This is a genomic window from Crocosphaera watsonii WH 8501 (assembly GCF_000167195.1).
Classification (GTDB): Bacteria; Cyanobacteriota; Cyanobacteriia; order Cyanobacteriales; family Microcystaceae; genus Crocosphaera; species Crocosphaera watsonii.
Genome location: NZ_AADV02000001.1, coordinates 575,143 through 690,485 on the forward strand (window position 1 = coordinate 575,143; position 115,343 = coordinate 690,485).

The window sequence follows — 115,343 nt, forward strand, 5'->3', positions numbered from 1 at the left end:
TTGCAATAATGACCAAAAATAAGGGGTTACATGGTCAAAAATACCTGTACTTTGCAGATAATCTATCTGTTCTGCTGAAAAACGTAAATTTTCTAGATACTGTAACCCTTGAGCCAGTCCCATAGCTATCAAATAACCAAAATTATCGGGTAAACGGCGTACAAATAGTTCAAAACTGGCTTTTTTTTCGGCAATGCCTTCTCCTGCGTAACAAGCAGCCATTGTTAACTGATACAAGTCTGTCAACAAGCTACTTTCTTGGAGTGATGGGGTTAAACTGGGATTGAAAGTTAACATGGGTAGTCTTTTTGCTCTTTCAAACTAATTATAGTGATTTTTACCAAAAGTGTAAACAGTTACCAATAATCTCGGTGTTGCATCATAAGTCAATAAATATTCAAATTTAAAGATAATTGGGTTACCCCTATATCATAGTTTCTAACAAAAATTTCTTGTCCTTTTTCGGCTTTTCCTTGTTTATAATTATTCATCCCATATTGTAACTGCCAAGGAATAATATTAAAGTCTTGAAAATAGTTTCTAATTTATTGAGAGTCATCATAGGTCATTAACCATTGATGATCGCATTTTTTCATAGTATTGGCAAAGTCTTGATGATTAAATGAGGTATGTAAGTCCCCATCTTTTCCATATAATCTAGATTTAGTTGCGGTTAAATATGGGGGATCTAAGAAGATAAAAGTATTCTCTCCTTTTTGCTTAACAACTTCTCGATAATCTAAGTTTGTAATACGAATTCCTGGGAGAATCTGACCTAACTTTTCTAAGCGATCGATGGATGATTCTGTAAACCTTGTCTGAAAAGATTTTTCAGAATATCCCCCTGATTCTATAGTACCAGAAAAAGTAATTCTATTTAAAATAAAAAAACGCACTGCTCTTTCAAAATCAGATATTTTTCCTACATCAAGCTCACGTAATTCTTGGAATAATTCTCGTCCATCTTTCCTATTCTTTTTAATCTGTCTAAGTTCAGTAACTAATGCTTTTAAATCCGATTGAGCAATTTTCCAAAATAAGTATAACTCTGGGTTTAAATCATTGATCCAAATATCTATATTAGGATAGATTTGTTTAAGATAAATAAAGACTGAACCACCCCCAACAAAGGGTTCTCGATACTCAGAGAAAGTAAACCTTCTAGGAAATTGTTCTTGTATTTGTTTAATCGCTCTTGATTTGCCACCAGGATACCTTAAGGGACTTTTAATCATAAGATTTTACTCAATATTTAGTTAGATTTAATTAGGGTTTGCTGAATAAAAGCAAAACCCTATTCTTTAAAAGGTTACACCCATATTCGCGATCGCAAAAAAGATCAGCTTTGTCGGCTACAAACCGCTATAATTGGTAGAAACACCTCCCAGTTGTTGGTCAAGAACAAATGTATCGAAAAGAGGAGCAACCTTTACCGCCCCCAGAAAAATTTGAATTACCTTTCGAGGGCAAATTGTCCCCCAATAATCGTTGGGTAATCATGGCAGAGTTGATACCTTGGGATGATTTTGAGGAAGAATATGCTAAACTTTTTCAGCAGAAAAAGGTGCGCCAGCCAAACTATTTAGAATGGCATTAGGGACATTAATTATTAAGGAAAAATTAGGAACAAGTGATAGAGAAACTATAGAACAGATTAGAGAAAATCCCTATCTACAATACTTTATAGGTTTAAATTGTTATCAACAAGAGCCACCACTGGAATCTTCAATGCTAGTTCATTTTAAGAAAAGAATTGATGGAGAATTGATAAACAAAATCAATAAAAAAATAGTAAAAAGAGAAATAGACAAGAGTGATAAAGAAGTAAAAAAAAAGGATTGTCTCCAAGAAAAAGGAGAAAAAATAAAAAATAAAGGTAAACTAATTTTAGATGCGACTTGTGCGCCAGCAGACATCAAATACCCAACGGATTTAGGCATATTAAATAAAGCCAGAATTGAGACAGAAAGAATAATAGATAATCTTTATAAACCATTAAGAGTAAAATTGAGAAAAAAGCCGAGAACTTCTAGAAAAATTGCTAGAAAGGAATACTTAAAAGTAGCTAAAAAACGAAAAGTATCTTATCAAGAAAGAAGAAAAGCTATCGGGAAACAGTTAAAATACCTTAAGAAAAATTTAGGAAATATAGAAGACTTAATTCAAGCTGGGGCTTCCCTGGAAAATCTGAGTAAAAGACAGAAAAATTGTCTAGAGACTATCAAAAAAGTTTATGAACAACAACAGTCAATGTGGGAGAATAAGACCCAGAGTGTTCCTCAAAGAATTGTAAGTTTAACTCAACCGCATATTCGTCCAATAGTGAGGGGAAAAGCAGGAAAACCAATAGAGTTTCGAGCTAAACTCTCAGTAAGCTGTGTAGATAACTATGTGTTTCTAGACAAAATAAGTTGGGAAAACTTCAATGAATCTTGTCATTTAAAAGAACAAGTAGAAAAGTATAAAGAAACGTTTGGCTATTATCCCGAATCCGTCCATGTAGATAAAATTTATCGAACTAGGGAAAACAGAAATTGGTGTAAGGAAAGAGGGATAAGAATCAGTGGTCCGAAGTTAGGAAGACCTCCGAAAAATGTCAGTGAAGAAGAAAAGAAACAAGCCCACTCCGATGAATGCTTCCGTAATGCTATTGAGGGAAAGTTTGGACAAGCTAAACGAAGATTTAGCCTAAATTTCGTGATGACAAAACTCCCTGAAACCTCCATTACATCTATTGCTATTACATTTTTAGTTGTCAATCTTTCTAAACTTCTGAGGCAGTTTTTGTCGCTTTTTTTGTCCTTATTTACTAATAATAGAACAGGGGAACTCATCAAACCGCCTTTCATTAATTTTGATTATACTTTAAACAATTTTTATGTACTAAAACTTATTGATTTGTCAGAAAATTCTTGGTCAAAAGTGGCATAAATTTTGGAGAAACTTTTTCAGCAAACCCTAATTATCGTCGTCTTTATGTTCCTGGTGGAACCTATTTTTTCACAATAGTTACTTATCAAAGACGGCCTTATTTTGCTAATTCAGATAATGTGAATAAACTTCGTACAGCAGTAGCAACTGTCAAAAAAGAAATGCCTTTTAATATTTTTGGTGCAGTTATTTTACCTAATCATCTTCATTTTCTTTGGGTATTACCTCCTAATGATAAAAACTATTCTAAACGTATTGGACACATTAAAACCCTATTTACAAAATCATTTCGGGGTAATAACGCTTTACCTAAGACGGTTTCTATTTCTCGACAAAAACACCGTGAAAGTAATGTTTGGCAACGACGTTTTTGGGAACATACAATACAAGATGAATCAGAGTTAGAAACTTATTTGAATTATATTCACTATAATCCAGTTAAACATGGTTTAGTTTCTTGTCCCCATTTGTGGTCATATTCAAGTTTTCATAGTTTGGTTCAAAAAGATGGATATTCATCTAGTTGGGGATGTGTTTGTCAGGGAAAATTAGATAAAATTCCTAATTTTGATAACATTAAAAATTATGTTGGTGAATGACAGATATTGTTAGAGATTATGTAAGAATTGTTTTTTACCCTAGTCTAGTGGTAAGGTGGGCAATGCCCACCCTACTCAATTTAATTTAGGTCTTTCTATGTTTGTGCGTTTCACTCAAAAAAACTATAAGTGTAGATGCTGCACCAACAGCTAATTTTGCGTGTCTTGGTTGTAAACCTTTGCTTGAATTGGATTTACCATGACCAGTACCATAGTGATTTCTTAACTCAGCAATTCCTTGAGTAATTGTTGCTAAATTACTGAGTAGGTTTTTAATAGTGTCACTTGCTTTCGCTTTGTCAGGAATATCTTCTGGAGTTAACTCTAATTGCTTAACAGTAAGCTTAACAAGTTTAGTCAACTTTTCCTTTTTGGTAAATTGTATATTGCATTCTTCTAATATGCTTTTACAACAAGTTTCTCCTGACTCCTTCGCAGTACCTATTGCTAATTCTGGATCATGATTAATAGCTTTTTCCATACGCTCAAGTTGTTTGGAAATATATTCATCATCAATACCTGAGAATAATTCTTGAACTAACGGTATTCCTGGTAAGATTGATGTTCCTATAAACTGGCCTTTAAAGATTGGTTTCTTTGAAATTTGTCCTTTTTCAATTATTTGATATCCATCGTTTTTTAAGTGTTTATTATAAAGTTCACAGAGTTTTTGTGCTTCGTGAATATCTTGTCTGACAACAGGATGAATAGTTTCACAAAGAAATCTGAGAAAAGTCTCATCATCACCCCTTATTAAGTTAAATCTTGGATCATCAAAAATCCAGTCTATTGGCCAGTCATTATTATTAACAGTATGTTGCCATATATCTTGTTCAGCATTGTTAAATCTGCCATCAAAAGACTCCAGAGATTCTAAATCCCAAATTCTTGAAAGAAACTCAATTTCTTCCAGTCGACCATACAATTCAATCTCCTCCAAGAATATTGAATCTATAATATCTCTTCTTGTAACTTCTGTAATTTTAGTGTCCATTGCAGTTTCTTACTCGTCAAGCTAAAAAACATTTTAGTGATTGTTTGTCTTTCGCTTGGCTAAAACCCATATTTCATGGATTTTAGCTTAATTGCATTTCCCAGAGATTAATTAGCACAAGCAGTACAATTATTATCAGACTCTTTAAAATCGTCTTTCTGAACTGTCCTAACGTAATATATCGCCTTACAACCTTCTTTCCAAGCTAATAGTAACGTCTCAAAAATATCCTTAGCAGTCAAACAGCGTTCTGGTTCATCAGCAAAGTAAACACCCTGATTCAAATTAAACAACAATTCCATAGAAATTCCTGTATCTATCCATTGTTGAATAGTTGCAACCGCTTTGACCACTTTTTGTTGTTCTAGGGTCTTATTTTCGTGATAAAACCAGAAAGATTCTTTAATAAATGGAGGTGCAATAGGAATCGTTCCCTTAGCCCATTTATCGTAAAAGAAACGACTATAAACAGGGAGAATACTAGCCGTACAACCCTGTACCAAAGAAGAAGAAGTATTAGGGGCGATCGCAGTGATATGGGAGTTACGAATACCATAAGTTTTTATGTCTTCTGATAACTGCACCCAACGCTCTTTTTTAGAAGCATTTTCAACGAACCAATCAACAGGTTTTGAACCTATTAATAACCCTTTACTCCAGTCGCTTCCCTCGAAAGCGTTATAAGGACTTCTTTCTTTGGCCAACTCCATAGATGTATGGGTACACCAATAACCTACCTCTTCAAATAAGTTACTAATTTCGGTTATATTTTCGTAGGTTAAACCCTTTTTAGCCAACCAGTCAGCTAACCCCATACAACCAACTCCAACGGTGCGATATCTATCGTTATGTGCCTTTGCATCGTTAAATGGAGGGTTAGTAATATCGATAGTATTATCCAGAATACGAACAGAAATATTACAAAGATAATCCAGTTCTTCTTCCTCAATATTGGCTAAATTTAAGCTAACTAAATTACAGCAATGAGCAAACTTTCCAGGAGTAACATTGGAAAAAGATTCCGTACATTGTCCTGTCAAAATGCCATTAAACATTCCTAAATGACGTTTTGGTTCGCTGAAGCAATAAGTATCATCATAACGACAAGTTAACTCTACCTTTTCGACACGAATAAACTGACTCGCTTCTCGCTGTGGTTCCCTCAAGTTCCACTGTAAACGATTAGTTTTTAATCCGAGTTCTCCTAACTGGAATAAACCATTAGATGAGATCAATAAACGATATTTTGCCTGACAAAAATAGTCTTGATATCCTCCCTTTCCATCAGGAAGAGATCGATAACCCATCTCGTCCATTTTGACCACTTTAGAATCCACCCCTAATGTTTGTAACATCAGACGAATATCTAAAAGAAATTGTTGATGAGTCGAAGCAACTTGTAGAGATTCATTGTCACCATTTCTAGCAACAGTTCCATCAGCATCTAATAACCCTGCAAGCCATTCTAAACGAGATTGTATGGTGTAACCATTAACAGGAACGGTAAATTTAGCAGGGATATCTAACGGCAGTTTACAAACAATTCTATCTTGATTTACATCATCATAAACTGCTACTTCATCCCGTTCAATGCGCCAACTTTTATCCCCATAACTTCCTCCGTAATACTTATTACGAACGGTAACAAATGGTAGTAGTTCTTTCTTTTCACCATATAAATCTATCTCTGGTTTTCCCATACCGTCATGACTTCCATCACCACTAAAAAAGCCTGATGTATAAGCATAGGGAAAATCGATGTCATTCTCTGATTCCACTAAAGGAAGACGATATTTAATCAATTTATCTCCCTCTTGTAAATCTTTGGCCTCAACAATTTTTACTTTGCCTTTGTAATTTTCTTGAACATGAAACTTATGATAATAAGTACAGTCCAAGGACTCACCATTAGAAAAGTGAACCTTTAACAAAGGTTGATTTTCTCCTGTCTTTTTAACTAAAACTTCCGACCATTCTGAACCATTCCAAATATTAACCTTTTCTCCTGCTACATCAGCGATCGCTATTTGTCCCCTATCTGTTAAAATTTTTGTTTCAGGGGCAACACATAAATTTACACCCGGAATATAGCCCACGTGCTTATTCGGATTAGCCTTATTAATAGTATCTTTAAAAGCTAAATAAGGCATCCCTGTTTCTACCTGCGATCGCATTATTGTTTTAAACAATTCACGAGCATTAACACGCTTATACAGAGTAATTTCTCTATCTAATTCCGCCTCGATTAAACCATAAGCTTCCTCAAACTTTTCTCCCCATAATTCTGCTAACTCAATACCCAACTTTTCTTTGACTTGATAGGGATCAACTAAAGTCCATTCCTCTTTATTTTCCACCCGACGCATAAATTCATCGGTCAATATTAACTGAGGAAAAACATCATAAGCTTTGCGTCTTTGATCCCCGTTTTCTGTTTGTATCTCTAAAAATTCTGGTACATCTAAATGCCAAATATCCAGTCCAACGGTAACAGCACCGGCCCTTCTTCCTCCTTGGTTAACGGCGATCGCAGTATCATTTAACAACTTAATCCAAGGAATAACCCCCCCAGAAGCGTTATTTTTCCCCATCACCCAGCTACCAGTGGCCCGAATACGACTGACATTAACCCCAACACCACCGCCATTTTTGGAGATCCTCGCAGTGTTGGTAATCTCTTCAAAAATGCTCTCTAAGTTGTCGTCTATAGACAAAATGAAACAACTGGTCAAAGACCCCCCCGGAACCCGTAAATTAGCTAAAATAGGGGTTGCCAGAGACACTTTACCCTTGGCTATGGCTTCATAAAATCGTTTTGCCCAAGGTAATCTATTTTCAGGGCTTTCTACCGTTGCCAATAGTAAAGCACAGGTTAAGAAAGCTTCTTGGGGAAGTTCATCGTCCAAAAGGTAACGACTGGTTAACAAAACCGCTCCAGCGTAGTCGTAGTCAGTATCCCAGTCTGGATTAATCCAACTTCCAGCCTCTTGTAATTCTGCTGTAGAATAGGTTAAGAGACGATTATCGTATTGTTTAGCATCTATTTTAGTCTTTGCTACAATTTCATAGTTACCATACTGATAACCCCTACTGACTAGGGTATCTTTCCAGAGACTCCAGATATGCAGTCTTCCGGCAATATAACGCCAGTCTGGTTCATCGGGACTACACATTTCCAAAGCACAGTTAATTAGGTTATCCTGGATCTCCCTGGTGGTGATACCGTCCCGTAAACGAGTTGTTAACCCTGCTTCTAAGGCAATACTGTTTACTTCTCGATCAGCACAGGCCCAGTCTACCACTGCCCGAATCTTGACTATATTTAACGCAGTCCAAGATCCGTCCCGTCGTCTCACTCTAATCTTACTCTCTCCTAACTGTGAATGGTAAAGAGAAGAGGTTTGAGTGTCGCCATGAGAGGTTTGTTTAGGGGAAGTTAAGACGGTGGGTTGCATCATTTATACTACTTAGGACTAATGAAATAACTAATAACTTTGTACTTTAATTTCAGGTAAGTTTATGTCAACTTGAAAAGGACACTTTCTGGTTATACCACATATATGGTGTTATTTGTCCAATGATGATAGATTAATAACCCTATATGTGGATCATGGGATTTTTACCTTAACTTGTTTTGCTCCCTATGATTGTGATTTTCACTACATTAACTGAATATGTTCTGATATCTTCTAATTAGGGTTTGCTGAAAAAGTTTCTCCAAAATTTATGCCACTTTTGACCAAGAATTTTCTGACAAATCAATAAGTTTTAGTACATAAAAATTGTTTAAAGTATAATCAAAATTAATGAAAGGCGGTTTGATGAGTTCCCCTGTTCTATTATTAGTAAATAAGGACAAAAAAAGCGACAAAAACTGCCTCAGAAGTTTAGAAAGATTGACAACTAAAAATGTAATAGCAATAGATGTAATGGAGGTTTCAGGGAGTTTTGTCATCACGAGATTTAGGCTAAATCTTCGTTTAGCTTGTCCAAACTTTCCCTCAATAGCATTACGGAAGCATTCATCGGAGTGGGCTTGTTTCTTTTCTTCTTCACTGACATTTTTCGGAGGTCTTCCTAACTTCGGACCACTGATTCTTATCCCTCTTTCCTTACACCAATTTCTGTTTTCCCTAGTTCGATAAATTTTATCTACATGGACGGATTCGGGATAATAGCCAAACGTTTCTTTATACTTTTCTACTTGTTCTTTTAAATGACAAGATTCATTGAAGTTTTCCCAACTTATTTTTTCTAGAAACATATAGTTATCTACACAGCTTACTGAGAGTTTAGCTCCAAACTCTATTGGTTTTCCTGCTTTTCCCCTCACTATTGGACGAATATGCGGTTGAGTTAAACTTACAATTCTTTGAGGAACACTCTGGGTCTTATTCTCCCACATTGACTGTTGTTGTTCATAAACTTTTTTGATAGTCTCTAGACAATTTTTCTGTCTTTTACTCAGATTTTCCAGGGAAGCCCCAGCTTGAATTAAGTCTTCTATATTTCCTAAATTTTTCTTAAGGTATTTTAACTGTTTCCCGATAGCTTTTCTTCTTTCTTGATAAGATACTTTTCGTTTTTTAGCTACTTTTAAGTATTCCTTTCTAGCAATTATTCTAGAAGTTCTCGGCTTTTTTCTCAATTTTACTCTTAATGGTTTATAAAGATTATCTATTATTATTTCTGTCTCAATTCTGGCTTGATTTAATATGCCTAAATCCGTTGGGTATTTGATGTCTGCTGGCGCACAAGTCGCATCTAAAATTAGTTTACCTTTATTTTTTATTTTTTCTCCTTTTTCTTGGAGACAATCCTTTTTTTTTACTTCTTTATCACTCTTGTCTATTTCTCTTTTTACTATTTTTTTATTGATTTTGTTTATCAATTCTCCATCAATTCTTTTCCTAAAATGAACTAGCATTGAAGATTCCAGTGGTGGCTCTTGTTGATAACAATTTAAACCTATAAAGTATTGTAGATAAGGATTTTCTCTAATCTGTTCTATAGTTTCTCTATCACTTGTTCCTAATTTTTCCTTAATAATTAATGTCCCTAATGCCATTCTAAATAGTTTGGCTGGCGCACCTTTTTCTGCTGAAAAAAGTTTAGCATATTCTTCCTCAAAATCATCCCAAGGTATCAACTCTGCCATGATTACCCAACGATTATTGGGGGACAATTTGCCCTCGAAAGGTAATTCAAATTTTTCTGGGGGCGGTAAAGGTTGCTCCTCTTTTCGATACATTTGTTCTTGACCAACAACTGGGAGGTGTTTCTACCAATTATAGCGGTTTGTAGCCGACAAAGCTGATCTTTTTTGCGATCGCGAATATGGGTGTAACCTTTTAAAGAATAGGGTTTTGCTTTTATTCAGCAAACCCTAATTAAAACACAGGCAAAACTCGTCCATTGGGGTCTAAAAGGCGTATTCTGGACAGGTATGGGGACATTATAAGCATCAAGCAGCTTGGTAATAGGTCCAGTTGCTGCACCATCGATAAACTGACTGATAGGGGAATGATAGCGAAAACAGCTAATTTGTGGGGTTTCATCGGGCCATTCGAGACGGGGACTGATTAAACCCGCTTCGGGATGCTTTTCTAAAGCGGTTTCTAGAGAAGCTATCGCCCCAGGCCTAAGGATGGTATCACTATTAAGCAACAAATAAGCTTTAGCAGTAATTGCTTTGATTCCTACGTTGTTACCCGCAGAAAACCCACCGTTAACGGGTGAGGGAATTAAAGTTACCCAAGATTCCCACTGATATTCCTTAATAGCTTGTTCTAAAATAGGAAGAGAATCATCCCCAGAGTCGTTATCCACTAACATTACTTTATGACGCGAACTGTCTATTTGGGGTTGGAGGGATTGTAAAGAGTCGATCACCAGTTTTGGGGTTCGATAGTTAATAATAACAACAGCTAGATCCATTTTCTTTGTAAATTTGCTAACCTTTTCTTAGGGTATCATTACTTGAAACATTATGGTTAAAATTATTGGTTGTCGTTCCTTAGGAACACAGAAGGTTTATGATATTGGGGTGGAAAAAGATCACAATTTTTTGTTAGCCAATGGTTCCATTGCTTCTAACTGTTTCAATAAATCTCACTCCACAGCCTATGCTTATGTTACCTATCAAACCGCTTATTTAAAGGCAAATTATCCCGTTGAATACATGACGGCATTATTAACAGCTAGTAGTGATAGTCAAGATAAGGTGGAAAAATATCGGGAAAACTGTCAAAAAATGGGCATTGATGTTTTGCCACCCGATATCAATCTCTCCAAAAAAGATTTCACTCCCATAGATAAACAAATTCTCTTTGGTTTGTCAGCGGTTAGAAACTTAGGGGAAGGGGCGATCGAGAACATTTTAAAAGCACGAGAAGAAGAAGAAGGAGGGTTTAAATCCTTGGCAGATTTTTGTTGTCGTGTTGACCTTCGTTCGGTAAATAAAAGGGCTTTAGAAACCTTGATTTATGCCGGAGCTTTTGATGCACTTAATGCCAATCGTCAACAATTAATTAATGACTTAGAATTGGTTATTCCTTGGGCGCAAAAACGAACCAAAGAAAAAGAAAGTGGTCAACTAAATCTTTTTGACTTAGTGAGTGATAACAATGGGGAAACAACAGAATCAAAAAACGATTTTCAGCAGGCACCCAGTACGTCTCCTGTGGAAGCTTATTCCTTACAAGATAAATTAAGATTAGAAAAAGAACATTTAGGATTTTATGTATCGGAACATCCTTTAACAGCCCTTAAAAAAGCAGCAAAGTTATTATCACCGATTAACTTAAATGAAATAGCAGAACAGAAAAAAAATACAAAAGTTAGTGCTGTTATTATGGTTAATGAGGTCAAACAATACACAACTAAGAAAGGCGATCCTATGGCTTTTCTAGTTTTAGAAGATGGATCAGCACAGGTGAAAGGGGTTTGCTTTCCTGAAACTTACAAGAAAGTTCGTGAGGTTTTAACTGAAGATTCTCGACTCATTGTTTGGGGAAAAGTTGACCACAGAGAGGATAAAATTCAACTAATTGTTAACGATGCTGAACCGGTAGAAACAGTCAGAATGGTAATGGTAAAATTGAGTGTTGAACAAGCAAGAAATAGAGACTATTATTCTAGTTTAAAAAGGATTCTTCGTGACAATGCTGGAGATAAAAATAAATCAAAAATCCCGGTAATTGCCATTATTGGAAGTGGAGAAAATCGTCAATTAATTCGCTTAGGTGAAGATTATTGGGTACACAATGATAAATCTGTGGTTGAAGCTCTGAGAAATGCTAAGTTTGATGCTTTTCCTACCCCCCTAGTGAGTAATTCTTGATCAACAGAACCAGTCAGTCCCCCTTTTGATAAGATTATAATATTTGAAAAACTCAAACAATATACCTTTCATGGATGTTATCCCTGCGATCGATCTGCTAGAAGGACGTTGTGTCCGTCTCTACCAAGGAGACTATCAACAATCCCAAGTTTATAACGAAAATCCTGTGGAAGTAGCCCGTCAATGGGCCGATGAAGGAGCAACCCGTTTACATTTAGTGGACTTAGATGGGGCAAAACAGGGTCACCCAGTCAATCTTGATACCATAGAAGCTATCGTTAGAGCTATATCCATTCCTGTACAAGTTGGAGGGGGATTACGCGATCGCCAAAGTATCGCCCAACTGATTGATTTAGGGGTCGCACGCACCATTGTCGGCACTGTGGCGGTGGAAAATCCTGCTTTGGTGCAAGAATTGTGTCAAGCTTTTCCAGGTAAAATTGCAGTGGGGATCGATGCTCGCAACGGGAAAGTTGCCACCAGAGGATGGCTAGAAACCTCCGAAGTCTTAGCAGTGGACTTAGCCCAACAAATGGCCGAATTTGGGGTGAGTGCCATTATTTATACAGATATACACCGTGACGGAACCCTACAAGGGCCTAACCGTGAAGCCCTGGGAGAATTGGCACAGCAGATAAATATCCCTGTGATTGCTTCGGGGGGTGTTAGTTCTTTGAGTGATGTCTTAGGGTTATTGTCCTTAGAACCCATCGGCGTAGCTGGTGTAATTATTGGTAAGGCATTATACACAGGAGATGTCAGCTTAACCGAGGCAGTTCGGGCTGTTGGCCCTGGCCGTTGGCAAGATATTCCTCCTGATCTTGGTTCATCTGCTTTTAGTTAACGAAGAGTGGGAGGTATTTCTACCGCCGGACGGTTTAAAGCAATGGTTAGAGCTTGGTTATCTCCGTTGGTACGAGCATAACGGGGAAATAATCCATCCTGTAAAGAAATATGGGTAATGGAGCCAACAATCACCGCAGCAATTCCTAACGCACTAGCAATCAAGCCCCGTTTTCTCCCGTCTTGACGATCTATGGTGTCAAAAACTCCCTGAGATAAGTCATCCACAGAAATAGAACTTTCTGGGACCTTAAGAGTCGGAGTCTCTCGTTGCACCCGTAACAGTTGCTTATACAACTCATGGAACTCGGGATCAATATCCAGCCATTGCTGAACCTGTTTACGTTCTTCCGCTGTCAGTTCTCCGTCCATGTAGGCGCTCAACAACTCAAAACGCTCAAACTGATTATCCATATCACTTGAATCAGTGGGAAACAAACCTTGCTTATGTTCAAAATTAGACATCATGATTAATTTCTCCTTCGATCCTATAAATAAGACCCTTGGTTGCGGAGACAAATGCTTATAAAAGCACAGTCATGACACCCATCACGAATGATAATTGAGATGAGAAGGATCTCAACTAATCAACATATTTCTTTAAAACCGTTTGTAGTTTACCTCTGGCTCTAGCAATACGGGATTTGACTGTACCCAAAGAAACCCCAGTCATTTCTGCGATTTCTTCGTAAGCTAGACCTTCGATTTCCCTTAAAATTATAGTGGTTCTAAAAGCTTCGGGTAAATCGGCGATCGCCACTTTGAGACGCTCATAAAATTCACGAGTAGCTAAATCGTCATCTGGACTAGGATAATCTGAGACAATATCCCATTCTATTTCTCCATCGTCTACCCGACGGGGAGCATCTAATGAGATAGGATGGCTAACTCGTTTCCTTTTACGTAATTCGTCATAAAATAAGTTTGTGGCAATTCTACTTAACCAACCCCGAAATTTAACCGGTTCATTAAGACGCTTAATATTGCGATAAACCCTAATCCAAACTTCTTGAGCTAGATCAGCGCGATCCTGCCAATCGGGGGCTAAATGGTAAAGAATTCTATCTACGTGGGACTGATAACGGTTTAGAAGTTCAGCAAAGGCTACACGATCTGGCTTTGCTCCCTCCTGGCACTTAACAATCAAATCGTAGTTTGAGAGCTTTTCTGGAGCTACTAGCGATTGCTTGCCCCACTGGCGAAGTAGTCCTTGAGATCCTGTAATTGCTTGACTCATAAGTTTACCTGACGATGAATTCTCCTCACGTTAGCATCCTAGACGTAAGAGTTCAAACAATGGTTCCCTTGGGTTTAATCTTGTTTTTATATTTATCAATCAGGGGCTAAGGATTTAAGCATATCAGTCATATTTTTTAGAATATCCCTGCGTTGTTCTCGTTCGAGGGGTCTTCGGTTAGGAATCGTAGGACGTTGAAAATAGCTTTCAATTCCTTCTGTCACCTCTTGAGCAATCAAACTTTGTAATTCTTCTTTTGCCCGTTTTCTTTGATAGTCTGCCCCTTCATGGGTGGTGGCATAGAGGGGAGGTAAACGGTTGAGGGCATAAGCTGCTATGTCTCCAATATCAAGGTTACAGGCTTCTTTTGATTCTTGTTTGGCAACTTGGTTAATGGCTTCACTCAAGACCAATTCTTCCATAACGTTAATGAACTGTTTTCTTGCTACGGCTTTAACTTCTCCGGTTAATAATGCCCCCATCAGGCGATCTAATGCGGTGTATTCCTCCGTAGATAAGTCTGAAGCCGATTCACAGAGTCGTCCGACTTCTTCCTCCATTAGGGGTGTTAAATAGCCATTTTTGAGTGCGTTTTCGACAATTTGTTGAATGCTCATGGTTTTATTGTTTGCTAAAAAGAGGAGCAATCTTTGACATCCTCCCCGCCCTGAAACAAGCAGGGATTCCCTAAAACAGACTTAACTGTTTGTATCTAGGAGTGGTTGACGTTAGATTACCAAAAATTGAACTAAAAGTTACAACCAGATAGCATTAATTTCCTTGTTGACAAAAGAAGCAATCTGATCGGGTTAAGGAACAGGTTTAATATAGATTAGGGCTTGTCGCCAAATTAACAGAGATTGCTCGGACTGATCCGAAACACAAATACATTGAGGATCTTGCCATAAAACTTGACCGGTGATGGTTTCTTGTGTGGTTAGCTGTATGACAATTTTTTGTTGCTCTTTGATGTACTTTTGAACTTGTCGAACACTAGGTAGCCCTGTATCAAATTCAGTCATGGTACTATGATGATTTATTTCTATTATCAGGTATCCCTTGTCCTTATGTGTCGGTTAATTGATAATTGTTGATATAGTCCTCGCTTGAATTATTATGGAATTTACTAAATATCAGGGTCTAGGTAATGACTTTATTTTAGTGGATAATCGCCACAGTACCACCCCCTCATTGTCCCCAGAAGAAGCCGTTAAATTATGCGATCGCCATTTTGGAATCGGGGCAGATGGAGTGATTTTTGCTCTCCCTGGAGATGAAAATAGCGATTACACTATGCGGATTTTTAATTCTGATGGTTCAGAACCGCAAATGTGTGGCAACGGAATTCGTTGTTTAGCCCGTTTCTTGGCTAAATTAGAAGGGATTGACACTACAGAAAAATCTTACCGTATTCAAACCTTAGCAGGTATCATCATCCCTAATTTAGAAGCAGAAGGACAAGTAAAGGTGGATATGGGAACCCCTTTTTTATTGGCCAAGGAAATTCCTACCACGTTAACCAAAGCAGAAGAAAAGGTCATTGATCAATCCTTAGAAGTAGGAGATCAATCTTGGTTAGTGACTTGTGTGAGTATGGGTAATCCTCACTGTATTACTTTTGTAGAAGATGTAGCTAAGATTCCTTTGGAAACCATTGGTCCAAAATTTGAGCATCATGCTGTATTCCCCGAACGAACCAATACAGAATTTATCGAAGTAGTTCGCCGTGATTACCTGAAAATGAGAGTTTGGGAACGGGGGGCAGGAATAACTTTAGCCTGTGGAACAGGTGCTTGTGCTTCTGTTGTAGCAGGGGTATTAACGGGACATTGCGATCGCCTTTGCACAGTGGAGTTACCTGGAGGATGTTTAACAATTGAATGGTCTAAAAAAGATAATCGACTGTATATGACAGGCCCTGCTGAAGAGGTTTTTACCGGGGTTATTGATTAGTGACATCCTCCCACGCTAACTGCTAGGCAGTATAGCGTGGGCTTCCCGACTCACGACGGGATATTTCTGCCCACAGGGGTGTACCCCTACGCCAGTTATCTAGGCTCATCACCCCCGACACCTCGACTTGACAGACTGTTTCCTTTCCTCTGAGTCCCAGAGTAGTAGTTTCTATTCCTCGATTGCAAATTTCCTGTGCCGATGCTACGTCTCTATAACAGCGATAGCCACATTCAGGACAATAATGTGTCCTATCAGCTAGAGTTTTTCTGACTTCTGTACGACAATTTGGGCAAGTCTGGCTAGTCCCCCGATGGTCAACTAAACCGAAATATTTCCCTCTTATCAAACAGACATATTTCAGAATATCCCTAAACTGCCCAAAACTCGCATCTAGAGTATGCTTACCCAAAAAGCCCTTGGCCATAGTCCGAAAGTCAATATCCTCCATGAAGATACTGTCTCCCATGTCACAAACTTTGTGGGCTAATTTGAACTGATAATCTTTACGTTTGAAAGCAATATGATTATGTTGTTGTTCTACTCGTTTTCTAGCTTTTTCGTAGTTCTTGGAACGCTTCTGTTTTCTACTTAGGCGACGTTGCAGCAATTTCAGCTTGCGTTGTTCACTTTTGAAGAATTTACGCCCTTTTTCTACATAGTTATCACTAGTTGCTAAGTAACTAGATAACCCCACATCTAACCCTAAAGGATGCCCAAAAGGAGCATTAACTTCAGGTAAGTTAATGTCTGATTGAATGATAATTACGGCAAACCATCCCATTGCTTTCTTAACAACTCTTATCTGCTTAATAACAAAACCATCAGGTATTGGACGATGAAGATTTATCTGTACTTTTCCTAATTTTGGTAATTTTATTTGCCATCCACCCACCCCCAGCCCCTCCTGGGAGGGGAGTTGGAGGGGTGGGTTTTTGAATTGAGGAAACAGCAAAGACTTCATCTGTCCATACTTTTTGAACCGAGGAAAACCAAAACCCCTATTACGAAAGAAATCCCAAGCATCATGTAGTCTTCTTACCCAGATTCCGCACTTCAAAATGTAGTATGAAAAAATACATAGTTTTAAAAAGTCCGAAAATCATACCTGGGCAAGAATATTTCTCTTTTCATTAAATTTTTAGGAAAAATAATCAAATTAAGAAGATTTATACTCATTGAAAACTTAGTAAGACTCAGCACAAACGAAGGAGAGTTTCCTCTTCTCATTTGATATCATTAGACTCTTATTCTTTTATTATTTTTGCTTTATCCAATTCAATTTATAGATAATATCTTTGACAAGATGCAGGTAATAAACTCAATATAAAACGCCTTTCTTCTGTTAAATTGACAATTTGTTTAACTCCGTTTAAAATCACATAATGAATACCTTGAAAACATTGAAATATCCACCTCAAAGTCGGACGCAATGTTACTTTCCCTACTTGATTATTTATTCCTTTTTTGACTCTTTTTAAACAATTTCTTAATTCTCTTTGCCCCAAGTTATAAATCAACAAACACAAAGACATTAAAAATAACATTGTTTCTATTCTTTCTGGTTTTTCAACGAAGAAACTATCAGTAAAAAATAAGGGATCTTTCAAAAATCGAAATCCTCTTTCCGTAGATTGCTGGTTTTTATAAGTTATCAGAATTTCACTAGCTTCTAATTTATTTTCCTCTACTAAGTTAGTTGCTAAAATAAATTTTCCTGCTTCTTTAGTCTTTCTACTTATCTCTTCATCTTTTTTGATGATCAGACTAATCATTTTATAAATCTTTTCCTTTTTTTTCGAGTAAGTTTCAATCAGTTCAACTTCTTTTATTTCCAACAATCTCAATTTTTTATTAATAGCTTTTAATTTATATCGAGCAGCTTGAGGATGTTCAAATTCTTCAGATTGTATTTCTTTAAGAAATTTTTGGGATTTCTTCTCTTCTTGGGAAAGTTGTTTTTCTAGTTTTTCCAAATCACTTTTCTGTCTTTTTTCACTCAAGACTATTAACCAAGTTTGCTTGATTCCACCATAAGTAACAATTTCTTCTTTCCAGGTATAACTTTCTAAATTTAGGTCACTTCTTTTTTCTTTATCTTCGTCTTTTACTTCTTCCACCTCTATATTTTGCACTAATTCTTTTGCTTTTTTTATGGTCATTGGAACTCTCGTTATCCATTTTAAATGTTGGATTAGTTGGAGATTTTCTTGACCATATAAAGCACTATCACAAACCATGATACTATCAAACTTTATTTGCTTTTTGAATTCTACTAAAACTTTTCCAAATACAGCTTTATCAGATTCATTTCCATCTCCTACTCTCACAAATAATGGAATATCTCCATCTTGGCTTGTTATTAAATCCAAGACACATTGTTTTAAGTCTGGTCTATGATCCCGAGAATATCCTTTCTTAATAAAAATTGGTCTTTCTTTAATAATTTTTTCTTCTTCCTGTTTCTCTTTATCTTCTTCCCTTTTATATTCTCCATCTAAATGAAATGATGTGGAATCTAAATGGGAGTATTTAAGGTCTATTTTAAATTTTTTAATTACTTCTAAAACTACTTCAATAAAAATATCATTTAGTCCATATTTATATAATTCATCCATTACTCTCCCAATTTTATCATCATTAAGGTAATCAGGTTTAATTCTTTCTCCTAACAATTTCTCAATGGCTTTATCTTGAAAAAACTGACTGAATAAATATAGAGGTCTTGAAACAAATCCTAGTCCATTGATTAAAATAGACTTAACTACTGTACCTGCTGAGATTTTTTCTCTAACATCTATTCCTAATTTATTATTAATTATTTTGACTATTCCTATTTCATCAATTAAACCAGCTACTATCCCTAAATGGTCTAAATTTTTAACTTGTATTTCTTCTAAATAAGACATTTTTCGCTCTTTTTTTACAGAGGAAACAACTTAAACAATTATCCCACTTTTTTGTCTTCAAGAGCTTAAGCAATTATACTTAATTATTAACCCCAGGCTTGTAGTATTTAATGCTACTTTTTGAAGTGCGGAATCTGGGTTACAAAAGTTAACCGCCCCTGATGGTTCGGCCGGTGATTTATTTGGGGCTTCTGTGTCATTGTCAGGTGATAGGGCTTTAGTGGGTAGTTTCCGTGATGATGATAATGGAATTGATAGTGGTTCAGCTTATGTGTTTACAAATAGCCAACCCGTACCAGAACCTTTAACTATTTTAGGTGCTGGAACTGCCATTGGTTTTGGTGCATTTTTTAAACGCAAATTAGCTAAGAAGAATCAAAAACAAGGTTAATAACTGTTTTGATCCCATTGTAGAGATGTTTTAGGAAATGTCTCTACAATGGTTGGAAAAAATGGATTATAATCAAGATAAAGTACATTTTAAAAGCTAAGTCATGCCAAACTATCATCCAGACACCCATAATTCTCATAATATAGAAATACGAGAAAAAGTTATAGCGGAGGTTGAACAAACACCAGAAGAATATTTACCCAATTTGTTAGAAATGATTCGTCTATTTCGTGAAAGTGTAACTCTGAAATCAGCAGAAGAGAGTTTTCGTCAAGGATGGTATGAAGCAATAACAGATAATACTATTCCTGTTTCTCAACTTTGGGATGGAATTGATGCAGAATGAATCACAATCTATCCAAATTTTAGTTACTTCTGAATTCAAGAGAAATTTAAAGATATTATCTAAAAGGTATCGTCATATTCGTTCTGATGTTCAACCTATTATTGATCAGTTACAATCAGGAGAAATAGTTGGTGATCAGATCCCTAAGATTCCTTATACTGTTTTTAAAGTTAGAATAAAAAATAGTGATAACCAAAAGGGTAAAAGTGGAGGTTATCGCTTTATTTATTATCTTAAGACTTCAAATAAGATTATTTTAGTAACTATTTATTCAAAATCTGATCAGCAAGACGTAGCTATTACTAAAATAAAACAAATTATAGATGGTTTTTTATCCTAGTAAAGCAAATTTAAAGTTTAGTCATGACAATGTTATTAATGTAGTTAATTGTTTTTATTTCTAATTAGCTAGGAAAATATGCATAGGATAAGATTCAGCTACTAATTGATTAGCTTTTGTTTCAATATTGAGATTAGATTGAAACGCATATTTTGGCTGAGTTTCTTCAAAGTCAAGTAAGGTTTTAATGCGTTGATATGCTTGATAAGCAACCGTAGGAAAGAAGGAAAACTTACCTGGTAAAACACACATATAATTACTGTCCTCATCAGACTCAATCCAATAACTATAGCGTCGTTTTTGTTCTTCCTGACTAATAAATTCGGTCTTAACACATTCATAACTATATAGTTGACGACTATATAACTTTTCTTTGCCAAAATAACGTTCTGCTGATTCTAAAATGGGTTCTATATCAACTCCATCATTACTATCATCATTAGCATAGCCAGAATCAGCTAATAAAGAGTAAATATATTTTTCATGTCCTAGTTCTCTTTGTTGCACAAAATGATTAAAATGAAAACGGGTTTTAGTTGACATTCTGACAAAATTAGTATCCACTAAAGCAGGATAAGCTACCACCATTGCGCTGCGACTTCTCTTTAATTTTGCCCTTACTTGTAAATCTTTTAAAAAGGGTTCAAAACCTTCTCCAACTGCAAAGATAAATAACTTGGCTTTTAATCGTTTTGAACGTCCTTCTTGGGTTTCACATAATAAACTTTTGATTCTTAGTTTACCATAACCATCAATTAACAATTTGTTGATTTTTATTCCAGTCTCAAATGTTACCCCACGACTCAAACAACTTCCGACTAAATCTTGTAGTATTCTACTGGTGTGCATAGAACAATCTAGGGTTTTAATAAAGTCATAATTAGAGGGAGCCATGTTATAAGATTCATCAAATTGACTGCAAAGATTACGGATAATTTCTGTTGAATCTTTCAAAGAACAATCTAACTTTTCATAATTTTCGACTTGTTCATAAGTTGGTGCTAAACATTGATCATTAACTAACCAATTATGTTGTTTTCCGTAGGCAACTTCTAATCTTCCTAAAACTCTATTGCGCTGGATATTTATTTGTATGGCATCACTTTTTAAGCGAGATGAGCGAATTTCTGGGGCATCTTCTTGGGGATAAATTAAATAAACAGGAGCATCATTAAACCAACCTTTTGAGTTAGGACAAATATTAGGGCTGAAAAAATTCGTGTTTTTTTCTACTAAATTAACATTACATTGCTCCTTAAAATAAGGACTGTAAAGGTTTATTAAATCTTCTAAACCGTTGACACAATTAATAAAAGTTTGAGCATCATCTTGACCAGAATATAACGCACCAGTATGGTACCATCCTTCTAATTTTCCTGATGCTAAAGTACCCAGTTGGGGAGCTTTTTCTAACAGTTTAATGGATAAGTTACTATGACGGGCTAAAAATTCGGCAATGGCCACTCCAGCGATACCACCACCTACGACAACAACATCAACGTATTCAATTTCTGAGACTTGAAGAGGTTTCATAAACAGGCTAATAAGACGATTTTTTAGATTGATTTTATAGGTCAGATTAGATTATAACGTAAAATAAAAAACCTATGCTGAGCCGAAATCCGAAATTCTCAATGGATCATGGATAATGTACTGCTATAGAACCACTAAAACTTAGATTCCATGACTTTTTCCAATTACCCAATGACGACGAAAAAAACGGGATAAAGAAGATTCTTCTAAGGGTAAATAAATGGGTCTACCGTGGGGACAAGTTCGCGGATTACGGGTTTTTTTCCAATTATTTAAAATTTCTTGCATTTGAGATAATTCTAATACTGTACCGTTACGAAGAGCACTACGACAAGCAACAGCTACCTGTGCGCTTTCTAAGTCCCCTCCTAAACTTAATTCTATCAAAGCATCTGGACAATCTTCTCTATTTTCTAACAATTTGGGGACATTCCTTACTGCCCAAGTATTGTCCCCAAATGGTTCAATATCTAAACCTATTCTTTGTAGTTGTTCCACTTGCTTAAGGGATATTTGGGTTAAAATAATGGCTTGTTGCACAGGGATTAATTGCCATTCATCTTGTAATTTTTCATATAATATTCTTTCGTGGGCAATATGTTGTTCAACTAACCATAAACCGTGAGAGTGTTCAGCAACAATATAGGTTTGGTTAACCTGTCCTACTGCCCTTAATTGAATTAATTCTAATTCGTTTGATTCAGAATGACCAAGATTATAAACACCTTTGTTCTCTGAAGCTTTCAGTAACTTTTTAACCCGTTGGTTTTGCTCTCCTGTGCTGATAGTTATGGGGGATAATTTTAAGGCTTTGTCTATAACTTCTGTAACTCTTTCTTGCCAAAATTCTAGGGACTTTAAATAAATTTCTGTTTTGGCTGGATGACGATTCCAATCTATCTCTGAAGGTGGTATAATCAAGTGAAGAAATCCCACAGGAAAACGGCCTTTAGGTAAAGTTCGACTCAACCCGGCTAACATAGTTTGTTCTAGCTGAGGCGATCGCACCACACGGCCATTGACTGCTATTTTTAACCAGTCCAAACGACCCCGTGAAGTGCGATCGGGTAATCCTAAAACCATCTCGATTTTAGCCTGTTCATGGCTAGGAGTTATTACAGTCTCACAGAGAAACTGTAGATCATTAAAATGGACTCGCTTTAATAATTGAGGTAATATGTGTTGTGAGGTTTTACCTGGACTGATACTTAGCCAAGATTTTTTATTGTGGTGAACTTGCCAAGTGATTTGAGGATGACAAAGGGAAAGATTCTCAACTATTCCCTGTATCGCCTTTAATTGCTGCGAGAAGGTAGGTAAACCTTGACGACGGACAGGCATAGTCCCAAACAAATGAGAAGCCGTAACAATGGTGCCTGGTGCCATTGGTGCTGTTGATTCTTCGCTCATCTCTCCTTGCTGATTATAGTTAACCAACCATCCGTTACTGTCATTTGTAGCATCACGACTTTGAATGGTTAACTGGCCAACCTGAGCAATACTGAATAAAGCCTCTCCACGAAATCCTAAACTGGTAATTTTCCAGAGATCATCTAGGTCGAAAATTTTGCTAGTGTGATGAGCTTGAGCGCAGTGACGTAAATTATCTAACGACATTCCCCTCCCATTATCAGCCACCATAACTTGCCAAAGTTCGGGAAAAACTGAAACGGTTAAACGGGTAGCTTGTGCGTCAATGGCATTTTCAAGCAATTCACGAACCACAGCAGCTAAGGAGTCAATCACCTCTCCTGCTGCGATTAAATTGATAATCTCAGGGGAAAGAAGTTGAATGGGGGGTGACATAAAGGGAAAATATGATTCCTTAAATGGCTTGATAATTGAACTTATAATCTTAGTCCATTGTCCACTCTTTTTCAGCGAACCGATGTTTCGGATCCCCCCCCACTTCCACCTTATTCTGGGATTTTGTCACCAACAAATCCCCATATTTCGGAACCATTTACACCACTGCCGCATCGGTAGATAAAGGCATTTGTTCAGAACTGGGTAACTCTAAACAGTAGCCGGCTCCATAAACGGTTTTGATATAACAAGGATGTCTGGGATCTGGTTCTAATTTTGTCCGTAAATGACGAATATGGACACGAATAGTCTCAATATCGTCATCGGGATCGTATCCCCACACTTCCTTAAGAATTTCGCTAGGTGAAACCGTTTGACCGTGACGCTGTAGTAAGCAGTGTAGTAACTCAAATTCTAGGTGAGTTAGCTTAACCGTATTCTCAAAGCAGATAGCTTCAAAACGCTCAGGAATTAAGGTCAAGGGACCATAATTCAAAATTTCTGAATGTTTCGCTGCTTGGGGGATGCGATCTGTTCGTCTTAATAAAGCTCTCACCCTAGCCAGCATTTCTGCTAACTCAAAGGGTTTGGTCAAATAATCATCGGCTCCAGCATTAAACCCTTCTACTTTATCTTGGGTTTGACCCAAAGCAGATAACATCAACACGGGGATATCAGAAGTACGATCATCCCGGCGGAGTCTTTGGCAGACGGTAAACCCGTCTACTTTGGGCAACATTAAATCGAGCATGATTAAATCGGGCTGTAACTGGACGGCTAAAGCCTGTCCTTTAATGCCGTCTGGTGCTTGTTTGATGTCATAACCTGCCATCTCTAGATTAGTGGCAATTAGGTCTCTGATGGCATCATCATCTTCAATTACGAGTATTCGAGGCATTGCAACAAATGATAACTAAATGTAAACGTTAACTAAGAAGTATGTTCAGATCATAATTAATCCTGTACCGATTATAAGCGTGATTTCTAAAATCGTTCCTAAATTGTTAAATTTCCCAGATAAAACCTTGAACTTAACCATTATTGATTAAGAATTGTTAAGAAATGGTAAGTGTAGGGAGAATTGGACGGTGGGAAATATTAAGTTCTACCTGGGGAGAACTCCCCGATTGAGCAACCTGAGTTCGATATAAGGAAATTTATAAACAACTGGTCAAAATCAAGAGTCTTAAACCCTGATTATCTCATGGAAAAAACTCCGAACTCCGAACTTCGAACTCCGAACTCAGGTGAGCCAGACCTGCTCTTGCTTGAGGAACGAAAACCGAGGGATGAGAGCCAGGAAACCAAAAGTTTTGTGATACAATGAGGGTGGCCAGAAGGTATAAACCTGAACTTTAGCCAGACTTGGAGTCCATCCATCCAAGATGAGAGTGAAAGACAGACCTTGGATAAAATCATTGATGAGCAAATCAAAATCGGTTTTAACACTACTACTGCAAATTTTTCCTCAATGGCGGCCTCAGATGTATTTTAAGGCTTCCCTGACGGCTCTATCTCATGCTATGGAAGATCAAGTATTAGCAGGATCAGAAGAGCCGTTAGTTATCGCTAGTTTTCAAAAAGAACGATTTTATCGTCAAGAAGCTCAACGATATCGGCGGATCTCCCAAAAAAGTGATCAAGTCTATGTCTTGGCTGCTCCTGAAACTGAGTTTAAAAACTGTTCCCGAGAATACGAAACCATTGCCTTTGATCCTGACGATACCTTGACCCAGGAGTGGCATCTAGTAGTTTTGGGAGCTAATTATGCCAGTTGTTTAATTTGTCAGGAAAAAAGTGTCTCTACAAGTCAACAGATGATAGATGACATTGATAACAATCGTCGTTTTGAGGGAATCTGGACTTTTGACCGTCAGGTGACACAACAGGCCGCTTACATCCTCCTAAATACTATTGTTGAATATCGTCCTGAGCTACAAGAAAAAGTTGACATTGCCCGTAAAAAATATTTGCACCCCGATATTTTAAGCCAAACCATCACCCAACCGAAGAATATTGATAACACCAGTTGGGATATTAGTCCCAATGATCCTGATCCTTTTGTACAACGGTTAGTTACCTATATCCAGGCAGGTCAGTATAAACTGATTAAAGCTAATCGTTCCTTAGCGTCCAAAGAACATAAAGAAAGATTAATTAATTCCATTACCACTGCCATTCGTTTATCCCTCGATCCTAACGAAATTCTACAAATTGCTGTACAAAAGTTAGGGGAAGGTTTGGGAGTTTGTCGTTGTTTAGTTTATCGCTGCAAAGAAACAGACTCCACGGCAACTATTGAACACGAATTTCTTAATAAAGGAATTGCCTCGATTAAAGGACAAACTTGGCCCCTCAAACATAACCCTTTATTTCAAGAGGTAGTTGAATTACGAGATGCTTTAACTATAGATGACGCTATCCGTGATCCTCGCCTAACCAATGATCAACAGCAAGGACGATTATCAGGAAAATCTTTACAAATCTTAGTGAACAGTTGTTCAATTTTATCCTGGATGTTAGTGCCGATTTTTTATCGCGGACGACTCTTAGGAATGTTAGAGTTACATCATTGTGGCCCTAAGACCATGACTTGGAAAGAGGATGATGTGGGCTTAGTTAATGCGATCGCCACACAAATTGGGGTAGCCTTAATCCAAGCGGAAGCCTATGCTAATCTTCAGGATCTTAATGAACAACTAGAAGCCCTCGATCGCACTCGTTCCAATTTAGTTGCTATCACTGGCCACGAGTTAAGAACTCCTTTATCCACCATTCAAGTGTGTTTAGAAAGTTTGGCCTCAGAACCAGATATGTCCCCTGAGTTGCGCCAAGTCATGCTCAACACAGCCCTAGAGGATGCGGAAAGAATGCGCAAGCTGGTACAAGATTTCTTAACCCTTTCCCAGTTAGAAAGTGGACGAGTAGAATGGAACATTGAAGCTTTAGATTTACAGGAATGCGTAGAACTATCCTTAAGTAATGTGCGGGCCCGTCATAAAGGGACAGCCCTGCCGAAAATTGAAAACCACGTAAAAGATGAATTACCCCTGGTGAGAGCAGACGGGGAATGGCTAGTGGAAGTATTAGCGAAGTTATTAGACAATGCTTGTAAATTTACCAGTCAAGAAGGCAAAATTACCCTAGAAGTCAGTTCTCAAACTCCCTATCAACTAGAGGTGACTGTAGCTGATACTGGGCGAGGAATCGAGCCAAAACGCCTAGAAACGGTCTTTGATCGTTTTTACCAGGAAGAAGGGGCGTTACGTCGCAGCGCTGGGGGAACCGGTCTAGGGTTAGCTATCTGTCGTCAAATAGTTCGGGGTTGGGGGGGAAAAATTTGGGCAGAGTCTCAAGGTAAAGATCATGGCAGTCAGTTCCACTTTACAATTCCTATTTATGGGGATCAAATGCCAAAGGAACCCTCTCAACCAACTATGAGGAGTTCTCGGCAATCACGATCAAGGGCAAAAGGGAAAAGGAAACAAATGTCTTGAAACTGATAGACATATATGTTATAATAAAAAGCTGGACAACAAAATGCGGACGTGGCGGAATTGGTAGACGCGCTAGATTTAGGTTCTAGTGTCTTTGGCGTGAGAGTTCGAGTCTCTCCGTCCGCACTCTTTAAACTTTAGTAAAGATAAACTGCTCCTGTTTGTTGTAAATTAACGGAACGATGTCCTAGAAAACTGGGCTTATCTTTGATAACTGAAATATTAACAATATTATTATCTTCATCCATTGCTACTGTGTAACGTAAATTAAACTCACTGGTATCATTAACCAAAGGATAAATGACAATATTAGCAGAACTACCGAAACCTTTTAAGTTTCCTGTTTGTTGTGGTTCTAACTTTTGAGGGTTCATTGCTTCTAGGTCTGTTAAGTCGTATTCTATAGGAATATCTGTGTTATTAATAATATTAACTTCTACGATTCTTTTGGTATCAAACCTAGCCACAGGTTGCCAATAACCAGGTTGATAGGTTTCGGCAGAGGGAACTTGCGCTTGAACCACAGAAATAGGAGAAACCCCTAATGTTAATAAGATAATAAGTGATAATGATTTCATAAGTTATAGATTCTAAGTGATGCGTTGTCTTATATGTTATCAGCTAGATTTACTGATTAAATTATCTATGGTCAGTTTTTCTAACTGTCCACTTATTAAACAAAAGTTAAGATAAACAACGATTACTTGACAAATAATTTAGAGATACCCCCTTTAGTTCCCCCCTTACAAAGGGGGGTTAGGGGGGATAAGTTTCAACATTGATTCTCACAACTGATAAATGATTGCTATATTACAGCAGTAATCTTAAACTTAGATACGGTTAACCTCAGCGATGAAATAGAAATTTTGTGGGGGTCAACGGCCGTTGACCCCTACACCGTATGTGTAGCGTAAAATAGAAGAATAACAAATTTAAAAAACTTTATGGCCCGTAGACCTCCTCCTCGTTATTCCGATCGCCGTTCTAACCCTTCTCCGTCACCCTCTTCTCCCTCTTTAGGATCTAAAATCAACTATGGAACCATTGCTCTATTTGGTGGCATTTTTGTCTTAGGGATCGGGGTAGGAATAGGAGTAACTTCTAATGCTAGTTTTGACCCCCAAAATGTCGCTTCACGGGAAGTTATCGATAAAAGCGCGCCTAATGCAGAACTCTGTGTACAATACGGTGCAAGTTCCATTGTCACGGATATGCGAGTTTTTATCACCCTGAACCCCTTTAGTGTCTATGTAACTCAACCCCAAATGAAACCGGGTTGTGTGTTACGTCGTTCTAATATGAACCTCTTGGAACAAAAACGACTAATTACCTCAGAACAGGCCAGAAGCTGTCGAAACCGCATGAATACCTTTGGGTTTGTGGGATCTTTGGATAGTAACCCCAAGATCGATTGTATCTATCCTAATGATGCTGCCGGGAACTTATTCTTGAACCCACCTGGATCGGTTAACCCTCGTTCGGAAGGTGAGAACTTTTAAGTTAGTCAAAATCGGATAAAATAAGACATAAATAATTTAATAGATTTTAGTATGACTATTTATCAAAAGAAACCCATTACTATTGCTGTGGTGGGAGATGTTCATGAGCAATGGGAAGAGGCCGATAATTCTGCTTTAGAAGGGTTAGGAGTTGATTTGGTTTTGTTTGTCGGGGACTTTGGTAACGAATCTGTTCCCATAGTGCGGAAAATTAGTCAGTTATCTGTGCCAAAAGCAGTGATTATGGGTAATCATGACGCTTGGTACACTGCTTCGGGTTGGGGACGGAAAAAATGCCCTTACGATCGCTCAAAGGAAGATTGGTTACAGGATCAATTGGATATTTTGGGGGATCTTCATGTGGGTTATAGTAAGTTAGATTTTCCTCAATTTAATCTTTCGGTTGTGGGGAGTCGTCCCTATAGTTGGGGGGGACCAGAATGGAAAAATAAAGGGTTTTTGAGCGATCGTTATCAAGTTTCTAGTTTTAAAGACTCAACGGAAAAAATAATGTCTGCTGTGCAAGAAACTAGCGAACAAAATGTTATTTTTTTGGGTCATAATGGCCCTGCTGGTTTAGGAAGAGATCCCGAAGATATTTGTGGTAAAGACTGGCAACCTATAGGGGGTGATCACGGTGATCCCGACTTTTCTCAAGCGATCGCACAAAGTTATGATTTCGGGAAAAAGATTCCTTTAGTAACTTTTGGTCATATGCACCATCGTCTCCGTCATACTCGTTCCCGACTCCGTACAAGGGTGGTAACAAATGCAGAGCAAACCGTGTTTTTAAACGCTGCTTGTGTTCCTCGTGTTATTGAAGAAAATGGTCATAAATTACGCAATTTTTCTTTAGTTTCTCTGGATAACAATACTGTGACTGATATTGCTTCTGTTTGGGTGGATGCTCAAGGGGCGATCGCTACTAAGGAAAGTCTTTATCAAGAACCTGTACTTTCTTCTATTTATTAATTATTATGAGGTTATTATCTCCTTTTTCTTCTCAATCTTTTGACCCTCTATTTATTTATTTTCCTGGGATGGATGGGACAGGAAAATTGTTTGATAGGCAAGCAGAAAAACTAAAGGATTTTTTTGCTATTCGTTGTCTATCTATCCCATCTTATGATCAAAGTGATTGGTCAACTTTGGTACATAAAACTGTTACTTTGATTCGGAAAGAATTAGAAGCTCATCCTCACTCTTCTGTTTATATATGTGGGGAATCTTTTGGGGGTTGTTTAGCGATGAAAGTTGCTCTAGAATTCCCTGAGTTGATAGAAAAAATAATTTTAGTTAATCCTGCGTCTTCTTTTAATAAACATTCTTTTTTAAAGTTTGGAGTTGAGTTAAATCAATGGGTTCCTAATATTGTTTATAAAGTAGCTACTATGGTTCTTTTAGGGTTTTTAGGCTCATCAAATCGTATGAATACTAAGGATAGTAAAGCTTTATTAGATGCGATGCAATCCCTTCCTCAAGATGTTGTCAGTTGGCGACTTTCTTTGTTAAGGGATTTTCGGATTAATAGTGCAAAATTGAGGATGTTTGAAAAACCTATATTATTATTAGCTAGTCAAGAAGATAAATTATTACCCTCTGTAGATGAAGGAAGAGAACTAATTAATTATTTTCCTAACAGTCGCTTGACAATTTTACCAGAAAGTGGTCACGCTTGTCTATTAGAAGATAATGTTAATTTATTAGAAATTTTAGAAAAACATGATTTTCTTTCAGCAAGTAACACATTAATAATGGACAATGGATAGATGAACAAAAAAATTAATTCTCAATTTTCCCATTCCCTTCACGTTAAGCTCCTGGGAGGTATTTTTTACTTCTCTTGAAATCTGCATTATGTTATTAATTTGTCACGAATATAGCATTTCTCGGACTCAATATGTACACCTAATATCTAACTCCGAACTCCGAACTCCTAACACTAGAAAACTCTGTACCTCACAAGTATGAGAAGTGCTATATTGATTGATAATCCTCTGATCAATTAATAATTATTTTTTATTAATCTCTGATGTCCCTGAGAATAGCATCAACATTCCTACAATTAAAATAATGAGGGCAATACCTCCTAAAATAAAGTCTAGTGTTGTGTTAGGTTCCATATTTTTTAAGGATGATTAAATTCCTGCTAATCTTAATGATACACTGTGTGAAGACAAAATAATGTAGAATAAACACCATAGACAATATAGCAATCATTTATCAGTTGTGAGAATTAATATTGAAACTGATCCCCCCTAACCCCCCTTATTAAGGGGGGAACTAAAGGGGGGATCTAGATAATCTCATGAATCATTCCTGATTGCTATAGTAAGTACACATTGAGAATAAGAAAAATTAGAGGGTGATGTTCATGGAACTTATTCAACTTTTAACGGAAAGTCTCGGAGTACAGGAGTCACAAGCTGAAGGTGGTGCTGGACTTCTTTTCCAACTAGCAAAAGATAAGTTAGGAGACGATGATTTTGCTAAAGTCGCAAGTTATGTTCCAGGGATAGAAAATCTGCTCTCCTCTGCCCCAGAAGCTGGAGGAATGATGGGTGCATTGGGGGGATTAGCTTCAGCTATGGGAGGTGAAGCTGCTGGTATCGGAAGTCTCATGAGTTTGCCAGGAGGTTTCTCTAAGCTAGGATTAGATAGTGGAATGATAGCTCAATTTCTCCCTATTATCCTCTCCTTTGTCCAAAATCAAGGAGGTGATGAAATTAAAAACCTTTTAGAAAACGTTTTAAATTAATCCCCTATCCTTCATCAATAAATAAATGTATAAACAATTCTTCGCATTAATATTATCTGTTGAATATACCTGCTTTTCCAATTATTCCCCCCTTTTTAAGGGGGGTTAGGGGGGATATACCGCTACGCGAAAGGCAAAAGGCAAAAGGTAAAAGGCAAAAGTAGGTTGGTAAAGACTTTCGGGTTTTGTTGATGTCCTAACAAAAATGCGTAGTGCTATAGTAAGGGATCTCCTTTATCAGAAATCACCTAAAAATGAGACAAAACGAACCTACTGTATTCTTAGTATAGGGTTTGCTGAAAAAGTTTCTCCAAAATTTATGCCACTTTTGACCAAGAATTTTCTGACAAATCAATAAATTTTAGTACATAAAAATTGTTTAAAGTATAATCAAAATTAATGAAAGGCGGTTTAATGAGTTCCCCTGTTCTATTATTAGTAAATAAGGACAAAAAAAGCGACAAAAACTGCCTCAGAAGTTTAGAAAGATTGACAACTAAAAATGTAATAGCAATAGATGTAATGGAGGTTTCAGGGAGTTTTGTCATCACGAGATTTATGCTAAATCTTCGTTTAGCTTGTCCAAACTTTCCCTCAATAGCATTACGGAAGCATTCATCGGAGTGGGCTTGTTTCTTTTCTTCTTCACTGATATTTTTCGGAGGTCTTCCTAACTTCGGACCACTGATTCTTATCCCTCTTTCCTTACACCAATTTCTGTTTTCCCTAGTTCGATAAATTTTATCTACATGGACGGATTCGGGATAATAGCCAAACGTTTCTTTATACTTTTCTACTGGTTCTTTTAAATGACAAGATTCATTGAAGTTTTCCCAACTTATTTTGTCTAGAAACACATAGTTATCTACACAGCTTACTGAGAGTTTAGCTCCAAACTCTATTGGTTTTCCTGCTTTTCCCCTCACTATTGGACGAATATGCCGTTGAGTTAAACTTACAATTCTTTGAGGAACACTCTGGGTCTTATTCTCCCACATTGACTGTTGTTGTTCATAAACTTTTTTGATAGTCTCTAGACAATTTTTCTGTCTTTTACTCAGATTTTCCAGGGAAGCCCCAGCTTGAATTAAGTCTTCTATATTTCCTAAATTTTTCTTAAGGTATTTTAACTGTTTCCCGATAGCTTTTCTTCTTTCTTGATAAGATACTTTTCGTTTTTTAGCTACTTTTAAGTATTCCTTTCTAGCAATTTTTCTAGAAGTTCTCGGCTTTTTTCTCAATTTTACTCTTAATGGTTTATAAAGATTATCTATTATTCTTTCTGTCTCAATTCTGGCTTGATTTAATATGTCTAAATCCGTTGGGTATTTGATGTCTGCTGGCGCACAAGTCGCATCTAAAATTAGTTTACCTTTATTTTTTATTTTTTCTCCTTTTTATTGGAGACAATCCTTTTTTTTTACTTCTTTATCACTCTTGTCTATTTCTCTTTTTACTATTTTTTTATTGATTTTGTTTATCAATTCTCCATCAATTCTTTTCCTAAAATGAACTAGCATTGAAGATTCCAGTGGTGGCTCTTGTTGATAACAATTTAAACCTATAAAGTATTGTAGATAGGGATTTTCTCTAATCTGTTCTATAGTTTCTCTATCACTTGTTCCTAATTTTTCCTTAATAATTAATGTCCCTAATGCCATTCTAAATAGTTTGGCTGGCGCACCTTTTTCTGCTGAAAAAAGTTTAGCATATTCTTCCTCAAAATCATCCCAAGGTATCAACTCTGCCATGATTACCCAACGATTATTGGGGGACAATTTGCCCTCGAAAGGTAATTCAAATTTTTCTGGGGGCGGTAAAGGTTGCTCCTCTTTTCGATACATTTGTTCTTGACCAACAACTGGGAGGTGTTTCTACCAATTATAGCGGTTTGTAGCCGACAAAGCTGATCTTTTTTGCGATCGCGAATATGGGTGTAACCTTTTAAAGAATAGAGTTTTGCTTTTATTCAGCAAACCCTAATTAATCATCTCCTCCTAGATAGTCAAGGAATTAGCATGAGACTGCTTATCCATAAGATTATATTGAGAATTATCCAGTATTTTCATTAATTCGTAGGGACTGTTAATGAGAAAATCTGGTTGGTGTTTAGCCAAAGCTTCACCAGAATTAAATCCCCAAGTTACACCCACAGATTTAACCTGACTTTTTTTCGCAGAATTAATATCTCTTGTTTCATCTCCGATGTACATAACTTCATGGGAAAGAAGTTGTTTCTCTTTTAGTAATCTTTTAATGATTTTATGTTTACCAAATAGAGTTGTTCCTGCATAAATAAAATCAAAAAACTGCTCTAGTTCATGATGAATAAGAAAACTCAGCACATTTTCCTCAGCATTAGAAGTGATAATTCCTAAGCTATAACCTTGACTTTTTAATTGTTCAATACAATGAGGAATATCCTGAATTGGCTCAAGTTCTTTAATTTTACTGGTCAACTCAGACTTAAGACGCTTTAAAACAAATGGGATTTTAAAGACAGAAATTTCTGATTGTTTAATCAGATCCCTTGCACTTAAATTTTTTAGGTTTTCCTGTTCTTTTTCATTAACCGGTTTATAGCCAAATTCTTCTGATAAGCTATTAGCGATTTCAATAAACGCATCATAAGTATCGGCCAGAGTCCCATCAAAATCGAAAACAATTACTTTGAGTGTCATTTTTTAGCAGGTGAAGAATGAAGAGTAAGAGTGGTAAGAGAAATAAGTTAGAATAAATAGATAGAGAGAAGTTCGCCCCTTAGATAAGACAAAACAATTTAGGGAACAAGCAAGCCTAACTTATGCACATCATAATAATGATCTAAGAAAGCCTATGTTTCTAGATTAGCACGAGCATTTCGTTGCCACATCCTCGGTTTAATTCTCCTTAATGCAGAAGCTGGAAATTTTTCCTGCCATTTTTCTTGATCTATGTTAACTAATTCTTCTAAATTTGGGGCTATATTGCCAGAATAAGGCTGAAAATCAGGAACATCGCTTACTTGAGAAAATCGCTGGTTCCAGGGACAAACCTCTTGACAAATATCACAACCTGCTATCCATCCCTGTAAGTTTTTCACAATATCTTTAGGAAGATGTTCGGCACGATTTTCGATAGTATGATAAGCGATACAAAGATTAGCATCCACTACGAAAGGACTGGCGATCGCACCAGTGGGACAGGCTTCTAAACATCGTGTACAAGTGCCACAATGTTCTGTATGGGGAGTATCAGCAATTAAGTGCAAATTAGTGATAATTTCTCCTAAAAACACCCAACTACCGTATTCTCTAGTGATAACATTGCTATTTTTAGCGATCCAACCAATGCCCGATCGCATAGCCCAAACTTTATCTTGAATGGGTCCTGTATCAACATAGTAACGGGTTTTAATATTATTATCTTGATTAGCTAACCATAGACTCAAAGCTTTGAGCTTTTTTTCCATGACTCTATGATAATCTCTACCCCATCCATAACGGGAGATTTTACCCTGTTGTTTATCCTGGGAGTGTTGATGAGGGGTGTAATAATTAAGAGCCACAGAAATGACTGATTGAACCTCTGGCATACATTGACGAATATCAAACCGTTTCGGGTTATTCATCCAGGCCATCTCTGCTTGATATCCTAACCCTAACCAAGTTTGAAGATGCTCAACCGCATTATCTTGATAGTCAGTGTCAACTTTAGCGATACCAACCTTATGAAAGCCAATTTCAAGGGCTTTTTCTTTAATTTGTTGGGTTAATTCTTGCATATAATTATTAATTAATTATCCATTATCTATTGACCTCAATTTTGAATTAAACGGTTTCTCACCATTTTTCCATGACTGGTTAACTTGAATTCAACCCCACGCCAAATGACAGTACGCTGAGTAAAAGCCAAAGCCCAAAAAATTAAACCCACTGCATCACGAAAAGGTAATAAATATAAACTCTTAATTGTCTCTTTGTCTCCTATTTCCTTAGCTACCATAGCAGCAGTTATTACTCTAACTAAAATAGTAGCAGTTAACACCCCTAATCCAATAATATCCCATCGCAAAAAAGAAAAAATTAAAGCAAAGGGAATAGAACGAATTAAAATAGTGGAAATAAAAGCAGCCGGTCTAGCTAAATAGGTATTTTGGTCCCAATAAACCTGATGACTCCACCAATTTTTCCAACTGGCTAAATCCACCACGACATCGATAATATAAGGTAACAGCACCATTTTTTGTCCCGATGTCCATACCCGTCGTCCGATCTCGTAATCTTCTACTAAATAATCGGCTAAACTCTCTAAACCCCCCAACTGATCTAAAGTTGAGCGACGAATGGCGATAGATGGACCCAAACAGGAGTTAGAAGCCCCTGTTACCTCTGCAAACATGACACTAGGCATGAAATCAGCGTTCATGGTCAAAAGTTCCATTTTTTCGTACCAAGTATCTGCTTTTGTAACTTTAAAAGGGGTACAGACACAACCTACATCGGGGTTAGCTAGAGGGTTGACAATATTTTTAATATAATCGGGCTGTAAATAGGTATCACTATCACTAATGATAATGATATCGTGACGGGCTTCTTGAATAGCTCCTAAGAGGTTGTTAACCTTGCCATTTGCTCCTGCTTCGACGGTACTGATGACCACAGAAATGCGCTCTTTGCCTAACTCTTGTTGGATCTCTTTTAAGATAGGGTAGGCCGGATCTTGGGGATCTTGAACCGAGTAGATCACTTGATAGTCAGGATAGTCTTGAGTAGCAATGGTTTTTAGGTTGCGTAATAAATTCTTTTCTAAACCCCGTACTGGTTTTAAGACAGATACTGGGGGAGTAAAAGGGTTACGAGTCGGTTTTCTCTTAAAAAACCGTTTAATCGTGCCTAAAGTTAGCACAGAAAAGACAGACCCCCCCAAGATGGGCAATAAGGTCACTATTTGTAAACTATTGATAAGATTTAACACTAATTCTTTGTTTCCTCACACACCTACTTGATTTTTAATTTAGCAGAATGTTGGCAAAAGTAGTGTAGGGTTCCCACTCAATATTCTAACTTTGGGACATAATCTCATTCAGATAAAGGACTTGGGGCAGATTCTTGATTAATTTGGTTGATTAAGGTTTCCATTTTTTATGGGACAAAAGATGTGCGTAATATGGGATAATATCTACAGTCTATCCTATCCTTGATAAATTTTTCTATCAAACATGTATTTCTCAACCTTATTCTCTACCTTAAAAGACTGGATGAACGTTATTAGCTTTCTAATACTACTTCTGTTAGCCAGTTACTCTCTCTTTTTACTCTTTCGATATCTCTTCTCTTCCCTCTTTTTACTCTACTTGAGTTAAAACCATACTAGAGAGCGTTAAAATCAAAAATTTTTAAACCCAATGAGGGATAACGGATGATCTGCGATCAACCCTTTATCCCTCATTCTTTATTGGATTTAGATAGTAATAACAATGTGGTTATCTCGGATTTCATGATGAAACTATAGCACTACCCATTATGGTTAGGACATTAAAAGGTAACAATTTTTTAACTCTCATTCAGAGTCAAGAAGGGATTTGATTATTGAGAATTGAATTTTTCCGCCAGTATGGTTTGTAAGAAATTATCCAATTTTTCCTCTGGACAAGCTTCAATTAAACTATAAAAAGCTTCTAATAATTTGGCTGAAATTTCCCCATGAACTGCACTTAAACCCCACACATCTTCTACCCAGTCTTGGGGGTGGGTTTCCTCAAAAATCATTCTTTCTAAGAGTTGTTTGGCTTCGGTTTTAGAAATAGTCATAAAATCATTCTACGTCAACTTGAACTTAAATTATAATCAAATTAATCTTTCTCAGGATTAATGGCAGAAAATAAAGCAGAGTAATCACTATCAGAAAATCAGCGTGGGATGAATTGCCGTCCGAGATTACTCGTGAGGACAAGTTTGATTTTCAACATATTTCTTAAGAGTAGAAATAGTGACACCACCACAAGAGGCTATAAAGTAAGAACTATTCCAAAAAACCTCTTTCCAATAAAATTTATTAATTTGCTCTGGAAACTCTTGTCTTAATTTACGACTAGAGACACTTTTAAAATTATTGACAAACTTGCTTAACTCCATAGCAGGATGGTATTGAAAGAGGATATGCACATGATCTTCTTCTCCATTTATTTCTATCAACCTACATTCCCACTTCTCTAATAAATTTTCTGTGATTTCGTGGAGACGGGTTAACATTTCACTTGTAAAGACTTTTTTTCTGTATTTTGTAGTTAAGACTAGATGAGCTTTTAAGTCACTTACCGACCTTCCTCGACTATAAAAATCATTTTTCATTGACACTTAATTTTTCCTTGTGCTAAGATGAGTGATATCAATTATATATTCACTCATGCCGGATAACCTATAAAATGATCCTCAATTACCAGTACCGATGTTATCCAGAGACACCCCAGAAAAGCCAGTTGAATAGCTGGCTGAGGGTTTGTCAATATTGGTACAATTGGCAAATTGGGGATCGTTTTCGTTGGTGGGATAGAAATCGCACTAATTACGTTATTCCTAGCGGTGAGTTTTGCTGTATCTCTTGTAGCCTACCTCCTTTAGAGCTAAGAGATAAACCCACTTTTTATTCTCAAAAGAAACTGTTACCTGAGAAGAAAAAAGACTTAAAGATAGTAAAGCATTCAGGAGAATTACTCGACTTTTCTATTGTTCCGTCTCAAACTTTACAGGATGTTTCCAAGCGTGTTAAATTAGCTTTCGACCGATATATTAAGGGTGATATTAATGGCAGTAGAAGTGGAAAACCACGCTTCAAAAACCGTTATCGTACCCTCAAAATAGAGGCTCAAGCTATTAAGATTAAAAGAATAGAAAAAAATTGGTTTTATCTTTCTATTTCTAAATTAGGTGGTTGGTTAAAGATCAGATTACATCGTCCTTTGCCACAAGGGTTTTCCCTCAAAAACATTTTGATAACAAGAAAAGCCGATGGTTGGTACTGCACGATGTGTCTAGATGATCCTTCTGTCCCCAAAATCAGCAAAGATGAAATTATCCCAAGTTGGGATAATTCTATGGGAATAGATGCGGTACTTTTCGAGGATAATTACTTGGCGAATTCGGAAGGAAATAAATTACCTTCTGTTAAGTCCTATCGAAAGAATCAAACCAAATTAGCCAAGATTTCTCAACGAAAAAATACCAAGGAAAAAGGTTCTAAAGCTAGAAGGAAATTGGCTAAAAGGGAGGCAAGAAAACATCAACAAATTGCTAGAGCCAGAAAAGATCATGCTTATAAAATGGCTCATTCCTTAGTTCATAGCGACAAAAAAGTATTCTTTGTCGAAAATCTGAATTTACAAGGATTGAGAAAACGAAATAAGACAAAAAAAGACCATCAGGGGAATTATCTTCCTAATGGCCAAAGTGCTAAATCAGGACTAAATAAGTCTTGGTCTGATGCTTCTTTTGGGCAGTTTTTTGATATTTTCAGTTACATAGCCGAAAAAGCTGGTGCTGTGGTCAAAAAAGTTAATCCTGCCTATACATCCCAACTCTTACCTCATCGTGATGAGTTTGTCTTTACTGATTGTAGTATCAGAAAATATTGGGATGAAATTGAAAAAAATTGGGTTGATAGAGACATTTCTGCTTCTATCAATCTCAAAAGAGTCGGGTTGGAACTGTTCCCGACTATAAACCGCCGTAGTGGGAAAATTGTTAAATCTCAAACTAATAGTACCGCAAAGGAAGTTCTGGCAGTTCTTAAGAGGATACCAGAAGCCTACGCTCTGTCCTTAGACGAGCGTAGGTAGTTCACCCCCTAATGGTTTTAATTCTTAGGCTTTGCTTATAGTTCTATTATAGACAATTACGGAATAATTAGCTTGTAAAAGCCTTTCTGCCAGGGGTTTGCCCATTAATCCTATGCCTAATACGCCGATATTCATAAGTTCATTTTGTTTACATTTGTTTCTCTGAAAAATAACACAATTTTGGTTCTTATCTCTTAACTATGTCTTCTACAGAAATTATTATTATTGGTAGCGGTATTGGTGGCTTAAGTTGTGCGGCTTTATTAGCCCATTATGGCTTAGAAGTCACTGTTTGCGAAAGTCATAGCATTGCTGGTGGGGCAGCCCATAGTTTTCAACGGGATGGGTTTATCTTTGACTCAGGCCCATCCTTATATTCTGGCCTTTCTTATAGTCCTTCACCTAACCCCTTAAAACAAGTCCTAGATGCTATTGGGGAACCCTTACCCTGCATAAACTATGATACTTGGGGTTGTTACTTACCCGAGGGCAACTTTAACACCTCCGTAGGAGTCGATCAATTTTGCGATATTCTGCAACAACTACAAGGCAAAACAGCAGTGGAAGAATGGCGCAAGTTACAAAAGGTGATGAAACCCTTAGCCGAAGCCAGTGTTGCCCTTCCTCCAGCCGCTATTCGCTTTGACTGGAATGCGATCTTAACCGTTGCTAAGTTTGCCCCTAGTTTACTCCTGAAAAGTAATCAAGTTTTTCAAATCACGGGGCCTTTCAGTAATATTGTTGATCAAGTGATCCGTGATCCATTTATTCGTCATTGGTTAGACTTGTTATGTTTCCTCTTATCAGGACTTCCAGCTTCGGGAACTAGTACAGCAGAAATGGCCTTTATGTTTGCTGACTGGTATCGGCCAGGAGTGATGTTAGATTATCCTGTGGGGGGTAGTGGAGCTTTAGTAGATGCTTTAGTGCGTGGGTTAACTAAAAATGGTGGTAAACTGCGTTTAAACGCCCATATCGAGCAAATATTAGTCAAAAAGAAACAAGCGATCGGGGTAAAGTTACGCAACGGTGACACCCTAACCGCCAGTCGTGGGGTCATTTCTAATGCCTCGGTTTGGGACACTCTGAAACTCTTACCCTCAGATGCAGTACCGCAACAGTGGAGAAAACAAAAACAAGAGACTCCCCCCTGTGAAAGTTTTATGCACCTTCATCTAGGTATTGACGGTAAAAACCTACCTCCAGACTTACCTTGTCATCATATTATCGTCAATGACTGGGAAAAAGGTATTATGGGCGATCAAAATGTGGTTTTAGTCTCTATTCCCTCCCTACTCGACCCCAGTTTAGCCCCTCCAGGAAAACAAACGATCCATGTTTATACCCCAGGTAACGAACCGTACCATATTTGGTCACAACTAAAGCGCAATAGTAACGCTTATGAGCAACAGAAGGAAAAAAGAAGTCAGGTTATGTGGCAAACATTAGAACGTATTATTCCCGATATCCGCGATCGCGTTTCTGTCTCTTTAGTGGGGACTCCCTTAACCCATGAACGGTTTTTGCGTCGTCATCGAGGATCTTATGGACCAGCTATCCAGGCAGGAAAAGCGCTGTTTCCAGGACCCAATACACCCCTTGAGGGGTTATGGTGTTGCGGTGACTCTACTTTTCCGGGTATCGGTTTACCGGCAGTGGCCGCTAGTGGCATGATCTTGGCTAATACCTTCGCTTCAGTTGATCAACATTTACAGTTGTTAGAAAGTTTATTTCTCTAGATCAAACTTCTGTCAAAATTATACCCACCATAACAAGTTGGTGGGTTATTGCTGTAGAGCTAAAAGCAGATATTATCCTTGAGTTGTTGGAAAAGCAAGCGAGTAGCACAGAACGTTAAGCGCATAATAGCATCTTTCCCCTTAGCTTGCTTAACCTCCTTGAAATTGTCCCATTTCTTCCCCAACTTTTTCCCTATCTCTGTATTTAACCGCTTAGGTGGTTTAGGACAGATACTGGACAGACACCATATATAATAATTCTGTCTAAAAGCCACTTAAACCCATTACTACCCGGTGGAAAGGGTTGGAAGCTTCCCACGATAACCTTACCTCTAGTAAGGTTATTTCGACTGGTTGCCATCCAGTTCTCATTCAGGTGGGGAGGGGAAAACATTCCTGATCCGGTTCACCCAGTCAAGGATGACTTTAACCGAAAATAAACTCAGGTTATATGCCACTTGATACTCGTTAACTAAGTTTTTAACATCGTCTTCCCATACTTCTATCTTCTCGGGATCAACCTCCTCAACTTCATCATCTTTGAGATCGCCTTCTTCATTCATTTCCCCTGTTTCTGGATCGTAGTTAGGGTTTGCTGAATAAAAGCAAAACCCTATTCTTTAAAAGGTTACACCCATATTCGCGATCGCAAAAAAGATCAGCTTTGTCGGCTACAAACCGCTATAATTGGTAGAAACACCTCCCAGTTGTTGGTCAAGAACAAATGTATCGAAAAGAGGAGCAACCTTTACCGCCCCCAGAAAAATTTGAATTACCTTTCGAGGGCAAATTGTCCCCCAATAATCGTTGGGTAATCATGGCAGAGTTGATACCTTGGGATGATTTTGAGGAAGAATATGCTAAACTTTTTTCAGCAGAAAAAGGCGCGCCAGCCAAACTATTTAGAATGGCATTAGGGACATTAATTATTAAGGAAAAATTAGGAACAAGTGATAGAGAAACTATAGAACAGATTAGAGAAAATCCCTATCTACAATACTTTATAGGTTTAAATTGTTATCAACAAGAGCCACCACTGGAATCTTCAATGCTAGTTCATTTTAGGAAAAGAATTGATGGAGAATTGATAAACAAAATCAATAAAAAATAGTAAAAAGAGAAATAGACAAGAGTGATAAAGAAGTAAAAAAAAAGGATTGTCTCCAAGAAAAAGGAGAAAAAATAAAAAATAAAGGTAAACTAATTTTAGATGCGACTTGTGCGCCAGCAGACATCAAATACCCAACGGATTTAGGCATATTAAATCAAGCCAGAATTGAGACAGAAAGAATAATAGATAATCTTTATAAACCATTAAGAGTAAAATTGAGAAAAAAGCCGAGAACTTCTAGAAAAATGCTAGAAAGGAATACTTAAAAGTAGCTAAAAAACGAAAGTTTCTTATCAGAAAGAAGAAAGCTATCGGGAAACAGTTAAAATACTTAAGAAAATTTAGGAAATATAGAAGACTTAATTCAAGCTGGGGCTTCCCTGGAAAATCTGAGTAAAAGACAGAAAAATTGTCTAGAGACTATCAAAAAAGTTTATGAACAACAACAGTCAATGTGGGAGAATAAGACCCAGAGTGTTCCTCAAAGAATTGTAAGTTTAACTCAACCGCATATTCGTCCAATAGTGAGGGGAAAAGCAGGAAACCCAATAGATTTTGGAGCTAAACTCTCAGTAAGCTGTGTAGATAACTATGTGTTTCTAGACAAAATAAGTTGGGAAAACTTCAATGAATCTTGTCATTTAAAAGAACAAGTAGAAAAGTATAAAGAAACGTTTGGCTATTATCCCGAATCCGTCCATGTAGATAAAATTTATCGAACTAGGGAAAACAGAAATTGGTGTAAGGAAAGAGGGATAAGAATCAGTGGTCCGAAGTTAGGAAGACCTCCGAAAAATGTCAGTGAAGAAGAAAAGAAACAAGCCCACTCCGATGAATGCTTCCGTAATGCTATTGAGGGAAAGTTTGGACAAGCTAAACGAAGATTTAGCCTAAATCTCGTGATGACAAAACTCCCTGAAACCTCCATTACATCTATTGCTATTACATTTTTAGTTGTCAATCTTTCTAAACTTCTGAGGCAGTTTTTGTCGCTTTTTTTGTCCTTATTTACTAACAATAGAACAGGGGAACTCATCAAACCGCCTTTCATTAGTTTTGATTATACTTTAAACAATTTTTATGTACTAAAACTTATTGATTTGTCAGAAAATTCTTGGTCAAAAGTGGCATAAATTTTGGAGAAACTTTTTCAGCAAACCCTATGTATTTTTTTATACTACATTTTGAAGTGCGGAATCTGGGATTTAAGGGAGTGCGTAATTCATGACTCATCTTGGCCAAAAATTGGCCTTTAGCTAAATTCGCTTGATTAGCTTTTCTGGTTGTTTCTTCGAGAATAGACTGGGAATAACCCAAAACTGCTAATAGCAAGGTACCTCTTAATTCTTCGGCTGCGTCTATTTCTAAAGACTTCCAAGGAAGGGATTTTCCTGTCACAATTTCTTTCCATTGGAGAAAAGAATTCCGAGGACATAGCTCAGTATTTCCTTGGGAATCGGTTATTAATTTAACATCATAAGGATTACCCGCCCATTGTACTTCATAAGTTTGTTCAGGCCGAAACCAGATAATATGATAGGTACTATTATTGGCAGCAAGAGAAATAGCTAAAATTCCTGAAGCAATTTCTTTAATTTTTCTGGAAATAGGATATGACTCTGTGAGAATATCTGTAAAAAAACATCCTTTTTTTTAGGGAGCAAAAAATCATTTATCAATGCTTTAATTTGCTTTTTTTTAGGGGTATTTCCCTTAACATAAATTTTATTATCTAGACAAATAGCGATTCCTCTCGCAGAAATCAACTTGAGAAAACTATCACCATTTTTCTGAATAATATTGTCAATAAAATCATGTTTATTCTTATTTTTTGATAGTTCTTCTTTAATCCTTTTCTTAATCTCTTTAATTGTCTGACGATACTGACGAAAACTTTTTTCTTCTTCATACATTAGTTTGAGAGAAAAAATTTCCCCTAAAAGTTCACAGATTTTGCGAATTTCGTAAATCACATATTTAGGGGAATAATGATGACAAGCAATCAGTCCCCAAAGCTTGTTTTCCTTGAGCAAAGAAATGTTGAAAGAAGCAGTTACTCCCATATTTTTCAGATATTCAATATGACAGGGTGCAATACTTCGTAAAAACGCATTCTGCAAATCTAATTTTTTCTTTTTGAGCGGATGTTTACGGGGAAGTATAGGAATAGGTTCATCATGAATATTGGGAATCATTCTTAGCAATTTCTTACTAAAAAATTGTCTCGCTGGATTAGGAATGTCATAATAAGGGTAATGTAATCCTAAATAACTTTCGATATCTTCCCGTTTATTTTCAGCAATAACCACTCCACTATCATCATTCTCGAAACGATAAATTAAAACCCGATCAAATTTTGTGATTTTTCTGATCTCTTCAGTTATTTTTGCTGAAAGTTTCTTCAGATCGTTAGTTTTTCCAGTATTAATAATTGCGTCTTGAAATAGCTTATAATAATCAATATTTTTATTATTATCATTTAACTTAAAAGTTTCCAATTCGCCAATAATACTATCTTGCACTCTATGAAAAATACCTTTAAATTGTGTATCATATTTCTTCTTTTTTAGTTTAATAATATCCACAAAATGATTATTATTCTCAAGTATATTTTTGATGTTTTTAATTTGTTTTAAATACATTAAATAAGTTAAAGGTTTACCCAGTAATGTCTTAGGTTTAACCCCTAAAAATCTTTTTGTATTTTCGCTAACTTGAATAATAGTAAAGGTTTTGATGTCAATTACTAATAATACACCATGAGGTTGAATCGAACCAGGATAGCGAAAATCAAAGTTTTCATATTTTTTGTAATCATTTAACGATAAATTTCTCATATTCTTCAAGAGATATTGTTGATAATCTAGTCATATTTTATTGGGATTTACAATCAGTGAATCAAGCTTCTTTTTCTAACAGCAAAGTTACTGGCCCATCATTATTAATACTCACCTCCATCATTGCTCCAAATATCCCCGTTTCAACCTTCAAACCACTCTTTTTTAACTGCTCAACAAATAAATTATATAATTTCTCTGCTTCAGCAGGAGGGGCAGAATTACTAAAAGAAGGACGGCGGCCTTGACGACAATCCCCATATAAAGTAAACTGACTAATAACTAATAATTCCCCTCCAATATCCTGAACCGATTTTGTCCATTTACTTTCAGAATTTTCATCGGAAAATAATCGTAATTCTAAACATTTACGCACCATCCAATTAATTTCATTGATACTATCATTAGTAGCAATTCCCACTAACAAATTTAATCCTTTCTCTATCTTTCCCACAATCTCCCCATTAACCCTTACTTGCGACGACCTTACTCGTTGAATAATGACACGCATAAGCAATTTATTATTTTGAAATTTAATTATCAATTAATTATTTTACCAGTTTTATTAATAAAAACACCAATAATAATAGGCTAGAGAATAACAATCGATTGTACTCCGTATGTTTCTTTACAAAAATTTACAAAAAGTAACTACATTGGTAAAGCAAAATTAAGTTAAAGTTCATTTAACTTGACTTAGTCTATGTTTCCTGTTATCTGAATCAGTATGGTCTCCAACAATGATAAAAGTAATCGTGTCTTTTTGTATGAAGTAATGATTAACCCCAAAATGGTTAAACCGATTCAGATTAACGGTTTATTTCAACGTCGGGGTAAATTTTACTTAAGGGTGCCTTATGATAGGATGAGCCAAGAAATGCAGAGAATCAGCCGTTTGGGGGGTAAAATTCTCAATATTGTTGCTATTAGTGCATTAGATGACCTTTCTAGCCACCATGAGGATGATTTTCACTGGTGGGTGGAAATTACCACCACTCGTCCCCATTGTATCTATTACTTTGGTCCTTTTGACAACTTTCCCGAAGCTTATGGACATCATGGGGGTTATGTGGAAGACTTGCAAGAAGAAGGGGCGCAAGGGATTATCATAAATATAAAACAGTGCCAACCCTTAGTGTTGACCCAAGAATTAGAAGAAGAATCTTATCATATATTTAATGATTAGGAACCCAAACATGGACGCACTCAAATTTTTTCAAAATAGTTCAGGAAAATGGCGATCGCAACGTACAACCCATCATTTAGCTTTCAGAAGGGCTGAAATTGGCGATTCTGAGATTTATGTAGAGGCATTAGAGGCAGATAACCCCAAAATCATCGAAATTTGCCAAATGCACGACGTTGACCCCGCTTTAGCTGTTGGTGGTGCTTTTGTCAGTTGGGATGGTTCCATGGCCTGGGATAGAAACGAAGAAAACCACACTGGAACCACCATTTTTGCTCTCATTCCTGAAAAAGATAACCCCAGAGAAGGTGTTTTATTGAGAGAAAGAGGTTATGCGGAAATCGTTCCCATTGCTGGCCGTTATCATCTGGATGGCGATGATGCCCTAGTTTTAATCACCGAATACGATACCATGAGTACCATTGAGAGGTTTTGGTTTGTTAACCCAAACCTACGGTTAAGGACTAGCACCGTGCAAAGGTTTGGAGGGTTTAATACCGCCACATTTTGTGCAGAAATGCGCCAAGGGGATGATGTGGACTCAGAAACCCAAACAAGCAATATTACCCCTTTCAACTTGGGTTATTCCATCACAGGATGGTAAATTATCAGTGATCAGTGACCAGTATTCCTTTTTTAGGGCTTAATAATATTAAGCCCCTACAACTCCCCCCTCTCCCCACACTCCCCACACTCCCCCTCTCCCGAAACTAACAAGTAGGAAAACAGGATGACTTTTTCTCATTTTTTGTAACATTTTTTAACATTTAACCGTTTAACGACCCCAACTCCCTTATGATTAGGATTAAAGTTTTAAAGACTTTGTAAAATAACGGAGGTTCTTTCTTTGGCTATTCCTCTTTTAAATTACGCGCCTAAAACCCAAAATGCGCGTGTAGAAGGATACGTTGTACCAGGAGACGATCAACCCATCATTTTCAGCACTGAGAATGTTCTCTCTCCTGGAGACATGGATGTTTTAATCGAAGCAGCTTATCGTCAAATCTTTTTCCATGCGTTCAAACAGGATCGTGAACGCTTTTTAGAGTCCCAACTTCGTGACGGACAAATCACCGTGCGGGACTTCATTCGTGGTTTGCTCCTTTCTAATACCTTTGTTACCAGCTTTTACGAGAAAAACAGTAACTATCGTTATGTTGAGCAATGTGTTCAACGGGTATTAGGACGAGATGTTTACAGCGAAGACGAAAAAATCGCTTGGTCTATCGTCGTTGCTACTAAGGGATATGGTGGTTTCATCGATGATTTACTCGACAGCGATGAATACCTAGATAACTTTGGCTATGATACCGTACCCTATCAGCGTCGTCGGAACCTTCCTGGGCGAGATCAAGGAGAATTACCCTTTAACATCAAATCTCCCCGTTACGATAGCTACTATCGCGGTATTTTGGGTTTCCCTCAAATTATTTGGCAAAACGAAATCCGTCGTTTTACTCCCCAAGAAGAAAAAGCCAAAGCTGGCGATCCTTCCAACTACTTAGGTATGGTTCGTGGTCTGACTTCAAGAGGGAATCCTGCCCCCAGAATTGGTACTGGAAACCTTGACTATTTAGCATTGGTTCCCCGTCGCTAATGTTTAACTCTGTTTAACTTAACCGTAAGGTTTTGGGAAAGTTGTGGATCAATAGAATGATTAGGTTATCACCACAAGGTTATTCTATGGTTCTGTCACTTTCCCAATTTTAATTGAAGTAGAACTGTCATTCCGAGAAGACGAGTAATCTTATGAACCTTTTAATTAAGACCAAATCACAGCACAATCGTAAGTTTTAATAATTGAATCTCAACTAATGAGAGTAGCGTTTTCAACTTGAGATTGAGCAATTAAAAGACGATCAAAAGGATCTTTGTGATAATAAGGTAAATCTTTGAGTTTAATAATATGAGGCAATGTTATTGGCATTAACGCTAGACTATTCTCTTCTTGTTCAGATTTAACGATTGTTTCTAAATCATCTGTTAATGTTAGTTTTCCCAATTGAATTTTTATCTGCATTTCCTACAAACTTACCATACTAAGAAATACGTCATTGTTAGGGTTTTGTAATAATAAGAGACTATTAGGAGGGATCTTCTCTGGGTCACTATTCCACCACATAAAAGTATGGGTATCTAATAGAAATTTCATGATTTTCCTAACCAAAATTAGTCAGATAATGGTTCATTAAAATCATCTAAAATTAAACAAGAACCTCGATTAATTCCAGGTTTTCTAACTTTTTTATCTCCTGTCAATTTAGTTTCTTGATTCAGCTTAATTTCTACCCATTGCATTAGTTGTGTTGCAAGTTGCACTTGTTCTTGCAAATCAAGCTGTTTCGCTTCGTTTAATAAGTCTGTTAAAGTCATATTTGTTTTACACTACTTATCGAAAAATGAAGGCTCTAAAACCCCGTACTTTAGGACGTAACGATACTCAAATAGTACCATGCGGGACGGCACCCCGAAATTCACCCCCGAAATTCACCCCCGAAATTCACACATTGGGAGATATGAATAAATAGAACCAGTGATGGCAACTTCAGCCCAGGAAGCTTCTCACTTTTAGACAGAAGTATGTCATAATATCTGTCTGGCGATCCTTCCCACTTCTTAGGTATGACTCGTGGTGTTCCTAGTGCGCAAGGCAAAACAACCCCCAGAGTTTCCACTGGAAACATTGACTTTTTAGCATTAAACTAGAACTATCATTCAGAAGAGATTAATATAAGAACTATGCCACTAGATTTATCTTTAATTGGTAAAGGATTAACCCCTTTACTTAAACCTACCCTAAGTTGGACTCATGACAAAATTATTGGTAGAGAAATATTAGGGAAAAGGGAGTTAAAAGAAACAGCATTACAACCAATTTTACAAGAAGCTACAGAAAAAGTTTTAGACATTATAGAAGAATATGATGATCCTGAAAGTCATCCTATTTGTTCTTTCCTTCTTTCCCCTGAAGCAGAACAGATTATTAGACAGATTTATAGTGCTTCCAGTTTGGATAATAAAGAAAATAATTTAGAGACAATTAAAAGAGAATTTTTACAGGCTTTTTATTTATACACAGGTATTGATGATAGTAAGATTGAAGAACAAAATATTCAAATTTTTGATATTTTAGTCGAAGGATGTGAACAAGTTTTAACGAAGGCTATTGATAAAGGAAGATTGTCTGCACATGAAGCTAAATCTGTTTTACGTCATCGTATTATTGTAGATGAATTAGGGAATATTAAGGGACTTTTAGATTGTTTAGCTAAACAAGATAAATCAACTGTTGAAGATATCTTAAAGTTTGAGGAAGAATACCGTAATCAAGTTGTTAACCGTCACGGGTTTATTACTCCTCCCTTTGTCGATGCAACTAAAAAAATTCCGATGGATAAGATTTATGTTTGTCCTAACTTTCTTCCTAACTATTATTCTAGTCAAAAGGGATCGGAAGACTTATCAATCACTGAATTTTATACTTTATTACATCGTACCGTTTTATTAGGTGATCCTGGGGGTGGAAAATCGACTTTTTCACAAAAATTATGCTACGACTTAGCGACAAAATATGAAAATAGATTATTAGCTGATAGACAAGTTACTCCTTTCTTAGTCATTTTAAGAGACTATGCTTCTCAAAAACAACAAGAACCCTGTTCTATTTTAGAATTTATCAATGATAATATTAAAGCTGATTATCAAATAACATCTTTTCCCAGTGATGCAGTTGAATATTTATTGTTAAGTGGTCGTGCTGTGGTTATTTTTGATGGGTTAGATGAACTCACAAATACAAGCGATCGAAAAAAAAAATCGGGATGATATAGAATCTTTTGCTAACTTCTATCCTTCTGTTCCTATATTGGTTACTTCCCGTGAAGTGGGTTATAAAGAAGCACCTTTAAATGAGGAGATATTTAATAGTTTTAGCTTAGGATCTTTTAATGATGAACAAGTTAAGGAGTACACAGAAAAATGGTTCAAAGTAACAATAGAGGAGACAGAAAATAAAAGGACTAAAAAGGTAGAAGCATTCCTTAATGAAAGTAAGGGAGTTCCTGACTTACAAAAAAATCCCTTAATGTTAGGACTAATGTGTAACATCTATCGGGGAGAAGGATATATCCCGAGAAATAGACCAGATGTTTATGCAAAATGTGCTGATATGTTATTTGAAAGATGGGACAAAAGAAGAGATATTAAGTTACCTATTCCTATCCAAAAAATTTAAACAAAAATAAAACCAACTATCATGTATTTAGCTAATTGGATATATAGAGAACAATCATTACAAGGTGGAGTTATTGAACAAAAGTTGATTACAAAAGCATCAGAATATCTCTTAAAACGTCGCTTTGAAGATCCTGATGATGCGGAACAAGCAGCAGGAGAATTTGTCCGTTTTTGTCGTGGAAGTGCTTGGGTATTTACTGATGTAGGAACTAATAGAGATGGAGATAATTTATATAAGTTTACTCATAGAACTTTCTTAGAATATTTTACTGCTTGTAGCTTAGTTAGAAATAGTAAAAGCGTAGAAGAATTATTTAATATACTATTACCAAAAATTGCTAACCAGGAATGGGATATGGTTTGTCAATTAGCATTTAAAATTCAAGATAAAAAGACAGAAGATGCGGGAGATGAGTTATTAGATAGTTTAGTAGATGAAATAGAAAAAGCTCAAGATAATCTAGAAATACAAGGTAATTTATTAGATTTTACTGTCAGATGTTTAGAGTTTATTGTTCCTAGTCCTAAAGTTACTAAAAAGATTACAAAAGCAACTATTGATTATTGTATTACTTGGGGATGTGTAGAAAAATCTGAGAGAGATCAGTATATTAAACCTGGAAATTTATTAGACAACTTGAGTGACTCATATCAAGAAAATATTTCATCTATTGTAGATAAAAGCAAATTAGTTTTAATAGATTATATCAACAACAGTGATAATGATCAAAAGATTTTAGCATTAGAAATTTTAGGGAAATATGATAGAAGTTTATTTGCTCCGATAAGTTTTGATATAAATTCAAGCTGTAAAATAAGTATTTTAAATTTACTTCAAAATAAGATGTTACCCTATACTTATAACTATCTTAGATATGAATGGATTTCAATTGATTATTTAATTAATCAGCATAGATTTGAAGGTTTATTTGAATATTATCCATATATTCTTTTTCCTAATACTTATATCTGTTCTATAGGTGAGGATTTGCTGACTGGAATACTAATAAGTAATTCACCAGAAGAAATGCAAGAATACAAATCATTTATGAACTCTTTTGCAGAAATAATAATGATTACCGAAAAACCAATTTTTAATAATCAAAAACAATTTCTGCTTATATCAAGTTTATTAGATGATTATTATTTAGGAAGAGATAAAGATATATTTTTTGATTCTCTTTTCACTTTTTCTTTACTCATAATGATTTTCACAGAATTTGAGACTTACCTGGAATTTGTTTCCGAAGCAGTTATAAGTGATTTTTCTTTTCTTTTTGAATTATTCGATTTTGCAGAATACGAAGGGGAAAATAAACCTGATATTTTTAATCATATTCTCTATACATTTATTGCTAGATACGAACCTCAATACATGGATAAAGTACAAAATTAATTAGATAATTGTAAATTTACACCGGAACAACAAGCATTAATTTGGCAATGGGTGAGAAGAGAAATTGACTTTGTTGAGAAACCTCAAAACTCAGAAAATATTGATTTTGAAGAAAACTAATGAATCAACTTATATCAGAGAAGATTGCAACCTAACCCATACTACAGAATTGAAAAAAGCCTTTATAATAAAAGAAAACAATTAATTGTAATTATGGAAACCATCTCAACCACTGAAGTTACCCAAACCTTCCCATCAGTCATGAGTAAGGTGCAAAAAGAACCTGTTATCATTCGTGAAAATGATTGCGAGGTAGCTGTGATAATGTCTATAGAAGATTATAAAAGATTAACTGAAGCAAATATACAGGAATTTCAATTATTTAGAAAAAATGTAGCTAAAAAAGCTCAAGATAGAGATTTTAAAAAAGAGGAATTAAATCAAAAAGAAACAACAGAAACGAACCCGATAATTGATCGCAAAACTTTTATAAAATTACCGATAGAAGAACGGAATCGCATTTTAAAAGAACAAGTAGAAGCAATGGAAGAATACTATAAAACAGATTATGAATGGCAAGATTGGGTTAATATTGATCTTGGAGACATTGATGAATAAAGATCCTAAACGGGGTGAAATTTGGCTGGTTAATTTAGATCCAACCATTGGTGTAGAAATCAAAAAAACTCGGCCAGCAATAGTTATTAATTCCAATATAATAGGTAAACTTCCTCTTAAATTAGTTGTCCCTATTACTGATTGGAAACCGGCCTTTTCTAATAACCTTTGGCATCTTCGTCTAACTCCCAATCCAGAAAATGGATTAAGAAAATTATCAGCAGCCGATGCTTTACAATTAAGGAGTATTGATCAAAGAAGATTTATCCGTCAATTAGGTATTTTGTCAACTTCAGATTTACAAGAAGTTATCACAGCGATCGCTATTATTATTGAATACCAACCACTGCTATAAATGCAACTAACACTATTCTCAGAAATCAGACTAACCACTGATTTACCTAACTATAATTTAAGTAAAAATTGTACAGAAATAAATCAAAAATTTGATAGTAAAACTTTTTTACAACAAACAGGATGCTTATGGTACAGTATTAGAGGAAAAATTAATTATATTATTAAATGTCTAATTACACCTTTGTTTTCTTAGAAATATTTTCCCAAGAAGGGGGAATACAAGCTTATGTTAAAGATGTCCTCAAAGCTTATTTATCCCTCATAGAAAAGTTTTCTAATGCACCAAAAACCGACATTTTTTTATTAAGAGATGCACCAGACTGTAATAACCCCTTAACCAGTGAATTAATTACTTATCATTACTTGAAAACCCTTTCCCCCTGGAAAGGAAGATTAAAATTAGCGATAAACTTATTAAAACATTTAGTCACAAACCGCCCTAAAAGAGTGTTTTGTGGTCATATAAACCTCGCCCCACTAACCCAATTTTTCTGTCAACCCTTGGGTATTCCTTACACGGTTTTAACTTATGGGAAAGAAGTCTAGAAAACCTTACCCAAAGCACAACAAACCGCTTTGAAAAATGCAGATTCTATCTGGACAATTAGCCGTTATAGTCGTGACTGTTTATGTCAAGCAAATGATATTAATCTTAACAAACTAGAGATTGTTCCTTGTATTGTAGATGGTGAACAATTTACCCCAGGAGAAAAACCCAGCGAACTGATAGAAAAATATAACCTAAAAGACACAAAAATATTAATGACTGTGGCTAGATTATGGTCAGGAGACATTTATAAAGGAGTAGATGTTACAATTAGGGCTTTACCAAAGATTGTACAATCTTTTCCTAATGTTAAATATGTTGTTATTGGTAAAGGAGACGATCGCCCCCGTTTGGAACAATTAACCAAAGACTTAGGGATAAGCGATCGCGTGGTATTTGCCGGGTTTGTTGCCAGCGAAGACCTAGTTAACCATTATCGCCTAGCCGATGCCTATATTATGCCCTCCCAAGAAGGATTTGGTATAGTTTACCTAGAAGCCATGGCCTGTAAAGTTCCCGTATTGTCAGGAGATGCTGACGGTTCAGCAGATCCCCTGCAAGATGGCCAGTTAGGTTGGCGAGTTCCCCATCGTGATCCCGATGCAGTGGCGCAAGGGTGCATTGAAATTTTGCAAAATAATGACAAACGCTGTCAGGGAGAGTGGTTGAGAGAAAAAACTTTGGCAACATTTAGCCCAGAAGCCCTGTCTAAAAAGTTAGCCCAATTGATTTAAGATCGATTGACTATTATCTATACAACAGGTTAATTGGAGGATAAATATGAGAAAAAGCTGAAAAAAACTGAAAAGTATCAACAAATATTACTTTAGACGTTGTAAGTCTCAATTTTAATCGATATCATAAGAAAAGTATTGTATTAATTACTTCTCACTTGGTATAACCCTCAAGCATTATGGAAAGCATACAACTCATCAACATTGGGTTTGGCAATATTGTTTCTGCTAACCGAGTTATCTCTATTGTTAGCCCAGAATCCGCCCCTATTAAACGTATTATCACCGATGCTCGTGAAAGAGGTCAACTGATCGATGCGACTTATGGTCGTCGGACTCGGGCCGTGATTATCACTGATTCGAGTCATGTGGTTTTATCCGCCATACAACCGGAAACCGTAGCCCATCGTTTTGTGGTCAATAAAGAAACCTCTCTCAACAGTAATTAAACTCTACTTAGCTAATTTTATGGCATCAGGAAAGCTAATAGTCTTAACCGGTCCCAGCGGTGTGGGAAAAGGTACATTGGTGCGCTCTTTATTGGTGCGTCACCCCGAACTCTATTTATCAGTGTCTGCAACCACTCGTTCTCCCCGTGAAGGAGAAATAGAGGGTAAAGATTACTATTTTTTAAATAAGAGTGCCTTTGAAACCATGATCGAACAAAACCAGTTATTAGAGTGGGCAGAATATGCGGGCAATTATTATGGAACTCCCCGTACTAAGGTTGAAGAAAAAATCGACCAAGGTTTAATTGTGCTTCTAGAAATAGAAGTGGTTGGGGCAAACTCCATTAAAGATAGCTTTCCTGATGCTTTAAGAATTTTTATCTTGCCTCCCTCACTAGAAGAGTTAGAACATCGTTTAAGAAGTCGAAAAACAGACACAGAAGAAGCAATTTTACGCCGTTTAGAAAGGGCAAAAGAAGAATTGAAAGTTAGTGAAGAATTTGATCAGCGTCTTGTTAACGATGATTTAGAAATTGCTTTACAAGAACTCGAAGGAGCTATTTTTTCTGATTAGACCTATTTCGTGACACTCAGGCTCTCCTAAACTTATGGTTATAAGCAAAACTTATGATTCGTAGGATGGGTTAGGCGCAGGGATGATTTTTCGGGAAACCTTATAATTGGACTTTGGACAAAAAAAATCGTTAGCGTATATTTTACGCTAAACTAAAATCCCAAAATATCGGCTCTGTATCAGTCAATAAAACTGGCTGACAAATAGGGCTAATCTATAGATTCTGAGGAAAACTAAGGAGCTTTTAAGTTTTCAGTTGATTTTTTGCTCCCTTTCTTGATAACATCATGACGAGTTCGTGGGGCTTTTTTGTAACCTTTAATACGTCCGGAAGAAAAACCTCGACGTTTGGGAAATTTGGCGAAAGTCCCCAAGGTCGTAATTATTCTTGAAAAGTCTCTTTGAACTAGACTAGGGGTGATTTTGATGGATTTATTAGTCTTCAAATACTGTTCCCAATCACGGGGTAAAACCACAGCTAATTTTCTGGCAGCCCACAAATTTACATAAGAAAGAAGTGTTAGTTTAAACCAATTTTCTTCATGATGTACATCGGGAGTTAAATAAGATGTCATCAATAATCTTTGTTTACCAAATCGAAAAAGATGTTCCATGTCATAACGTTGTCGATAACACTGATAACAATCAACTAAACTTAACTCATCGCGCCGAGAACCAATAACAATAAGCCACATAGGTTTCCAAATACTATTTCTTTCTTGATCTCTGACAACAATCTGGAGTAAAGTAAAGGGGTGATTGTTCATTTTATAGTTTTTAGTTCCTCTCATTAACATCTGTTTTCATCCCGAAATAGTCACTGTTAATTGACGACCTTTTTTCGTTGTAAAGGGAACATGATGAACTTCATCAGGTTCAGTCCAAGTTTGGTCATCTTTAAGGTCAAATTTATCCCCATACCAACGGGGATGTCCCGAAGTTTTGGCTTGATTTGGGTCCCGAATAAATTGACGATAAAAAACTCGGTCACTTCTAACTCTTGTAATAGTAACTACGTCTTCATGCTTAACTTGTTCCCCAATAAAATCCTTTTGGCTGTAGTCATTATCAGCCACTAAGGCAGATAATTTATCAGAAAATAAAGAACTTTGCCAGATTTTTTTTAGTTGTTGATTGCCTTGATTTACTCCTTTATGTTTAGAGGGGACTCGCTCTCCTGATAAGGGGACAGCCCAAGGGACTTTTTCTGTGTCTATTTGGTCAGGTAAAGCGCAGACAACGGAATAACAATGTCCAATATTAATGGGTTTATTTCCCTTAATTGGATTGGGGTAATGAATAAAGGTTTTATCCGCTAACGTTTCGGCAAACCGTCGTGGACAGGGAGTTGTGTCAATACCAAATAAGTTATAATGTTTTGAAGTGGGAGGAATTGTTCTCGATACCGCTGAAAATAAAGTCTCAATTCTCTGTTCATAATTAGGGTCAGTTTGAGTGGGTAAAAACTCTTGAATTCCTCTATATAAACTGTTATAATCTCTTCTAAATAAAGGATTGAGAGACAATTCAACGACTGAGTGAGCTTGTTGGTTACTGGAGAGGGCATCGAGTAATTCTATAATAGTTTCTTTTCTAGCTTTTAGTCCTTGGAAGAGGTTAGACCTCCACACCAGGAATTCCTCGACAGACGTAGCCGTTTCATTTTTGGTCATTTTTAAAATTTATTACCTTATAAATTAGCTGAATATATACGCTAACATCAAAAGAGGTTGTTTGTTACAGTTAAGGCTAATGTCATCACATTCCGAACTTAAGACCAGTCAAGATGTCCACCTGAGAGCCAAACAAATTAAGAGTCTAATTCGCTCTCTTAAACAGAAAATAAAGAAAATTGAACGGGAAGGGGAAGTAGCACCAGCTAATTGTCATATTATTCGTTATCAGGTTAATGGAAAGGGAACAATCTACTGGTATTATAAACTACAGGCTGCTGAATCAATTTTTCCTATGGCCACTAATAATGAGAAAAAAACCAAATATAAATATTTAGGACGAGCCGGAAGTTCTGCTCATATTGATGCTGTAGAAAAACTCACTAGAAGAAATCTCATTGATGAATTAGAACGAGTCATTCAATCTCTAACTGAAAGCTACTTAGATATCTATATTGGAACCGAAACTGAATGAAGCTATTTAATATTTAAAATCCCCTAAAAAGATGGAAAGAGAGTTTTTAAAATCACCTTAATTCTCTATTTTAGCTCTGGAGATATGTTTAGCGTAAAATTTACGCTAACAATTGTTTTTTGTCCAAAGTCCAATACTTAGTCAAAGCGACTCAAGATCGTATCTGTATCCATGACCAATTTTTTAGTTGCCGGTGGCATTGTTGCCTGGCCATTACTAGCATTCTCTCTCTTAGGAGTAGCTCTGATTATCGAACGTTTTTTGTTTTGGTTTCAGATAAAAGCTCGTGAAAAAAGAGTTGTAAACACTGTTTTGAAACTCTATCAAGGGAATGAACCAATGGCAGCGATCGCCAAATTAAAGAAAAATGCTGATTTACCCTTGTGCCGTATTTTTCTAGAAGCATTAATCCTCTATGATGCTACTCCCACAGAGTTTCGCTTAGCACTAGAAACAGCAACTCAAGGTGAACTCCCCCTCTTAAAACGTTTTAATACTGTCTTTCAAACTATCATTGCAGTATCACCGTTATTGGGACTATTAGGAACCATTTTAGGTTTAATGCGTTCTTTTGCTGCTTTAGATATTGGGAATACTGGCGGAACAAATACAGGTGCAGTGACTGGAGGTATATCAGAAGCTTTGACTTCCACAGTAATGGGGTTAGTGGTAGCTATTGCAATTCTATTATTTTCTAACTCATTTCGTTCTTTGTATCTCAAAGAATTTGCCCTAATTCAAGAATATGCAGGTCAATTAGAACTTTTATATCGTCGTCATTACGAAAAAGGAAATAAACCCTATGCGACTACCAGATGAAATAGATACTCCGGGAGAAATTAATATTCTGCCAATGATTGATATTATTTTTTCAATTTTGGCCTTTGTTATCATTTCTACTCTATCTTTAACCCGTTCCGAAGGATTACCGGTTGATTTGCCCTCGGCCAAAACCAGTGAACCTCAAGAAGTTAAACAAATTAATATTACTGTTGACTCTGACGGGGACATCTTTGTTGATCGTCAACCAACAGAAGTTGATAACCTAAAAACTTCTATTACTAATTTAATGGGAGAAGAAGAACAAATTTTAGTTGTTATTAATGGTGATAAAAAAGCAGAACACGCTATTGTAGTGGGGGTTATGGATCAGGTTCGCCAAGTTCCCGGGGCAAAGTTAGCGATCGCTAGCACTAAATCTGACTAACAGTGTACATATTGAAAATGGTGGGTTACGGTGCAAATAAAAACTTATAATGTTGTTATGAAAATTAAATCCGCAGCTAACCCACCCTACGATTGGGAAAATTTCCTGATTATTATAAATATGGGGAAAAACTTAACAAATAGGGAAGTTTTTTAGGTTTGAGTGATTAGTGAATAAAAATAAATTAGATTGGTTAGTTATTTATTTTCCTTGCCGCTTATGAGTCTATCAACATTTTGCGAGAAATATCGTAGTAAAAACGAAAAACTCCTCAAAAATATAACTGTTTTGGCATTGATTGTTTCGGGTGTACTCCATATAGGAGGAGCGATCGCACTATTTTGGCTAAATAAAAGTAACACCGAAAATGTGGCTCAAAAACCACCAGAACCCATCGAATTTCAAGTTATTGAACCGGAGCCTGAACCCGAAATTGCTAAAATTACCCCGGAACCAGAACCTATAGTTGAACCAGAACCTGAACCCGTACCAGAACAGGTTCAAGAAGCGCGTATTTCTACTAAGCAATTTTTACCCGAACCCATTCCAGAACCTGCTGCACCTCAACCTCAACCTATGAACCCTAGTCCTTCTTCTTCCTCCCCCCAACAAATACCTCTAGGGACACCCGGAGGTCAATCTTTGGGGGGTGTTTTAACTGGTACTCAAGGTACTGGTGCTGGGACTAGCGGCCAAGGGAACTCTCAAGGTGGTCCCATAGGTTCCCCTAATGGTTCGGGAACAGGAAATTCTCAGGGAACAGGTGATGGTAACGGACAAGGAGCATCATGGATATCCTTAAAATGTTTGAGTAATTGTCAGCCCCGATATCCTAGCAGTATTAGCCAAAAAGTGCCTGGCCGAGTAATTGTGCAATTTAAGGTAGAATCCGATGGTAGTGTTAGTAATGCTCAGGTTTTGGAGTCGAGTGGAAATAATATATTAGATCAAGCAGCTGTCTCGGCTATTAGTAAAATGAAATTTAGTCCCCCCAGTGACGGACGTTCCCGTAAAGCAAAAATGCCCATTGCTTACAACGTTAATTAGTGTTTCATAGCACGGCTCTCCAGTAGTTATGGTGATAAGAAAAATCTATACCTCGTAGGGTGGGTTAGGCGCAGGGTTGATTTTGATTAAAACACAATAACTTTTAGTCTGTGCCGTAACCCACCATTTTATTACGTAGTCTATTATATTTTTGGCAGCACAGCCATATCAGGACATAATAGTATTATGTCCCTACAAATATATCCTTGTCAGGGTTTAACACTGTGTTTTACCCTGAACCAACGGTTTTCACAACTGAAACCTGATTTCTATACTATAAATAAATTAGTATCAAAATAACGATTGTTAAATGTCTCAAAAAAAGTTAGATTTAGACGCATTAAAAAAGCGAATTGCGGCCTTACCTCCTGAAAAAAGGGCAATTTTTGAGGAACAACTAAAAAAAAGAAATTTACAAATTCCTCAACAAACTATTACAAAACGTTTAGATTCTGAAAATATTACCCTTTCTCTAGCTCAAGAAAGATTATGGTTTCTAGATCAATTAGACCCTGAAAATTCTGCTTATAATATTGCGATCGCTTGGCGTTTTACAGGCAATCTCAACCATACCATTTTAGAAAAAAGTTTTAATGAAATTATTAAACGCCATGAATCTTTAAGAACAAGATTTATGGCGGTTGAAGGAAAACCTGTTTTAGAAATAAACCCCCATCTAACTTTAACAATACCAAAAATTGATTTACAAGAATTACCAGAAAAGCAACGTAAAGAAGAAGAAAAACGTTTAACTAATCTAATAGCAAAACAACCTTTTAATCTAGCAAAAGGTTCATTGTTACGGGTTTGTTTACTTCAAATTAATGCTCAAGACTCCCTTGTCTTAGTCGTTTGTCATCATATTATTGCTGATGGTTGGTCACGGGGAATTATACTAAAAGAATTCTCTAGTTTTTATAAAGCTTTTACTTTTAATAAAACTGTTTCTTTACCAGGTTTATCTATTCAATATAGCGATTTTGCAGCCTGGCAAAAAAAATGGTTAGCAGGGGAAGAGTTACAAACACAGTTAAACTATTGGCAAGAAAAATTAGCCGATGTTTCTGTTCTTAATTTGCCCACAGATTACCCTAGACCTAATATACCAACATTACGGGGTGGTATTCAATCATTAACCCTGGATAAGTCTTTAACAGATACCCTTAAAACTCTTAGTAGAGAACAAGGAGTTACCCTATTTATGACTCTGTTAACTGCTTTTAAAATTCTGTTACATCGTTATAGTGGCCAAGATGATATTGTTGTTGGTTCCCCTATTGCTAATAGAAATTGGGCGGAAATAGAACCATTAATAGGCTTTTTTGTCAATACTTTAGTGCTAAGAAGTGACTTATCTGATAATCCTTCTTTTCTAACAGTTTTAAAGCAAGTAAAAGAAACAACCTCTCAAGCTTATAAACATCAAGATTTACCTTTTGCTAAGTTAGTAGATACCTTACAACCGGAAAGAGATGAAAGTCATAACCCTCTATTTCAAGTGATGTTTCAGGTGCAAAATGAAGCTTATCAACTACAAAATGCTGTTTCTCCAGAACTAGCAATACCTGGTTTAAGTCTCTCTCAGTCTTGGATAGAAACTGAGTCCACAAAATTTGACATGACTTGGCATTTAGTAGAAAGGGAAACAGGACTTTTAGCAGTAGTTGAATATAGTCTGGATCTCTTTAAAGCAGAAACTATTAAGCGAATGTTGGGTCATTTTCAGGTACTTTTACAAGAGATTATTAGTGATCCTCAAGCTCAAATTTCTCAACTATCTTTATTAACCAAACAAGAAAAAAAACAATTATTGTTTGAGTGGAATCAAACCGAGACTAAACAACTAGAAAATAGTTTTATTCATCAAATATTTGAAGAACAGGTTAAGAAAAATCCTGATAATATTGCTGTTACTTTTGGTCAAGAAAAACTAACTTATCAACAACTCAATAATAAAGCTAATCAACTCGCCCATCATTTAGGAAAATTGGGAGTTAAACGAGAAGTCAAAGTCGGTATTTTAATGGAGCGATCGCTTGACTTGTTAATCTCTATTTTCGGTGTTCTTAAAGCAGGGGCAGCTTATGTACCTCTCGATCCAACTTATCCCTTGGATCGCATTACCTTTATGGTAGAAGATTCACAAATAGCTGTGTTATTAACCACAATAAATAATAGTGTTGAGAACTTTAATTCTGTTACAACAATAAACCTTGATCAAGACTGGCCGCTTATTACTCAAGAAAGGGAAGAAAACCCCAATATTTCCTTATTTAGAGATAATTTAGCTTATGTTATTTATACATCAGGTTCAACAGGAAAACCCAAAGGAACCTTGATCACTCATCATGGACTGAGTAATTATTTAACTTGGGCGATCGCTACTTATCCAGTAGAAGAAGGTTCTGGATCTCCTGTTAATTCTTCTATTGCTTTTGATGCAACTATTACCAGTATATTTACACCACTTTTAGTGGGCAAAAAAGTTATTTTACTGCCAGAAACAGGAGAAATAGAAGCTTTAAGTGAAACTTTTATCCAAGAATCTTTGAGTTTAGTCAAACTCACCCCCGCTCATCTAAGTATTTTAAACCCTTTATTAACCCAAAAAGAAGAAATACCTCAAGGTCATGCTTTAATTATTGGGGGAGAAGCTTTATCCAGTAAAAGTCTAACTTTTTGGCAAGAAAAGTCTCCCAAAACTCGTTTAATCAACGAATATGGACCAACAGAAACCGTTGTTGGTTGCTGCGTTTACCAAGTACCTCCCCAAGTCTCTCACTCAGAAAATGTTCCTATTGGTCGTCCTATTACTAATACTGAAATTTATATCTTAGATCAATATCTACAACCAACTCCCATTGGGGTCCCAGGAGAACTATATATAGGTGGTTTGGGGGTAGCTAGAGGATACTTTAACCGTCCCGACTTAACCGCAGAAAGGTTTATTCCTCATCCTTTTACAAGAAGACAACCCACCCCATCCTCAAGTCGTTTGTATAAAACAGGTGATCTAGCTCGTTATCTATCAGATGGAACCATAGAATATTTAGGAAGAATAGATGATCAGGTCAAAATTAGGGGTTTTCGGGTTGAATTAGGGGAAATTGAAGGTATTTTAAGACAGCATCCCCAAGTTAAAGAGGCGATCGCAGTTGTTCAAGAAGATAACAATAAAATACCTCGTTTAGTCGCTTATGTGGTCGCTGAGTCGGAAATAGAGGAGCTAAGACAGTTTACCTCTGATAAACTTCCTGGTTATATGGTTCCCACCTTATTCCTAACAATGGATAGTTTCCCCTTGACAGTTAACGGGAAGATACACAGGAAAAAGTTGCCTGCAGCTGACTTTTTCCAGAGAAATGTCAAAAAAGAACTAATAGCATCTCGAACACAGCAAGAAGAGGCGTTAACAGAGATTTGGAGAGATGTTTTAGGTAAGATGGAGGTCGGTATTTATGATAACTTTTTTGAATTGGGGGGTGACTCTATCTTAGGATTACAAATCATTGCTAGAGCTAACCAAGTTGGTTTACAATTGACCCCAAGGCAGTTATTTCAACATCAAAATATTGCAGAATTAGCCTCTGTTGCCACTATTGCACCGAAAAACTCCGCAGAACAAGGTTTATTAACCGGTTTACTTCCTCTGACTCCTATTCAACACTGGTTTTTTGAGCAAGAATTACCTAACCCTCACCATTATAATCAAACGTTATTATTAGAAACTCTCCCCGATCTTAACCCCGACTATTTGCAACAGGCGTTACATTATATCTTAATTCATCATGATGCCTTAAGAATGGGTTTTAGACAACAAGAAACAATATGGGAACAGTTTTATGGAGATGTTGAGAATAATATTCCTTTTGCAACGGTTAATCTCGAAAGTTTGGCTGAAAAAACACAAAAGTTCGCTATAGAATCGGTTTCCGAGAAAGTACAAACCACCTTAAACTTAGGTGATGGTCCACTGGTTAGAGTCGTTTGGTTTGACTTAGGAAAAGGGCAAAAAAGTCGTCTTTTGTTTGTGATTCATCATCTCATTATTGATAGTGTATCTTGGCGAATTATATTAGAAGATTTTGTTACAGTGTATCAACAGTTATTAGAAAAAAAAGAGGTTAAACTACCACAAAAAACTACTTCATATCAAACTTGGGCTAACAAATTACTTGATTATAGTCAGTCCGAAAATTTAGATATTGATTTATGGTCAATGTCTAGAGAATTTTCTTTACCAACCGATAATGCAGTTTTAAATAATAATCAAGTGGAATTGGAAGATCGCCTTTCTTTAACCCTTACTGTTGAGAAAACTAAAGCTTTACAAGAAGAAGTAGGTACTGCTTATAATGCCAAAATAAATGAGATTATATTAGCAGCATTATATCAAAGTATTTATCAATGGACAGATCAACAATTGTTGAGAATTGACTTAGAAGGACATGGTAGGGAAGATATATTTGAAAGTGTTAATATTTCCCGTACCGTTGGCTGGTTTACCACTATTTTCCCCCTGGAATTAGAATTAAAATCTATGAATTCTTTGGGAGATTTAATTAAATTTGTCAAGGAGAAATACCGTCAGGTAGGTAAACAGGGAATTAAGTACGGTGTTCTTCGTTATTTAGGCTCAGGAATAGACAATAAAACCGAGTCTCCCGTCAAATTTAATTACCTGGGTGAAGTTGACAGAATTACGACTCAAGGGTTTATCTTAGGAATAGCAGAAGAGTCCACAGGATGGGTTCGCAGTCCCCAAGGAACTCGCAGTCATCTAATAGAAATAATAGGAGCATTTAGCAAAAAACAACTACAATTAACCTTTGTTTATAGTCGACAGATATATCGTCGTCAAACCATAGAAAAATTAGGACAAAAAGTTGTTAATAACTTAGAAGCATTTATTGTCCATTCTCAGTCTTCAAAAACTGCTGCTTACACTCCCTCAGACTTTTCTAAAGCAAACCTCAACCAAAAACAACTTGATAAATTTTTGGGGAAACTAAAGAAATAGTCATATTTTATACTTATTTTAAAGGGAGCGATCGCTGAAAAAGGAAATGCAAATTATTTGTCCAAAAGCTAACTATTTTGGCACAAGATGTCAAATATGTATAGATGCACCGAAATGCGATGGGCTGATTAGAGGGAGCCATCACTAGGGAAGATTATGAAGTCACTACGAATCCAACCAATGGCACCAGACTGCAAAAACCGAACTCGACACCAGTTGAGTTCGCTGCCGACGGTGTCTTGATCAATGACACATTCGAGAATGTGGACCTCATCTTTAGGTAAGCCGTAACCATTCGCGCGGGAGTAAACCGTAGGTGCCGTCCGCAGATTAATTTGGGTTCTAGCATCACGAGTTGTTAACGTTGCCACCCGAGGATTAGCAACCAATGCTGGCGGCTGTCCGTAAGAGCTGCTCGTATCCCAATAAACATAAAGCTTGGCACCATCAGGGAGGAGAAAGATTTGCCCATGGGTGCCCAAGCCCGCCTGACGATAGACGGCTTTGCCGTTCTCATCCACAAAATTACCGGGCCGATCCCCCACCGGGCTGAAGTCAAACACTCGCCCACTATCCAGCCGAACATCGATAAAGCCTTGGCGCTGCGAAAAGGTGCAGTTATGGGATAGCGATGGATAACTGTCGCCGGGGGCATAAATATCACAGTGAGCCGCTACCGTATCGGCCTTAGCGGCGAATGCGATGCCGACTGATGTCAGGGCGGTGATCGTGGCGGTGAGGATTGATCTAACTTGCATTACAATTTTTTAACAAAAATGTCAAAAGAAGTCCCTACCTAAAAATTCTATCAGAAGCTCCCATATTTTAGGTAGGGATGAATTTTGACCAGCATATTGACGTGCGACAGCACATCCTCTTGTTATAACTTAGACTACCATCTTGTTATTCTTATGGTAGAATCAATCTATGACTCTAACACTAAACTACACATACAGGATCTATCCTGACAATAAACAAGAGGCAATCTTGTCTGAATGGCTAGAAATTTGTCGCCGTTCATACAACTATGCTTTGCGTGAGTTGAAGGATTGGATCTCTAGTCGTAAGTGCCTAGTAGATAGATGTAGTTTGGAGTCAGAATATATCATGGCGGCAAGTTATCCTTTCCCAAGTTATCATCAGCAACAAAACCAATTACCAAAAGCTAAAAAAGTATATCCTGAGTTAGCTAAAGTCCCAAGCCAAGTCTTGCAAACTAACGTTAGAAGACTTCACGATGCTTGGGACTTTTTTCGTAATCGAGGGTTCGGCTTTCCTCGGTTCAAGAAATACGGACAGATGAAGTCTTTGCTTTTTCCTCAGTTCAAAAGCAATCCATTAACAGGGTGGCAGATCAAGCTACCCAAATTAGGGAAAGTCCAGATAAATCTTCATCGTCCAATTCCTGATGGTTTTGTTATTAAACAGGTAAGAGTCATTAAAAAAGCTAAAGGTTGGTTTGCTGTAGTTAGTATCCAATCTGATATAATTTTACCTGAAATAGAAATACTATTCGGGCATTTTCTTGGCCTTGATGTTGGACTTTCTAGCTACTTAGCTACCTCAGATAATTATGTAGAAAAAGGACGCAAATTCTTCAAGAGTGAATACCGCAAGTTGAAATTACTGCAACATCGCTTAAGTAGAAAAGATAAACGCTCCAAAAACTCCGAAAAAGCCAGAAAAAAAGTAGAAAAGCAACATAATCACATTGCTTTCAAACGTAAAGATTATCAATTCAAGTTAGCCCACAAAATCTGTGACATGGGCGATAGCATATTTATGGAAGATATTGATTTTCGTACTATGGCTAAAGGCTTTCTTGGAAAACATACCCTTGATGCAGGTTTTGGGCAATTTAGGGATATTCTGAAATATGTTTGCAAGGTTAGGGGAAAATATTTTGGACTGGTTGATCATCGGGGAACCAGCCAAACTTGTCCTAATTGCCGTGCAGAAGTCAGAAAAACCCTATCTGATAGGCTTCACGTCTGTCATGAATGCGGTTACGGAGTTGACTATCCTGTTGACCGTGACGTAGCTAGTGCGCAAGAAGTCTGTAATCGGGGGATAGAAACTACTACCCTGGGACTCAGGGAAAAGGAAACCGTCTGTCAAGTCGAGGTGTCGGGGGTGATGAGCCTAGATAACTGGCGTAGGGGAATACCCCTGTGGGCAGGAATATCCCGTCGTGAGTCGGGAAGCCCCACCCATAATCTGTGATTTGGGTGGGGAGGATGTCACAATATAAGCCTAATATAGCTGAAACTAACTAATTTTTGTCTCCCCCTTTTCCTTAAATACGAAAATACTACTTAAGATTCTTTCACTACATGGGAATCACTACCTCCTTTTGGACAGCAGGTTGAAGCAAAAACCTAGGTCGTGAGGTTTAGGAATCACCAAAGTTTTAGGGCGGTGGGGATGTGAACGAATTATATTATAATTTTTAGCAACACTATCAGGAATCAACCTCTAGGTGTCACGGATATATTCACATTCTAAATAGACTAATTTTATGAAAACCGTTGATGAATTTTTATCTTATCTCTATGGTTTAGAAGTTAAACTTTGGTTAGATGGCGATCGCTTACGGTGTAGCGCACCGGAAGAGGTATTAACTCCTGAACTCACGGGACAACTTCAAGGTAGAAAACAGGAGATAATTGAGTTTCTCAAAGAAGCAACACTCACAGTTGACGGTAAGTTAGAACCCATCGAACCAGTTAATAGAGACGGTAACATTCCCCTATCTTTCGCTCAACAACGTTTATGGTTCCTCGAACAACTACAACCAGGAAGTTTTACCTATCATATTCCTACGGCAGTCAGATTAACTGGTTCTCTCAATATTCCTCTCTTAGAAAAGAGTTTTAACGAGATTATTGACCGTCATGAAACCCTCTGCACCCATTTTACAACGGTAAACGGAGAACCAGTTCAAATAATTGATTCAACTTTAAATCTATCTATCCCTATCTTAAACCTAGAAGTTTTTGAGGGAAAAGAGCAAGAAAGCGAAGTATTAAAATTAGCTACTCAAGAAGCAAAAAAACCCTTTAATTTAGCAAAAGATCCCTTACTTAGAGTTACTCTCCTAAAACTTAATCCCACGGATCATGTAGTGTTATTAACCCTACATCATATTATTGCCGATGGTTGGTCAATGGAAATTTTAATTAAAGAGCTAACTTGTCTTTATGAAGCATTTTCCAACGGACAAACTTCTCCCCTTCCCCCTTTACCCATCCAATATGGAGACTTTGCTACTTGGCAACGACAACGACTTCAAGGGGAAAAACTAGACCAACAACTTGCCTATTGGAAGGAACAACTACAGGGCAGTTTTCCTGTTTTACAACTGCCTACTGATTTTGTTCGTAGCAGAATACAAGGGTTTCGGGGCGGAAATCAAACATTTAGCCTCTCTACTCAATTAACAGAGCAACTGAAAACCCTAGCTCAAAAAGAAGGTGTCACCCTATTTATGACCCTTCTAGCTGCCTTTAAGGTACTACTTTACCGTTACAGTGGACAAAAAGATATCATTGTCGGTTCTCCTATTGCTAACAGAAATAGAACTGAAATTGAAGGGTTAATCGGCTTTTTTGTCAATACCTTAGTTTTGCGGACAAACTTGACAGGAAATCCTAGTTTTCAAACATTATTAAATCAGGTGCAAAAGGTAACTTGGGGAGCTTACGATCATCAAGACTTACCCTTTGAAAAATTAGTGGAAGAGTTACACCCAGAAAGGGATCTTAGTTATAACCCTTTATTTCAGGTAAAATTTCGCCTAGAAAATGCTCCAACCGATTCTTATTCCCTGCCCAACTTAACTTTAAGCTCCCTCAAACAAGCTAACTCTACAGCTAAATTAGATTTAAGTCTAGATATGTACGAAACAGCAAACGGTTTAGTAGGGGGTTTTGAATATAATCAAGATTTATTTGCTCCAGAAACCATTGAACGGATGGTGGAACATTTTTGTACTCTCTTGGAAAGTATTGTTGATAATCCCACAAAACCCATTTCTGAGTTATCCATTTTGATGGAAACAGAAAAACGAGCCATATTATACGATTGGAATAATACGAATATCGATTATGATGAAAATAGTTGTTTTCATCAACTATTTGAGGCACAGGTAGAAAAAAATCCCCATGCAGTTGCTTTAATCTTTGAAAATCAATTATTAACCTATCAAGAACTGAATCAAAAAACTAATCAACTGGCCCATTATTTACAAAAATTGGGAGTGCAACCAGAGGTAAAAGTGGGGATCTGTGTGGAGCGATCGCCTGAGATGATTATCGCTTTATTAGCTATTTTTAAAGCAGGGGGTGCTTATCTTCCCCTAGATCCAGCTTATCCCCAAGAAAGGCTTGCCTTTATGGTAAGCGATGCCGAACTTTCTGTTTTATTAACCACCGAAACCTTAGCAGAAACCTTGCCTCAAACTGAAACTCAAATAGTTTGTTTTGATCGAGACTTAGAAACCATTAATCAAGAGTCAAAAGATAATCCTCTTAGTAACGTAACACCGCAAAATTTAGCCTATCTTATTTATACTTCAGGTTCAACCGGAACACCCAAAGGAGTTTTAATTAGTCATGGAGGGTTAGTTAACTTAACGGAAGATAAAATTAGGGTTTGTAAAGTTTCTGCTAATAGTTGTATTCTTCAGTTCTTTTCCTTTAGTTTTGATGCTTCTATTCCCGAAATTATCATGGCTTTGGCCTCTGGAGCAAAACTTTGTTTAGCTAAGTTAGAGACTTTAATACCAGGGCCTGCTCTCTTAAACTTATTACAAGAACAAAAGATAACCCATATTACTATTACTCCTTCGGCCTTAGCTAACTTAACCTTTACCGAGTTACCGGATCTAGAAATGGTTTTAGTGGGAGGAGAAGCACCATCCCCAGACTTGATCGAAAACTGGTCAAGGGATCGCCTCTTTATCAACGCTTATGGACCCACAGAAGTCACAGTAAACGCCAGTATGGTCCCCTGTGGTAATGGACATCCCACCCTTCCTACCATCCTTCCCAGTACCAATAAACAGCTTTATATTTTAGATTCCCATCTGCAACCCGTTCCTGTAGGAGTATTAGGAGAACTGCATATTGGGGGTGTTGGTTTAGCTAGGGGTTATCTCAAGCGTCCTGATAAAACAGCAGATGTCTTTGTTCCTAACCCCTTCAGTGCCATTCCCGGTAGTCGTCTTTATAAAACAGGGGATCTGGCCTGTTATTTGCCCGATGGTCGGATTAAATTATTAGGTCGTCTGGATAATCAACTAAAAATTAGGGGTTTTCGTTTAGAAACAGGGGAAATTGAAACTTTACTACAACAAAATACCAAAATTAAAGCCAATGTCGTTATTGGCAGGGAAGACACATCAGGAGATAAACGTTTAGTCGCTTACTATGTCAGTGAGAGTGATCCCATTCCAGTGGCCAGTGAACTGCGACAGTTTTTGAGGGAAAAACTGCCCGAATATGCCATCCCTAGCGCGTTTATTCCTTTAGATTCCTTCCCCCTCACACCTAACGGAAAAATCGATACTAAGTCCCTTCCTGCCCCCGATCAGGCTCGTTCTACAGGGGAGTGGATCGCGCCAAGAACAGCAACAGAAGAATCAGTGGCTAAGATTTTTGCTCAGGTGTTGGAAATAGAAAAAGTGAGTATTAACGACGACTTTTTTGAGTTAGGTGGTCATTCTTTGTTAGCAACTCGGTTAATAGCTCAATTATTAGAAATGTCTCCCGTTGAGATTACTATTATCGATCTTTTTGAAGCCCCCACTGTTGCCGGACTAGCTGAACGTATTGACGGAAAACAATTACGCGATCGCCTTCAAACAGTTGAGGAAGAGGTTACAGAAGAACGGGAGGAGATTGAAATTTAATAATCAATAATGGACAATTATCAATTGTCCATTATTGAACGTTTTTTATGCGTCGAGATTCAATTTTCTATAAACTTTTTCAAGAGAAATGGTGACTACAATAGTAATGTACAAATTTGATAAACTTAGTCAAACAGAGGTAGAAGAAATGTTAGGAATTACTCTTAAGGAAACACAAGTTTACCGAGAAATTAAGCAGGAAGGACGGGAAGAAGGACGGGAAGAAGGACGGGAGGAAGGACGGGAGGAAGGACGGGAAGAAGGGAAAAAATCGCTTCTTCTGAGACTACTAACAAGAAAGGTAGGAGAACTATCCTCAGAAGTACGTCAAAATATTGACAGTCTCTCCATTGAACAATTAGAAAACCTTGGTGAAGCACTACTTGATTTTAGTAGTATGGCAGATTTAGAAAATTGGCTAAAAACACATCAATAATAATTCTGTAAAGTAGGGGCTTAATATTATTAAGCCCAAAGTTATAATTAATAATTAGGCAAAATATTATTAAAAATTTATAATTAAAAATGGTAAAATAGAAAATTAAATTGTTAGTTTTCCTTATCTTTTGCTCTAAAAAAATATCCTTAATAATGATGAATACTCCTGTTTACCTGAAACCTAATGTTATCATTGAGCCGTTAATAAATCAGTGGTATGCTTGGTCATACTTGCTTTCTCCTGCTACTGCAGCCATGTATGTGGCAAAATCTCATCTAGAAATGATGGAATCATTCGTAGCTGCCCCTCAAGTCCATTATTCAGCATTGAAAAATCCTGCTATGATGGGGGGACCTTTTATTAACCACGATGTAAGTCGAGTAGGAGAAATTAAAGAGCTATTAGAAAGAACCAAAAAGCAACAAATACAGTTGATAAACTTAGCCCAAGCAATTGATAAATTAGAACAAATTTTGGCTGAAGAAGCAACAGGTTATTCTTTGGAACCTCTATATGAAAAAGTACCTGATCAATTAAAAGGCTATGTGGAATTAGTCTATGATTCTTCCAATAATCCCTCTATTCGTTTTATTGAAAGACTACTATATCACAGTCCTTATTATAACCATCAAAATCAAAGTCTTGCCCTCTCCTTAGAAAACCCCGATCGCCGTTCTTTTGTTCTCAGTACCCCTCGTTTACCTTCTGTGCAAAATTTGCACATCAATTTACCATTCAAAGCTAAAGAAATTGATGAATTATTAGCTATGCGTCACACGGCTCAACCTTATGCAAAAATTAAAAATATTTTACCTATTAAACCAGAGCAAAAAGTTATATTTTCGTCCCTTTTTACAGAAAAAATCCCGAAAATAACGCCAAAATATCAAGGTGATGGGGTAAGAATTCGTTATTTTGGTCACGCTTGTGTCTTAATTGAAACTGAAGATATTAGTATTCTTTGTGATCCCCTCATTAGCAATGAAAACCCCACAGGAATACCTCGTTATAGCTATGCAGACTTACCACCAAAGATTGATTATGCCCTGATTACCCATAATCATCAAGACCATGTGATGTTAGAAACCTTATTACAAATACGCCATAAAATAGGAACAGTGCTAGTTCCAAAAAATAATAAGGGACTATTAATTGATCCTTCCCTAAAACTCGCTTTAGAATATATCGGCTTTTCTAATGTCAAAGAAATAGATGAACTAGAAAACGTTGATATTCCTGGGGGACAAATAATCGGTTTACCCTTTTTAGGAGAACATGGAGACCTCAATATTGCAGCAAAAACCGCTTATTTAATACAAGTACAAGGACGTTCCATTTTATGTGCAGCAGATTCCAATAATATTGAACCAAGACTTTATGATCATTTACACAATTTATTCGGTAATTTAGACATTTTATTTATTGGTATGGAATGCGACGGCGCACCCTATACTTGGGCTTATAAACCGTTATTAACAAAACCAACCGCCAGAAAAATGGACCAAACACGGCGACTAGATGGCTCGAATGCTCAAAAAGCAATAAAACTGGTGGAACGGTTTTCCCCAAAACAAGTTTATGTTTATGCTATGGGGCAAGAACCCTGGTTGAAATATATTACCTCTCTCAACTACACAGAAAAATCTCGTCCTATTATTGAATCTAATCAATTGGTACAATACTGTCATAATCATAATATTATCAGTGAAAGATTATTCGGTCGTCAGGAAATATTTTTGCATTCAACAATCAGCACACAACATTCAGGAAACGATCCTGTTAACTCCTTAGAAAAAATGACAACAGAACAATTTCCAACCTCCCCCTTATTAATGGATACCGAACAAGAATCAACTCCAGAGAAATCAATCAATGAGTTTCTAACAGAATTAGATAATTTAGATATTAAACTACTGTTAGAAGGCGATCGCTTGCGTTGCAATGCCCCGAAGGGAGTGTTAACATCAGACATAAAAGAAGAACTAAAAACCCGTAAACCAGAGATTATTGCCTTTCTCACCCCAATAAAAACACAAGCTAACTTAGACGCTGAAGCGGTTCTTGACTCCACCATTGTCCCCCAAACCCCTGTAAAAATAGTTCCTGAACCTACTAACATCTTTTTAACAGGAGCAACGGGTTTCCTCGGAAACGCCTTACTCTACGACTTATTACAACAAACATCAGCGACTATTTACTGTTTAGTTAGAGACGAAAGCCCAGAAATAGCCCAAGAAAAACTTTATAATTCCTTAAAATTACATTACGGTTGGGATGATAGCTTTGCACCTCGTATTATTCCAGTGGTGGGAGACTTATCAAAACCCCTATTAGGACTTTCCCAACAACAGTTTCAGCAGATAGCAAAAGAAACCGATGTTATCTATCATAACGGGGCATGGGTTAATCATACTTCTCCCTATTCTCGTTTAAAATCTACCAATGTTTTAGGAACCCAAGAAGTATTAAGATTAGCTTGTGAAAAGACCACAAAACCCGTTCATTTTATTTCAACTATTTCGGTGTTTAACCCCAGTGATCTCTCTCAAAAACGAGTTATTAAAGAAAGCGATGAGTTAGATCCCCAAGAAGTTCCTTTAGGGGGTTACTCCCAAAGTAAATGGGTGGCCGAAAAATTGGTTACAATGGCAGGAGAAAGGGGTTTACCCGTCTCTATTTACAGAGTTGGCCCCATTTCTGGTCATAGTAACACAGGTCTTTTTAATCCCCATGATTTCCTCTATAAATTGATTATTGGTTATGTTCACTTAGGATCTGCCCCGGAAGGAGAAATGCTCCTAGATATTTTACCGGTGGACTATGTAGGTCATGTCATTGTTCATCTCTCGAAACAAGGAAAATCATTAGACAAAGCTTTTCATTTAATTCATTCTCAACCCGTTTCTTCCCATATCTTATTTGAAGAATTGGAGGAAATGGGTTACAAAGTTCAAAGAATTGCCTATGAGCAATGGTATAGCCAACTTCTGGAAGTCGCCAAAAACTCCCCCGATCATCCCTTGTATCCCTTAGTTCCTCTGTTTTCCCCTGCTCGCTCTGATGATGCTTCAGCGAAATCGTTCAATTTAAAATTTGACTGTTATAATACTTTACAGGGATTAATTAATAGTGGCATTGACTGTCCCCCAATTAATCGCCAGCTACTGAAAACTTACATATCCTATCTCTTTGAAAATGGTCTTTTAAAACCATTAAACAATGATTAGAAGGATTTTCAACTAGATATAGCAGTGAAGTTTCAGTTGTGAGAAAACCAAAACCAGGATCAAACACAGTGTTAACTGGGTTTATCTGTAGGCACATAATACTATTATGTCCTAATCCATTCTTGCTTCTCACATATAATTACTGACTGCTATAGATATAACAATGAGGTTTCAGTTGTGAGAAAACCAAAACCAGGATAAAACACAGTGTTAAATGGGTTTATTTGTAGGCACATAATACTATTATTTCCTATAGAAAACATAAGAACTCATTATTTTCTTTCTTTTTTTTCACTTTCCCTAATTCCCCAACCATGCTTACTGAAGACCGTTATACTGAATACGATACTTGGGCTTGGCTCTATAACCAAACAATGGGGCCTGAATACGGCAAAAATCAAGAAAAACCTCTAGAAATAATGTTATTGTCTCGTCTGGAAAAAGAGGCAAAACTCCTGGATCTTTGTTGTGGAACAGGTCATTTAACCCAGCAATTACTAGAAAAAGGCTATCAGGTCACAGGATTTGATGGTTCCGAAAAAATGTTAAATTATGCCAAGGGAAATGCTCCAAAAGGTAAATTTATGCTAGGAGATGCCCGAGAATTTCTCCTAGAAAATGAGTTTGATGGGGTAGTTTCCAGCAGTGCTTCTCTCAACCATATTTTGAGTCTAGAAGATTTAAAAAAGGTGTTTGAAAATGTTTATAGAGCATTGAACAATAATGGGTTATTCTTATTTGATATAAATCATCCAGAACAAATGGAAAAATGGTGGAAAGGGAAAATAGTTGAAGGAGAAATTGAGAGTAGATATGCTTGGATGCTAGTTCCCAGTTATGATCTAAAACAAAAGACAGGGGACTTTACTATTACTCTCTTTAAAGAGCCAGATAGTCTATACTTTTCTGTCGCATCTCTGATTAAACGACCTTTCAAAAAACTTTTATACAAAATTTTAAGCTCAAACAGATTTATAGGATTGCGAGTTAAATTATTAGCGAACTTTTCAGACTGGGAAAAAGATTGGCAGCGATCGCAAATGGTTTATAAGGTACGAGGACACCAGTTAGAGGAGATTAAAAATACTTTAATGTCAGTGGGTTTTGTCGATATTGAAATCAAAACTATTGACGGAAACGACAATGTAGACGGTAACCACTCCGCTTATTTCCTCTGTCGTAAACCGATGAAAGAATAAGTAAAAAGTAATTGAATCATGCAAGTAACTTCTAAAAATAAATCAGAAATTCAAGAACAAGCTCTCAACAATTTGGTTAAATCTCATAACCAAAAAACTGCTACATCAAAACATAAGGCGCAGCAAAATAGAGCCATTTTAGCCGATCGCAGTGCCTTGGGAGTTAAGTTTTCTCCCGAAATAAAAGAAATCTGTTATCCGATTATTATAGAACGTTCTCAAGGCTCAAAAATTTGGGATATTGATGGGAATGAATATATTGATATTTTAATGGGATTAGGGGTTAATTTATTAGGACATAACCCTCCTTTTATTAAAGAAGCGATCGCCCAACAACTGGAAAAAGGCATACAAGTTGGCTCTCAAACCATTTTAGCCGCCGAAGTTGCCCAGTTAGTCAAAGACTTGACTGGGATGGAGAGAGTAACCCTCAGTAACACGGGTACAGAAGCGATCATGGCAGCTATTCGTATCGCTAGAGCCGCAACTAAGCGCAAAAAAATTGCTCTATTTACCAACTCCTATCACGGCCACAGCGATCAAACTTTAGTCAGAGCTACCCTAGCAGAATATGCTAAAAAAGCCATAAATAGGAAAATATCTGAAAAAATAGGCGATAAAAGCTGGTTAAGCCAGTTGATGCGTCCCCTACAAAACCAACTGCAAAATAACCTTAACCCCAAAGCAGTGCCGGCCGCTCTTGGCATTCCCCCCAGTCAAGCCAAAGATGTTTTGGTGTTAGAATATGGCAACGATAAATCCCTAGATATTATCAAGGCTAACCGCAAACAACTAGCAGCAGTTCTGGTGGAACCCGTCCAAAGTCGTTGTCCCCAGGTGCAACCAGAAGCATTTATTAAAGAACTGCGACAAGTTACCCAAGAAGGAGGTATTGCCCTGATTTTTGATGAAATGGTCACAGGTTTCCGTATTCATCAAGGCGGCGCACAAGCATGGTTTGGCATAGATGCTGATATTGTTACCTATAGCAAGATCGCAGGGGGAGGTTTACCCCTATCCATTATTGCTGGAAAATCAACCTATTTAAACCGTATTGATGGAGGTATATGGAACTTTGGGGATGACTCATCACCCTCTGTTGAAACCACCTTTTTTGCAGGGACTTATTGTAAACATCCTCTTTCCCTAGCAGCGGCCAAAGCAACCTTAACCCATCTCAAAACAGAAGGAGCAACCCTTCAAGAAACACTTAACCAAAAGACTGCGAAAATGGTTGATTGTCTTAACTCCGATTTGGCATCTCAGGGATTAATGCTTAAATTTACTTGTTTTGGCTCGTTTTTTGCCTTAGACCTTTCGCAAAGTGTCATTTCACCCCTAGCACTCACTTTATTATCCTATTATTTACTTAGCCGAGGGATTCATTTACGACAAGGCGATCGCGGTGGCTTTTTATCCACATCTCATACTGATAACGATATTAATCTAATTATCCAAGCATTTAAAGATAGTATTAATGATTTACAAGCTGGAGGATTTTTAGAATAGTTTAATTATTTGTCGATGAAAAACTCTTAACGATTAGTATTAAGGAGATTGATTAAGATGGCAGTTATCGGAAAATATTGCAAAGCATATCCCTTAAAAAGTTTACGTCAGTACGAGCAATGGACTGAAGAACTAGAAAATGTCAGGGAAGAAACTCAAGAAATTGATGGAAAGCAGGTTCAAATCAAGCGAGATTTGAGTGAAGATGATTTTCTTTATTTACAAGAAAACTATATTGTTACTGATGGTATCTTTAAAGACGAAAATGTTATTTTTGCTCAAGTCACGGATGAGTGGAAAACATTTTGTCATGAGCGACTCCAATTTGAAAATCCCTTATCTGTTGAATCTGATTAACTAAAAAATCTTAATTGATTGCCCAATAAAAATAAATCTAGTATAATAGTTATGTTATGGTTAACGCCTAAAAATAATCTAGGAATATATACGGTCTAATCTATCAGAAAGAACAATGAAACAAGATGAGCGAGAAGATACAACAAACTATCGGGTTGTTGTTAATCATGAGGAACAGTATTCTATCTGGCCAGACTATCGAGATATTCCGGCCGGTTGGAGAGATACAGGAAAAAGTGGACAAAAAGAAGACTGTCTTGAGTATATAAAAGAAGTCTGGACAGATATGCGTCCCTTAAGTTTGCGAAAAAAGATGGAATAATATTTACCATAGAGACGTTGATGAAAATGAGAGTCTAGTTTTTGTCTTAAAAAATTGTTTATTCTAAATTGGTTTGTGGGGTGAAAACTAATATGTCTATTATTAGTACATTAATTCTTTTGAAACATAAAAGCTAATCGGTACACAAATCTATGACTCAAACTTATCCTAACCATTCACTGGACTTATTGTTTCCAGGGGACTTACCCATAGAGCAAGAACTTAATAATTCTGATCAAGAAAAATTGAGCCAAATAGTCACTAAATTTTTACAAGTATTCAAGCAACCATCATCTGAAAAAGAACTAATAATCCTGGAAGAGATATTAGTCTGTCTTCGCTCCATAGAAGTTGTTTACTGTGAAATTCCTTCAACACAATCCTATCTTGAGAACTGGGAAATTTTTGATTACGATCAGTATTTTAATGTCATGCGGATCAAAAGTTCTAAACAAGCATTCTCTTTGTTGAAAGGCATTGTTACTGCTTATCATTCAATTGTTTTAGTTGAATGTGAAAATAAACAACTAAACTCAACTCAGATAGAACTGCAAAAAAAAGGGTTTATCAGCTATGCAAAATTACTGATGAGGGTATGTGATTTACCTATTACTTCTCCAGATATGTCTCCAATATAGCGTTTCTCGCGCCTCCAAACTCCGAACTCCAAACACTAGAAAACTCTGTACCTCACAAGTATGAGAAGTGCTATATCTCTTTAATTACATTGCAAAAAATTTAGTATTGACCATAATAGCAAATGAAACAGCCTAAATCTCTAGAAACCTGGAAAGGATTCCACTGGTGCTTTTTTATTAATATCCAGGGTCTAATTATTTGTCTAAAACGCTTTGAAAAATATGTAATAGTTGAAGACATTACTAAAGCTAAAATTGAACTAGAAACAGCCACCGAATTAATTTTAGCTTCGGGAGCAGCTATGGAATTAGCAGGTACTTTTAACCGACAAGAGTACGAAGATAACGTGCGTCAAACCATGAAACCACCTAATGTTGAATCACAAAACTTTAGTGGTTTGATGTCTTGGGAACACGGAGCTTTAATACAGCTTTGGAAAAAACTTCGCCCTATTTTTAACAATTTACCATCTTCATTAAAACCAGAGTATGAAAATTTTATTAATGCTTATTGGGGTCTCGTAAATGCCCATAAACAAATCTGTAAAAAGTTTGGTGGTGAAGAATCAGGGAGCTTACGTTTTGGAAATACCAAAGCAGTTGATACCCTAGAAAAGTTTGCTCATGCAAGAGGAAAACTTATAGGCTCAACAGTTGCCGAAGATATGGAGCCAAAAGCAAAAAGTAGGGTTTAAATTTTTTCTGAATCTTCAAAATTACCGAATAATTATTAAAAAAATATTTTCAGTCTATTGCTTTACTTGACAGAAATTGGTAAAAAGTGTTATATTGTTGTCAGTGTTATAGTTCAGTCACAAATCAATGGTGCAGTTAATTTGTGCTAGTTGAATCCTAAATTTAACCAACAATATATATGAGTTCTTAACTCGTTGGATGAATTAATAATTACAGGATATAAAATATTGGAAAACCCGGTCGAATTTCCCACAGGAATTCGATTATTGTTGTTGTGCTTCAAGTCGATGTCTATGGTTAGCAAGCATTACATTTTGACATGAAATGTCATACTTGCATAATTAAAGAAGATTTGTTAAGGAAATCTTGCATAAATGCTCATTTTATGTTTATAAATCCCCGTAGCAAAGTTATCATGGAAAAGTATTCAACTCTTGAGAAGATTAAACCCTTATTAGCGACCAATTTGCCAAATAAACATACTAATATGCTAGAAAAGACCAGATTAGTCCTCATTGACGGTAATGTAGACCATCCTCAGCAACTCAAAGAAGGGGTTGCGCGAGGAACAAGCACCATTATTTTAGACCAAAATCAAGACGGTGTCGAACAAATCAGCAAAATTTTAGCTACTCACACCAATATTGATAGTGTTCACCTCGTTTCTCACGGTTGGTCCGGTGGACTGCAACTGGGAAACAGTGAACTAAGTCTTGATACTTTCGAGCAGTATCTAAGTCAAGTGGGAACTTGGGCTAAAAAGTTGACCGGGGCATCACTATTACTCTATGGTTGTCAGGTAGCTTTAGGAGAACAAGGCCGTCGCTTTCTGGAACGCTTACGCCAGGTTACAGGGGCTAACATTGCTGCTTCAAGCGATCGTGTTGGTAATGCCCTCAAAGGTGGAAATTGGCATCTAGATGTTAGTGTCGGGCAGATTGCAGAGGAATTAGCCTTTTTACCCCCAACTCAACAGGCTTATACTGGTGTCTTTGATCCCATAATCAGTATGATAGCCGATGAATTGGTGTTGGTTGAAGACGAACTCACTCAAACAACCCTTACTTTTACCTTGAGTGAACCCCCCCCAGATGGTGGTATTGAGGTTAGTATTGAGAACAATCAACCATTTGGTTTAGCTGACTTTCAATTAGCCCCTTTCCCTATTTCTCCAATTCCTCCCACCACTACTGGTATCGATCGTGGCCGCCTTGGTGGACCCGCTGGGAACCAGATCCTTCAATTCACCGTTATTGATCAAACTGCTACCATCACCATTGCTATTTTTGATGATCCAGATCGTACACCGGAAGGTAATATAACTGATCCCGACGGACCATTGCGCAATGATGATCAAGGGGTAGAAGACTCTATCTTTACCCTGCTTCCTGGGGCAGGATACGAAGTTGATGGCAGTGCTAATGTGGTCGCTCTAACCCTAGCAGATACCCGCTCTCAACTTGGACCCTCCGGGCCAATTGTTTCCCTCACAACCACCCCTGAGATTCTCTTTGAGTCAGAGGAAACTGTTTTAACCTTTAACTTTACCCTTAGCGAACCCCCACCAGAAGGAGGAGTTAGTGTTACCGTTACTGGGGATGTAGCTGAAAGTTTGACTCAGTTGGATTTGCTTGAGCTTGATACAGTGGGAGGTGATTTCCCCGTTGGTGATTTTGATTTTTCAGGTTTCGATTTTAATATTACTAGTGCAGCTTGGCGAAAGTAATCCACCAGATTTTTTACAGAAACTTTCGTGACTAGCCACGACAATGTGTTTCAATGAAACTAACGGAAGAATCTCGAAGTTGATGTCCATGATAAAAGCATTGCCAATTAACCTCTCCAACCTACAGAAAACAGTACTCCAACAAATAGTGAGAGGGACAACAAACCCCTATCGCCTTGTTAGACGAGCCAAGCTAATCTTAGCCGCAGCATCAGGAGAGAGCAATAGTTCGATTAGTCGAAGATTAGAATTAGACCGAGTACAAGTGCGTCAGTGGCGATCGCGATGGTTTGAGGAGAGAGAAAAACTGAGTGCCGCCGAAGAACAACAGGTAACGGAGAAAGCATTAATGGTCTTGATCAAAGGAATTTTAAGCGATCGCCCAAGACCTGGAACAACAAAATCCTTTACGGTCGAACAAGTAGTCCAGATTGTAGCGATCTCTTGTGAAGAATGTGAAAAATCAGACAGACCAGTGAGCCATTGGACACCTTCAGAGTTGGCGGATGAAGCCATAAAAAGAGGAATTGTCGAAAAGATTTCCCCCCGTAGTGTGGGGCGTTTTTTAAAAAGAAGCGACATTACAACCACATCTCGTTCGTTACTGGTTAAATGCCAAAATTGATGATCCCTTAAAATTTAAAAAGCAAGTCAAATATATCTGTGAACTTCATCAAGAAGCTAAAACTTTGTTAGAACAAGGAATTCATTTAATTAGTACAGATGAAATGACAGGGATTCAAGCTCTTGAGAGATTATTTCCGAACAAAAGAATCAAGCCTAAATAAGTAGAAAAAATCGAATTTGAATATGAAAGACACGGAACTTTAAGCTTGATTGCGAACTGGGATGTGGCAAGAGGAAAAATTGTTAGTTCCTCTATTGGACCGACAAGAACAGAACAAGATTTTTCTGAACATATCCAGAGAACGATTAAGATTGATGAAAAAGCAGAATGGATTTTTATTGTAGATCAACTCAACACTCATAAATCGGAAAGCTTAGTCAAATTAGTAGCAGAAAGCTGTGGAATTACTATTGATTTGGGGAGAAAAGGAAAGGAGGGGATTTTGCAATCTATGGACAGCAGAGCAGATTTTTTATCAGATGAATCTCATCGAATTCGCTTTGTTTATATTCCCAAACATACATCGTGGCTTAATCAAATTGAGTGTTGGTTTTCGATCTTAGTCAGGCGTTTACTCAAAAGAATTACTGTCCGTTCAACTGAAGAACTATCCCAAAAAATTCTCAATTTTATTGATTACTTTAATCAACATTTTGCTAAGCCGTTCGTTTGGAAATTTAAGGGCTTTAAAGATCATAAGTGACTGGTGGATTATTTTTGATAAGCTGCACTAGCCTTACCATCGGTACTGGGTAATTTAGTTGCAGGTGTAGTGATTGGGGTTTCAGGATTACATCTGGTGGTATTAGATGGAGGGGAAATTAATCCCTCTTTAAGCCATTTGATTGAGATCCTCTCCAACAGCACCCCAGAACAAGTTAAAGCCGTTTTTGAGGAACCCGTTCCCCTGATCATCGATGAATATTCCGAATTTGGGGTTGGGGTTTTATTATTCTTGATCGGTTTAGAATCTGACTTAAAAGAATTGCTCAAAGTGGGCTTTCAATCAGCCAGTGTGGCCATTGTAGGAGTAACCCTACCATTTGTTTTAGGATTTTTGGGACTAACTTATCTGTTTCACGTTCCCACCTTACCAGCATTATTTGCAGGGGCAGCCTTAACTGCCACCAGTATTGGTATTACAGCCAAAGTGATGCAGGATCTTGGGGTTCTCAAATCCAAGGAAGGTCAAATCATTTTAGGGGCAGCTATCCTCGATGATATTTTAGGCATTGTCATCCTGGCAGTGGTCATCAGTATTGTGGAAACAGGAGAAGTGGACGTGGTTAAAGCCCTGACACTAATCCTCATTGCGGCTGCGTTTATGATAGCTGCCATTGTCCTGAATCAGTTTTTCGGACCTTGGTTTGTTACTCAGTTAGAGAAATTAAAATCCCCCAACAGAGGGATGGGTTACTTTATTCTGTTTATTTTCCTCAGTTTTCTAGCAGGAGTTGTGGGTTTAGAACCGATTCTGGGAGCCTTTGCAGCAGGATTAATCTTAGGAGGAACCACAGCACGAGAACGCTTAGTTGAGGCTATTGAAGTCCTTTCTGTGGTATTCTCAACAGTGTTTTTTGTCTCCATTGGGGCCAAAACCGATCTCAGTGTTCTTAACCCTTCGGTTCCGGCTAATAGAGAAGGTTTGATCATAGCTGGTTTTTTGATTATTGTTGCCATTGTCGGTAAAGTATCTGCCGGGTTCTTTGCCTTTACCGATGAAAAAATTAACCGTCTTGGTATCGGGACTGGAATGATTCCCCGTGGAGAAGTTGGGTTAGTCTTTGCCGGGTTAGGTTCAGCAACAGGGGCGTTACCTCCCTCTATTGATGTAGCTATTGTTTTGATGGTTATTGCCACCACCTTTTTATCCCCTCCTTTATTAAGATTGGTGTTTGATACCTCTGAGTCCCCAAGCGAGTTAGTTCAATCGGACTAAATATGTAGGGTGGGCAATGGAGATAGAGGAGGAATTAAATCTATATTTTTTAAACCCATTGCCCACCAGCATTATCATCAAAATATTTTAGCTAAACTCCCTAATCTGATAATTTTCATGACGACTAAACTATCCTCTTATGAATTCGAGGTTGTCACAGTCAACCCCCAAGGCAAAATTATTCAACGAGAAAATAAAAAAACCTTATATTTTCTAGAAACATTAGAAGATGACTGTCATTTAGAGATGGTAGCCATTCCGCCGGGAACCTTTTATATGGGTTCTCTCAAGACGGAAGAAGGGTGTCTCCCCTCTCAAACCCCTCAACACCGAGTCACACTCAAACCCTTCTGGATGAGTAAATATCTCATTACCCAACAACAATGGAAAATAGTTGCTCAACTCCCCACCATTAAACAATCTCTTCTTGGGGACCCCGCTAATTTTTCTCACCCGAATCATCCCGTTGAAAAAGTATCTTGGTATGATGCTGTAGAATTTTGCGCTAGATTATCCCAACATAGTCAACGTTCTTATTATCTTCCGAGTGAAGCGCAATGGGAATACGCCTGTCGTGCTAATACCAACACCCCTTTTCATTTTGGGGAAACCATTACCACCGATCTAGCCAACTATTCAGGGATAAATTGGGAATATCAAGGAAAAATTTGCAGCCAAGGTGCTTATGGTCAAGGTTTATTGGGAGAAGATCGACGGGAAACTACTCCTGTGGGCTATTTTGCTGTGGCTAATGGTTTTGGACTCTATGATATGTACGGCAATGTACGAGAATGGTGTGATGATCTTTGGCATAGAAATTATCTGGGTTGTCCTGACGATGGCCAAACTTGGATCACCCATACCGATGAAGAAAGAAGAGTGCTTCGTGGAGGATCTTGGAATTGTTCTCCCCATAAATGTCGTTCCGCTTATCGGGGGAGACTTGATCCCTTAACTTCCCTTTATGATATTGGTTTTCGTATTGTTCACTATTAATAGGATAAAGGTAATTATTAATTATTAATTATTAATTGTTCATTATTAATTGCTGAAGCTCTGCATATTTTATATCTCCTGAGCAATCTCCCTTAATTGTTCGATAATCTTTTTATTCTTGTGACTTCTTGACCCATATGATCTAGCAGAAAATACAGTTATTATTTCTAAAACATCCTGCGCTAAATCCTCCTCATAACTTGAATCTTCTGTCCTATTAATAATAACAACTTCTGTGCCAAAATGCTCACACAAGCTAAATATTAATTCACCGCCAAATCTTAATAATCTATCTTTTTGAGTTAAGACTAAACGCTCTACTTTATTATCTACAATTAAACGAATTAGTTTTTGCAATCCCCGCTTATTATAATTCATCCCACTTCCTAAATCTTTGATAATTTCATATTGCCATCCTTGTTGAGCGCAGAATAATTCTAAGACTTCAATTTGACGCTCTAGGTCTTTTTTCTGGTCATGGGAACTGGTTCGAGCGTAACCAATGGTATAAGAAAGTTCTTTCTTTATCCCAAGAAGTTCTGACAGTTCATACCGCCGATGGCCATTGGCAGTTCTTTGAGGAATTAACTTTCCTTCGGCTTCCCATCGTCTGAGGGTACTTGTACTAACCCCTTTGAGTTTAGCTGCTTCAGAAATTGATAATAACTTGCTCATAATGCTATGATAGCTTATATTATGAGTAAGATTAAAGAGGTTTAGTTAAGTTTTGTGTAGCAGAACCCAAACCCCGTCGTTAACGACGGGGTCTGACAGCAGAATCCCTATCGTGATATGATTGGTGAGCAAGAAAAACCATGCTTTTCCCATTATTACCCTTATGCCTCAAGCCGTTGGTGTTATTCAAACCGTAGGATTTCCCGCAGTTTTAGCCGCCGCAGATGCAATGGTTAAAGGGGGAACGGTGACAATTGTGTATTTTGATAAAGCTGAACGTGGAGAATTTTTAGTGGCAATTCGTGGCCCCGTTTCTGAGGTGAAAAATTCTATGGAAGCAGGAAAAGAAGCGGCTGAAAAATCCTACAACGGTAAAGTAGCTAGTCATTACATTGTCCCTAACCCACCAGAAAATCTGCTCTCAGTTCTGCCCTTAGATTTTACAGAAGCAGTGGAACAATTTCGCGTTTCATAAAGGGACTGTCCCCTTTAACCATAAAATTATTCCTATTGTTAAGCATCCCATCAATGATTATTTAGGAGACTTAAATTATGACTCAAAAAGCAGTTGGATCGATCGAATCAAAAGGTTTTCCCGGAATTTTAGCCGCTGCCGATGCTATGGTTAAAGCCGGAAGAATTACCATCGTCGGCTATATTCGCGCAGGGAGCGCGCGTTTTACTCTCAACATTCGGGGAGACGTTCAAGAGGTTAAAGTCGCTATAGCAGCGGGAATTGATGCCATTGAAAGGACTGAAGGAGCTACCCTGGAAACTTGGGTAATCATCCCCCGTCCCCATGAGAATGTGGTTGGAGTTTTGCCGATCGATTATAGCGATCAGGTTGAACAATTCCGTCAAGCGGCTGAAGGGATTGCCCTTCCGGCTGTTAGTTCTTAAGTCTTTTTAATGGGGGCTATTTTGCCCCCTTCGGTTAACAATATAATCTGTCTTCAAAGAAGTCTTCGCAACATACCTGAGTTATGCCTTTTAGCCCTAATTCCTCTAAATGACTCATCCATGCTTCTGGCGTATCCTCAACGGGTAAAAGACCTAAAACCCTGGCTACATCAGCAACCCAAGGAACTGTTGAGATGCAATAACCTTGCCAGTGAACTTCTAGGGATAACCAATCTGGAACTTGATGGGCATCAAACTGGGTAGATGCTCGATAATCTGCTTGAAAACAGTAAATTTTACCTGTTTTGCTCATAGTTTAAGGAAAATAAAACAAACTGTCAATTGACGAGAGACTGAAATTATTAACGCCTCGTTTACTGATTATGGGATAACACATTTATCACTCAAAAATCAGCGATCGTGTCATCAAAAAAACACAAAGTCAGGGAAAACTGAGAAAACTAGGTTAAACCATCAATAATATATATCAATCTTGTATATATTCTGTTCCTTGGATTAACGCTATTTCTGCCCGCATGAATTCTCTTCCTAAATAAGCGGCATGATCTAACATTGTGATAGCACAATTAGGATTTTCTTCTATCACTTTGACACACAATTCTTTAGCACTACGTCCTGTAAAAAGGGTTTCTTCTGTACGATTTTTTTGACCTCTTGCTGCAATAACTTCCCCTGTTTCTGGATCAACTGCTAATCCTTTTTCATTAATAATATTGGTAAAGTATTTAGTACAGATGAGACTATTTTCTCTGTCGATATAAATAATAAAGTACCCCCCTGGATCAAGAGCTATGGGACGTTTTGAGAGTTTATTATCTAGTTTTTTAATGTTCTTTGCTAAGTCATTCATAAATTTGTCTGCAATCAATTCTTAATCAATAACGGGTAATGGACAATTAATTATCTAAAGTTTTGGGAACCTTTAATCCTAACAAAACAACTCTAGCGACCATAAATAAGGATAAAGCTAACCATAATAGGTTGCTATTATTGTAATGCCAAGCAATAGTAGCAACAGGTACAAAACCAACGAAAGTTGCTCCTAGTGCTGTATTTCTTAGCATAACACCTTCTGCTAACCCGATAAAGTAACCATCTAAAATAAAGGCAATTGAACCAAAACTAAGAACAGGTAACAACCAGATAACATGAGCATTTAAGGAAGGAAAAATCTCTTGGTGATTTGTCAATAGTCCGAATAAAGTTTGTGGAAATAAAATTATGATAGAAACTGCTCCTAAGGCAAATATGAAACCGAGAATTCCTGAGAATTTAAGCAAGGGGATTAATTGTTTTTTCGTTCCTTGTCCTTTAAAATTACCTGCTAAAGATTCTGTTGCAAAAGCTACTCCATCGATAAAATAAACCACTAGAGAAAATATCTGCAATAAAACAGAATTCTCCGCTAAAGTTAGTGTTCCCATAGCAGAACTAATATTAGTAAAGAAGGAAAAAGCAGAGAGGAAAATTAAAGTACGGATAAACAAATCACGGTTGAGCATTAAGTTATCTTTCCATTGCTCTAATGAAATTCTTTTGGTAATCTGTTTAACATCTTGCCAATTAATATCTTTTACGACTAATAATAATCCAATTAAACACATAAGAATCTGACTTAAAGAAGTTGCTAAACCTGCACCTCCACTTTCTAAACCCCAACGAATAATTAATAAATAATCTAAGATAACATTAGCACCGTTACCAATAAGAGAAAGCCATAAAACTTTACCACTTTGTTCCTTTCCCAAAAACCAACCAATTAAGACAAAATTAAGTAAAACAGCCGGCGCGCCTATAATACGAGTATCATAATAAGCTTGTGCGGAAACTTTTACCAAAGGTGCTGCACTAACTAAACTAAACCCAATCCATCTTAAGGGATACTGTAATATTAAAATAATTAACCCTAAACTTAAGGCTAACAAGCCATTTTTAAGTAAGACTAATAACACTTCTTGGGAGTCCTTTCTTCCCATTCCTTGGGCAGTAATTCCTGTTGTGGAAGTACGAAGAAATCCCAAGGCACGATAAAGATAATTAAAAATAATAGTAGCTAAGGTGACTCCAGCTAAATGATGAATATCTTTTAAATGCCCCAAAAATGTAATACTAAGTAACCCAGCAATGGGAACCATTAAATTAGATAAAATATTAATAGACGCTAACCGCAGAAAACGCCAGGAAAAAGAAGGTAAATTGAAAAATTCTAAAAAACGATTTTTATAGGTTTCTAGATGAACTCTTTTAAAAGAAGATTCCATTATATTTAATCTAAGTAAAACTAATTTAAGCTTTTATTTATCATTATTATATTAACATTAAGTAGGGGTCAACAACCGTTGACCCCTAAATCAAAAGTATTAACTAAGTGACACTCCTCCCGACGCTGATCCAGTGGGTACAGCGGGGAACCTCTCTACCTCACGACAGGACGTTACTGTTTCATCGGTCTTTTCTAGATACACAAATGTTGCCATTCACATATCCCCGTCCAGATACCTCCACAGTCAGCACAACCGACTATCCATCGGCTGCAATGTATCGAGTTTTTATCCAGAAATATTTTTCTACCCGTTTCTAGCTTCTGAGCATTGTTGATTGTCTGGGGCAATCTAGGGACGCATATCTCCACTAGCTAGAGCGATGGGGTTCGCCCTTTAAATTTTGAGCCTGTTTCGGTGGTGTCGGTTAGACTGCCTTTATTGTATTGTTGACTTACTTTCTTGTCAATGATTGGGGCATCGAACCCCAATCATTGACCCGCCTATCATCCCGACACTGACCTACGGTACAGTGCGGGGCTTCTCGGCGGTAAGCTAAGATACTCCTTGTAATTGCTCTGTTTTCACTGTCAACTCTAACAAGCGATCGCCTCGATACAATTTGACCCGTAAACTGGCATTAATCCCAGATTTTTCGACAATTTTTTGTAAATCGGTGCCATCCTGCACTGGTTGTCCATTAACAGCCACGATCACATCTCCACGGCGTAATCTAGCCCTTTCTGCTGGACTATTGGGAACCACTTGCACCACTAAGATCCCATCCACCTCGGGAACGATAATGGGAGAATTAGGGTTATCGTTGTTTTCCCTGGCTATTTCAGAGGTTAAATTAATCATTTGCACCCCAATATAAGGATGAGGTACTTTTTGTCCAGAAGCCAGAGTTTTTTCTAGGGTTTTGGCCTTATTGATGGGAATAGCAAAACCAATACCCATCGCATCGGCACGAATAGCGGTATTAATACCGATCACCTCTCCCTGACTATTCAACAAAGGCCCCCCAGAGTTACCTGGGTTAATAGCTGCATCGGTTTGGATAAAGTCGAGACGCTTATCAGGGATACCGGCTTTTGCGGCTGAACGACCAATGGTACTAATAATACCCAAAGTTACGGTATTATCTAAACCCACAGGGTTCCCCACAGCGATGGCCCAATCACCCACTTTGAGACTGTTAGAGTCCCCCAAAGGTGCTACAGGTAAAGTATTTCCTTGGGGTTTAATTCTCACCACCGCTAAATCTGTTATTTCATCGGTTCCTCTGACTTCTCCGTTAAAAGTTCGGCCATCTTTGAGGGTAACGGTTACCTTATCGGCACCATTAACCACATGAGCATTGGTCAAAATAATACCATCACCATCAATAATAAAACCGGAACCCTGGCCATTAATCCTTTGTTCTCGGGGTGGCCGCAACTGTTGACCAAAGAAGTCGCGGAAAAACGGATCATCAAAAAAAGGGTCTACCTGTCGAGTAACCACTGTTTCTGTGTCGATACGAACCACCGCAGGACCCGTTCGAGTAACTGCGGCCGCCACAAAACTATCAGCCGTGATCTGTGCTGGTGTTTGGGCTAAGTACCCTATGGGACTTGCTTGGGACGAGAGAACGTCAAACCCCCCAAAACCAAGAATCATACTGAAAACAATTGTTATAGTGCCACTGGCGACTAAACTTAGCCATTTTCTCAAGTTCATAACCCTTTAAAGCTTGGAATTGTTAATTATTATGAGACAACTGTTCATGAACAATTTTAGCAATTTTCTGTGCCGCCCCTGGTTTTCCTCTAACTTCTAATAAGCGATAATGAATTTTATTTAACTCTGAGGGATTATCTAACCAATCTAACACCAAGTCTGCTACCTTCTCCCCTTGTAATTCTCCCCTTAATTCTGGAACAATTTCTTCTTTGGCCCAGATATTAGGCCAAGCAAATAAACGGCCCGTTTTTACCACTCTGGCATTAATTAATTTAGCTAACTGACTACCCACAAAGGGTAAATTTGCTAAAATCCCAGGTATCCCGTCCCAAGTTCGCATAGCATCCAGTTGTTGTGTTGGCAACAGCACAATCATAGGAATACCTAAAGCACCTAACTCAGCCGTATTTGCTCCTACCGTAGTCAAGGTTAAACAACATTGCTGCAGGATTTCATGTGCCGGAAATTGACTAATTAGTTCGACGTTTAACCCTGTTTTTGTTTGTAAATAATATTTTCCATTTTCTTTTTTTAGTTCCCCACTAACACCCCCCATTTTCATCACAAAAGGATTATATTTAGGGTCAGCAAACCGAACTAATGTCTCTATATTTATAGTGGGTGCGATGGGTAGGATAAAACGAGTTTGGGGTTTCCGTTGATAAATATGTTCAGCAATGGACAAGCAGAGGGGAACCCCTTGGGTTAATTTTCCGGTCTTGGAGCCAGGTAAAATTCCTATGACTGGATTAGTAGCCATTTCCATGAAATTCAAGGATATTGGGGAAAAATCCGCCATTAAATCCCCAACAACCGCCAATTTATGCCGATAAGCTCCGGGGATAGATTCGATGACCCTTTGATTCATCACAGCAAAATAGTCTAACCAACGATACCATCTCGCTTCCCATTCAGCATAAATCACTGTACGGTATCCCAAACGTTTGCCAATCATCAGAGCATAAAACTGATCCCCCCCTAAAAATAAAACCACCCCTTGCTCTCGCCAATTCCAGTCATCTCGAGTTTTTCCCCCCACAAGAAAAGAAAAAAACTGCTCACTGGACTGGACTCGATCTACTTCAGGATAACGACTGGCGATAGTAGCTTCTTGACCTGTACTATGGGGGCAAGGGGATAACATGACTGAAATTCTCGTTTGCTGGGGATCAGTTCCCAATTCTGTCCTTAACGCCTTAACCACAGGTCGAACCCAGGTAGTAATTTCTCCTGGTCCGTTGGAAAGAATGAGAATGTCAACGGGTTTCATCGGTTAACCTAGCTTGGGTTTGTCGGATTCTCTTGCCAACGAGAGCGAATGGATAGTTTAGGATCGCTTGGACTTTGGGAACGAGAACGACGGCGTACAAATTTGCGATTTGACTCAGAGCGTCGATTATAACTGGAACGTCCACTATTATCTTCGGACTCTTCGTATACTTCCAAATAAAGGGTTTGTTCCACCTGTTTAGCTGCGATCGCCAAAACATTTTGTATGGACTGAATATTTCGTCCTCCCCGTCCATAAATCCGCCCTTTGTCCCCTTCATCCACTGCCAATCTAATCCAAACTCGTTTTGTACTGGGAATTTCCTCGCAGTCGATCTTCAGGGAATCTGGAGAATCTAAGAGAGGTTCAATTAAAAATGAGAGGAGTTTTAAGTAATTAGGGGAGACAGAATAAGATAAATTAGAAGTGTCAATCGATTTAACCATTAACTTGTTCAAATACTTTTGCTTTTTCGAGAATACTCCGCACAGTATCACTGGGTTGCGCCCCTTGTTTGAGGCGAGTTACTATAGCCGGAACGTTTAATCGGGTTTCATCGGTTCTAGGGTTATAAAATCCTAGTTCTTCAAGGGGACGACCATCACGACGACTGGCACTATTAATGGCCACAATTCTATAACTGACTTCTCGTTTTTTGCCGTATTTTTTTAATCGTAACTTAACCATTTTGATTCTTTTGACTCCTAGTTAAAGCTTAGTTGTTTTTTGTTTGACTCGAACTTCTTATTATATCATGGGATTTTATCGCGGAACACCCTGAATAACAGGACGGATACCAGTACCATCAAACGGACCTGGATTACCACCCCAATTAAAGTCACTAATGCGAAGGGAAATCGACCCTACCTTTAGCACTGTATTATAACGGAGAAGAATGCTATAGGTCCGCCTACTGTACTCAAAATATAAATCCGTATTAATTTCTTGATCTGTATCAATGTTATAGGCACTTTGAACCCCAAATCGCAAAGGACCGTATAGTTGTTGGGTGATGCCCCAGGTTAGGGTTTTCAAATCAGCAAAACGATCAAAGAAAAAAGGAGATGGATCTCCCCGCAGTGCCTGACTAAAGCTGAGATTAAACCCGGTATAGTCCAGGAAAGGTCGGGAAAAATTACCAACCTGTCCAGATACACCAATGGTGCCTGAAAGGGAAGGTTGGGAGTCTCCGTTGCCATAGAGACTGGTAACACCAGTTACGCCAATAGATAGGGCTAAATAGGGTAACACTGGGGTTGATGTATATTTTAAGCCTTCTTCTGGAGTAGGAGGTAAAGCTTGGCCAAACCACAACAGGAAAGGTTTAAATAAAGACGCTGCTCCTTGAACTCTGGTTAAGCTCACACGACGATCATCTGAGTCGGAATTTAAAAGACTTTGGCGATCTGTCTCTGCATTAACGGTTTGAATTGAACCTTGATAGCTCACCTGTATTCCCGTTTCTTCGATGGGAATTTGAGGGGAAATTAGGAGTAACCCTACGCTGCTGCGAACGGTTTGAAACCCTAAAGAGCCATTAAAGAGGCGATCGCGATAGTTGTATTCCAATCTCACATCATAGGGAGCGATGGTTTCACCAAAACGGTACTGGACAAAGGTTTTTGTCCGCAAGCGATCTTCAATGTCCCCAAATTCTAGACTGGTTAGGGAGGTTCTCGAAAAAAAGGTGGTTTGTGGACTTAAATTAGCGTTAAATTCATTAACAAAACCCAGGGTAGGTGGACTAACTACGTCAATATCGTCCTTATTTTCCTCAAATAAATCTGTATTGCGATCATCAACCGTCAATCCTTCGGGGGAGAACCCTTTTTGTAGGTAATACTGAGGGGTCACTTGCCAACTGACAGTTTCGGTGTCGATGACATTAAAGCCCCTTTCTACAAAGAGACCTCCGCGATCGCGATCATCGTACCCAAAACCGATTACCCCAGGTTGGCGATCGCGTCGGTCGAAAATCAAACGATCTTGAGTAGGAAATGAATTAGCTTGATCGAGTACCACCCGTGAATTAGTCAATTTCAATTCATCGACTAAGGGGGCAATATTCCGATAAGTGGCCGTTTCTGCCCGTACTTCTACCTCGGGGGGAGAAAAGGGATCGTTGGTCAAACGAGCGTCTGTGGCCTGCCAACCTTCAGAATCGAATTCCATGCGATCGGCTTCAAAGCGAAGGCGGTTAATTTGCCTCCCGGCTCCTTGTCCGAAGTTGGCCCCAATATTCTGAGCATTTTCTTCTCCAAAGGAGACCCCAAAAGAATAACTGATACCTTGGGCTTGAGTAATGCGTTGTAGGGGTTGTTCTAGGGCCAGGCGTTCGTTGAGGGTTCGATTGGGAATTAAATTATTATCGACAGATGTGGGCAAAGTGGGAGAAAAGTCTTGACCTGTGGTAGGTTGATAAATTTCTCCATTGGCTTCAAAAATCACCCCACTATCTTGAACAAAATAATACTCGAATCTTTCTCCTCTTAGGGTTTGTTCTCCGCGATCGAGAACCACATTGCCTTCGGCTACAGCAAATTGATCCGGAAGGTTTATCCAGAGGCGATCTGCTAATAAAACCCCATTGGCAAAGCGCATGATTACTTTCCCTTCTGCATAAACTACTTCCCTTTCCGCGTCGTATTCCTGGCGATCGGAAACTAATTCGATCACTGGTACTACTTCACTGGGTGTAGCATTAGAATTTCCCACTTGTCCCTGAGCCAAATTTGAGGAGGGGGTGATGGATAACTCTAAGGGTTGCGTTTGCCTTCCTCGGGGTTTGAGGAGTAAACGACTGGATTTAACCCCTTGCCCCTTTAAGCGGATAGTCTTCGAGAAACCTTGTTGAGCCTTAGGTTTAAAGGGGGTTAACTGAGGCGAGCGCATTTTTCCTGTGGTAATGGGATCACCCAAAAGGTCTGCACTTTGTCCCCTATGAGGCAAGGGAGGGGTAACATCTTGATCAGAGATTGTTTCTGGTGCTGATAAATAAAATTCAACTACCTCTGGCGCAGAAGCAGGAACATCCTCTGCTAGTGGGAGGGTTACAGGTTCCTGTGACAACTCAGATGATAATTGGGCTAATAAACTTTTAGCATTGGTGATTTCTTTGGGTCTAGCTGGAGAATTTACCGAGGGGGTTCGTTGCTGTTCCTGATGGGGAGAAACAACTATTTCCATGGAGACTGGGACATTAGGTGGTTGAACGAATGGGGCCATCTTAAAATTGACAGTATCAAGCTCAATGGTTTAGTGGCTACCTGCAGCGTGATTAAATGGTACGAGACAGGGACGAGCCATATCTCGCCCCTATCGTTTTACTCACCTAAATTAACATATCTAGACTCGAGCTTATTGAATGAACACTTGTGACATCTGCACAAAAAGTTCTATTCAAAGTCCTTGCGTCCAGGGTTACGAGTGGGATCACTCGAAAGAAAACCAAAAATGAACAAGGCAGCAAAGAAGGCCACGACGATGTAAACAGCAACTTTTAAGGTTAGCATAGTATTTTATTCTCCTTAGGAAGGATTGATTCCGAAAAAATGTTAATAGTTCTTATCTGACTTTAACCCATAGATGGACTTTTTGTCTTGGGCTTAATCGATTTCAATCTTAATTATGGACTGAATCTTCTCCACATTGCTAGTCCTTCCCCTATAATCGAGAGGGAATATGTCAATATAATCGTTATATTAATAAGATGGCACTGTTAACCACGGGAAAAGGATTTGTTCGCGCACTAGAAAAGTCAGGTACATTAGGGGTTTATGCTCCCTTAGAAGGAGGGTATGAAGGACGCTATCAAAGACGCTTACGCACTAATGGTTATGAGAGTCTATCCCTATCTGCTAGAGGTTTAGGGGATGTGGGTGCTTATTTAATGGGAATTCATGGGGTACGGCCTCCCCATTTAGGAAAAAAGGACATTGCTCAAGATGCGGCAGTTGGCCCTGTATATTTCGTGCCACCCATCGCCGCTTATCAACTGGAAAGTTTATCTCCTCGCTCAAAAGGTCTAGTTTTATGGATTATAGAGGGTTATATTCTCTCCAAAGCAGAATTAGAATACTTAGTATCCTTACCTCAACAAGAACCTCGCCTGAAAGTTGTGGTTGAACTGGGGGGAGAACGATATTTTCGTTGGCAACCCTTAGAAGAGCTTTTTCTAGTTAGTTAAGAACAATAAAACTCAGGTGTCTTGACACTCCCACGGCTAGAAGCCTGTGGGATTAATGTATTATTAATACTATTACTTCTTAATCACACCAGTAGTGTTCTTAATGTAACCTATTTATTCTCTTGAAAAGAGTTGACACATTGCTTGTGGCATATTAAGAATTGATACAATAACCGATATAAATAAAGAGGGATCAAAGTAAGAAGCCATTATGTATATTGTCCAAGTAGCCTCGGAATGCGCCCCGGTCATTAAGTCAGGGGGTTTAGGTGATGTTGTTTTCGGGCTGAGTCGCGAACTCGAAAACCAGGGTCATGCTGTAGATGTTATTCTTCCCAAATATGATTGTATGCGTTATGACCATATCTCGGGATTACACCAAGCCTATGATGATTTATCAGTACCTTGGGGCAATGGCTCCATCCGCTGTACTGTGTTGGGTGGTAAAGTTCATGGACTTAACTGCTTCTTTATTGAACCTCATTCTAATGAGAATTTCTTTAACCGAGGCAAATACTATGGGGACAATGATGACAACTTACGCTTTGCTTTCTTTAGTAGAGCGGTTTTAGAATATATGTGTATGCACAATAAGCGTCCTGAGATTATTCATTGCCATGATTGGCAAACGGGACTGCTACCTGTGATGTTATTTGAACAGTATAAATATCGTGGCATGGATGGTCAACGGGTTTGTTACACCATCCATAATTTTAAACATCAAGGAGGGGGTAGTGTTGGTATTTTAGGGGCAACTCAGTTGAATAATGAGGGTTATTATCTGAGTCCCGATCGCCTCAAAGATAGCAGTATCCCCAATCATATTAATTTTATGAAGGCTGGCATCGTTTATTCTAATGCAGTTAATACAGTCTCTCCTCACCATGCTTGGGAAGCCCGTTTTAGCAATGAGGGTTATGGGTTAGGTCATACCCTTGCCGTTCATCAAGATAAGTTTAAAGGTATTCTCAACGGTTTAGACTATGAGGTATGGAACCCAGAAGTAGATGAGCATATTTCGATGCTCTTTGGTCCAGATGATTTTGAATTAAAAGACCTTAACAAAAAAGGATTACGAGAACGGCTATGGTTAGAGGAGAAAGATAGACCGATCATTGCCTATATTGGTCGTCTGGATGACCAAAAAGGAGTGGGTTTAGTTCTCCATGCTTTAGAGTACGCTCTGAGGCGGAGCGCACAGTTTGTTCTATTGGGATCAGCTACTTCTGACCACTTAAAAAATCTGTTTTGGCAGACAAAAAATCGTTTAAATGATCATCCTGACGTACATCTTGAACTGAGTTTTAATGAAGAATTATCCCATCTCATTTATGCCGGGGCAGATATGATGGTGGTTCCGAGTAATTATGAACCCTGTGGCCTAACCCAAATGATTTCCCTCAAATATGGAACTGTTCCCATTGTGCGTGGGGTTGGTGGCCTGGTTAATACAGTGTTTGACTACGACAATGACGAAAATCATCTGCCCGAAGAGCGCAATGGCTTTGTCTTCCATCAAACCGATCCCGGAGCCTTAGAATCAGCCATGCACCGTTCCTTAGAGCTATGGTACACCGATCGCCAAGCATTCAATAAATTAGCTATTCAGGGAATGCGTTGTGACTATTCTTGGCGGAAGCCCGTAGAACAGTATATTGAAGTTTATGAAACAATCAAAGCCTAATCACGGTTGATGTTTTCTCCTGTCATAACTCAATATTGAGTTATGACAGGAAGTTTTGTTGGTTTGAGTGAGGAATTAGTAGGTAATTGTGTGGGTAACATCATCAACTAGCAACGTTAAAACACCAACGGCCATTGCGTTGGGCAACTTTGACGGTATCCATCTAGGACATCGACAAGTTATCAAGCCAATTATAGAACTTGAGGCGGAGTATATCCCCACCCTTGTAACTTTTACTCCCCACCCTCAAGAATTTTTTACTGGTAAAACCAGACAGTTATTAACGCCTCTGACAGAGAAGGTCAAACGGTTAGAGTCTCTTAAGATCAGACAATTAGTGCGTTTACCTTTTGATAGCAGTCTAGCCTCTCTGGGACCACAAGCGTTTGTAGAAGATATTTTAGTCAAGCAACTTAATGTAAAATATATCAGTGTGGGACAAGATTTCCGTTTTGGCAAGGGGAGAGAAGGAAATGCCCAAATGTTACAAGAATTAGCCAACAATTTGGGAATATTCGTCTATATTACCAAGTTAAAAACTCTTGTCAGTGGAGAGAGTGGTTTACGCATTAGTAGTTCGAGAATTCGTCAATGTTTAGCTGTTGGCAATGTTAGACAGGCAAAAGAAATGTTGAGTTATCCTTACTCATTAGAAGGGATGGTAGTTAGAGGACAACAAGTGGGGAGAACTATCGGTTTTCCTACTGCTAACCTCCAAATTCCTGCCGATAAATTATTACCCCGTCGTGGGGTTTATTGTGTCCGTGTTATTTTAGCCACAGAAGAAGTAATTAAGGGTGTGATTAATATTGGTAGTCGTCCTACAGTCAATGGTCAAGTGCCAACAGTAGAAGTTCATTTGTTGGATTGGTCTGGAAACTTATATGCAACTTTCTTAAGAGTTCAGTTGGAAAAATTTTTACGCTCGGAGCAAAAATTTCCTTCTTTGGATGCTCTGAAAAACCAAATTACCCAAGACTGTATGATAGCTCGTCAAACACTAAGCCAGGATGTTTAGCATAATCGATAATAGGGTACTTCACAGTATTTTTTAGGAGGTAAGTTGTGAACGAAAAAATGGACTTGAGTGATTTTTCTATGTTGGATCTTTTTAGCTTGGAAGTAGAAACTCAAGGGGAAGTCCTCAACGATCGCTTAAATGCTTTAGAACAGTTTAGTTATCGTTCTTTTAATTTATCGGATCGTTTGTATAGAGAGGTGATTGGTACTCATATGCGTCCTTTTGAAGAAGGAGTGAGTAGTTTTCCCCGTATGGTTAGGGATTTAGCTAGACAGTTAAAGAAGCGGGTTAAATTAGAAATTATTGGTAAGTTAACTATGGTTGATCGGGATATTCTAAGGAAATTAGAAGCCCCTTTAACACAAATTTTACGTAATTCCATCGATCATGGGATTGAGTTTCCTGATGAGCGAGTTGCTAAAGGAAAACCCCCAGAAGGAACCATTCATTTAGAAGCAACCCATCGTTTCGGAATGTTATCTATTACCATTTCTGATGATGGTAAAGGGATTATCTTGGATAATTTACGAGAATCTATTGTCACAAAGGGTTTGGTAACAGAGGAAATGTCTCAGCAATTAAACGAAGCTGAGTTGATGGAATTTATTTTTCTACCCAACTTTTCTACAGCTAATCAAGTGACAGAAATTTCGGGTCGGGGTGTGGGCTTAAATATCGCTAAGACTATGGTTCAAGAAGTGGGGGTAATCTTCAGGCTATTTCTAAACCTGGACAGGGCATGAATTTCCATTTTCAACTGCCTTTAACTTTATCGGTTATTCGTACTTTATTGGTGGAAATTGCTGGAGAACCTTATGCTTTTCCTCTGTCTCGAATTGACCAAATTTTAACCTTGAATTTTGATGATATTCATTCCGTTGAAAATAGACAATATTTTAGCTTGAAGAATCAAAATATTGGCTTAGTTAGGGTTTGCTGAATAAAAGCAAAACCCTATTCTTTAAAAGGTTACACCCATATTCGCGATCGCAAAAAAGATCAGCTTTGTCGGCTACAAACCGCTATAATTGGTAGAAACACCTCCCAGTTGTTGGTCAAGAACAAATGTATCGAAAAGAGGAGCAACCTTTACCGCCCCCAGAAAAATTTGAATTACCTTTCGAGGGCAAATTGTCCCCCAATAATCGTTGGGTAATCATGGCAGAGTTGATACCTTGGGATGATTTTGAGGAAGAATATGCTAAACTTTTTTCAGAAGAAAAAGGTGCGCCAGCCAAACTATTTAGAATGGCATTAGGGACATTAATTATTAAGAAAAAATTAGGAACAAGTGATAGAGAAACTATAGAACAGATTAGAGAAAATCCCTATCTACAATACTTTATAGGTTTAAATTGTTATCAACAAGAGCCACCACTGGAATCTTCAATGCTAGTTCATTTTAGGAAAAGAATTGATGGAGAATTGATAAACAAAATCAATAAAAAAATAGTAAAAAGAGAAATAGACAAGAGTGATAAAGAAGTAAAAAAAAAGGATTGTCTCCAAGAAAAAGGAGAAAAAATAAAAAATAAAGGTAAACTAATTTTAGATGCGACTTGTGCGCCAGCAGACATCAAATACCCAACGGATTTAGGCATATTAAATCAAGCCAGAATTGAGACAGAAAGAATAATAGATAATCTTTATAAACCATTAAGAGTAAAATTGAGAAAAAAGCCGAGAACTTCTAGAATAATTGCTAGAAAGGAATACTTAAAAGTAGCTAAAAAACGAAAAGTATCTTATCAAGAAAGAAGAAAAGCTATCGGGAAACAGTTAAAATACCTTAAGAAAAATTTAGGAAATATAGAAGACTTAATTCAAGCTGGGGCTTCCCTGGAAAATCTGAGTAAAAGACAGAAAAATTGTCTAGAGACTATCAAAAAAGTTTATGAACAACAACAGTCAATGTGGGAGAATAAGACCCAGAGTGTTCCTCAAAGAATTGTAAGTTTAACTCAACCGCATATTCGTCCAATAGTGAGGGGAAAAGTAGGAAAACCAATAGAATTTGGAGCTAAACTCTCAGTAAGCTGTGTAGATAACTATGTGTTTCTAGACAAAATAAGTTGGGAAAACTTCAATGAATCTTGTCATTTAAAAGAACAAGTAGAAAAGTATAAAGAAACGTTTGGCTATTATCCCGAATCCGTCCATGTAGATAAAATTTATCGAACTAGGGAAAACAGAAATTGGTGTAAGGAAAGAGGGATAAGAATCAGTGGTCCGAAGTTAGGAAGACCTCCGAAAAATGTCAGTGAAGAAGAAAAGAAACAAGCCCACTCCGATGAATGCTTCCGTAATGCTATTGAGGGAAAGTTTGGACAAGCTAAACGAAGATTTAGCCTAAATCTCGTGATGACAAAACTCCCTGAAACCTCCATTACATCTATTGCTATTACATTTTTAGTTGTCAATCTTTGTAAACTTCTGAGGCAGTTTTTGTCGCTTTTTTTGTCCTTATTTACTAATAATAGAACAGGGGAACTCATCAAACCGCCTTTCATTAATTTTGATTATACTTTAAACAATTTTTATGTACTAAAACTTATTGATTTGTCAGAAAATTCTTGGTCAAAAGTGGCATAAATTTTGGAGAAACTTTTTCAGCAAACCCTAATTAAATAAGGATTAAACCCAATCTCAGCACTTATTCCTGTTAAAATACTGGTTGATATAATAGAAACAAAATATATAAATGTAGTAATATTATTAAAGCCTTTATTGAAAAAAATCTTTTTAATTTCATTGAAAATACCGATTATTCCGCCTACTATTACTCCCAAAAGTTCTCCTGAAATATATTCTTCTGTTGATGTTATGTAACCATCATTCCATACTTCAGGATATTGTTGAGTTAACCATATTACTAATAAAGTAATTAACCACGATATAACAATCAGACTAGTAGAAAAAATGCTTATAAAGCGATAGGGTGGAAAAATAATATTTACTTTTAATTTTGCAGTTTTTACCTTGACCTTTAACTTATAATTTTCCTCTTGAGCATTACTGATTAAAACAACTTCTCTCTCATAATATTGATCAGCTTTTAATTTACCAGTATCAACAATTACTTTACAATTAATATTATTTTCTTCAAATTTTTGTGGTAAAAAATGAATCCACGCGTGACTATTTGGTGTATGAGGAGGATCACTAGGATGAGGTAAAACAGACCATTTTCCTTGTAAAGTTGTTTCAGGAATAGGATTACTAACTATAATAGTTTTGCTTATTTTTTCTCCAACTTTATTAGCAATAAATTCTAACTCCGATGTATTAACATTAACTTCTGGTACTCGCATTACATAGAGCGGTTGCAATGCTTATAAAGCTATTTTTGCACTCTCATAACGGTTAGCTGGATTGGGTTCTACCATTTTTTCTAACCATTGAAGAAATCTAAAACTAAACTTAGATACCTTATCTTTAAAGGTAAATTTATTGCTATCAAAATCAACCAAACTACCAATATAAACAGATTTTGTTTTAGTTAGTAAACAAATTAATATTGCTCCCAAACTATATAAATCTGATGCTTCTGTTGGCTTTAAATTACGAATTTGTTCGGGGGGCATAAATCCCATTGTTCCCCCCATAATACTACTCAACGCCATTGTATTATCACCTATTCTCGCCAATCCAAAATCAACTAAATAAACATTAATATCATCATCAACTAAAACATTTTCGGGTTTAATATCCTGGTGAAAAATACCTGGTATTCTTTCTTCTTGTAAATAGACTAAAATTTCCAATAATTGAAAAACAATACTTTTAATTTCTTCAGGACTAAAACTACGAGAAATAGATAAATTTTGAGCATTTTTATATTCTTGGACTAAACAGAGACCATTCCCAGGATCAAATCTTTGTAAATATTTAGGAATTCCTGGATGATTTAATCCTTGTAATACCTCAATTTCTCTTTCAATCGCTTTATAACTATTCCAATCATCACTTATAGCAAAACGAAACTGTTTAATAATTACAGGGGTTTGGGTTGCTATGTAAATCCCTTTATATGTTATTCTTCCCCCTTGTATATTATGGCTAAGTTGTTCAATAACTTGATAACCCTTCGCACTAAAATCAGGAAAATTAGTCATGATTATAACGTTTATTATGGTAATTACTTTGATTTTGTCAGGAGTCTTTTTAAAATCCTAACACATACATTATAGTTAGGAAGTTAAAGAGATTCTTCGTACCTCACCAATGACAGTGACAGATTCACACAATGTCCTAACTAATTTTTGTCCTCCTATAGCAATCACTAATCAGTTGTGAGAATTAAGGGAATGCTGATCCCCCCTAACCCCCCTTATTAAGGGGGGATATCGAGGATCTCATGAATCATTTCTGATTGCTATATATTCTAAACATTTTGCATTGAGAAATCAAGAATATTAATATTTAGATACATTTACAATAAATGAAAACACATCTTAAATTTTCTTTTTACTTTACCTAATTATTGGCAAAATATGTTAATAAATTGATAGGTTTTTTCTGGTGCTTCTTCTGGTAAAAAATGTCCACAATTTAAGGATTTTCCCTGAACATTTATGGCTCTTTTTTGCCAACTTTCAATCACATCATATTTCTTTTCAATAACTCCTTTATTTCCCCATAAAACTAATAAAGGACATTCTATTTTTTTCTCAATATCTTGGCGATCGTGTTCTAGATCAATAGTAGCTGATGCTCGATAATCTTCACAAGTTCCGTGAACTGTTTGAGGATCACGAAAACATCTTAAATATTCTGCCATTGCTTCTGGAGTAAACGCAGATTCAGTTTTACTCCAACTTTGTAAACAATGAGTTAGAAAAAAGTCAGGATTATTATTAATTAAAGTCTCAGGAAAGGGAAAAGGTTGAATTTAAAAAAACCAATGATAATAAGCACTAGCAAATTGTTGATTTGTTGTGGTATACATTTGATAGGTGGGAGCAATATCTAATAAAGGTAATTTTTTGACTTTATGGGGATAATCTAAACTTAAACGGTGAGCAACCCTTCCCCCGCGATCGTGTCCTACTAGGTAGAATTCTTCATATCCTAATTGACTCATGACTTCTATTTGATCTGCTGCCATAACTCGTTTAGAATAGTTAGAATGGTTGGCCGTTCCTGATGGCTTATCACTGTCTCCATAACCTCGTAAATCAGGTATGATGACAGTAAAATTCTCAGCTAACTTCTCAGCAATTTTATGCCACATCACCCCGGTTTGAGGATAACCATGTAATAATAACATTGGATACCCTTTTCCTCCTTTTAGTAGATTAATTTTGACCTCTGAAGTTTGTATAACTAGGTTTTTAAAATTGGCAAACATTGACATAATATTTGTTGAAAGAGTAACTTTATGGTAGGTCAAATCAGGTCTAAAAGGTTGATAATATTAAGATTCTTTACTTTTGGTTGACAATTATGAGCGTTGAAATTGAGCGTAAGTTTTTAGTAATTAATGATAATTGGCGTTCTTTAGGACAGGGAAAAGTTTACAAACAAGGTTATATTGGAACAGCAGATAAAATGACAACTATTCGAGTCAGAATAATTGGAGAAGAAGCTTATTTGACTATTAAAAGTAAAACAGAAGGAATCAGTCGTAACGAATTTGAATATCCTATTCCTTTAGAAGATGCTCAAATAATCCTAGATACTTTGTGCGATCGCCCTTTAATTGAGAAGATTCGTTATAAAATTGACTACGATAATTTAATCTGGGAAGTTGATGAATTTAAAGGAGAAAATCAAGGACTAATCCTAGCAGAAGTTGAGTTAGAAAACGAAAATCAAACGATAAATATTCCTGACTGGGTGGGAGAAGAAGTCAGTCATGATCCAAGATACTACAATGTCAATTTAGTCAAGCATCCTTACCAAACATGGTAGATAATATGACTTTTCTCACGATCAGATACAGGTAACACCAGCCTGCTGTATAGCAAACTTCATAAATTGAAACAACGAGACATCTACCGAATTTCAAATTCTTATGTTTCAATGGACTTGCTTGGGATAGTTGAATTCACTTAAGTCCTATCTTAATCAATCTACAAAGGAGAGAAAAATGAATTATAGAATTCTTTTTAGTCTTAGCGTTGGCATTTTGGTAAATTTGCTCCCTCTAAACAAAGCTCGTGCTATAACCGTACCCTTCCATCGAGAATATGTTGACGTTTCCTTGCAAGGGATATTCAGCGCAAATGATGATAATAATGACCAAATTATTTCTCCCAATGAGGTGACATCCTTTTCTGCTAGTTTTACTAATGACTATGGTTTACTAGGGGAGATCACTGCTGAAGAGGCAAAGTCTATCGACCTATTTGAGTACAAAATAGATGAAACAAATGATTTGGCCTTCCGAGTTATAACCACTGGGAGAACATTGCCAAATCTTCCCAATGACATTAATTTACAATTCGATGTGGACTTTCAGAGAAAAGGTAGTCGTGATGATTATTGCAATGATTCTTCTGAGTTAGACATTTTTCGGGATGGAGATGCTATTGCTGAACTTTGCGATCCTAACGGTACTGGAATAACTAAAGCTATTCCACAGGTTAGCACCAGTAATAACTCTAACACCCAGGTTCCAGAACCCACTTCTATAATCGCCTTATTAGGTTTAGTTAGTTTGGGTACAGTTTCCAGATTTAGCTAACCGCCGAGAAGCCCCGCACTATAAACGAGGGGGATTTATCGAACCGTAGGTGAGTACCCCCGATGTTTTAGTGTCGGGATGATAGGCGGTAAAAAGGGAGGGTTCGATGCCCTCCCTTTTTACAAATAATTTATTGGGGCTTATCTTGTCCTTCAATGTATTTTTTAAGAACTGATATAGTAACACCACCACATGAAGCAATAAAATAAGACTCATTCCATAAAACCTTTTTCCAATATATCTTGTTAAGGTGTTCTGAATATTCTTGTCTAATTTTACGACTCGAAACAGACTTAATACTATTAATAAACTTGGGTAATTCCATTTGAGGATAGTATTGGAAAAGAAGATGAACATGGTTGGATTCTCCATTAAATTCAATCAGCTTACAATCCCATTTTTTACACAAGTCAAACATAATTTCATGTACACGCTCAATCATTTCTCCTGTAAAAACATCTTTACGGTATTTGGTAGTTAATACTAAATGTGCTTTTAAGTCAGAGACCGACCTACCACTGGAAACAAAATCTTTATTCATTGACACTCCCAGGATAAATAGCTATAATCAGAGTATGATATATATTCTACTCTGATGAAGTACACTTATCAGTACCGAATCTTACCAACGACAAACCAAAAAATCACCTTGAATAGGTGGTTGAGAGTCTGTCGTTTTTGGTTTAATCGGCAATTGGGTGAACGTTTCCAGTGGTGGGAACAAAATCGATGTGCAGTTAATTCTTGTCCTCTTATTTGTCATCTCCCTGAACTAAAAGAAAAACCCAATTACTACTCACAAAAAAAACAGTTACCTATTCTTAAAAAAGATGTGGTAACTGTTCAATGGTCAAAAGAAAAATTAGATTTATCAGAAGTTCCCTCTTTGACTTTACAAGAAGTTTGTAAACGGGTAGATAAAGCTTTTTCTCGTTATATCTCAGGGGATAGTAATGGCAAAAGATCAGGTAAACCTCGCTTTAAATCTAGTAACCGATTTCGGTCAATGGTATTTGAAGGAGGAGGATTAAGTATTCATTCTTGTTCTGTTGGTAAAAAATATCTTTACTTAAAAACTCCAAAAATAGGGTTAATTAAAGTAAGAATGCACCGATATTTACCTGATGGAGCAATCCTCAAACAAGCCCAGATTATCAAAAAAGCTGATGGTTGGTATGTAAATCTAAGGCTTGATGACCCTACTATTCCTAAGTTTAACAAAGATAAAATTGTAGCTAACTGGGATAATTCAACGGGCTTAGATGCTGTTCTTTATGAAGATGATTATCTGGCTACTTCTGACGGAAAAAAACTCTCTTCTCTTAAATCTCTTCGTAAATCTGAAGCAAGATTAGCACAAATTTCACAGCGAAAGGCTAACAAGAAAAAGGGAAGTAAGTCCAGAAGAAAACTAGCTAAAAGAGAAAGTCGAGAACATCAGAGAATTGCTAGGGCAAGAAAAGATCATGCTTACTCTACAGCACATAAGCTGCTAAAAACAGGAAAAAAAGTTTTCTTTCATGAAAAGCTTAATCTTAAAGGATTAAGTCGCAAAAATAAGCCCGTGCAAGATGACAATGGGAAATATCTTCCAAACGGGCAAAGTGCCAAATCAGGGCTTAATAAATCCTGGTCTGATGCTGCTTTTGGACAGTTCTTTTCAATCTTTAACTACATAGCTGAAAAAGCTGGAGTTGCTGTGATTGAAATCAATCCTGCCTATACATCCCAACTGTTGCCTTATCGTGATGAATTTGTTTTTACTGATTGCAGCATCAGAGAATATTGGGATGAAATTGAACAAGTTTCTGTTGATAGAGATATATCAGCAGCTATCAATATAAAACGAGTAGGGCTGGACGAGTTCCCTACTATAAAACGCCGTAAAGGTAAAATCGTAATAGTTGATTCTACTACTCATCTTACCTCTAAGGAAGTTCTCTCTGTCTTTCGAGGCTTGGAGAAGCCCGCACTGTAACGGTACTCCGTTCAGTGTCGGGAGTCGTCACTTGTGTGATAGTGGTTTGCATCTGTTTAGAAGTACGAGAAAATGCCCGAGAGGAACTCTCTGTATCTTCTAAGTTAAGTTGTAGATCGCTGGTAACTTCTCGTAACTGTACCACTGTGTCCATCATATCCTGTGAGACAAGGTGAAGATCGTTATAACTATCCATTTCCAAAGAATCAAAACCTTCTAGTAAGGTACTGATCCGTTCCCGTTGTTTCTCCCCTTGAGGGGTGATGCGATCGTAACTATTGCGCAACTGTTGATTGGAAGATTCTAGGGTTTGGATGCGATCGCCTAATAATCCGATCAGTTGACGAAGACGTTGCAGTTGTAAATTTAAGCCATTACGTTCAATAGTCAGTTCCCCAAACATATCACTTAGGGTTTCTAGTTGTTTGACAGGAACCCGTATAGTCTCATTTTCCTGGGGTTTTGGGGTGTCTATCTTTTGGGAAGTTGTGGGAACAATGAAGTCTTCTGATTTTGATTGATCGGTACTATTTAATGTTGCTAAAAAGTTTTCTGTCTCTTCAGCAAACTCATCCCTAGTAGCAGAAGATTTTAAGCTATTAGCAATAACGATTTGATTAGCTTCCTCTGACTCTTCTAACTCCATCTCTGAATTGAGATCCAGAGATATATCTAAAGATAAGGGTTCTGGCGATCCGAAAAAGTCATTATCAAATTCATCCAAGGTTTCCAAGCTATCATCCCAGTTATGGGGTTCTAGATCAGGTAAGGTTGCCCCAAGGGTGGATAAATTGAGTTCTGTGGGGATCATTTCCCGTTGATCAATCATCACCATAGCGTCCGATCGCCGCAATTCTTGAAGGGCTAATTTAGCCACCTGGGGGAGATCATCGTCATGGCTTTCAATGCCTTGGATAATAGACTGACAGAGAGAAGAAAAAGGACTTAATTCTAACATTTGCCCTAACCCTTCTAACTCTTGTGCCGCGATCAGAAATTCTTCCCTTAAACAAGCATCTTGGGGATCATTTAAGAGGGATTCGAGATGGTTTAAACAGGCATCTACTTCTGTTTGAAACATCAAGCTTACCATATCTTCTTCTTCTTCTTCTGATAGCAGTTTGGCTGCATCTTCTGGTTGAAGATCCCCCAAACGTTCGTATAAACCCTCAAGAATAGGGTTAACCTCTTCTTCTAACCAAGAGTAGTTTATTGTCACCCCTTGACGGTTCCATTGGGCGACTTGTCGTAAGCGATCGACACTCCTTAAAAACAGGCTTTCTAGGGATGGATCAACGATGCGATCGTCTCCTGCTTTGAGAACTTTAAAGAAGTCTTCTAAGCGGTGGGCAATAGTTGAGAGGGTTTGAAATCCCATCATGGCCGCCCCTCCTTTGATGGAATGGGCAGAACGCAACATACTATAGACCTCTTGCAAAAGTTTTTCGTGGTATAATAAAAGATTATTCATTTTTTGCATAGCCACCATTGGTAAAGCGATCGCACTCTCATAGTGGCGATCGCCTGAACCCCAAAAATCAATTAAGTTTTAAAACAAGAATCGTTGTATAATTATTAAAGATAACTATTCAGCTAAGAAAATTGATTTGATAATGAAATATTGGCAAGTTAAAAAGTTAAAAGAGACCGAATTCAAGCGTTTGACAGGAGTAAAAAAAAACTTTCAGAGTGATGGTTCGCACTGTCAAAGCTTATCTAAAAAGAAAAAAGAAACCCGGACGTAAACCAAAATTAATAGTTGAAGACCACATTCTCATAATGCTTGAGTATTTAAGAGAATATAGGACTTATTACCATATTAGTCTAACGTGGAAAATGTCCGAATCTAACGTTTGTCGCATTGTCCATAAAATCGAAAATATATTAATAAAATCTCGTCAATTTCGACTACCTGGAAAGAAAGAATTATGGAAAACGAATTATCAAGAGGAAATGGTAGTAATGGATGTCATGGAAAGTCAAATTGAAAGGACGAAAAAACGACAAAAACAGTTTTATAGTGGAAAACAAAGAGAACATACTTTAAAAACACAAATAGTCATTCAACAGAAAACTGGTCAAATTGTATGCCTAGTCAACGGAAAAGGAAAAACTCATGATTTTAAACTATTTAAAAACAGTGGGGTCAAATTTGGGACGTCAATAAAAGTTCTTGCTGATAAAGGCTATCAAGGAATAGGAAAAATTCATCAATTAAGTGAAACCCCCATCAAGAAAAAGAAAGGGAAGAAGTTAAGCCAAGAGGAGAAAAAATATAATCGGCAACTAAATCGATTAAGAATCACAGTCGAACATATAAATCGTCGCTTAAAAATCTTTAAAATCCTTTCTTATCCTTATCGAAATCGTGGTAAGAGATTCGGATTAAGAGCCAACTTAATAGCTGGACTTCATAACTACGATTTGGCTAATTAATTTGTAAAAAAAATCTATTTAATCTCTAGTGGGTTGAGCTTTTTATCATTAGCTTAACTGTTTTAAGCAGCCTATTTTTAATGATTTTGTGTAGAAGCGATCGCTCTTATCTCAATTATTCAAAAATTATCAGATATTTTGTACATCTGAGCAAGTTAAATTGGCAAAAAAATAGCCTTTAACTATAGCATAAAATATTTTTGCAAGAGTTTTTTTGAGATGAAAGCCTATTCTGTTGACCTCAGACAAAAAATTATTGATGTTTATAATGAAGAGAATCTATCTCAACGTCAATTAGCCAAACAATTCCATGTAGCTAAAAGCTTTATCCAAAAATTGCTTAAACAATATCGACAAACAGGAAATCTTGCTCCACTTAAACGAAGGAAACAAACACCTACAAAACTTAATTTAAAACAATTAAAAGTTCTCGAAGAGTTAGTCAAAACTAACAATGATGCGACTCTAGAAGAACTTCGTAAGCAATTCATAGCGACCACAGGAATTATCATTAGTCGTTCAACAGTAGATAGAATGTTGCATCGTTTGAATTTGACTTTAAAAAAAAAACACTGCATCCAACGGAAAAAGGGAGTGAAAAAGTCCAACAGCAAAGATTAGAATTCTGGGAGACTATTCAGAAAATACTAGCTAAAGACCTGGTTTTTCTAGATGAATCGGGAGTAAATTTAGCTTTAATCCGCTTATGTGCTAGGTCTGAGAAAGGACAAAGAGCTTATGGACAAAGACCATCAAAACGAGGGATGAATGTATCTATTATAGGTGCAATGACTTTGAATGGTATTGTTGCTCAATCTAGTCTAATGGGAGGAACTGATGCACTCACTTTTGAAGCATTTATTTCTCAAAAATTAGTCCCCAAACTGTGGAAAGGAGCTTGTGTAATCATGGATAATTGTTCTATTCACAAGGGAAAAAAAATTAGGTCTTTAATCGAAAAAGCTGGAGCTAAGTTACTCTATCTTCCTACTTATTCTCCCGATTTTAATCCCATTGAGAATTGTTGGTCAAAGCTTAAAAGTATTTTACGTCACATTGGTGCAAGAACATATCCTGATTTAGCAAAGGCTATTGAATCTGCTTTCAACCAAATCTCTCGATATGATATTCGTAACTGGCTTATTCATTGTTGTTACTGTACCTCACTAGACTGAGAAACGCTATAAAATTTTTCAACCCCTTCAGGAACGCCCAGAATAAAACACGGTGTTAAGGATTTAACAGTGTTAAATCCCTACGAGAGTGTATTTGTAGGGACATAATATTATTATGTCCTAGTCAGTTCTCATATATCATTCGGTGATTGCTATATTTGACGAAAAATTATGTTTTTTTTCAATTCAATTCATTGGTTAAAAGTTTGATAACGTTGAACCAGTGTAGGCGTTTGCTCTTTTAGTCTGTCTAGTAGGTCTAATATTGTTAATTTGGGCTTTTTTTTACCTTTAACTTGAGTTCTTAAAACATCGACCATTGTTTCTGGCGATAAATCCCATAAAAATGTTAGAAATGTATCAGCACTTTGCGCTTCTACTCTAAATTGGTTTAAGGAAGATTCGGGAAAATGTTTTAAGTTATCGCTAACAATTACTTGTGCTTTGGCAATTAAGGCCGCCGCTAAAACATGACGATCGCCTTCGTGATTATCCATACAGGGAATTAATTTAGGTGTGACGGGGATCATCGCTTCAGGAAAGGCTTTATTCACCAATTTATACAGAGAATCTGCTTTTTGAGGAGTTATTCTTTCATCTTTGATTAGGTTGCCAAATGCACCTTCTAATATTTCTTCTGTCCAATAGGGTTGATAAAGTCCTGCTTCAGCAGCACAGAGCAAGGTATCTCGTAAATACATGGGGTAAAGTACACAAGAGTCGAGAACAACAGCAAAAACTGTCATTTATCCTTTCTCCTGACTTTCTGCTCTTTCTACTTCATAAAACCCTAATTCTTGACTTTCTTCTATTAATTGCGCTAAGGTTTGTCTGCGATCGCTGTCTCGTTTGGTTTTATAAGCGAGAATATCTTCAACTTTTATCCGTCGATGAGTTCCAATCAAAATATAAGGAATTTCTTGATTATCTAAAAGGGTATAAAGATAAGGACGAGAAATGTTGAGCAAATTAGCCGCTTCTTGAGTAGTAAGACAATGATCTTGGGGAACGAGAGTAACGCCTTTTCCTTGAGCGAGTAAGGAGGTTACTTGTCGCAAAATTTGGTAAATTGACTCTGGTAAAAAAACTTCTTCCCCATCTACACCGACTAACTTAGGATGGGCATTTTCTAAGAGTTCTTCTAGGCGCAAAAGGTCAGTATTTTCTAAATTCGTCTCAAATACGGGCAAATTTGACTCTTTTACTTTTTCTTTCATTGTTCTGATTTCCTGCCTAACTGTAATAAGTGTAACAGATAAATCTTTGTCCCGTAAAGGTAAGGTAACTAAACCTTAATTATACCCTTTTCATTAAGTGAGACTACAGATGTTAACGTTGTAGGGGTCAACGGCCGTTGACCCCTACTTTGAATGTGTAGCTTAACTTTAGGAAACTGGTATTACAATGGTTTGTAACCAGCAAATACATCACACAAACTCGATTTCACTACGGTTATCATAAACGGTTTTTAAACACTCTTCAAAATCCTCTCCTTTCCATGTTCCTGTGTGTCTTAATATTGATTTTCCTGAACGGGGACGCAAAAGAGTTAAAGATTTTTCTTCTACCTCAGCTAATAATCCTTCTTCTTCTAAGAAATCATCAAAACTACTGCCTAAATGTTCACTTTTCATAAGATTTCTTGCTTTTATTTTTTTGAGTGTTTTCTTGACGTTTTATGATAGCATTAATTCCATGTCTGGACATTGAAAAGCTAAAATAATATCATCTTCAGAAATGTCCATATTAATCAATTCATCAGTAATGCCTCTTTCCATGCCATCATATTCTATGTATACTTTTCCTTGTTCAATAGTAATATAAATTAGATTACCTCTAATCCTTTTTTCTCTATCCCAACCTACCTGCATTAAGGCATAATGATCTCTTTGTTGATCCAAAACGGGATCAAGGCGAATTTTCCCATGAGAAGGTCTAAATTGTGCATATTTAAGAATTAATTCCGCAATAATTTGGCGATATTTGTTTAATTTATCCATTGTTGTACCTCCTGTTATATTACGTTAATAACTATTAGGTTTAATGGTAGTTGTTCAATGACTAACTCTCCTAATGGTTCACTGAATATTTCCTCTTTCATTTGTTGAGTAAGGTGGGCATTGCCCACCCTACAAAAAGATTTTACAACTTTATATAAAATATGAGGTTATTATCCATTATCCATTATCCATTATCCATTATTAATTACTCTAACCTTTTCTCGAAGACTTCCCACGCTACGGTATAGTCTTCTTCTCTGTCACACAGGGTAAAGGGTGCTTGATATGTGATAGTGCGTTCTATGGGTCCGTTGGGCATGGTATCATCTAGGATGGTGCGTTGGACTGTCCCTGATGTCATGTCTTTGATGTCATTCCAGCCGATGGGTTCGCCTTTTTTGGGGTTGGCGTTACGGGGGAAACCTACACCCACTAAGCCTTTACTATTATTGGTGAAGACGATGCGTCCATTGATGTCATACCAGGTGTCTTTCTCATATTGACGCATGACGGGGAACTGTACTCGATAAATGGTGATTAGTTCATCTAGGGTTAATCCTAATGCCATTGCTGCGAGTACGTCTATCTCTACTAATGCTTGTCTTCTCTCGTAATCTGTCCGTAAGGCGTTGTTTCTTTGCCATTTTGGGGTTAGATTAGCAAAAAAGTTCTGATTTAAGCGTTTATTGTTTTCTTCTGTGGGCGATCGCTCAGGGGTAAAGGTAGCCCATTTATCTTGATTATAGTCTGGGGTGTAGCTGGTTTCCCATAACTCAGCGTAATGGGTGGTGAGACAAGTTAGGGTTAAACAGCGAATAATTAAGGCACTATCATATTTTATACCGTAAATAATGGGAAAATCGTCTAATGTTTGATGTAAATCTGTTCTACCTGTTAATTTAACTAAAAAATCATAAGGAATAGAAGAAGTTAAAGCACTAAATATTAAAAATTTTGATTGTAATTTATTGATAAAAGCATAACTTCTTACATTATTAATATGAGCGGTATTTTTAGGAATAATTGTATTGATTAAAGTTCTTTCTCGATTAGGACCTAACCTATCCCGAAAAACTAATCTATAGTATTCTGTGACTTTCTTTTCTTTTATTTCTTTATCTTCAACCCAAGGAACAGTAGGAACACGGTTAATATATTCTATTTCATCACAAGCAGGAATATAATTAGTATGGGGTAAATAATCATCAGGAATATTAGTTAAATCAATAACATCATAAGCCCGGTTACTTTTACAAATTTGTCTCGGTGTTTTATTAAAAGGGTTTCCTACAAAAAAATGTGGACCCGATAAAATCCATTGCTTAGAATCTTTCGAAAAACAAGTATTTCGCTTAATTTTTCCATCTTTTTCAGCATTAGTTTCATTCCACATTGCTATAGAGAAATATTCGCCTTGTAAATCACCTAAACGTTGTTTTTGATTCGCAAACTTATCTAATATAGTTAATAGTTGTTGAGAATGAATAGCAGGTAATCTTGCTTGTAATGCTGGTGTATTTTCTTGATCATAAAGAGTTGCAAATAGTTGTAAATCATCTTCACTAACGCTAAGAATTCTATCTATATGTCCTTCGATATTCCATTTATTTTCATCATTTTTAATTCCTCCTACTTTTCCTTGTCCATTATGTTCAAAACATTGATCAACTGTTATCGGAGTAAATAAGTTAGAAATATTATCAAAACAAATTTGTCTTGAACTTTGACCATAAATATTAAAACTATATTTTATGCTATTAGGTACATCTTTAAAAAGCATTAATTCATTAACAAATTGAAAATGATACTTTAAACGGGGATAAATAGCTTCTCTAAAACTACCACCTTTAGGATTATCATAATTACTCTCTTGATGAATTAAACCTTGTACACCTGTTTGACTAGAAAATTGCCAACCTTGAGGGATAAAACACTTATATAAATTAGTGTTAACCCCTTTTAATAGAGGATAATTCTGATAAGCATTGAAAAAGTTTTGTGACCCATCAAAACCTTCATATACATTAAAGTAATCAGAAAATAACTGAGGATATTCTGTAAAAACTTCCTCTCTTAACTTACTTTGCTTACTAGAAGAAAACTTGCGTAAAATAAATAAAGGTTCAGCATCCCCTAATACATCCCCTTCACTCCATTTTACCTTAATCCAAGGGGGGTTTCCTAAGAATAAATCAAACCCTCCATTATCGGCAAAAATATCAGCAAACTCTAATTCCCAATGAAAAAAGCGTTTTTCTTCCGCAATTTTTGCCACCAATGCTAATCTAGGGAAACGCTCAATAATCTTATCTAAATTAACTAAACCATATTCTTTTACCCACTTTTGGATCTCATTATCCCTATCGGTTTCAGGAAATAAAGGTAACTCTGGTTCCACATCAAAGATCATTTCCATTTCCCCTAAAATAACCCCAATTTCTAAATAAAATTCGTTACGAGTGGGTAATAAATCAGCTTTTTCTATCTTCCAAAACCATAACGCACACCAATAGTCCATGACAAATTTTAAGCGACGATACGCACTAGAATTTCCTACTCCTTCTGATAACTTTTCCTGTTGATATATTTTATCCTTCATCTGTAAAGAAGTTTCTGTTAATACTTCTGTTTCTTCTTGTCCCCAAATAGATAACGGATCAGTGGTACGTTTTCTTAACTTTCGTAACTCCTTAGTATGACGCATCCATAACTCATCAATGCGTTGGGATAACTCGATTAATTTCTCTATTTCATAATCACTATAAACTTCTTTGATAAACTCCTTTTGCCAATTTTTAATCAAGTCAATGTTATCTTTAGCTAAAGACTTAATCACCTTATCCGTATAATTGGCCATACCTGGATCGGGTAACAAAAAATGATAAATAGAATCTTTTAAAAAGGATGTCTCCCACCCTTTATTCCCTTCTCCCTTTTCACTACTAACTGATGACTGTTTACTACTAACTGATAACTGTTCCTCATTTTCTGATAACTTTTCACCGATAACTGATAACTGTTCACTGTTCACTGATGACTGATAACTGTTAACGGGTTCATGTTCATACCAATAATTACCTTTTTTATGCTTCTTACTAACAGGAATTAAAGACTTATGATAAACTTGTCGCCTAGCACCAATCAAAGAATTTCCGCAGTGTAACTGATTACCAAACCAAGGAATAAACGCATCTCCTTTTTCTGGAGTATAAATACAATTCAACCAAATAGAAACCTCTGCCAACTCCATCGCTATCGGGTTTAAATCAATCCCCACCACATTCCTATCTGCTAAATACATCTTAACCTTTTGTCTTTCCAACTGATACAGATCATGAGGTATTCTTTTCCCTAACTCATCCTGTTTTAAATCTAAATATTTCTCTGATAACTGATTAATTGCCTCATTCAAAAACGCAGCACTTCCCATGGCCGGTTCACATATTTTTAACCCTAAAATATCATCTGCTGTCTTATCCTTTAACAACTCCTTCAACGTATATTTAACCAAACATTTCGTTAACGACTCAGGAGTATAATAAGAAGCAGAATTTTGGCGATCGCGTCCAGCTAACCGATAAATAAACGTCCCTTTGGGATGACATTTCGGGGTGCCATCTTCATTAAATACCCGTTCCTCGTCACTATACTTATCTAAATCAGCCAATTTCACAAAATAACCCACCTTTAACGCATCAGGATTATCATCACCCGCCTTTTTCACCTCATATAAATC

General features: G+C 37.2%; 102 protein-coding genes, 1 tRNA gene and 10 pseudogenes (2 of these 113 only partly in view). 62 read left to right on the forward strand and 51 right to left on the reverse strand.

Annotated elements, in window-relative coordinates:
• Positions 1–297 carry the 5' portion of a nicotinate phosphoribosyltransferase gene (locus tag CWATDRAFT_RS02850; protein WP_007303571.1) on the reverse strand. It extends 1,044 nt beyond the left edge of the window, so only the first 297 of its 1,341 coding nucleotides appear in the window; it begins with the start codon at positions 295–297; its stop codon lies off the left edge, out of view.
• Positions 298–386: 89 nt separating this feature from the next.
• Positions 387–1,235 (reverse strand): annotated as a pseudogene (locus tag CWATDRAFT_RS02855) (DNA adenine methylase).
• A 170-nt stretch (positions 1,236–1,405) separates the two neighbouring features.
• On the opposite strand from CWATDRAFT_RS02855, the gene CWATDRAFT_RS32725 reads away from it, so the two are divergent.
• Positions 1,406–2,931, forward strand: a protein-coding gene (locus tag CWATDRAFT_RS32725; protein ID WP_085961736.1) for an IS5-like element ISCwa2 family transposase whose coding sequence is annotated in 2 segments (ribosomal slippage) — positions 1,406–1,547 and positions 1,547–2,931 — 1,527 coding nt in all. Because the reading frame shifts where the segments join, the coding sequence is not laid out codon by codon here.
• Entirely contained in the window at positions 2,913–3,530 is a 618-nt protein-coding gene (locus tag CWATDRAFT_RS02870) for an REP-associated tyrosine transposase (protein WP_007303574.1), read from the forward strand. Before CWATDRAFT_RS32725 ends, CWATDRAFT_RS02870 begins: the two co-directional genes overlap by 19 nt.
• 85 nt (positions 3,531–3,615) lie before the next feature.
• Here the strand turns inward: CWATDRAFT_RS02870 and CWATDRAFT_RS02875 are convergent, their stop codons facing one another.
• The 4 genes from CWATDRAFT_RS02875 to CWATDRAFT_RS02890 form a co-directional block, all read right to left on the reverse strand.
• Positions 3,616–4,524, reverse strand: coding sequence for an abortive infection family protein (locus CWATDRAFT_RS02875; RefSeq protein ID WP_007303575.1), 909 nt, complete (start codon positions 4,522–4,524; stop codon positions 3,616–3,618).
• A 107-nt stretch (positions 4,525–4,631) separates the two neighbouring features.
• Positions 4,632–7,982 (reverse strand): ribonucleotide reductase N-terminal alpha domain-containing protein, encoded by a 3,351-nt coding sequence (locus tag CWATDRAFT_RS02880; RefSeq protein ID WP_007303576.1) that lies wholly within the window; start codon positions 7,980–7,982, stop codon positions 4,632–4,634.
• Positions 7,983–8,248: 266 nt separating this feature from the next.
• On the reverse strand, positions 8,249–9,775 hold the full coding sequence (locus CWATDRAFT_RS02885) for an IS5-like element ISCwa2 family transposase (RefSeq protein WP_007303577.1): 1,527 nt from the start codon (positions 9,773–9,775) through the stop codon (positions 8,249–8,251).
• Between the two features lie 125 nt (positions 9,776–9,900).
• On the reverse strand, positions 9,901–10,461 hold the full coding sequence (locus tag CWATDRAFT_RS02890) for a glycosyltransferase (protein ID WP_007303578.1): 561 nt from the start codon (positions 10,459–10,461) through the stop codon (positions 9,901–9,903).
• Between the two features lie 52 nt (positions 10,462–10,513).
• On the opposite strand from CWATDRAFT_RS02890, the gene CWATDRAFT_RS02895 reads away from it, so the two are divergent.
• A complete protein-coding gene (locus CWATDRAFT_RS02895; RefSeq protein WP_007303579.1) occupies positions 10,514–11,866 on the forward strand; it encodes a trans-splicing intein-formed DNA polymerase III subunit alpha C-terminal partner DnaE-C in 1,353 nt (450 codons plus the stop codon).
• A 70-nt stretch (positions 11,867–11,936) separates the two neighbouring features.
• A complete protein-coding gene (gene hisA, locus CWATDRAFT_RS02900; protein WP_007303580.1) occupies positions 11,937–12,710 on the forward strand; it encodes a 1-(5-phosphoribosyl)-5-[(5-phosphoribosylamino)methylideneamino]imidazole-4-carboxamide isomerase in 774 nt (257 codons plus the stop codon).
• Here hisA and CWATDRAFT_RS02905 read toward each other — a convergent pair.
• The 4 genes from CWATDRAFT_RS02905 to CWATDRAFT_RS02920 form a co-directional block, all read right to left on the reverse strand.
• The gene (locus CWATDRAFT_RS02905) at positions 12,707–13,177 is read right to left on the reverse strand and encodes an anti-sigma factor family protein (protein WP_007303581.1); all 471 of its coding nucleotides are present in this window, start codon (positions 13,175–13,177) and stop codon (positions 12,707–12,709) included. The two genes, hisA and CWATDRAFT_RS02905, sit on opposite strands and share 4 nt — an antisense overlap.
• A gap of 115 nt (positions 13,178–13,292) precedes the next feature.
• Positions 13,293–13,946 (reverse strand): sigma-70 family RNA polymerase sigma factor, encoded by a 654-nt coding sequence (locus CWATDRAFT_RS02910; RefSeq protein WP_007303582.1) that lies wholly within the window; start codon positions 13,944–13,946, stop codon positions 13,293–13,295.
• A gap of 95 nt (positions 13,947–14,041) precedes the next feature.
• Positions 14,042–14,563: a late competence development ComFB family protein gene (locus CWATDRAFT_RS02915; protein WP_007303583.1), complete on the reverse strand. Its 522-nt coding sequence runs from the start codon at positions 14,561–14,563 to the stop codon at positions 14,042–14,044.
• Positions 14,564–14,755: 192 nt separating this feature from the next.
• On the reverse strand, positions 14,756–14,968 hold the full coding sequence (locus tag CWATDRAFT_RS02920) for an Hfq-related RNA-binding protein (RefSeq protein WP_007303584.1): 213 nt from the start codon (positions 14,966–14,968) through the stop codon (positions 14,756–14,758).
• A gap of 94 nt (positions 14,969–15,062) precedes the next feature.
• Here CWATDRAFT_RS02920 and dapF point away from each other — a divergent pair, with 94 nt between their 5' ends.
• Positions 15,063–15,899: a diaminopimelate epimerase gene (gene dapF, locus CWATDRAFT_RS02925; protein ID WP_007303585.1), complete on the forward strand. Its 837-nt coding sequence runs from the start codon at positions 15,063–15,065 to the stop codon at positions 15,897–15,899.
• 22 nt (positions 15,900–15,921) lie between these two features.
• Here dapF and CWATDRAFT_RS02930 read toward each other — a convergent pair.
• A pseudogene (locus CWATDRAFT_RS02930) lies at positions 15,922–16,941 on the reverse strand (RNA-guided endonuclease InsQ/TnpB family protein); the annotation flags it as partial.
• Between the two features lie 241 nt (positions 16,942–17,182).
• Positions 17,183–18,808, reverse strand: a complete 1,626-nt coding sequence (locus CWATDRAFT_RS02935) for an IS1634-like element ISCwa1 family transposase (protein WP_007303587.1) — start codon at positions 18,806–18,808, stop codon at positions 17,183–17,185.
• Positions 18,809–18,962: 154 nt separating this feature from the next.
• On the opposite strand from CWATDRAFT_RS02935, the pseudogene CWATDRAFT_RS40950 reads away from it, so the two are divergent.
• The 4 genes and pseudogenes from CWATDRAFT_RS40950 to CWATDRAFT_RS02950 all read left to right on the forward strand — a co-directional run.
• Positions 18,963–19,073, forward strand: a pseudogene (locus tag CWATDRAFT_RS40950) (FG-GAP repeat protein); the annotation flags it as partial.
• A gap of 6 nt (positions 19,074–19,079) precedes the next feature.
• Positions 19,080–19,199: a PEP-CTERM sorting domain-containing protein gene (locus CWATDRAFT_RS39285; RefSeq protein ID WP_412093196.1), complete on the forward strand. Its 120-nt coding sequence runs from the start codon at positions 19,080–19,082 to the stop codon at positions 19,197–19,199.
• Between the two features lie 103 nt (positions 19,200–19,302).
• The gene (locus CWATDRAFT_RS02945; RefSeq protein WP_007303588.1) at positions 19,303–19,545 is read left to right on the forward strand and encodes a hypothetical protein; all 243 of its coding nucleotides are present in this window, start codon (positions 19,303–19,305) and stop codon (positions 19,543–19,545) included.
• A complete protein-coding gene (locus CWATDRAFT_RS02950; RefSeq protein WP_007303589.1) occupies positions 19,535–19,885 on the forward strand; it encodes a type II toxin-antitoxin system RelE/ParE family toxin in 351 nt (116 codons plus the stop codon). Before CWATDRAFT_RS02945 ends, CWATDRAFT_RS02950 begins: the two co-directional genes overlap by 11 nt.
• Before the next feature lie 60 nt (positions 19,886–19,945).
• Here the strand turns inward: CWATDRAFT_RS02950 and CWATDRAFT_RS02955 are convergent, their stop codons facing one another.
• The 3 genes from CWATDRAFT_RS02955 to CWATDRAFT_RS02965 form a co-directional block, all read right to left on the reverse strand.
• Positions 19,946–21,418, reverse strand: coding sequence for an FAD-dependent oxidoreductase (locus CWATDRAFT_RS02955; RefSeq protein WP_007303590.1), 1,473 nt, complete (start codon positions 21,416–21,418; stop codon positions 19,946–19,948).
• Positions 21,419–21,559: 141 nt separating this feature from the next.
• A complete protein-coding gene (mutL, locus tag CWATDRAFT_RS02960) occupies positions 21,560–23,224 on the reverse strand; it encodes a DNA mismatch repair endonuclease MutL (protein WP_007303591.1) in 1,665 nt (554 codons plus the stop codon).
• A 157-nt stretch (positions 23,225–23,381) separates the two neighbouring features.
• Entirely contained in the window at positions 23,382–24,122 is a 741-nt protein-coding gene (locus CWATDRAFT_RS02965) for a response regulator transcription factor (protein WP_007303592.1), read from the reverse strand.
• 523 nt (positions 24,123–24,645) lie between these two features.
• Here CWATDRAFT_RS02965 and CWATDRAFT_RS02970 point away from each other — a divergent pair.
• Together CWATDRAFT_RS02970 and CWATDRAFT_RS02975 are read left to right on the forward strand one after the other, a co-directional pair.
• The gene (locus CWATDRAFT_RS02970; protein ID WP_021832243.1) at positions 24,646–26,721 is read left to right on the forward strand and encodes a DICT sensory domain-containing protein; all 2,076 of its coding nucleotides are present in this window, start codon (positions 24,646–24,648) and stop codon (positions 26,719–26,721) included.
• A gap of 45 nt (positions 26,722–26,766) precedes the next feature.
• Positions 26,767–26,847 (forward strand) — tRNA-Leu (locus CWATDRAFT_RS02975).
• A gap of 11 nt (positions 26,848–26,858) precedes the next feature.
• On the opposite strand, the gene CWATDRAFT_RS02980 is transcribed toward CWATDRAFT_RS02975, so the two are convergent.
• Positions 26,859–27,299 carry a hypothetical protein gene (locus CWATDRAFT_RS02980; RefSeq protein ID WP_007303594.1) on the reverse strand — a complete coding sequence of 147 codons (441 nt, stop codon included), beginning with the start codon at positions 27,297–27,299 and terminating at the stop codon, positions 26,859–26,861.
• A 366-nt stretch (positions 27,300–27,665) separates the two neighbouring features.
• Here CWATDRAFT_RS02980 and CWATDRAFT_RS02985 point away from each other — a divergent pair, with 366 nt between their 5' ends.
• From CWATDRAFT_RS02985 to CWATDRAFT_RS02995, 3 genes are read left to right on the forward strand one after another with little or no spacing between them, the layout of a single operon-like run.
• Complete coding sequence (locus CWATDRAFT_RS02985) at positions 27,666–28,220, forward strand: DUF3172 domain-containing protein (protein ID WP_007303595.1); 555 nt, start codon at positions 27,666–27,668, stop codon at positions 28,218–28,220.
• Positions 28,221–28,271: 51 nt separating this feature from the next.
• Positions 28,272–29,192 carry a TIGR04168 family protein gene (locus tag CWATDRAFT_RS02990; RefSeq protein ID WP_007303596.1) on the forward strand — a complete coding sequence of 307 codons (921 nt, stop codon included), beginning with the start codon at positions 28,272–28,274 and terminating at the stop codon, positions 29,190–29,192.
• Positions 29,193–29,197: 5 nt separating this feature from the next.
• Positions 29,198–29,989, forward strand: coding sequence for an alpha/beta fold hydrolase (locus tag CWATDRAFT_RS02995; RefSeq protein ID WP_007303597.1), 792 nt, complete (start codon positions 29,198–29,200; stop codon positions 29,987–29,989).
• 243 nt (positions 29,990–30,232) lie between these two features.
• On the opposite strand, the gene CWATDRAFT_RS32740 is transcribed toward CWATDRAFT_RS02995, so the two are convergent.
• Positions 30,233–30,343, reverse strand: a complete 111-nt coding sequence (locus CWATDRAFT_RS32740; RefSeq protein WP_048315822.1) for a hypothetical protein — start codon at positions 30,341–30,343, stop codon at positions 30,233–30,235.
• A 251-nt stretch (positions 30,344–30,594) separates the two neighbouring features.
• Between CWATDRAFT_RS32740 and CWATDRAFT_RS03000 the strand changes: the two genes are divergently transcribed.
• Complete coding sequence (locus tag CWATDRAFT_RS03000) at positions 30,595–30,978, forward strand: DUF2780 domain-containing protein (protein WP_007303598.1); 384 nt, start codon at positions 30,595–30,597, stop codon at positions 30,976–30,978.
• A 317-nt stretch (positions 30,979–31,295) separates the two neighbouring features.
• Here the strand turns inward: CWATDRAFT_RS03000 and CWATDRAFT_RS32745 are convergent.
• The 6 genes and pseudogenes from CWATDRAFT_RS32745 to tnpA (CWATDRAFT_RS03035) form a co-directional block, all read right to left on the reverse strand.
• Positions 31,296–32,822 (reverse strand): annotated as a pseudogene (locus CWATDRAFT_RS32745) (IS5-like element ISCwa2 family transposase).
• 153 nt (positions 32,823–32,975) lie between these two features.
• Positions 32,976–33,659 carry an HAD-IA family hydrolase gene (locus tag CWATDRAFT_RS03015; protein WP_007303600.1) on the reverse strand — a complete coding sequence of 228 codons (684 nt, stop codon included), beginning with the start codon at positions 33,657–33,659 and terminating at the stop codon, positions 32,976–32,978.
• Between the two features lie 152 nt (positions 33,660–33,811).
• Positions 33,812–34,741, reverse strand: coding sequence for a tRNA epoxyqueuosine(34) reductase QueG (queG, locus tag CWATDRAFT_RS03020; protein ID WP_007303601.1), 930 nt, complete (start codon positions 34,739–34,741; stop codon positions 33,812–33,814).
• Positions 34,742–34,776: 35 nt separating this feature from the next.
• Entirely contained in the window at positions 34,777–35,934 is a 1,158-nt protein-coding gene (gene hpnI, locus CWATDRAFT_RS03025) for a bacteriohopanetetrol glucosamine biosynthesis glycosyltransferase HpnI (RefSeq protein ID WP_021835686.1), read from the reverse strand.
• Positions 35,935–36,545: 611 nt separating this feature from the next.
• The gene (locus CWATDRAFT_RS03030) at positions 36,546–36,770 is read right to left on the reverse strand and encodes a hypothetical protein (RefSeq protein WP_007309158.1); all 225 of its coding nucleotides are present in this window, start codon (positions 36,768–36,770) and stop codon (positions 36,546–36,548) included.
• 126 nt (positions 36,771–36,896) lie between these two features.
• On the reverse strand, positions 36,897–37,310 hold the full coding sequence (gene tnpA / locus CWATDRAFT_RS03035) for an IS200/IS605 family transposase (RefSeq protein WP_007303603.1): 414 nt from the start codon (positions 37,308–37,310) through the stop codon (positions 36,897–36,899).
• Between the two features lie 128 nt (positions 37,311–37,438).
• Here tnpA (CWATDRAFT_RS03035) and CWATDRAFT_RS03040 point away from each other — a divergent pair, with 128 nt between their 5' ends.
• Positions 37,439–38,794 (forward strand): RNA-guided endonuclease InsQ/TnpB family protein, encoded by a 1,356-nt coding sequence (locus CWATDRAFT_RS03040; protein ID WP_232286950.1) that lies wholly within the window; start codon positions 37,439–37,441, stop codon positions 38,792–38,794.
• Between the two features lie 24 nt (positions 38,795–38,818).
• Here the strand turns inward: CWATDRAFT_RS03040 and CWATDRAFT_RS32750 are convergent, their stop codons facing one another.
• The gene (locus CWATDRAFT_RS32750) at positions 38,819–38,929 is read right to left on the reverse strand and encodes an NAD(P)-binding domain-containing protein (RefSeq protein WP_071892124.1); all 111 of its coding nucleotides are present in this window, start codon (positions 38,927–38,929) and stop codon (positions 38,819–38,821) included.
• A 65-nt stretch (positions 38,930–38,994) separates the two neighbouring features.
• Between CWATDRAFT_RS32750 and CWATDRAFT_RS03045 the strand changes: the two genes are divergently transcribed.
• Positions 38,995–40,533 (forward strand): phytoene desaturase family protein, encoded by a 1,539-nt coding sequence (locus CWATDRAFT_RS03045; protein ID WP_007303605.1) that lies wholly within the window; start codon positions 38,995–38,997, stop codon positions 40,531–40,533.
• Positions 40,534–40,901: 368 nt separating this feature from the next.
• On the opposite strand, the gene CWATDRAFT_RS03050 is transcribed toward CWATDRAFT_RS03045, so the two are convergent.
• Positions 40,902–41,096 carry a hypothetical protein gene (locus CWATDRAFT_RS03050; protein WP_021835682.1) on the reverse strand — a complete coding sequence of 65 codons (195 nt, stop codon included), beginning with the start codon at positions 41,094–41,096 and terminating at the stop codon, positions 40,902–40,904.
• Positions 41,097–41,257: 161 nt separating this feature from the next.
• On the opposite strand from CWATDRAFT_RS03050, the pseudogene CWATDRAFT_RS35425 reads away from it, so the two are divergent.
• Positions 41,258–42,777, forward strand: a pseudogene (locus tag CWATDRAFT_RS35425) (IS5 family transposase).
• On the opposite strand, the pseudogene CWATDRAFT_RS03065 reads toward CWATDRAFT_RS35425, so the two are convergent.
• Both CWATDRAFT_RS03065 and dtd read right to left on the reverse strand, forming a co-directional pair.
• Positions 42,737–44,481, reverse strand: a pseudogene (locus tag CWATDRAFT_RS03065) (GAF domain-containing protein). The pseudogenes CWATDRAFT_RS35425 and CWATDRAFT_RS03065 overlap by 41 nt on opposite strands.
• Positions 44,482–44,542: 61 nt before the next feature.
• Positions 44,543–44,992, reverse strand: coding sequence for a D-aminoacyl-tRNA deacylase (gene dtd, locus CWATDRAFT_RS03070; RefSeq protein ID WP_007303610.1), 450 nt, complete (start codon positions 44,990–44,992; stop codon positions 44,543–44,545).
• Positions 44,993–45,208: 216 nt separating this feature from the next.
• Between dtd and CWATDRAFT_RS03075 the strand changes: the two genes are divergently transcribed.
• The 3 genes from CWATDRAFT_RS03075 to CWATDRAFT_RS03085 all read left to right on the forward strand — a co-directional run bounded on the left by CWATDRAFT_RS03075 (position 45,209) and on the right by CWATDRAFT_RS03085 (position 47,264).
• Positions 45,209–45,667, forward strand: coding sequence for a DUF1816 domain-containing protein (locus CWATDRAFT_RS03075; protein ID WP_007303611.1), 459 nt, complete (start codon positions 45,209–45,211; stop codon positions 45,665–45,667).
• 10 nt (positions 45,668–45,677) lie between these two features.
• Entirely contained in the window at positions 45,678–46,271 is a 594-nt protein-coding gene (locus tag CWATDRAFT_RS03080; RefSeq protein WP_007303612.1) for a phycobiliprotein lyase, read from the forward strand.
• Positions 46,272–46,514: 243 nt separating this feature from the next.
• Complete coding sequence (locus CWATDRAFT_RS03085; RefSeq protein WP_007303613.1) at positions 46,515–47,264, forward strand: phycobilisome rod-core linker polypeptide; 750 nt, start codon at positions 46,515–46,517, stop codon at positions 47,262–47,264.
• 210 nt (positions 47,265–47,474) lie between these two features.
• On the opposite strand, the gene CWATDRAFT_RS38175 is transcribed toward CWATDRAFT_RS03085, so the two are convergent.
• Together CWATDRAFT_RS38175 and CWATDRAFT_RS03095 are read right to left on the reverse strand one after the other, a co-directional pair.
• The gene (locus CWATDRAFT_RS38175; RefSeq protein WP_232286956.1) at positions 47,475–47,669 is read right to left on the reverse strand and encodes a type II toxin-antitoxin system VapC family toxin; all 195 of its coding nucleotides are present in this window, start codon (positions 47,667–47,669) and stop codon (positions 47,475–47,477) included.
• Positions 47,670–47,836: 167 nt separating this feature from the next.
• Positions 47,837–48,040, reverse strand: coding sequence for a hypothetical protein (locus CWATDRAFT_RS03095; protein WP_042711098.1), 204 nt, complete (start codon positions 48,038–48,040; stop codon positions 47,837–47,839).
• Positions 48,041–48,406: 366 nt separating this feature from the next.
• Between CWATDRAFT_RS03095 and CWATDRAFT_RS03105 the strand changes: the two genes are divergently transcribed.
• The 8 genes and pseudogenes from CWATDRAFT_RS03105 to gmk all read left to right on the forward strand — a co-directional run bounded on the left by CWATDRAFT_RS03105 (position 48,407) and on the right by gmk (position 54,578).
• On the forward strand, positions 48,407–49,492 hold the full coding sequence (locus CWATDRAFT_RS03105; protein ID WP_007303615.1) for an NACHT domain-containing protein: 1,086 nt from the start codon (positions 48,407–48,409) through the stop codon (positions 49,490–49,492).
• The gene (locus CWATDRAFT_RS03110; RefSeq protein ID WP_007303616.1) at positions 49,449–49,901 is read left to right on the forward strand and encodes an NACHT domain-containing protein; all 453 of its coding nucleotides are present in this window, start codon (positions 49,449–49,451) and stop codon (positions 49,899–49,901) included. Before CWATDRAFT_RS03105 ends, CWATDRAFT_RS03110 begins: the two co-directional genes overlap by 44 nt.
• Before the next feature lie 21 nt (positions 49,902–49,922).
• On the forward strand, positions 49,923–51,299 hold the full coding sequence (locus CWATDRAFT_RS03115) for a hypothetical protein (protein WP_007303617.1): 1,377 nt from the start codon (positions 49,923–49,925) through the stop codon (positions 51,297–51,299).
• 144 nt (positions 51,300–51,443) lie between these two features.
• Entirely contained in the window at positions 51,444–51,917 is a 474-nt protein-coding gene (locus CWATDRAFT_RS03120; protein ID WP_232286958.1) for a type II toxin-antitoxin system Phd/YefM family antitoxin, read from the forward strand.
• Positions 51,910–52,272 (forward strand): type II toxin-antitoxin system PemK/MazF family toxin, encoded by a 363-nt coding sequence (locus CWATDRAFT_RS03125; RefSeq protein ID WP_007303619.1) that lies wholly within the window; start codon positions 51,910–51,912, stop codon positions 52,270–52,272. The genes CWATDRAFT_RS03120 and CWATDRAFT_RS03125 overlap by 8 nt, the downstream gene beginning before the upstream one ends.
• A gap of 167 nt (positions 52,273–52,439) precedes the next feature.
• Positions 52,440–53,555 (forward strand): annotated as a pseudogene (locus tag CWATDRAFT_RS03130) (glycosyltransferase family 4 protein).
• Positions 53,556–53,734: 179 nt separating this feature from the next.
• Positions 53,735–54,004, forward strand: a complete 270-nt coding sequence (remA, locus tag CWATDRAFT_RS03135; RefSeq protein WP_007303622.1) for an extracellular matrix/biofilm regulator RemA — start codon at positions 53,735–53,737, stop codon at positions 54,002–54,004.
• Positions 54,005–54,023: 19 nt separating this feature from the next.
• Complete coding sequence (gene gmk / locus CWATDRAFT_RS03140) at positions 54,024–54,578, forward strand: guanylate kinase (RefSeq protein WP_007303623.1); 555 nt, start codon at positions 54,024–54,026, stop codon at positions 54,576–54,578.
• A 233-nt stretch (positions 54,579–54,811) separates the two neighbouring features.
• Here the strand turns inward: gmk and CWATDRAFT_RS38180 are convergent.
• Positions 54,812–56,251: pseudogene (locus CWATDRAFT_RS38180) on the reverse strand (NF041680 family putative transposase).
• Positions 56,252–56,330: 79 nt separating this feature from the next.
• Here CWATDRAFT_RS38180 and CWATDRAFT_RS03155 point away from each other — a divergent pair.
• The 5 genes from CWATDRAFT_RS03155 (at position 56,331) to CWATDRAFT_RS03175 (ending at position 64,000) form a co-directional block, all read left to right on the forward strand.
• Complete coding sequence (locus CWATDRAFT_RS03155) at positions 56,331–56,726, forward strand: hypothetical protein (RefSeq protein WP_007303072.1); 396 nt, start codon at positions 56,331–56,333, stop codon at positions 56,724–56,726.
• A 171-nt stretch (positions 56,727–56,897) separates the two neighbouring features.
• Positions 56,898–57,545 carry a MotA/TolQ/ExbB proton channel family protein gene (locus tag CWATDRAFT_RS03160; RefSeq protein ID WP_007303626.1) on the forward strand — a complete coding sequence of 216 codons (648 nt, stop codon included), beginning with the start codon at positions 56,898–56,900 and terminating at the stop codon, positions 57,543–57,545.
• Positions 57,529–57,933 carry an ExbD/TolR family protein gene (locus CWATDRAFT_RS03165; protein WP_007303627.1) on the forward strand — a complete coding sequence of 135 codons (405 nt, stop codon included), beginning with the start codon at positions 57,529–57,531 and terminating at the stop codon, positions 57,931–57,933. The genes CWATDRAFT_RS03160 and CWATDRAFT_RS03165 overlap by 17 nt, the downstream gene beginning before the upstream one ends.
• A gap of 219 nt (positions 57,934–58,152) precedes the next feature.
• Positions 58,153–58,980 carry an energy transducer TonB gene (locus CWATDRAFT_RS03170; protein WP_007303628.1) on the forward strand — a complete coding sequence of 276 codons (828 nt, stop codon included), beginning with the start codon at positions 58,153–58,155 and terminating at the stop codon, positions 58,978–58,980.
• A gap of 310 nt (positions 58,981–59,290) precedes the next feature.
• Positions 59,291–64,000: a non-ribosomal peptide synthetase gene (locus CWATDRAFT_RS03175; RefSeq protein WP_007303629.1), complete on the forward strand. Its 4,710-nt coding sequence runs from the start codon at positions 59,291–59,293 to the stop codon at positions 63,998–64,000.
• Between the two features lie 128 nt (positions 64,001–64,128).
• Here the strand turns inward: CWATDRAFT_RS03175 and CWATDRAFT_RS03180 are convergent, their stop codons facing one another.
• Positions 64,129–64,758, reverse strand: coding sequence for an SH3 domain-containing protein (locus tag CWATDRAFT_RS03180; protein WP_007303630.1), 630 nt, complete (start codon positions 64,756–64,758; stop codon positions 64,129–64,131).
• A gap of 169 nt (positions 64,759–64,927) precedes the next feature.
• Between CWATDRAFT_RS03180 and CWATDRAFT_RS03185 the strand changes: the two genes are divergently transcribed.
• The 15 genes and pseudogenes from CWATDRAFT_RS03185 to CWATDRAFT_RS03255 all read left to right on the forward strand — a co-directional run bounded on the left by CWATDRAFT_RS03185 (position 64,928) and on the right by CWATDRAFT_RS03255 (position 83,587).
• Entirely contained in the window at positions 64,928–66,223 is a 1,296-nt protein-coding gene (locus CWATDRAFT_RS03185) for an RNA-guided endonuclease InsQ/TnpB family protein (protein ID WP_007303631.1), read from the forward strand.
• 295 nt (positions 66,224–66,518) lie between these two features.
• Complete coding sequence (locus CWATDRAFT_RS03190; protein ID WP_007303632.1) at positions 66,519–69,911, forward strand: non-ribosomal peptide synthetase; 3,393 nt, start codon at positions 66,519–66,521, stop codon at positions 69,909–69,911.
• Positions 69,912–69,999: 88 nt separating this feature from the next.
• A complete protein-coding gene (locus CWATDRAFT_RS03195; protein ID WP_232286960.1) occupies positions 70,000–70,347 on the forward strand; it encodes a DUF4351 domain-containing protein in 348 nt (115 codons plus the stop codon).
• 155 nt (positions 70,348–70,502) lie between these two features.
• Entirely contained in the window at positions 70,503–73,577 is a 3,075-nt protein-coding gene (locus CWATDRAFT_RS03200) for a thioester reductase domain-containing protein (protein WP_007303634.1), read from the forward strand.
• A gap of 314 nt (positions 73,578–73,891) precedes the next feature.
• Positions 73,892–74,776, forward strand: a complete 885-nt coding sequence (locus tag CWATDRAFT_RS03205; protein ID WP_007303635.1) for a class I SAM-dependent DNA methyltransferase — start codon at positions 73,892–73,894, stop codon at positions 74,774–74,776.
• 18 nt (positions 74,777–74,794) lie between these two features.
• The gene (locus CWATDRAFT_RS03210) at positions 74,795–76,285 is read left to right on the forward strand and encodes an aminotransferase class III-fold pyridoxal phosphate-dependent enzyme (RefSeq protein ID WP_007303636.1); all 1,491 of its coding nucleotides are present in this window, start codon (positions 74,795–74,797) and stop codon (positions 76,283–76,285) included.
• A 57-nt stretch (positions 76,286–76,342) separates the two neighbouring features.
• Positions 76,343–76,642 (forward strand): hypothetical protein, encoded by a 300-nt coding sequence (locus CWATDRAFT_RS03215; protein ID WP_007303637.1) that lies wholly within the window; start codon positions 76,343–76,345, stop codon positions 76,640–76,642.
• 115 nt (positions 76,643–76,757) lie between these two features.
• Positions 76,758–76,964, forward strand: coding sequence for an MbtH family protein (locus CWATDRAFT_RS03220; protein ID WP_007303638.1), 207 nt, complete (start codon positions 76,758–76,760; stop codon positions 76,962–76,964).
• Between the two features lie 152 nt (positions 76,965–77,116).
• Positions 77,117–77,602, forward strand: a complete 486-nt coding sequence (locus CWATDRAFT_RS03225) for a hypothetical protein (RefSeq protein WP_007303639.1) — start codon at positions 77,117–77,119, stop codon at positions 77,600–77,602.
• Between the two features lie 122 nt (positions 77,603–77,724).
• Positions 77,725–78,297, forward strand: a complete 573-nt coding sequence (locus CWATDRAFT_RS03230; protein WP_007303640.1) for a hypothetical protein — start codon at positions 77,725–77,727, stop codon at positions 78,295–78,297.
• A gap of 488 nt (positions 78,298–78,785) precedes the next feature.
• Entirely contained in the window at positions 78,786–80,024 is a 1,239-nt protein-coding gene (locus CWATDRAFT_RS31515) for a DUF4347 domain-containing protein (RefSeq protein ID WP_198138917.1), read from the forward strand.
• A 43-nt stretch (positions 80,025–80,067) separates the two neighbouring features.
• Positions 80,068–80,649, forward strand: a complete 582-nt coding sequence (locus CWATDRAFT_RS03240; RefSeq protein ID WP_007303370.1) for a helix-turn-helix domain-containing protein — start codon at positions 80,068–80,070, stop codon at positions 80,647–80,649.
• A gap of 64 nt (positions 80,650–80,713) precedes the next feature.
• Positions 80,714–81,355: pseudogene (locus tag CWATDRAFT_RS03245) on the forward strand (transposase).
• Between the two features lie 69 nt (positions 81,356–81,424).
• Positions 81,425–82,591: a cation:proton antiporter gene (locus tag CWATDRAFT_RS03250; RefSeq protein WP_007303643.1), complete on the forward strand. Its 1,167-nt coding sequence runs from the start codon at positions 81,425–81,427 to the stop codon at positions 82,589–82,591.
• Positions 82,592–82,708: 117 nt separating this feature from the next.
• The gene (locus CWATDRAFT_RS03255; protein WP_007303644.1) at positions 82,709–83,587 is read left to right on the forward strand and encodes a formylglycine-generating enzyme family protein; all 879 of its coding nucleotides are present in this window, start codon (positions 82,709–82,711) and stop codon (positions 83,585–83,587) included.
• Positions 83,588–83,656: 69 nt separating this feature from the next.
• On the opposite strand, the gene CWATDRAFT_RS03260 is transcribed toward CWATDRAFT_RS03255, so the two are convergent.
• Positions 83,657–84,262, reverse strand: coding sequence for an IS607 family transposase (locus CWATDRAFT_RS03260; RefSeq protein WP_007303645.1), 606 nt, complete (start codon positions 84,260–84,262; stop codon positions 83,657–83,659).
• Between the two features lie 163 nt (positions 84,263–84,425).
• Between CWATDRAFT_RS03260 and CWATDRAFT_RS03265 the strand changes: the two genes are divergently transcribed.
• Together CWATDRAFT_RS03265 and CWATDRAFT_RS03270 are read left to right on the forward strand one after the other, a co-directional pair.
• Positions 84,426–84,737: a carbon dioxide-concentrating mechanism protein CcmK gene (locus CWATDRAFT_RS03265; RefSeq protein WP_042711155.1), complete on the forward strand. Its 312-nt coding sequence runs from the start codon at positions 84,426–84,428 to the stop codon at positions 84,735–84,737.
• A 77-nt stretch (positions 84,738–84,814) separates the two neighbouring features.
• Entirely contained in the window at positions 84,815–85,162 is a 348-nt protein-coding gene (locus CWATDRAFT_RS03270; RefSeq protein ID WP_007303647.1) for a carbon dioxide-concentrating mechanism protein CcmK, read from the forward strand.
• Positions 85,163–85,196: 34 nt separating this feature from the next.
• Here CWATDRAFT_RS03270 and CWATDRAFT_RS03275 read toward each other — a convergent pair whose 3' ends face one another.
• The 9 genes from CWATDRAFT_RS03275 to CWATDRAFT_RS32770 all read right to left on the reverse strand — a co-directional run bounded on the left by CWATDRAFT_RS03275 (position 85,197) and on the right by CWATDRAFT_RS32770 (position 93,951).
• Positions 85,197–85,475 carry a hypothetical protein gene (locus CWATDRAFT_RS03275; RefSeq protein WP_007303648.1) on the reverse strand — a complete coding sequence of 93 codons (279 nt, stop codon included), beginning with the start codon at positions 85,473–85,475 and terminating at the stop codon, positions 85,197–85,199.
• 174 nt (positions 85,476–85,649) lie between these two features.
• On the reverse strand, positions 85,650–86,033 hold the full coding sequence (locus CWATDRAFT_RS03280) for a DUF4346 domain-containing protein (protein WP_007303649.1): 384 nt from the start codon (positions 86,031–86,033) through the stop codon (positions 85,650–85,652).
• A 46-nt stretch (positions 86,034–86,079) separates the two neighbouring features.
• Entirely contained in the window at positions 86,080–87,444 is a 1,365-nt protein-coding gene (gntT, locus tag CWATDRAFT_RS03285; RefSeq protein ID WP_007303650.1) for a guanitoxin biosynthesis MATE family efflux transporter GntT, read from the reverse strand.
• 555 nt (positions 87,445–87,999) lie between these two features.
• Positions 88,000–89,166, reverse strand: a complete 1,167-nt coding sequence (locus tag CWATDRAFT_RS03290; protein ID WP_007303651.1) for an HhoA/HhoB/HtrA family serine endopeptidase — start codon at positions 89,164–89,166, stop codon at positions 88,000–88,002.
• Positions 89,167–89,188: 22 nt separating this feature from the next.
• On the reverse strand, positions 89,189–90,439 hold the full coding sequence (locus CWATDRAFT_RS03295; protein ID WP_007303652.1) for a glycosyltransferase family protein: 1,251 nt from the start codon (positions 90,437–90,439) through the stop codon (positions 89,189–89,191).
• Between the two features lie 8 nt (positions 90,440–90,447).
• Positions 90,448–90,885, reverse strand: a complete 438-nt coding sequence (locus CWATDRAFT_RS03300) for a KH domain-containing protein (RefSeq protein ID WP_007309194.1) — start codon at positions 90,883–90,885, stop codon at positions 90,448–90,450.
• Positions 90,878–91,126 carry a 30S ribosomal protein S16 gene (gene rpsP / locus CWATDRAFT_RS03305; RefSeq protein ID WP_007303654.1) on the reverse strand — a complete coding sequence of 83 codons (249 nt, stop codon included), beginning with the start codon at positions 91,124–91,126 and terminating at the stop codon, positions 90,878–90,880. Before rpsP ends, CWATDRAFT_RS03300 begins: the two co-directional genes overlap by 8 nt.
• A 75-nt stretch (positions 91,127–91,201) precedes the next feature.
• Positions 91,202–93,625, reverse strand: coding sequence for a DUF3769 domain-containing protein (locus tag CWATDRAFT_RS03310; RefSeq protein ID WP_412093192.1), 2,424 nt, complete (start codon positions 93,623–93,625; stop codon positions 91,202–91,204).
• Between the two features lie 209 nt (positions 93,626–93,834).
• Entirely contained in the window at positions 93,835–93,951 is a 117-nt protein-coding gene (locus tag CWATDRAFT_RS32770; RefSeq protein ID WP_007303656.1) for a photosystem II reaction center protein I, read from the reverse strand.
• Between the two features lie 197 nt (positions 93,952–94,148).
• Here CWATDRAFT_RS32770 and ndhN point away from each other — a divergent pair, with 197 nt between their 5' ends.
• The 6 genes from ndhN to CWATDRAFT_RS03335 all read left to right on the forward strand — a co-directional run bounded on the left by ndhN (position 94,149) and on the right by CWATDRAFT_RS03335 (position 99,922).
• Entirely contained in the window at positions 94,149–94,625 is a 477-nt protein-coding gene (gene ndhN / locus CWATDRAFT_RS03315; protein WP_007303657.1) for an NAD(P)H-quinone oxidoreductase subunit N, read from the forward strand.
• A gap of 211 nt (positions 94,626–94,836) precedes the next feature.
• Positions 94,837–96,309 carry a glycogen synthase GlgA gene (gene glgA, locus CWATDRAFT_RS03320; RefSeq protein WP_007303658.1) on the forward strand — a complete coding sequence of 491 codons (1,473 nt, stop codon included), beginning with the start codon at positions 94,837–94,839 and terminating at the stop codon, positions 96,307–96,309.
• A gap of 88 nt (positions 96,310–96,397) precedes the next feature.
• Positions 96,398–97,327: a bifunctional riboflavin kinase/FAD synthetase gene (locus tag CWATDRAFT_RS03325; protein WP_007303659.1), complete on the forward strand. Its 930-nt coding sequence runs from the start codon at positions 96,398–96,400 to the stop codon at positions 97,325–97,327.
• A gap of 47 nt (positions 97,328–97,374) precedes the next feature.
• Positions 97,375–98,073 carry an ATP-binding protein gene (locus tag CWATDRAFT_RS03330; protein WP_232286962.1) on the forward strand — a complete coding sequence of 233 codons (699 nt, stop codon included), beginning with the start codon at positions 97,375–97,377 and terminating at the stop codon, positions 98,071–98,073.
• On the forward strand, positions 98,070–98,270 hold the full coding sequence (locus CWATDRAFT_RS39290) for a hypothetical protein (protein ID WP_007303661.1): 201 nt from the start codon (positions 98,070–98,072) through the stop codon (positions 98,268–98,270). The genes CWATDRAFT_RS03330 and CWATDRAFT_RS39290 overlap by 4 nt, the downstream gene beginning before the upstream one ends.
• 125 nt (positions 98,271–98,395) lie before the next feature.
• Positions 98,396–99,922 (forward strand): IS5-like element ISCwa2 family transposase, encoded by a 1,527-nt coding sequence (locus CWATDRAFT_RS03335; RefSeq protein WP_007303662.1) that lies wholly within the window; start codon positions 98,396–98,398, stop codon positions 99,920–99,922.
• A 17-nt stretch (positions 99,923–99,939) separates the two neighbouring features.
• On the opposite strand, the gene CWATDRAFT_RS03340 is transcribed toward CWATDRAFT_RS03335, so the two are convergent.
• The 3 genes and pseudogenes from CWATDRAFT_RS03340 to CWATDRAFT_RS03350 form a co-directional block, all read right to left on the reverse strand.
• A complete protein-coding gene (locus CWATDRAFT_RS03340; protein ID WP_007303663.1) occupies positions 99,940–100,641 on the reverse strand; it encodes a hypothetical protein in 702 nt (233 codons plus the stop codon).
• A gap of 21 nt (positions 100,642–100,662) precedes the next feature.
• Positions 100,663–101,445 carry a serine/threonine protein kinase gene (locus CWATDRAFT_RS03345; protein WP_007303664.1) on the reverse strand — a complete coding sequence of 261 codons (783 nt, stop codon included), beginning with the start codon at positions 101,443–101,445 and terminating at the stop codon, positions 100,663–100,665.
• A gap of 365 nt (positions 101,446–101,810) precedes the next feature.
• Positions 101,811–102,680 (reverse strand): annotated as a pseudogene (locus CWATDRAFT_RS03350) (alpha/beta fold hydrolase).
• A 95-nt stretch (positions 102,681–102,775) separates the two neighbouring features.
• On the opposite strand from CWATDRAFT_RS03350, the gene CWATDRAFT_RS03355 reads away from it, so the two are divergent.
• Positions 102,776–103,243: a CYTH domain-containing protein gene (locus tag CWATDRAFT_RS03355; RefSeq protein WP_007303667.1), complete on the forward strand. Its 468-nt coding sequence runs from the start codon at positions 102,776–102,778 to the stop codon at positions 103,241–103,243.
• A 178-nt stretch (positions 103,244–103,421) separates the two neighbouring features.
• Positions 103,422–104,018: a PEP-CTERM sorting domain-containing protein gene (locus CWATDRAFT_RS03360; RefSeq protein WP_007303668.1), complete on the forward strand. Its 597-nt coding sequence runs from the start codon at positions 103,422–103,424 to the stop codon at positions 104,016–104,018.
• Between the two features lie 130 nt (positions 104,019–104,148).
• Here the strand turns inward: CWATDRAFT_RS03360 and tnpA (CWATDRAFT_RS03365) are convergent, their stop codons facing one another.
• A complete protein-coding gene (gene tnpA / locus CWATDRAFT_RS03365; protein ID WP_007303669.1) occupies positions 104,149–104,559 on the reverse strand; it encodes an IS200/IS605 family transposase in 411 nt (136 codons plus the stop codon).
• A 54-nt stretch (positions 104,560–104,613) separates the two neighbouring features.
• On the opposite strand from tnpA (CWATDRAFT_RS03365), the gene CWATDRAFT_RS03370 reads away from it, so the two are divergent.
• Positions 104,614–105,996: an RNA-guided endonuclease InsQ/TnpB family protein gene (locus CWATDRAFT_RS03370; RefSeq protein WP_007303670.1), complete on the forward strand. Its 1,383-nt coding sequence runs from the start codon at positions 104,614–104,616 to the stop codon at positions 105,994–105,996.
• On the opposite strand, the gene CWATDRAFT_RS03375 is transcribed toward CWATDRAFT_RS03370, so the two are convergent.
• Positions 105,947–107,467: an Hpt domain-containing protein gene (locus tag CWATDRAFT_RS03375; protein WP_007303671.1), complete on the reverse strand. Its 1,521-nt coding sequence runs from the start codon at positions 107,465–107,467 to the stop codon at positions 105,947–105,949. The two genes, CWATDRAFT_RS03370 and CWATDRAFT_RS03375, sit on opposite strands and share 50 nt — an antisense overlap.
• A 142-nt stretch (positions 107,468–107,609) precedes the next feature.
• Here CWATDRAFT_RS03375 and CWATDRAFT_RS03380 point away from each other — a divergent pair.
• Positions 107,610–108,432, forward strand: a protein-coding gene (locus CWATDRAFT_RS03380; protein ID WP_085961737.1) for an IS5 family transposase whose coding sequence is annotated in 2 segments (ribosomal slippage) — positions 107,610–107,669 and positions 107,671–108,432 — 822 coding nt in all. Because the reading frame shifts where the segments join, the coding sequence is not laid out codon by codon here.
• 219 nt (positions 108,433–108,651) lie between these two features.
• Positions 108,652–109,607, forward strand: a protein-coding gene (locus CWATDRAFT_RS35450; RefSeq protein WP_198138918.1) for an IS630 family transposase whose coding sequence is annotated in 2 segments (ribosomal slippage) — positions 108,652–108,985 and positions 108,985–109,607 — 957 coding nt in all. Because the reading frame shifts where the segments join, the coding sequence is not laid out codon by codon here.
• A 191-nt stretch (positions 109,608–109,798) separates the two neighbouring features.
• Here CWATDRAFT_RS35450 and CWATDRAFT_RS03395 read toward each other — a convergent pair.
• The 5 genes from CWATDRAFT_RS03395 to CWATDRAFT_RS39295 form a co-directional block, all read right to left on the reverse strand.
• Complete coding sequence (locus CWATDRAFT_RS03395) at positions 109,799–110,353, reverse strand: PIN domain-containing protein (RefSeq protein WP_007303675.1); 555 nt, start codon at positions 110,351–110,353, stop codon at positions 109,799–109,801.
• Entirely contained in the window at positions 110,354–110,824 is a 471-nt protein-coding gene (locus tag CWATDRAFT_RS03400) for a helix-turn-helix domain-containing protein (RefSeq protein WP_007303676.1), read from the reverse strand.
• 210 nt (positions 110,825–111,034) lie between these two features.
• Positions 111,035–111,241, reverse strand: a complete 207-nt coding sequence (locus CWATDRAFT_RS36940) for a hypothetical protein (protein ID WP_021832040.1) — start codon at positions 111,239–111,241, stop codon at positions 111,035–111,037.
• 42 nt (positions 111,242–111,283) lie between these two features.
• Positions 111,284–111,607, reverse strand: a complete 324-nt coding sequence (locus CWATDRAFT_RS03410; protein WP_007303677.1) for a XisI protein — start codon at positions 111,605–111,607, stop codon at positions 111,284–111,286.
• A gap of 205 nt (positions 111,608–111,812) precedes the next feature.
• Positions 111,813–115,343: the 3' portion of an Eco57I restriction-modification methylase domain-containing protein gene (locus tag CWATDRAFT_RS39295; protein WP_007303678.1), read on the reverse strand. The gene runs 1,506 nt beyond the window's last position; the window shows 3,531 of its 5,037 coding nt (coding positions 1,507–5,037); its start codon lies beyond the right edge, outside the window — the gene reads right to left on this strand; it ends in the stop codon at positions 111,813–111,815.

What these genes read in the sequence shown, in the direction of transcription:
- CWATDRAFT_RS02875 (WP_007303575.1), bottom strand. Translation starts at nt 4,524, where the DNA reads ATGGACACTAAAATTACAGAAGTTACAAGAAGAGATATTATAGATTCA.
- CWATDRAFT_RS02880 (WP_007303576.1), bottom strand. Translation starts at nt 7,982, where the DNA reads ATGATGCAACCCACCGTCTTAACTTCCCCTAAACAAACCTCTCATGGC.
- CWATDRAFT_RS02885 (WP_007303577.1), bottom strand. Translation starts at nt 9,775, where the DNA reads ATGTATCGAAAAGAGGAGCAACCTTTACCGCCCCCAGAAAAATTTGAA.
- CWATDRAFT_RS02890 (WP_007303578.1), bottom strand. Translation starts at nt 10,461, where the DNA reads ATGGATCTAGCTGTTGTTATTATTAACTATCGAACCCCAAAACTGGTG.
- CWATDRAFT_RS02895 (WP_007303579.1), top strand. Translation starts at nt 10,514, where the DNA reads ATGGTTAAAATTATTGGTTGTCGTTCCTTAGGAACACAGAAGGTTTAT.
- hisA (WP_007303580.1), top strand. Translation starts at nt 11,937, where the DNA reads ATGGATGTTATCCCTGCGATCGATCTGCTAGAAGGACGTTGTGTCCGT.
- CWATDRAFT_RS02905 (WP_007303581.1), bottom strand. Translation starts at nt 13,177, where the DNA reads ATGATGTCTAATTTTGAACATAAGCAAGGTTTGTTTCCCACTGATTCA.
- CWATDRAFT_RS02910 (WP_007303582.1), bottom strand. Translation starts at nt 13,946, where the DNA reads ATGAGTCAAGCAATTACAGGATCTCAAGGACTACTTCGCCAGTGGGGC.
- CWATDRAFT_RS02915 (WP_007303583.1), bottom strand. Translation starts at nt 14,563, where the DNA reads ATGAGCATTCAACAAATTGTCGAAAACGCACTCAAAAATGGCTATTTA.
- CWATDRAFT_RS02920 (WP_007303584.1), bottom strand. Translation starts at nt 14,968, where the DNA reads ATGACTGAATTTGATACAGGGCTACCTAGTGTTCGACAAGTTCAAAAG.
- dapF (WP_007303585.1), top strand. Translation starts at nt 15,063, where the DNA reads ATGGAATTTACTAAATATCAGGGTCTAGGTAATGACTTTATTTTAGTG.
- CWATDRAFT_RS02935 (WP_007303587.1), bottom strand. Translation starts at nt 18,808, where the DNA reads ATGTCTTATTTAGAAGAAATACAAGTTAAAAATTTAGACCATTTAGGG.
- CWATDRAFT_RS02945 (WP_007303588.1), top strand. Translation starts at nt 19,303, where the DNA reads ATGCCAAACTATCATCCAGACACCCATAATTCTCATAATATAGAAATA.
- CWATDRAFT_RS02950 (WP_007303589.1), top strand. Translation starts at nt 19,535, where the DNA reads ATGCAGAATGAATCACAATCTATCCAAATTTTAGTTACTTCTGAATTC.
- CWATDRAFT_RS02955 (WP_007303590.1), bottom strand. Translation starts at nt 21,418, where the DNA reads ATGAAACCTCTTCAAGTCTCAGAAATTGAATACGTTGATGTTGTTGTC.
- mutL (WP_007303591.1), bottom strand. Translation starts at nt 23,224, where the DNA reads ATGTCACCCCCCATTCAACTTCTTTCCCCTGAGATTATCAATTTAATC.
- CWATDRAFT_RS02965 (WP_007303592.1), bottom strand. Translation starts at nt 24,122, where the DNA reads ATGCCTCGAATACTCGTAATTGAAGATGATGATGCCATCAGAGACCTA.
- CWATDRAFT_RS02970 (WP_021832243.1), top strand. Translation starts at nt 24,646, where the DNA reads ATGAGCAAATCAAAATCGGTTTTAACACTACTACTGCAAATTTTTCCT.
- CWATDRAFT_RS02980 (WP_007303594.1), bottom strand. Translation starts at nt 27,299, where the DNA reads ATGAAATCATTATCACTTATTATCTTATTAACATTAGGGGTTTCTCCT.
- CWATDRAFT_RS02985 (WP_007303595.1), top strand. Translation starts at nt 27,666, where the DNA reads ATGGCCCGTAGACCTCCTCCTCGTTATTCCGATCGCCGTTCTAACCCT.
- CWATDRAFT_RS02990 (WP_007303596.1), top strand. Translation starts at nt 28,272, where the DNA reads ATGACTATTTATCAAAAGAAACCCATTACTATTGCTGTGGTGGGAGAT.
- CWATDRAFT_RS02995 (WP_007303597.1), top strand. Translation starts at nt 29,198, where the DNA reads ATGAGGTTATTATCTCCTTTTTCTTCTCAATCTTTTGACCCTCTATTT.
- CWATDRAFT_RS32740 (WP_048315822.1), bottom strand. Translation starts at nt 30,343, where the DNA reads ATGGAACCTAACACAACACTAGACTTTATTTTAGGAGGTATTGCCCTC.
- CWATDRAFT_RS03000 (WP_007303598.1), top strand. Translation starts at nt 30,595, where the DNA reads ATGGAACTTATTCAACTTTTAACGGAAAGTCTCGGAGTACAGGAGTCA.
- CWATDRAFT_RS03015 (WP_007303600.1), bottom strand. Translation starts at nt 33,659, where the DNA reads ATGACACTCAAAGTAATTGTTTTCGATTTTGATGGGACTCTGGCCGAT.
- queG (WP_007303601.1), bottom strand. Translation starts at nt 34,741, where the DNA reads ATGCAAGAATTAACCCAACAAATTAAAGAAAAAGCCCTTGAAATTGGC.
- CWATDRAFT_RS03030 (WP_007309158.1), bottom strand. Translation starts at nt 36,770, where the DNA reads ATGACTATTTCTAAAACCGAAGCCAAACAACTCTTAGAAAGAATGATT.
- tnpA (WP_007303603.1), bottom strand. Translation starts at nt 37,310, where the DNA reads ATGAAAAATGATTTTTATAGTCGAGGAAGGTCGGTAAGTGACTTAAAA.
- CWATDRAFT_RS32750 (WP_071892124.1), bottom strand. Translation starts at nt 38,929, where the DNA reads ATGAATATCGGCGTATTAGGCATAGGATTAATGGGCAAACCCCTGGCA.
- CWATDRAFT_RS03045 (WP_007303605.1), top strand. Translation starts at nt 38,995, where the DNA reads ATGTCTTCTACAGAAATTATTATTATTGGTAGCGGTATTGGTGGCTTA.
- CWATDRAFT_RS03050 (WP_021835682.1), bottom strand. Translation starts at nt 41,096, where the DNA reads ATGAATGAAGAAGGCGATCTCAAAGATGATGAAGTTGAGGAGGTTGAT.
- dtd (WP_007303610.1), bottom strand. Translation starts at nt 44,992, where the DNA reads ATGCGTGTCATTATTCAACGAGTAAGGTCGTCGCAAGTAAGGGTTAAT.
- CWATDRAFT_RS03075 (WP_007303611.1), top strand. Translation starts at nt 45,209, where the DNA reads ATGGTCTCCAACAATGATAAAAGTAATCGTGTCTTTTTGTATGAAGTA.
- CWATDRAFT_RS03080 (WP_007303612.1), top strand. Translation starts at nt 45,678, where the DNA reads ATGGACGCACTCAAATTTTTTCAAAATAGTTCAGGAAAATGGCGATCG.
- CWATDRAFT_RS03095 (WP_042711098.1), bottom strand. Translation starts at nt 48,040, where the DNA reads ATGACTTTAACAGACTTATTAAACGAAGCGAAACAGCTTGATTTGCAA.
- CWATDRAFT_RS03105 (WP_007303615.1), top strand. Translation starts at nt 48,407, where the DNA reads ATGCCACTAGATTTATCTTTAATTGGTAAAGGATTAACCCCTTTACTT.
- CWATDRAFT_RS03110 (WP_007303616.1), top strand. Translation starts at nt 49,449, where the DNA reads ATGAACTCACAAATACAAGCGATCGAAAAAAAAAATCGGGATGATATA.
- CWATDRAFT_RS03115 (WP_007303617.1), top strand. Translation starts at nt 49,923, where the DNA reads ATGTATTTAGCTAATTGGATATATAGAGAACAATCATTACAAGGTGGA.
- CWATDRAFT_RS03125 (WP_007303619.1), top strand. Translation starts at nt 51,910, where the DNA reads ATGAATAAAGATCCTAAACGGGGTGAAATTTGGCTGGTTAATTTAGAT.
- remA (WP_007303622.1), top strand. Translation starts at nt 53,735, where the DNA reads ATGGAAAGCATACAACTCATCAACATTGGGTTTGGCAATATTGTTTCT.
- gmk (WP_007303623.1), top strand. Translation starts at nt 54,024, where the DNA reads ATGGCATCAGGAAAGCTAATAGTCTTAACCGGTCCCAGCGGTGTGGGA.
- CWATDRAFT_RS03155 (WP_007303072.1), top strand. Translation starts at nt 56,331, where the DNA reads ATGTCATCACATTCCGAACTTAAGACCAGTCAAGATGTCCACCTGAGA.
- CWATDRAFT_RS03160 (WP_007303626.1), top strand. Translation starts at nt 56,898, where the DNA reads ATGACCAATTTTTTAGTTGCCGGTGGCATTGTTGCCTGGCCATTACTA.
- CWATDRAFT_RS03165 (WP_007303627.1), top strand. Translation starts at nt 57,529, where the DNA reads ATGCGACTACCAGATGAAATAGATACTCCGGGAGAAATTAATATTCTG.
- CWATDRAFT_RS03170 (WP_007303628.1), top strand. Translation starts at nt 58,153, where the DNA reads ATGAGTCTATCAACATTTTGCGAGAAATATCGTAGTAAAAACGAAAAA.
- CWATDRAFT_RS03175 (WP_007303629.1), top strand. Translation starts at nt 59,291, where the DNA reads ATGTCTCAAAAAAAGTTAGATTTAGACGCATTAAAAAAGCGAATTGCG.
- CWATDRAFT_RS03180 (WP_007303630.1), bottom strand. Translation starts at nt 64,758, where the DNA reads ATGCAAGTTAGATCAATCCTCACCGCCACGATCACCGCCCTGACATCA.
- CWATDRAFT_RS03185 (WP_007303631.1), top strand. Translation starts at nt 64,928, where the DNA reads ATGACTCTAACACTAAACTACACATACAGGATCTATCCTGACAATAAA.
- CWATDRAFT_RS03190 (WP_007303632.1), top strand. Translation starts at nt 66,519, where the DNA reads ATGAAAACCGTTGATGAATTTTTATCTTATCTCTATGGTTTAGAAGTT.
- CWATDRAFT_RS03195 (WP_232286960.1), top strand. Translation starts at nt 70,000, where the DNA reads ATGGTGACTACAATAGTAATGTACAAATTTGATAAACTTAGTCAAACA.
- CWATDRAFT_RS03200 (WP_007303634.1), top strand. Translation starts at nt 70,503, where the DNA reads ATGATGAATACTCCTGTTTACCTGAAACCTAATGTTATCATTGAGCCG.
- CWATDRAFT_RS03205 (WP_007303635.1), top strand. Translation starts at nt 73,892, where the DNA reads ATGCTTACTGAAGACCGTTATACTGAATACGATACTTGGGCTTGGCTC.
- CWATDRAFT_RS03210 (WP_007303636.1), top strand. Translation starts at nt 74,795, where the DNA reads ATGCAAGTAACTTCTAAAAATAAATCAGAAATTCAAGAACAAGCTCTC.
- CWATDRAFT_RS03215 (WP_007303637.1), top strand. Translation starts at nt 76,343, where the DNA reads ATGGCAGTTATCGGAAAATATTGCAAAGCATATCCCTTAAAAAGTTTA.
- CWATDRAFT_RS03220 (WP_007303638.1), top strand. Translation starts at nt 76,758, where the DNA reads ATGAAACAAGATGAGCGAGAAGATACAACAAACTATCGGGTTGTTGTT.
- CWATDRAFT_RS03225 (WP_007303639.1), top strand. Translation starts at nt 77,117, where the DNA reads ATGACTCAAACTTATCCTAACCATTCACTGGACTTATTGTTTCCAGGG.
- CWATDRAFT_RS03230 (WP_007303640.1), top strand. Translation starts at nt 77,725, where the DNA reads ATGAAACAGCCTAAATCTCTAGAAACCTGGAAAGGATTCCACTGGTGC.
- CWATDRAFT_RS31515 (WP_198138917.1), top strand. Translation starts at nt 78,786, where the DNA reads ATGCTAGAAAAGACCAGATTAGTCCTCATTGACGGTAATGTAGACCAT.
- CWATDRAFT_RS03240 (WP_007303370.1), top strand. Translation starts at nt 80,068, where the DNA reads ATGTGTTTCAATGAAACTAACGGAAGAATCTCGAAGTTGATGTCCATG.
- CWATDRAFT_RS03255 (WP_007303644.1), top strand. Translation starts at nt 82,709, where the DNA reads ATGACGACTAAACTATCCTCTTATGAATTCGAGGTTGTCACAGTCAAC.
- CWATDRAFT_RS03260 (WP_007303645.1), bottom strand. Translation starts at nt 84,262, where the DNA reads ATGAGCAAGTTATTATCAATTTCTGAAGCAGCTAAACTCAAAGGGGTT.
- CWATDRAFT_RS03265 (WP_042711155.1), top strand. Translation starts at nt 84,426, where the DNA reads ATGCCTCAAGCCGTTGGTGTTATTCAAACCGTAGGATTTCCCGCAGTT.
- CWATDRAFT_RS03270 (WP_007303647.1), top strand. Translation starts at nt 84,815, where the DNA reads ATGACTCAAAAAGCAGTTGGATCGATCGAATCAAAAGGTTTTCCCGGA.
- CWATDRAFT_RS03275 (WP_007303648.1), bottom strand. Translation starts at nt 85,475, where the DNA reads ATGAGCAAAACAGGTAAAATTTACTGTTTTCAAGCAGATTATCGAGCA.
- CWATDRAFT_RS03280 (WP_007303649.1), bottom strand. Translation starts at nt 86,033, where the DNA reads ATGAATGACTTAGCAAAGAACATTAAAAAACTAGATAATAAACTCTCA.
- gntT (WP_007303650.1), bottom strand. Translation starts at nt 87,444, where the DNA reads ATGGAATCTTCTTTTAAAAGAGTTCATCTAGAAACCTATAAAAATCGT.
- CWATDRAFT_RS03290 (WP_007303651.1), bottom strand. Translation starts at nt 89,166, where the DNA reads ATGAACTTGAGAAAATGGCTAAGTTTAGTCGCCAGTGGCACTATAACA.
- CWATDRAFT_RS03295 (WP_007303652.1), bottom strand. Translation starts at nt 90,439, where the DNA reads ATGAAACCCGTTGACATTCTCATTCTTTCCAACGGACCAGGAGAAATT.
- CWATDRAFT_RS03300 (WP_007309194.1), bottom strand. Translation starts at nt 90,885, where the DNA reads ATGGTTAAATCGATTGACACTTCTAATTTATCTTATTCTGTCTCCCCT.
- rpsP (WP_007303654.1), bottom strand. Translation starts at nt 91,126, where the DNA reads ATGGTTAAGTTACGATTAAAAAAATACGGCAAAAAACGAGAAGTCAGT.
- CWATDRAFT_RS03310 (WP_412093192.1), bottom strand. Translation starts at nt 93,625, where the DNA reads ATGGAAATAGTTGTTTCTCCCCATCAGGAACAGCAACGAACCCCCTCG.
- CWATDRAFT_RS32770 (WP_007303656.1), bottom strand. Translation starts at nt 93,951, where the DNA reads ATGCTAACCTTAAAAGTTGCTGTTTACATCGTCGTGGCCTTCTTTGCT.
- ndhN (WP_007303657.1), top strand. Translation starts at nt 94,149, where the DNA reads ATGGCACTGTTAACCACGGGAAAAGGATTTGTTCGCGCACTAGAAAAG.
- glgA (WP_007303658.1), top strand. Translation starts at nt 94,837, where the DNA reads ATGTATATTGTCCAAGTAGCCTCGGAATGCGCCCCGGTCATTAAGTCA.
- CWATDRAFT_RS39290 (WP_007303661.1), top strand. Translation starts at nt 98,070, where the DNA reads ATGAATTTCCATTTTCAACTGCCTTTAACTTTATCGGTTATTCGTACT.
- CWATDRAFT_RS03335 (WP_007303662.1), top strand. Translation starts at nt 98,396, where the DNA reads ATGTATCGAAAAGAGGAGCAACCTTTACCGCCCCCAGAAAAATTTGAA.
- CWATDRAFT_RS03340 (WP_007303663.1), bottom strand. Translation starts at nt 100,641, where the DNA reads ATGCGAGTACCAGAAGTTAATGTTAATACATCGGAGTTAGAATTTATT.
- CWATDRAFT_RS03345 (WP_007303664.1), bottom strand. Translation starts at nt 101,445, where the DNA reads ATGACTAATTTTCCTGATTTTAGTGCGAAGGGTTATCAAGTTATTGAA.
- CWATDRAFT_RS03355 (WP_007303667.1), top strand. Translation starts at nt 102,776, where the DNA reads ATGAGCGTTGAAATTGAGCGTAAGTTTTTAGTAATTAATGATAATTGG.
- CWATDRAFT_RS03360 (WP_007303668.1), top strand. Translation starts at nt 103,422, where the DNA reads ATGAATTATAGAATTCTTTTTAGTCTTAGCGTTGGCATTTTGGTAAAT.
- tnpA (WP_007303669.1), bottom strand. Translation starts at nt 104,559, where the DNA reads ATGAATAAAGATTTTGTTTCCAGTGGTAGGTCGGTCTCTGACTTAAAA.
- CWATDRAFT_RS03370 (WP_007303670.1), top strand. Translation starts at nt 104,614, where the DNA reads ATGAAGTACACTTATCAGTACCGAATCTTACCAACGACAAACCAAAAA.
- CWATDRAFT_RS03375 (WP_007303671.1), bottom strand. Translation starts at nt 107,467, where the DNA reads ATGAATAATCTTTTATTATACCACGAAAAACTTTTGCAAGAGGTCTAT.
- CWATDRAFT_RS03395 (WP_007303675.1), bottom strand. Translation starts at nt 110,353, where the DNA reads ATGACAGTTTTTGCTGTTGTTCTCGACTCTTGTGTACTTTACCCCATG.
- CWATDRAFT_RS03400 (WP_007303676.1), bottom strand. Translation starts at nt 110,824, where the DNA reads ATGAAAGAAAAAGTAAAAGAGTCAAATTTGCCCGTATTTGAGACGAAT.
- CWATDRAFT_RS36940 (WP_021832040.1), bottom strand. Translation starts at nt 111,241, where the DNA reads ATGAAAAGTGAACATTTAGGCAGTAGTTTTGATGATTTCTTAGAAGAA.
- CWATDRAFT_RS03410 (WP_007303677.1), bottom strand. Translation starts at nt 111,607, where the DNA reads ATGGATAAATTAAACAAATATCGCCAAATTATTGCGGAATTAATTCTT.